This is a genomic window from Hyunsoonleella aquatilis (genome assembly GCF_014270105.1).
Lineage (GTDB): Bacteria > Bacteroidota > Bacteroidia > Flavobacteriales > Flavobacteriaceae > Jejuia > Jejuia aquatilis.
This window is the reverse complement of sequence record NZ_JACNMF010000003.1, coordinates 1-115,343: the sequence shown is the minus strand read 5'-3', so window position 1 is coordinate 115,343 and position 115,343 is coordinate 1. Positions and strand designations below refer to the sequence as shown.

At 38.7% G+C, this 115,343-nt stretch carries 100 protein-coding genes (1 of these 100 running past the window's edge); 67 read left to right on the top strand and 33 right to left on the bottom strand.

Features of this window, described 5'->3' with window-relative positions:
- Nucleotides 1-575, bottom strand: the start of a protein-coding gene (locus H7U19_RS09430) for a response regulator (protein ID WP_186561736.1). Its footprint begins 856 nt before the window's first position; 575 of the gene's 1,431 nt are visible here — the first part of the coding sequence; it begins with the start codon at nt 573-575; its stop codon lies off the left edge, out of view.
- A gap of 111 nt (nt 576-686) precedes the next feature.
- Between H7U19_RS09430 and H7U19_RS09425 the strand changes: the two genes are divergently transcribed.
- From H7U19_RS09425 to H7U19_RS09410, 4 genes are all read left to right on the top strand, one after another.
- The gene (locus H7U19_RS09425; protein ID WP_186561734.1) at nt 687-1,727 is read left to right on the top strand and encodes a GMP reductase; all 1,041 of its coding nucleotides are present in this window, start codon (nt 687-689) and stop codon (nt 1,725-1,727) included.
- 201 nt (nt 1,728-1,928) lie between these two features.
- Complete coding sequence (locus H7U19_RS09420) at nt 1,929-5,258, top strand: transglutaminase family protein (RefSeq protein WP_186561732.1); 3,330 nt, start codon at nt 1,929-1,931, stop codon at nt 5,256-5,258.
- Nucleotides 5,259-5,260: 2 nt separating this feature from the next.
- Nucleotides 5,261-7,819: a circularly permuted type 2 ATP-grasp protein gene (locus H7U19_RS09415; protein WP_186561730.1), complete on the top strand. Its 2,559-nt coding sequence runs from the start codon at nt 5,261-5,263 to the stop codon at nt 7,817-7,819.
- Entirely contained in the window at nt 7,820-8,710 is an 891-nt protein-coding gene (locus H7U19_RS09410) for a transglutaminase family protein (protein WP_186561728.1), read from the top strand.
- A 17-nt stretch (nt 8,711-8,727) separates the two neighbouring features.
- On the opposite strand, the gene H7U19_RS09405 is transcribed toward H7U19_RS09410, so the two are convergent.
- The 5 genes from H7U19_RS09405 to H7U19_RS09385 all read right to left on the bottom strand — a co-directional run bounded on the left by H7U19_RS09405 (nt 8,728) and on the right by H7U19_RS09385 (nt 17,472).
- A complete protein-coding gene (locus H7U19_RS09405; protein ID WP_186561726.1) occupies nt 8,728-9,846 on the bottom strand; it encodes an ATP-binding cassette domain-containing protein in 1,119 nt (372 codons plus the stop codon).
- Between the two features lie 135 nt (nt 9,847-9,981).
- Nucleotides 9,982-10,842, bottom strand: coding sequence for an N-acetylglucosamine kinase (locus tag H7U19_RS09400; RefSeq protein WP_186561724.1), 861 nt, complete (start codon nt 10,840-10,842; stop codon nt 9,982-9,984).
- A gap of 89 nt (nt 10,843-10,931) precedes the next feature.
- Nucleotides 10,932-11,933 (bottom strand): type I glyceraldehyde-3-phosphate dehydrogenase, encoded by a 1,002-nt coding sequence (gene gap / locus H7U19_RS09395; RefSeq protein WP_186561722.1) that lies wholly within the window; start codon nt 11,931-11,933, stop codon nt 10,932-10,934.
- A gap of 22 nt (nt 11,934-11,955) precedes the next feature.
- A complete protein-coding gene (gene pfkA, locus H7U19_RS09390; protein ID WP_186561720.1) occupies nt 11,956-12,942 on the bottom strand; it encodes a 6-phosphofructokinase in 987 nt (328 codons plus the stop codon).
- A gap of 141 nt (nt 12,943-13,083) precedes the next feature.
- The gene (locus H7U19_RS09385; RefSeq protein WP_343069090.1) at nt 13,084-17,472 is read right to left on the bottom strand and encodes a translocation/assembly module TamB domain-containing protein; all 4,389 of its coding nucleotides are present in this window, start codon (nt 17,470-17,472) and stop codon (nt 13,084-13,086) included.
- A gap of 211 nt (nt 17,473-17,683) precedes the next feature.
- On the opposite strand from H7U19_RS09385, the gene tsaD reads away from it, so the two are divergent.
- From tsaD to H7U19_RS09350, 7 genes are all read left to right on the top strand, one after another.
- The gene (gene tsaD, locus H7U19_RS09380; protein ID WP_186561716.1) at nt 17,684-18,706 is read left to right on the top strand and encodes a tRNA (adenosine(37)-N6)-threonylcarbamoyltransferase complex transferase subunit TsaD; all 1,023 of its coding nucleotides are present in this window, start codon (nt 17,684-17,686) and stop codon (nt 18,704-18,706) included.
- 686 nt (nt 18,707-19,392) lie between these two features.
- Nucleotides 19,393-20,031, top strand: coding sequence for a peptidylprolyl isomerase (locus tag H7U19_RS09375; RefSeq protein WP_186561714.1), 639 nt, complete (start codon nt 19,393-19,395; stop codon nt 20,029-20,031).
- Complete coding sequence (locus H7U19_RS09370; protein WP_186561712.1) at nt 20,031-20,750, top strand: 16S rRNA (uracil(1498)-N(3))-methyltransferase; 720 nt, start codon at nt 20,031-20,033, stop codon at nt 20,748-20,750. The genes H7U19_RS09375 and H7U19_RS09370 overlap by 1 nt, the downstream gene beginning before the upstream one ends.
- A 3-nt stretch (nt 20,751-20,753) precedes the next feature.
- Nucleotides 20,754-21,395, top strand: coding sequence for a DUF4159 domain-containing protein (locus tag H7U19_RS09365; protein WP_186561710.1), 642 nt, complete (start codon nt 20,754-20,756; stop codon nt 21,393-21,395).
- 307 nt (nt 21,396-21,702) lie between these two features.
- Nucleotides 21,703-22,203: a TrmH family RNA methyltransferase gene (locus H7U19_RS09360; protein WP_186561708.1), complete on the top strand. Its 501-nt coding sequence runs from the start codon at nt 21,703-21,705 to the stop codon at nt 22,201-22,203.
- 115 nt (nt 22,204-22,318) lie between these two features.
- Nucleotides 22,319-23,407, top strand: a complete 1,089-nt coding sequence (locus H7U19_RS09355; RefSeq protein ID WP_186561706.1) for an AI-2E family transporter — start codon at nt 22,319-22,321, stop codon at nt 23,405-23,407.
- A 7-nt stretch (nt 23,408-23,414) separates the two neighbouring features.
- The gene (locus H7U19_RS09350; RefSeq protein WP_186561704.1) at nt 23,415-24,599 is read left to right on the top strand and encodes a THUMP-like domain-containing protein; all 1,185 of its coding nucleotides are present in this window, start codon (nt 23,415-23,417) and stop codon (nt 24,597-24,599) included.
- Between the two features lie 166 nt (nt 24,600-24,765).
- Here the strand turns inward: H7U19_RS09350 and H7U19_RS09345 are convergent, their stop codons facing one another.
- A complete protein-coding gene (locus tag H7U19_RS09345; RefSeq protein WP_186561702.1) occupies nt 24,766-25,260 on the bottom strand; it encodes a CAP domain-containing protein in 495 nt (164 codons plus the stop codon).
- Between the two features lie 167 nt (nt 25,261-25,427).
- Nucleotides 25,428-26,075: a pyridoxamine 5'-phosphate oxidase gene (gene pdxH / locus H7U19_RS09340; protein ID WP_186561700.1), complete on the bottom strand. Its 648-nt coding sequence runs from the start codon at nt 26,073-26,075 to the stop codon at nt 25,428-25,430.
- 108 nt (nt 26,076-26,183) lie between these two features.
- Between pdxH and H7U19_RS09335 the strand changes: the two genes are divergently transcribed.
- Complete coding sequence (locus H7U19_RS09335; RefSeq protein WP_186561698.1) at nt 26,184-26,597, top strand: hypothetical protein; 414 nt, start codon at nt 26,184-26,186, stop codon at nt 26,595-26,597.
- Here H7U19_RS09335 and H7U19_RS09330 read toward each other — a convergent pair.
- The 4 genes from H7U19_RS09330 to pyrR all read right to left on the bottom strand — a co-directional run bounded on the left by H7U19_RS09330 (nt 26,590) and on the right by pyrR (nt 29,465).
- A complete protein-coding gene (locus H7U19_RS09330; RefSeq protein ID WP_186561696.1) occupies nt 26,590-27,498 on the bottom strand; it encodes a ribonuclease Z in 909 nt (302 codons plus the stop codon). The genes H7U19_RS09335 and H7U19_RS09330 overlap by 8 nt on opposite strands.
- A gap of 90 nt (nt 27,499-27,588) precedes the next feature.
- Complete coding sequence (locus H7U19_RS09325) at nt 27,589-27,921, bottom strand: ribonuclease Z (protein ID WP_186561694.1); 333 nt, start codon at nt 27,919-27,921, stop codon at nt 27,589-27,591.
- Between the two features lie 3 nt (nt 27,922-27,924).
- Nucleotides 27,925-28,854, bottom strand: coding sequence for an aspartate carbamoyltransferase catalytic subunit (locus H7U19_RS09320; protein WP_186561692.1), 930 nt, complete (start codon nt 28,852-28,854; stop codon nt 27,925-27,927).
- 71 nt (nt 28,855-28,925) lie between these two features.
- A complete protein-coding gene (gene pyrR, locus H7U19_RS09315; RefSeq protein WP_186561690.1) occupies nt 28,926-29,465 on the bottom strand; it encodes a bifunctional pyr operon transcriptional regulator/uracil phosphoribosyltransferase PyrR in 540 nt (179 codons plus the stop codon).
- 137 nt (nt 29,466-29,602) lie between these two features.
- Here pyrR and H7U19_RS09310 point away from each other — a divergent pair, with 137 nt between their 5' ends.
- Complete coding sequence (locus H7U19_RS09310) at nt 29,603-30,157, top strand: NUDIX hydrolase (protein WP_186561688.1); 555 nt, start codon at nt 29,603-29,605, stop codon at nt 30,155-30,157.
- 26 nt (nt 30,158-30,183) lie between these two features.
- Here H7U19_RS09310 and H7U19_RS09305 read toward each other — a convergent pair whose 3' ends face one another.
- Both H7U19_RS09305 and H7U19_RS09300 read right to left on the bottom strand, forming a co-directional pair.
- Entirely contained in the window at nt 30,184-31,311 is a 1,128-nt protein-coding gene (locus tag H7U19_RS09305) for a D-2-hydroxyacid dehydrogenase (RefSeq protein ID WP_186561686.1), read from the bottom strand.
- A gap of 170 nt (nt 31,312-31,481) precedes the next feature.
- A complete protein-coding gene (locus H7U19_RS09300; protein ID WP_186561684.1) occupies nt 31,482-32,048 on the bottom strand; it encodes a YceI family protein in 567 nt (188 codons plus the stop codon).
- 381 nt (nt 32,049-32,429) lie between these two features.
- On the opposite strand from H7U19_RS09300, the gene H7U19_RS09295 reads away from it, so the two are divergent.
- Genes H7U19_RS09295 through H7U19_RS09285 form a run of 3 tightly spaced genes read left to right on the top strand, consistent with a single transcriptional unit; the run spans nt 32,430 to nt 35,915 of the window.
- Nucleotides 32,430-32,915, top strand: a complete 486-nt coding sequence (locus H7U19_RS09295; RefSeq protein WP_186561682.1) for an acyl-CoA carboxylase biotin carboxyl carrier protein subunit — start codon at nt 32,430-32,432, stop codon at nt 32,913-32,915.
- A gap of 3 nt (nt 32,916-32,918) precedes the next feature.
- A complete protein-coding gene (gene accC / locus H7U19_RS09290; protein ID WP_186561680.1) occupies nt 32,919-34,361 on the top strand; it encodes an acetyl-CoA carboxylase biotin carboxylase subunit in 1,443 nt (480 codons plus the stop codon).
- A gap of 3 nt (nt 34,362-34,364) precedes the next feature.
- Nucleotides 34,365-35,915 carry an acyl-CoA carboxylase subunit beta gene (locus H7U19_RS09285; protein ID WP_186561678.1) on the top strand — a complete coding sequence of 517 codons (1,551 nt, stop codon included), beginning with the start codon at nt 34,365-34,367 and terminating at the stop codon, nt 35,913-35,915.
- Nucleotides 35,916-36,242: 327 nt separating this feature from the next.
- Here the strand turns inward: H7U19_RS09285 and H7U19_RS09280 are convergent, their stop codons facing one another.
- The gene (locus tag H7U19_RS09280; RefSeq protein WP_186561676.1) at nt 36,243-37,850 is read right to left on the bottom strand and encodes a helix-turn-helix transcriptional regulator; all 1,608 of its coding nucleotides are present in this window, start codon (nt 37,848-37,850) and stop codon (nt 36,243-36,245) included.
- A 425-nt stretch (nt 37,851-38,275) separates the two neighbouring features.
- Between H7U19_RS09280 and H7U19_RS09275 the strand changes: the two genes are divergently transcribed.
- Nucleotides 38,276-38,890: a fumarylacetoacetate hydrolase family protein gene (locus H7U19_RS09275; protein ID WP_186561674.1), complete on the top strand. Its 615-nt coding sequence runs from the start codon at nt 38,276-38,278 to the stop codon at nt 38,888-38,890.
- 4 nt (nt 38,891-38,894) lie between these two features.
- Here H7U19_RS09275 and acs read toward each other — a convergent pair whose 3' ends face one another.
- From acs to H7U19_RS09255, 4 genes are all read right to left on the bottom strand, one after another.
- Complete coding sequence (acs, locus tag H7U19_RS09270) at nt 38,895-40,802, bottom strand: acetate--CoA ligase (protein WP_186561672.1); 1,908 nt, start codon at nt 40,800-40,802, stop codon at nt 38,895-38,897.
- Nucleotides 40,803-40,993: 191 nt separating this feature from the next.
- Nucleotides 40,994-42,745, bottom strand: a complete 1,752-nt coding sequence (locus H7U19_RS09265; RefSeq protein ID WP_186562597.1) for a VC_2705 family sodium/solute symporter — start codon at nt 42,743-42,745, stop codon at nt 40,994-40,996.
- Between the two features lie 19 nt (nt 42,746-42,764).
- The gene (locus tag H7U19_RS09260; protein WP_186561670.1) at nt 42,765-43,022 is read right to left on the bottom strand and encodes a DUF4212 domain-containing protein; all 258 of its coding nucleotides are present in this window, start codon (nt 43,020-43,022) and stop codon (nt 42,765-42,767) included.
- A 2-nt stretch (nt 43,023-43,024) separates the two neighbouring features.
- Nucleotides 43,025-44,395 (bottom strand): alanine/glycine:cation symporter family protein, encoded by a 1,371-nt coding sequence (locus tag H7U19_RS09255; RefSeq protein WP_425489556.1) that lies wholly within the window; start codon nt 44,393-44,395, stop codon nt 43,025-43,027.
- 89 nt (nt 44,396-44,484) lie between these two features.
- Here H7U19_RS09255 and H7U19_RS09250 point away from each other — a divergent pair, with 89 nt between their 5' ends.
- The 3 genes from H7U19_RS09250 to H7U19_RS09240 are packed head-to-tail and all read left to right on the top strand — an operon-like array spanning nt 44,485 to nt 46,489.
- On the top strand, nt 44,485-45,573 hold the full coding sequence (locus H7U19_RS09250; RefSeq protein WP_186561668.1) for a heparan-alpha-glucosaminide N-acetyltransferase domain-containing protein: 1,089 nt from the start codon (nt 44,485-44,487) through the stop codon (nt 45,571-45,573).
- Nucleotides 45,574-45,577: 4 nt separating this feature from the next.
- Complete coding sequence (locus H7U19_RS09245; RefSeq protein WP_186561666.1) at nt 45,578-45,949, top strand: TfoX/Sxy family protein; 372 nt, start codon at nt 45,578-45,580, stop codon at nt 45,947-45,949.
- Nucleotides 45,950-45,979: 30 nt separating this feature from the next.
- Nucleotides 45,980-46,489, top strand: a complete 510-nt coding sequence (locus tag H7U19_RS09240; RefSeq protein ID WP_186561664.1) for an IS1096 element passenger TnpR family protein — start codon at nt 45,980-45,982, stop codon at nt 46,487-46,489.
- A 6-nt stretch (nt 46,490-46,495) separates the two neighbouring features.
- Here the strand turns inward: H7U19_RS09240 and H7U19_RS09235 are convergent, their stop codons facing one another.
- A complete protein-coding gene (locus tag H7U19_RS09235) occupies nt 46,496-47,560 on the bottom strand; it encodes a hypothetical protein (protein ID WP_186561662.1) in 1,065 nt (354 codons plus the stop codon).
- 112 nt (nt 47,561-47,672) lie between these two features.
- Between H7U19_RS09235 and H7U19_RS09230 the strand changes: the two genes are divergently transcribed.
- From H7U19_RS09230 to uvrB, 6 genes are all read left to right on the top strand, one after another.
- Nucleotides 47,673-48,569 (top strand): ABC transporter ATP-binding protein, encoded by an 897-nt coding sequence (locus tag H7U19_RS09230; protein WP_186561660.1) that lies wholly within the window; start codon nt 47,673-47,675, stop codon nt 48,567-48,569.
- Nucleotides 48,570-48,579: 10 nt separating this feature from the next.
- Nucleotides 48,580-49,404, top strand: a complete 825-nt coding sequence (locus H7U19_RS09225; RefSeq protein ID WP_186561658.1) for an ABC transporter permease — start codon at nt 48,580-48,582, stop codon at nt 49,402-49,404.
- 27 nt (nt 49,405-49,431) lie between these two features.
- Complete coding sequence (locus tag H7U19_RS09220) at nt 49,432-52,206, top strand: T9SS type B sorting domain-containing protein (RefSeq protein WP_186561657.1); 2,775 nt, start codon at nt 49,432-49,434, stop codon at nt 52,204-52,206.
- 130 nt (nt 52,207-52,336) lie between these two features.
- Nucleotides 52,337-57,220, top strand: coding sequence for a T9SS type B sorting domain-containing protein (locus H7U19_RS09215; protein ID WP_246454752.1), 4,884 nt, complete (start codon nt 52,337-52,339; stop codon nt 57,218-57,220).
- A gap of 205 nt (nt 57,221-57,425) precedes the next feature.
- Nucleotides 57,426-63,125: a T9SS type B sorting domain-containing protein gene (locus tag H7U19_RS09210; RefSeq protein ID WP_186561655.1), complete on the top strand. Its 5,700-nt coding sequence runs from the start codon at nt 57,426-57,428 to the stop codon at nt 63,123-63,125.
- 81 nt (nt 63,126-63,206) lie between these two features.
- Nucleotides 63,207-65,210 (top strand): excinuclease ABC subunit UvrB, encoded by a 2,004-nt coding sequence (uvrB, locus tag H7U19_RS09205; RefSeq protein WP_222597411.1) that lies wholly within the window; start codon nt 63,207-63,209, stop codon nt 65,208-65,210.
- A 61-nt stretch (nt 65,211-65,271) separates the two neighbouring features.
- On the opposite strand, the gene H7U19_RS09200 is transcribed toward uvrB, so the two are convergent.
- Entirely contained in the window at nt 65,272-65,685 is a 414-nt protein-coding gene (locus H7U19_RS09200; RefSeq protein ID WP_186561653.1) for a TerB family tellurite resistance protein, read from the bottom strand.
- A 372-nt stretch (nt 65,686-66,057) separates the two neighbouring features.
- Here H7U19_RS09200 and H7U19_RS09195 point away from each other — a divergent pair, with 372 nt between their 5' ends.
- Entirely contained in the window at nt 66,058-66,312 is a 255-nt protein-coding gene (locus tag H7U19_RS09195; RefSeq protein WP_186561651.1) for a DUF1456 family protein, read from the top strand.
- A gap of 34 nt (nt 66,313-66,346) precedes the next feature.
- Here the strand turns inward: H7U19_RS09195 and sucC are convergent, their stop codons facing one another.
- Entirely contained in the window at nt 66,347-67,537 is a 1,191-nt protein-coding gene (sucC, locus tag H7U19_RS09190) for an ADP-forming succinate--CoA ligase subunit beta (RefSeq protein ID WP_186561649.1), read from the bottom strand.
- 209 nt (nt 67,538-67,746) lie between these two features.
- Between sucC and lysA the strand changes: the two genes are divergently transcribed.
- Complete coding sequence (gene lysA / locus H7U19_RS09185) at nt 67,747-68,982, top strand: diaminopimelate decarboxylase (RefSeq protein ID WP_186561647.1); 1,236 nt, start codon at nt 67,747-67,749, stop codon at nt 68,980-68,982.
- Nucleotides 68,983-69,042: 60 nt separating this feature from the next.
- Here lysA and H7U19_RS09180 read toward each other — a convergent pair whose 3' ends face one another.
- Nucleotides 69,043-70,059, bottom strand: a complete 1,017-nt coding sequence (locus tag H7U19_RS09180; protein WP_186561645.1) for a T9SS type A sorting domain-containing protein — start codon at nt 70,057-70,059, stop codon at nt 69,043-69,045.
- A gap of 159 nt (nt 70,060-70,218) precedes the next feature.
- Between H7U19_RS09180 and H7U19_RS09175 the strand changes: the two genes are divergently transcribed.
- The 3 genes from H7U19_RS09175 to H7U19_RS09165 all read left to right on the top strand — a co-directional run bounded on the left by H7U19_RS09175 (nt 70,219) and on the right by H7U19_RS09165 (nt 73,540).
- Nucleotides 70,219-71,640, top strand: coding sequence for an amidohydrolase family protein (locus tag H7U19_RS09175; protein WP_186561643.1), 1,422 nt, complete (start codon nt 70,219-70,221; stop codon nt 71,638-71,640).
- A 196-nt stretch (nt 71,641-71,836) separates the two neighbouring features.
- Nucleotides 71,837-72,562 carry a hypothetical protein gene (locus H7U19_RS09170; protein ID WP_186561641.1) on the top strand — a complete coding sequence of 242 codons (726 nt, stop codon included), beginning with the start codon at nt 71,837-71,839 and terminating at the stop codon, nt 72,560-72,562.
- Nucleotides 72,563-72,658: 96 nt separating this feature from the next.
- The gene (locus H7U19_RS09165; protein ID WP_186561639.1) at nt 72,659-73,540 is read left to right on the top strand and encodes an ester cyclase; all 882 of its coding nucleotides are present in this window, start codon (nt 72,659-72,661) and stop codon (nt 73,538-73,540) included.
- A gap of 21 nt (nt 73,541-73,561) precedes the next feature.
- Here the strand turns inward: H7U19_RS09165 and H7U19_RS09160 are convergent, their stop codons facing one another.
- From H7U19_RS09160 to glyA, 3 genes are all read right to left on the bottom strand, one after another.
- The gene (locus tag H7U19_RS09160; RefSeq protein WP_186561637.1) at nt 73,562-74,119 is read right to left on the bottom strand and encodes a hypothetical protein; all 558 of its coding nucleotides are present in this window, start codon (nt 74,117-74,119) and stop codon (nt 73,562-73,564) included.
- Nucleotides 74,120-74,123: 4 nt separating this feature from the next.
- Nucleotides 74,124-74,447: a hypothetical protein gene (locus H7U19_RS09155; protein ID WP_186561635.1), complete on the bottom strand. Its 324-nt coding sequence runs from the start codon at nt 74,445-74,447 to the stop codon at nt 74,124-74,126.
- A gap of 278 nt (nt 74,448-74,725) precedes the next feature.
- Nucleotides 74,726-76,000: a serine hydroxymethyltransferase gene (gene glyA, locus H7U19_RS09150; protein ID WP_186561633.1), complete on the bottom strand. Its 1,275-nt coding sequence runs from the start codon at nt 75,998-76,000 to the stop codon at nt 74,726-74,728.
- A gap of 192 nt (nt 76,001-76,192) precedes the next feature.
- Between glyA and fahA the strand changes: the two genes are divergently transcribed.
- The 3 genes from fahA (at nt 76,193) to H7U19_RS09135 (ending at nt 79,351) form a co-directional block, all read left to right on the top strand.
- Nucleotides 76,193-77,479 carry a fumarylacetoacetase gene (fahA, locus tag H7U19_RS09145; protein WP_186561632.1) on the top strand — a complete coding sequence of 429 codons (1,287 nt, stop codon included), beginning with the start codon at nt 76,193-76,195 and terminating at the stop codon, nt 77,477-77,479.
- A gap of 263 nt (nt 77,480-77,742) precedes the next feature.
- A complete protein-coding gene (locus H7U19_RS09140; RefSeq protein WP_186561630.1) occupies nt 77,743-78,009 on the top strand; it encodes a hypothetical protein in 267 nt (88 codons plus the stop codon).
- A 154-nt stretch (nt 78,010-78,163) separates the two neighbouring features.
- Nucleotides 78,164-79,351 (top strand): hypothetical protein, encoded by a 1,188-nt coding sequence (locus H7U19_RS09135; protein WP_186561628.1) that lies wholly within the window; start codon nt 78,164-78,166, stop codon nt 79,349-79,351.
- A 186-nt stretch (nt 79,352-79,537) separates the two neighbouring features.
- Here H7U19_RS09135 and H7U19_RS09130 read toward each other — a convergent pair whose 3' ends face one another.
- The 3 genes from H7U19_RS09130 to H7U19_RS16885 form a co-directional block, all read right to left on the bottom strand.
- The gene (locus H7U19_RS09130; protein ID WP_186561626.1) at nt 79,538-80,773 is read right to left on the bottom strand and encodes a tRNA modification GTPase; all 1,236 of its coding nucleotides are present in this window, start codon (nt 80,771-80,773) and stop codon (nt 79,538-79,540) included.
- Between the two features lie 332 nt (nt 80,774-81,105).
- The gene (locus tag H7U19_RS16890) at nt 81,106-81,498 is read right to left on the bottom strand and encodes an RluA family pseudouridine synthase (protein WP_343069089.1); all 393 of its coding nucleotides are present in this window, start codon (nt 81,496-81,498) and stop codon (nt 81,106-81,108) included.
- 12 nt (nt 81,499-81,510) lie between these two features.
- A complete protein-coding gene (locus H7U19_RS16885) occupies nt 81,511-81,954 on the bottom strand; it encodes an RluA family pseudouridine synthase (protein ID WP_246454749.1) in 444 nt (147 codons plus the stop codon).
- A gap of 244 nt (nt 81,955-82,198) precedes the next feature.
- Here H7U19_RS16885 and H7U19_RS09120 point away from each other — a divergent pair, with 244 nt between their 5' ends.
- From H7U19_RS09120 to H7U19_RS09105, 4 genes are all read left to right on the top strand, one after another.
- Nucleotides 82,199-82,681, top strand: coding sequence for a hypothetical protein (locus H7U19_RS09120; RefSeq protein ID WP_186561624.1), 483 nt, complete (start codon nt 82,199-82,201; stop codon nt 82,679-82,681).
- Nucleotides 82,682-82,877: 196 nt separating this feature from the next.
- The gene (locus tag H7U19_RS09115) at nt 82,878-85,403 is read left to right on the top strand and encodes a PIG-L family deacetylase (RefSeq protein WP_186561622.1); all 2,526 of its coding nucleotides are present in this window, start codon (nt 82,878-82,880) and stop codon (nt 85,401-85,403) included.
- A gap of 113 nt (nt 85,404-85,516) precedes the next feature.
- Nucleotides 85,517-87,295, top strand: coding sequence for a sodium:solute symporter family protein (locus H7U19_RS09110; protein ID WP_246454747.1), 1,779 nt, complete (start codon nt 85,517-85,519; stop codon nt 87,293-87,295).
- 7 nt (nt 87,296-87,302) lie between these two features.
- On the top strand, nt 87,303-88,283 hold the full coding sequence (locus H7U19_RS09105; protein WP_186561620.1) for a Gfo/Idh/MocA family protein: 981 nt from the start codon (nt 87,303-87,305) through the stop codon (nt 88,281-88,283).
- 83 nt (nt 88,284-88,366) lie between these two features.
- Here H7U19_RS09105 and H7U19_RS09100 read toward each other — a convergent pair whose 3' ends face one another.
- The 3 genes from H7U19_RS09100 to H7U19_RS09090 all read right to left on the bottom strand — a co-directional run bounded on the left by H7U19_RS09100 (nt 88,367) and on the right by H7U19_RS09090 (nt 92,231).
- Nucleotides 88,367-88,909 (bottom strand): hypothetical protein, encoded by a 543-nt coding sequence (locus H7U19_RS09100; RefSeq protein ID WP_186561619.1) that lies wholly within the window; start codon nt 88,907-88,909, stop codon nt 88,367-88,369.
- 328 nt (nt 88,910-89,237) lie between these two features.
- On the bottom strand, nt 89,238-91,175 hold the full coding sequence (locus tag H7U19_RS09095) for a helix-turn-helix domain-containing protein (protein WP_186561617.1): 1,938 nt from the start codon (nt 91,173-91,175) through the stop codon (nt 89,238-89,240).
- Between the two features lie 207 nt (nt 91,176-91,382).
- Entirely contained in the window at nt 91,383-92,231 is an 849-nt protein-coding gene (locus H7U19_RS09090) for a DUF2911 domain-containing protein (RefSeq protein ID WP_186561615.1), read from the bottom strand.
- Nucleotides 92,232-92,544: 313 nt separating this feature from the next.
- Between H7U19_RS09090 and H7U19_RS09085 the strand changes: the two genes are divergently transcribed.
- The 20 genes from H7U19_RS09085 (at nt 92,545) to H7U19_RS08990 (ending at nt 107,711) form a co-directional block, all read left to right on the top strand.
- A complete protein-coding gene (locus tag H7U19_RS09085; RefSeq protein WP_246454745.1) occupies nt 92,545-93,204 on the top strand; it encodes an MIP/aquaporin family protein in 660 nt (219 codons plus the stop codon).
- A gap of 98 nt (nt 93,205-93,302) precedes the next feature.
- Nucleotides 93,303-93,959, top strand: a complete 657-nt coding sequence (locus H7U19_RS09080) for a TetR family transcriptional regulator C-terminal domain-containing protein (RefSeq protein WP_186561613.1) — start codon at nt 93,303-93,305, stop codon at nt 93,957-93,959.
- A 6-nt stretch (nt 93,960-93,965) separates the two neighbouring features.
- Nucleotides 93,966-95,276 (top strand): ABC1 kinase family protein, encoded by a 1,311-nt coding sequence (locus H7U19_RS09075; protein ID WP_186561611.1) that lies wholly within the window; start codon nt 93,966-93,968, stop codon nt 95,274-95,276.
- Between the two features lie 11 nt (nt 95,277-95,287).
- Nucleotides 95,288-95,920 (top strand): flavin reductase, encoded by a 633-nt coding sequence (locus tag H7U19_RS09070; protein ID WP_186561609.1) that lies wholly within the window; start codon nt 95,288-95,290, stop codon nt 95,918-95,920.
- Nucleotides 95,917-97,386: an SDR family oxidoreductase gene (locus H7U19_RS09065; RefSeq protein WP_186561607.1), complete on the top strand. Its 1,470-nt coding sequence runs from the start codon at nt 95,917-95,919 to the stop codon at nt 97,384-97,386. The genes H7U19_RS09070 and H7U19_RS09065 overlap by 4 nt, the downstream gene beginning before the upstream one ends.
- The gene (locus tag H7U19_RS09060) at nt 97,337-97,483 is read left to right on the top strand and encodes a DUF2256 domain-containing protein (protein ID WP_186561605.1); all 147 of its coding nucleotides are present in this window, start codon (nt 97,337-97,339) and stop codon (nt 97,481-97,483) included. The genes H7U19_RS09065 and H7U19_RS09060 overlap by 50 nt, the downstream gene beginning before the upstream one ends.
- Complete coding sequence (locus H7U19_RS09055; RefSeq protein WP_186561603.1) at nt 97,453-98,763, top strand: DASH family cryptochrome; 1,311 nt, start codon at nt 97,453-97,455, stop codon at nt 98,761-98,763. The genes H7U19_RS09060 and H7U19_RS09055 overlap by 31 nt, the downstream gene beginning before the upstream one ends.
- The gene (locus H7U19_RS09050; protein ID WP_186561601.1) at nt 98,764-100,296 is read left to right on the top strand and encodes a cryptochrome/photolyase family protein; all 1,533 of its coding nucleotides are present in this window, start codon (nt 98,764-98,766) and stop codon (nt 100,294-100,296) included.
- On the top strand, nt 100,286-101,758 hold the full coding sequence (locus H7U19_RS09045; protein WP_186561599.1) for a cryptochrome/deoxyribodipyrimidine photo-lyase family protein: 1,473 nt from the start codon (nt 100,286-100,288) through the stop codon (nt 101,756-101,758). The genes H7U19_RS09050 and H7U19_RS09045 overlap by 11 nt, the downstream gene beginning before the upstream one ends.
- Before the next feature lie 130 nt (nt 101,759-101,888).
- On the top strand, nt 101,889-102,317 hold the full coding sequence (locus H7U19_RS09040) for a hypothetical protein (RefSeq protein ID WP_186561597.1): 429 nt from the start codon (nt 101,889-101,891) through the stop codon (nt 102,315-102,317).
- Nucleotides 102,314-102,586, top strand: a complete 273-nt coding sequence (locus H7U19_RS09035; RefSeq protein WP_186561595.1) for a TIGR03643 family protein — start codon at nt 102,314-102,316, stop codon at nt 102,584-102,586. Before H7U19_RS09040 ends, H7U19_RS09035 begins: the two co-directional genes overlap by 4 nt.
- A gap of 41 nt (nt 102,587-102,627) precedes the next feature.
- Entirely contained in the window at nt 102,628-103,323 is a 696-nt protein-coding gene (folE, locus tag H7U19_RS09030; RefSeq protein ID WP_186561593.1) for a GTP cyclohydrolase I FolE, read from the top strand.
- A 10-nt stretch (nt 103,324-103,333) separates the two neighbouring features.
- Nucleotides 103,334-103,558 (top strand): hypothetical protein, encoded by a 225-nt coding sequence (locus H7U19_RS09025; protein ID WP_186562587.1) that lies wholly within the window; start codon nt 103,334-103,336, stop codon nt 103,556-103,558.
- A gap of 145 nt (nt 103,559-103,703) precedes the next feature.
- Nucleotides 103,704-103,919 (top strand): hypothetical protein, encoded by a 216-nt coding sequence (locus tag H7U19_RS09020; protein ID WP_186561591.1) that lies wholly within the window; start codon nt 103,704-103,706, stop codon nt 103,917-103,919.
- 22 nt (nt 103,920-103,941) lie between these two features.
- The gene (locus tag H7U19_RS09015; RefSeq protein WP_186561589.1) at nt 103,942-104,625 is read left to right on the top strand and encodes an SDR family NAD(P)-dependent oxidoreductase; all 684 of its coding nucleotides are present in this window, start codon (nt 103,942-103,944) and stop codon (nt 104,623-104,625) included.
- Nucleotides 104,626-104,628: 3 nt separating this feature from the next.
- Entirely contained in the window at nt 104,629-105,165 is a 537-nt protein-coding gene (locus H7U19_RS09010) for a glutathione peroxidase (RefSeq protein WP_186561587.1), read from the top strand.
- A gap of 6 nt (nt 105,166-105,171) precedes the next feature.
- Nucleotides 105,172-105,348 (top strand): Lacal_2735 family protein, encoded by a 177-nt coding sequence (locus H7U19_RS09005; protein ID WP_186561585.1) that lies wholly within the window; start codon nt 105,172-105,174, stop codon nt 105,346-105,348.
- The gene (locus tag H7U19_RS09000; protein WP_186561583.1) at nt 105,335-105,796 is read left to right on the top strand and encodes a TspO/MBR family protein; all 462 of its coding nucleotides are present in this window, start codon (nt 105,335-105,337) and stop codon (nt 105,794-105,796) included. Before H7U19_RS09005 ends, H7U19_RS09000 begins: the two co-directional genes overlap by 14 nt.
- A 3-nt stretch (nt 105,797-105,799) precedes the next feature.
- A complete protein-coding gene (locus H7U19_RS08995; RefSeq protein ID WP_186561581.1) occupies nt 105,800-106,261 on the top strand; it encodes an SRPBCC family protein in 462 nt (153 codons plus the stop codon).
- Nucleotides 106,262-106,406: 145 nt separating this feature from the next.
- On the top strand, nt 106,407-107,711 hold the full coding sequence (locus H7U19_RS08990; RefSeq protein WP_186561579.1) for a cryptochrome/photolyase family protein: 1,305 nt from the start codon (nt 106,407-106,409) through the stop codon (nt 107,709-107,711).
- A 204-nt stretch (nt 107,712-107,915) separates the two neighbouring features.
- On the opposite strand, the gene H7U19_RS08985 is transcribed toward H7U19_RS08990, so the two are convergent.
- The gene (locus H7U19_RS08985) at nt 107,916-108,983 is read right to left on the bottom strand and encodes a tyrosine-type recombinase/integrase (RefSeq protein ID WP_186561577.1); all 1,068 of its coding nucleotides are present in this window, start codon (nt 108,981-108,983) and stop codon (nt 107,916-107,918) included.
- A 176-nt stretch (nt 108,984-109,159) separates the two neighbouring features.
- On the opposite strand from H7U19_RS08985, the gene H7U19_RS08980 reads away from it, so the two are divergent.
- The 9 genes from H7U19_RS08980 (at nt 109,160) to H7U19_RS08940 (ending at nt 115,207) form a co-directional block, all read left to right on the top strand.
- Complete coding sequence (locus H7U19_RS08980) at nt 109,160-109,450, top strand: barstar family protein (protein WP_186561575.1); 291 nt, start codon at nt 109,160-109,162, stop codon at nt 109,448-109,450.
- A 3-nt stretch (nt 109,451-109,453) separates the two neighbouring features.
- On the top strand, nt 109,454-109,789 hold the full coding sequence (locus tag H7U19_RS08975) for a hypothetical protein (RefSeq protein ID WP_186561573.1): 336 nt from the start codon (nt 109,454-109,456) through the stop codon (nt 109,787-109,789).
- Between the two features lie 159 nt (nt 109,790-109,948).
- The gene (locus tag H7U19_RS08970) at nt 109,949-110,671 is read left to right on the top strand and encodes a hypothetical protein (RefSeq protein ID WP_186561571.1); all 723 of its coding nucleotides are present in this window, start codon (nt 109,949-109,951) and stop codon (nt 110,669-110,671) included.
- Between the two features lie 130 nt (nt 110,672-110,801).
- Nucleotides 110,802-111,650: a hypothetical protein gene (locus H7U19_RS16800; RefSeq protein ID WP_222597410.1), complete on the top strand. Its 849-nt coding sequence runs from the start codon at nt 110,802-110,804 to the stop codon at nt 111,648-111,650.
- A gap of 155 nt (nt 111,651-111,805) precedes the next feature.
- The gene (locus tag H7U19_RS08960; RefSeq protein ID WP_186561569.1) at nt 111,806-112,243 is read left to right on the top strand and encodes a hypothetical protein; all 438 of its coding nucleotides are present in this window, start codon (nt 111,806-111,808) and stop codon (nt 112,241-112,243) included.
- 150 nt (nt 112,244-112,393) lie between these two features.
- On the top strand, nt 112,394-112,921 hold the full coding sequence (locus tag H7U19_RS08955) for a hypothetical protein (RefSeq protein ID WP_186561567.1): 528 nt from the start codon (nt 112,394-112,396) through the stop codon (nt 112,919-112,921).
- A gap of 160 nt (nt 112,922-113,081) precedes the next feature.
- Nucleotides 113,082-113,720, top strand: coding sequence for an elongation factor Tu (locus H7U19_RS08950; protein ID WP_186561565.1), 639 nt, complete (start codon nt 113,082-113,084; stop codon nt 113,718-113,720).
- Between the two features lie 165 nt (nt 113,721-113,885).
- Complete coding sequence (locus tag H7U19_RS08945) at nt 113,886-114,506, top strand: TrmH family RNA methyltransferase (RefSeq protein WP_186561563.1); 621 nt, start codon at nt 113,886-113,888, stop codon at nt 114,504-114,506.
- A 149-nt stretch (nt 114,507-114,655) separates the two neighbouring features.
- Complete coding sequence (locus H7U19_RS08940) at nt 114,656-115,207, top strand: hypothetical protein (protein ID WP_186561561.1); 552 nt, start codon at nt 114,656-114,658, stop codon at nt 115,205-115,207.
- The last annotated feature ends 136 nt before the right edge of the window (nt 115,208-115,343 follow it).

Sequence of the window (115,343 nt, the reverse complement as noted above, 5' to 3'; positions counted from 1 at the left end):
CCTTTTTCCCATGCTTGGTATTCAAATATTTTTAACAATTTCGACAAATCAGACTCTATGTCGATCGTTGCTTGCTCCAATTCCAAATGGCCTTCAATGCCCTTGGAGTTATTCAATATCATATTAATAAGTTGCAACAAATGCTCTGAGGAGTATTCAGCAATTTCAACCTGCGCCCTCTGGTCTAAGTCCAAATCTGTATTTTTCAACATTCTTATCATCCCTAAAATAGTACTCAAGGGAATTCGAATTTCATGGCTCATATTTGCCAAGTAAATAGACTTATGCTCCGAAGTCTCCAAAGCTTTTTGGAGTTCTAATTCCAGTTCGTTTATCCTGTTATTAAGGTAGGATTCCACAACATCGCCTTCTATCTGGGAACGCAGATTATACAACAGTACCAAGACTGTAAAAACCAATAAAACAAAAAGTAGCAGAGAGAATGTAACTAGGTAGTAATCATCGCTGATCAATTTAGTACCCACAAAAAATAACACCCCTAGAAGGACAATTCCTAAAGCAGAAGCAATAGCAAGGACTTTAAACTCTTTTTTTGTCTTTGGGGGAAATGTCATTCTACAAGAAATAATTCGATAAAGATACGAAAGAATAATTATTAATATCTTGTAAACATAGTTACATAACCAAATTTATAATACATTTGAGATAGCCTAAAATACAAGGAAATGCGCATAGAATATGATATAAAATTAGGGTTTAAGGATGTGATGATTCGTCCGAAACGTTCCACTTTGAAAAGTAGAAAACGAGTAAGTTTGGTGAGGGAATTTAAATTTTTACACAGCTCGATACAATGGTCGGGTATTCCTATTATAGCGGCAAATATGGATACGGTCGGCACTTTTGAAATGGCGAAATCCCTTTCGGAAGATCAACTTATTACGGCTGTCCACAAACACTATAGTGTTAATGAATGGAATGCTTTTTTGAAGGATGCTCCAAAAGGCATAGAAAATTATATCGCTGTTAGTTCCGGGATAAGTGTAGAAGATGCTGATAAGCTTCATGAAATTTTTCAGGCGCACCCTAACCTAAAGTTTATCTGTATTGATGTGGCCAATGGCTATTCGGAGTATTTTGTAGAATTCGTAAAAGAAACAAGACGAAAATATCCCGAAAAAGTGATTATTGCCGGCAATGTAGTTACTGGCGAAATGGTGGAGGAACTGTTGCTTTCCGGCGCGGATATTGTAAAAGTGGGCATTGGCCCAGGCTCTGTTTGCACCACAAGGGTGAAAACCGGTGTCGGCTACCCCCAACTTTCGGCAATAATTGAATGTGCAGATGCGGCTCATGGCTTAGGTGGTCAAATAATAAGTGATGGAGGTTGTTCGTCTCCAGGGGATATTGCCAAGGCCTTTGGTGCCGGCGCAGACTTTGTGATGCTCGGCGGCATGCTGGCAGGCCATGATGAAAGCGGAGGTGAAACTTTTGAAAGGGACGGGATGCCCTATAAAAAATTCTATGGTATGAGTTCGTCTACGGCAATGGACAAACACTCAGGAGGTGTAGCAGATTATCGCGCCAGTGAGGGCAAAACTGTTGAGGTACCCTATCGTGGAAAAGTGGATGAGACTGTAAAAGACATTTTAGGGGGATTACGCAGTACCTGTACTTATGTTGGGGCTGCACGGTTGAAGGAACTGACAAAGCGCACCACGTTTATAAGGGTAAATGAACAGGAAAATAGGGTTTATAACTCATAAATGCGCAGATTCAACAAATTTTGCTTCCAGGAGATTGTAAAGTTTTTAAATATTAAATCTTTGATTTTTTAAAAAATCAAAATTCGTTAGGCATTCTTTTTAATCTCGCAATTCATCCTATTGCAGAGGATTATATTAGCATTTAATCATTTATTATTAGTATTTTTTCATGGATATTCGTGATCTGAAAACCACCAAACTATGGCACTGAAAATTGTAATTTCACATAAAACTTTGTACAAATATGATAGATTAGTTTCTTTATCACCTCATATTTTCAGATTAAGGCCGGCGCCGCATAGCCGCACACCAATCGAAGCGTATTCCATAAATATCAAGCCCGAAAAACATTTTTTCAATTGGCAACAGGACCCTTTTGGAAATTATTTGGCTCGGTTGACCTTTCCAGAAAAAACCAAAGAGCTTTCTATTGATGTCGAAATTATAGCAGATTTAAAAACCATTAATCCGTTTGATTTCTTTGTTGAAAAATATGCCGAAGACTATCCTTTTGAATATACCGAAACCACAAAAAAAGAATTATTGCCCTATTTAGAAATTACCGATAACGGGCCGTTGCTCAATAATTTTCTCAAAACCGTTGACCTTACACCGAGAAAGACCATTTTCTTTTTAATCGACATAAACAGAAAGATATATGAGTATTTGAATTACAGCATCAGACTCGACCCAGGTGTGCAACCTTGTGATGAAACTCTTCAAAAGAAAGTGGGTTCGTGCAGGGATTATGCTTGGTTATTTGTTCAGGTGATGCGCCATTTGGGCTTTGGTGCAAGATTTGTTTCGGGCTATTTGGTACAATTAAAATCTGATGAAAAATCACTAGATGGCCCATCAGGACCTGAGGAGGATTTTACAGATTTACATGCTTGGACTGAGGTTTACGTTCCCGGTGCGGGGTGGATCGGTTTTGATGCTACGTCTGGGTTACTTGCAGGTGAAGGCCATATACCTCTTGCATGTACGCCCTCTTTTGAAAGTGCGGCTCCAGTATCCGGTATGACTGATATTTGCGAAACGGAATTCTTCTTCGAAAACTCCGTTAAGCGTATATTTGAGTCGCCTCGCGTGACCAAACCTTATACAGAAGACCAATGGAATGCGATTTACAATTTAGGGTTCAAAGTGGATGAAGTTCTGGAAAAGGAAGACGTCAGGCTCACCATGGGTGGCGAACCCACCTTTGTGTCCATCGATGATATGGAATCCCCTGAATGGAATACCACTGCTGATGGTGAACACAAACGCGAATTGGCCAAAAACCTTTCAGGAAAACTTTATGATGAATTCGGAAAGGGAGGCGTATTACACCAAGCGCAGGGGAAATGGTATCCCGGCGAACCCCTACCCCGTTGGTCCATTGATATCTGTTGGCGTAAGGACGGCAAGCCAATTTGGAACAACAAAAACCTGTTATCTCTTTTCTCTGAACACAAAAAATTACCCAAGGGGTCGGATAGAAAATTCATAAAAACACTGACCAAATACTTGGGCGTATCAGATAAGTATGTAAAGCCCACCTATGAAGATAGCTTCTATTTTCTGTGGCAGGAAGGCCAAATGCCCGTGGACATCGACCCCACGAAAGAAGATGGTAATCTTTTGGTCAAAGAAAAACTTCAGAGCATTTTAAAAGATGGCACGACTAAGCCTATTGGCTACGTTATTCCATTGAATAATTCAGAAGGTATTTGGTATAGCTGTGATTGGAAATTCAGAAGAAAGCATGTGTTTTTAGTGCCCGGCAACTCTCCTGTGGGCCTAAGGCTACCTTTAAATTCTCTAATTCAAAAACCAAAGCAAAAGGAGTTCCCTGATTTTGAACCTGACCAATTTTACAGACAGGACGAACTTCCTGAATTTACAGAAGCTGTCGAAAAGCGGTTTCAAAAATTTATAAAGGAAAAGCCTGCGAAAAGCAAGTCTGAATTCTTTATTAGAACAGCACTTTGTGTTGAAGTCCGCGACGACACATTACATATTTTCCTTCCGCCATTGGACGCCATCGAATATTATTTGGACCTCGTTGCCTCCATTGAAGCCACTTCAATAGAATTAAATATTCCAGTGGTTTTTGAAGGTTATGATGCGCCTTTTGACAATCGTGTGCAATCCTTAAAAATCACACCCGATCCAGGGGTAATAGAGGTAAACGTGCAACCTTCTAAAAGCTGGAATGAATTAACAAATAATACCCTCAAGCTTTACAAACACGCCAAATTATCCCGGCTTGGAACCGAAAAATTTATGGTGGACGGAAAACATACAGGTACCGGTGGTGGTAACCACGTAACCCTTGGTGGTATTACCCCAGCCGATAGCCCTCTATTGCGTAAGCCCAGTTTGTTGAGAAGTTTGTTGACCTTTTGGCAGCATCATCCGGGGTTGTCCTATTTATTTTCTGGTGCGTTTATCGGCCCCACAAGTCAGGCACCCCGTATCGATGAGGCCCGAATAGAAAATTTATATGAATTGGAAATAGCCTTCAGCAAAATACCAAAGAACGGAGAAGTTCCGTTTTGGCTCACCGATAGATTGTTTAGGCACTTATTGACCGATTTGACCGGCAACACGCATCGTGCGGAATTCTGTATTGATAAACTATATTCCCCCGATTCCTCTTCTGGACGACTGGGGATTTTGGAGCTTCGCGCATTTGACATGCCCCCGCATGCCCAAATGAGCTTGATGCAAAACCTTTTAGTCCGTACTTTGGTTGCCTGGTTCTGGAAAACCCCCTACGAACACGATTTGGTGCGTTGGGGTTCTGAGTTGCACGATAAATTCCTGATCGAACATTTTGTAAGAGATGATATTAACGATGTGGTAAAACAAATCAACAAGGCAGGGTTTGCGTTCAAAGAGGATTGGTTCAACCCGTTTTTTGAGTTTAGATTCCCGTTATACGGGATGGTAAATATTGGCGGGATGGAATTGGAACTGCGGGCGGCGATAGAACCATGGAATGTCTTAGGTGAAGAAATGAGTGACAGTGGCACTGCGCGGTACGTAGATTCTTCATTAGAACGCGTGCAAATAAAGGTTTTCAATTTTATCAATGAAAGATATGTTGTAACTTGTAATGGTGTAAAGGTTCCCTTAAGGTCAACCGGAGTTAAAGGTGAATATGTGGCTGGAGTTAGGTATAAGGCATGGAATCCTTATTCCGCTATGCATCCTACAATTGGAGTTCATGCGCCTTTGGTGTTTGATGTAGTAGACACATGGAATAAAAGGTCTATAGGTGGTTTCACTTATTTTGTTTCCCATCCAGGAGGGCGTTCTTACGAGTCATTCCCAGTGAATAGCCTGGAAGCCGAATCTAGAAGAATCAACCGGTTTTGGAGTTTTAATCACACGCAAGGCGATATTGTCCAAGAGAATGGAGATACTATCAACAAAAAAGAATATCAAACTATTAAAAAACAAATCAATCCTAAAAAATTCAAGTATAAGGAACTTCCAATTAGTGAGGAATTTCCTGTAACACTTGATTTAAGAAAAGCATAAGTATGCCCCTAGGCTCCAACATATTGTTCCAAAATTACTTTTCGGGCTTCAGAAATTATGATGAGGTGCTGAAATCGGACATGTCTATTAACCCCAATTGGGCGAAATTGCTCAATAACCTTACTCAAATTGGTTCCGACAATTTGCTGGCAAAACAAAATGAAGTCAACTGGTTGTTGGAGGAAAACGGGGTGACTTACAATGTATACAACGACCCCAAGGGAATGCATAGAGCTTGGCAGTTAAATATCGTGCCGTTTTTAATTCATGAAAGCGAATGGTTACATATTGAAAAGGGCATCAAACAAAGGGCGGAACTATTCAATCTTATCTTAAAAGATATTTATGGTAAACGTGAATTAATCAGTAATGGCATCATTCCCCAAGAAGTGGTTTATGCCCATAGAGGGTTTTTAAGGCAATGCGACCAGATAAACTACCCAACAGAGAAACAACTGCTTATCCACTCAGCCGATATGGCGCGCGGGCCTGATGGCCGCATGTGGGTAGTTAATGACCGTGCCCAGGCACCATCCGGCATGGGTTATGCTTTAGAAAACCGCTATTCATTAAGCAGGGTATTTCCAAGTGTTTTTGAAAATATAAATGTAAAGCAGCCCACCCAATTCTTTTATGAGTTCAATCAAATGCTCATAGATGCAGCTCCTCAAAACAAATCGAATCCTAGTATTGTGATTTTGACTCCAGGACCGCTTAATGAAACCTATTTTGACCATGCCTACATGGCTTCTTTTCTTGGATATCCTTTAGTGACCGGAAACGACTTGGTAGTTAGAAATGGTAAACTTTGGATGAAGACCCTAAAGGAACTGAAACAAGTAGATGTTGTTCTGAAACGTGTGGATGATGCCTTTATGGACCCTTTAGAACTACGTGAAGATTCGTATTTGGGCGTTGCGGGATTGCTGGACGTTATCCGTGAGCAAAGGGTAGCCATAGTCAACCCCATTGGTGCCGGGGTTCTAGAAAATTCGGGACTAATTCCATTTTTAAATGGTATTTGCAAGTACTTCTTAAACGAAGACCTGATACTGCCACAGATAGCCTCGTGGTGGTGCGGACAGGAGGCAGAACGGCATTATGTGCTTAATAACCTCCGTGAATTTGTTGTAAAACGAATCGATAGATCAAACCGGGAGCATATTTTTTTCTGCGAGTTTTTACTGGAAAAGGCTTTGGAAGAACTGAAACAAGAAATTCTTTTACGTCCTTATAAATTTGTGGCCCAGGAAAAAATATCATTCTCTACGGCACCAGATTTTTCCAACGGTGCCCTGGAGCCAAGAAAAGTTATGTGCCGAACATTTGCAATTGCCAAAAATAATGGTTTTAGCGTAATGCCGGGAGGTTTGGTGCGCGTGGCTGCCGAGCGTGAAAATCTTTTTGTTTCTAACCAGCGCGGTGGGGTAAGTAAAGATTTTTGGATTGTTTCGGACCATTTCCAGAATGGTATCAAGAATTTTTCATGGGACAATAGTTGCAAAATCTCAATTGCCGATATAAACCATCTTCCGAGCAACACCGCGGAAAGCTTGTTTTGGTCAGGCCGCTATTTGGGCCGTGCGCTAACGACCGCCCGATACTTGAGAATGGTACTTAACTCTATGAACCTAGGGCAATACAGCAATCAGAATTCCACTTCTGAAATATTAGTTCACCTCTACAAATCTATTACCAACATCACTTCTACTTTTCCAGGTTTTGTTGGAGAAGGCTCCGAAAACAACCTTACCGATCCGCTTAGAGAAATACACTCCTTGATGTTGGACGAGGAAAGACTCGGCAGTTTTGCACAAACCATGGCAAGTTTTAACAATTCTTACTATTCCCTACGCAGCCTTTGGTCTAAAGATATGTGGCGCGTATTTGATAGCATTAAAAAACTATGGAACACTTTTAAAAAAGAAAAAAACTATTCCATCCCACAATTGAGCAAGCTTCTGGACCGCATTATAACAAGGCTCATTGCTTTTATGGGTCTTATAGAGGAAAGTATCCTACCAAGCCAAGGCTTATTGTTGTATTTCATCGGGTTGCAATCGGAGCAGGCCATGATGAATATTGCCAAATTTAGGTCACTCCTGATTTTTGATTATAGTGAATCCGTGCAGTATGAAATATTAGAATCCTTTTTGGAAAGCCACGAAAGCCTTAATATTTATAGGTACAGTTATCGCTCATACCTCAACATGGAAAATGTAGTCCGCCTGATTTTATTGGATAGGGAGTATTCAAAATCGCTATCCTTCCAAATCCAACGCATCAAAAAGGATATTGGCAAATTACCGCATACAGAGCATAACGAACATTACACCAAATGTGCAAAACACATGGAAAAAGCCAGCGAAATTGTCAAAACCATTTCCGTAAGCAAATTGTTGGAAATTAACGAAACCAGTGGTATTAGGCAAAACCTAGATGATATACTGGCTGAATTGAGCAGTTTATTGCACAACACGTCTATTGCCATTTCCAATGCCTATTTTGACCACTCTTATCCACAGAGCCAATTGGTGAACCAAAATTTCCCATTGCCATAAATGATTTATAAAGTTTCACATACGACAAGTTATGAATATGAAAATGGTGTGACGTTTTGCCATAACTTGGCAACCTTAAAACCTAAAACTATTTTGGGGCAGACCTTATTGGAATACCATCTAGAGATTAGCCCCAAACCAATGGAACTTTCAGAGAAATTAGATTTCTTCGGAAATACGATAACCCGTTTTTCCATTCAAGAACACCATACCCAACTTAAAGTAACTGCAATAAGTAAAATAGACAAAGATTCCAATTTGGCGCCACATATTTCAGATGATTCCAAAGCCCAAAGCATTACTTTAAAAGATGCGCTTTCAACATTAAAAAGTACAACACCGGAAATTTTGGATGTAAAGCAATTTGTATTGGAATCTATTTTGATTGCCAATATTTCACCAGACATTAAGGCCTATGCAGAAGAGTCCTTTCATCCGGATCGGCCTGTTTTTGAAGCATCTTTGGAGCTAATGCAGCGCATTTACAACGACTTTGAATTCAACCCTGAAGTTACCAATGTTGCAACTCCTATTCAAGAAGTAATCGAAAATAAAAAAGGCGTTTGCCAGGATTTTGCTCAAATTGCTATTGCTTGTGCCCGTTCCGTTGGTCTTCCTGCACGTTACGTGAGCGGTTATATTGAAACTATTCCTCCTCCCGGGAAAGAAAAACTGATTGGTGCGGATGCCTCCCATGCCTGGTTTTCCGTTTACATACCTAATTTTGGATGGGTAGATTTTGACCCAACCAACAATCAAATCCCAAAAAACCAACATATTATTGTCGCTCACGGACGGGATTACTATGATGTACCTCCGCTTAAAGGCGTCATTTACAGCTCGGGAAAAAACAAACTAAAAGTGGCTGTAGATATTAGGTCTGTCAGCTAAATGTTCTCATTTGATATTTACTGCTTAGATATCTTTCCAATCGAACCTGTTGCTGAAGGTATCAACTCATAAATAAAACTCGGTCGGATATGTGCTTCCTTTCTGTGCGATACATAAATGATAGCTGTATGGCTTTCTGAGGCAATTTTATTGACCAGTTCAGCAAATAATTGGGCATCGTTGTCGTCCAATCCGTTTGTAGGTTCATCTAAAATGAGCAATGGCGGGTGCTTTACCATGGCCCTGGCGATAAGCACCAATCGTTTATGCCCATTGGATAAGGACTGGAAACTCTTATCTTTTATATGCACCATATTTAAAAGTTCCAGCCATTCATGGGCAATATTGATTTGCCTTTCCGATGGGACCTTATAAAGTCCAATAGAATCCAAAAAACCAGAAATAATCATCTTTTCAATAGAATCCCTTCGTTTAAACCCTCTCAGCATTTCTGAGGAAAAAAAACCAATGTTCTTTTTGATATCCCAAACGGTTTCCCCACTGCCTTTTTTCATCCCAAACAGGATCATATCCTGAAGAAAACCCTTTGGATTATCCCCTGAAATCAATGTTAGAATCGTACTTTTACCAGAGCCATTGGGTCCGATCAATTGCCAAAACTCACCGGGTTTCACTTCCCAATTTATGTCCTTAACGATTGGCCGCCCCCCATAATTTACACAAACTTTGTTCAATTTAATCAAGGGATTTGGAACCCTACTTTCTAAAACATACGGACGTGGCAATGCCTTTACAAAATAGGTTTTTGCATTTTGACTAGAAGCCTTTTGGTTATTTAAGGGTTGTACCTCTTCATTTTCAACCAAATATACCTTATCGATAAAAGCCAAAATATCCCTTCTTCTTGTAGCAATTTGAATGATTCGGACGGATTGACTTAATTGCTCTAAAGCTAATTTAATTCGCGTTTGGGCCTCAATATCCAAACAGTCAAAGACATTGTCCAGTAAAACGTAATCCGCTGTTTTTTGTGTCAAAATGTGATTGAGCAGGGCTCTTTTACGCTCACCTTCCGAGGAGTTTTTTAGGCTATTCTTAGTTTTTGTCCGGATATCAAAACGCCCGTGCCGCAATTCTTCTTCGATAAATTTTTCAACCGCAATATCAGAAAACAATTCGCCATTTAAACCTTGAAATTCTCCGAAAATTTCGCCGGACAGAATACGTTTAAAGAGTTGAACCTTATTGGTAGCATTGGATATGTATAATGCGATATGTCTGGCTGAAGCGCTAATAAAGCATCGGTTTAATTACAAATCCTTGGTATGAAATTCGACTAAACGGTCAATTGGCCGGCGTACAATGTTTCCAACTTTAAAGCCCATTTCTTCGGCTACTTCTTTTATTTCATTTTGGGAAAAGAAAGCTATGGAACCCGCAAAATGTACAGGTACATTTTTTAACTCTTCTTCATATTGGAAAATCATATTCTTTGCAAATAGGCGTATGCCATCTTTGATTAGATTTACCGTATACTCCGAATCTTTTTGCAAAAACATAAATTCGGCAAAATTAGCCAGATAGGCATTGGGATTGGGCTGTTTGTAAATATTGTATTTGACGAAATCGGCTTCTAAGTTGTATTTGCTTCCAAAGGCCACCTTAACATTTTCGGGCATGTGGTTGAAATAATAGTCCCTTATCAATTGTTTGCCATAATAATTTCCTGAGGCATCGTCCATCATAATATATCCCAATGATTTCACCCTTTGGTGCAACTTGGAGCCGTCATAATAGCTACAATTGGAACCCGTGCCAAGAATACAAACCACGGCTGCTTCGGTTTCATCGTTTATAGTCCCGTAAACCGCAGCCAAAGTATCTTCTTCAACTTTGATTTTTGCATTGGTAAAAACTTCGGACAGGGCATCTAACACAATTTCTTTACCCCGTTCTGTACCACAACCGGCACCATAAAAGAAGACATGCGTAACGATATCCTTGTTTGTCTTAAGTTCCGGGCTCTTTTTTATAATCTTTTTCAGTTTTTCTTCCGAAAGAATCTCAGGATTTAAGCCCTTGGTACGTATTTTTTCCAGTAATTTATTTCCGTTGTTATCTATGGCAATCCAATCGGACTTAGTAGACCCACTATCAACAATTAAAACCATATCTAGTTAGTTTTGGTATAAAAAAACTCCACAAAGTACTGTGCTAAACACACAATATCCAGTGGAGTTTAAATTAGATTAATTTATTTTTAAACAGTTGCTATATATTGCGCGAGGTCAACCAATTTAGTTGAATAACCAAATTCGTTATCGTACCAAGATACTAATTTAAAGAAATTATCATTTAAGGCAATACTAGCATCGGCATCAAATACACTGGTCATAGATTCAGACACAAAATCTTGAGATACTACCTTTTCTTCAGTATATCCTAAAACACCCTTTAACGGGCCGTCAGCCGCTGCTTTCAAAGTTGCTTTTACTTCCTCCCATGATGCTGATTTTTCAGTTCTTACGGTTAAATCCACTACAGACACATCTGGAGTTGGTACTCTAAATGCCATACCTGTCAATTTTCCGTTCAATTCTGGAATAACCTTACCTACTGCTTTTGCCGCTCCAGTTGAAGATGGGATGATATTAGCCAATGCGCTTCTACCTCCTCTCCAGTCTTTCTTAGATGGTCCATCTACAGTCATTTGAGTAGCCGTAGTAGCATGAACAGTAGTCATTAAACCTTCAACAATTCCAAAGTTATCATTGATAACCTTAGCCAAAGGCGCTAAACAGTTTGTTGTACAAGATGCATTTGAAACGATAGTATCAGCTGCAGTAATCTTATCGTTGTTTACTCCCATTACAAACATAGGCGCATCTTTTGAAGGTGCAGAAATCGCCACCTTTTTAGCTCCGGCAGTAATGTGCTTTTGAGCCAATTCCAGAGTAGTAAAAATACCTGTACAGTCCAAAACTACCTCCGCACCAACGGCATCCCATTTTAAATCCTCTGGGTTGCGCTCTGCGGTAATTCTGATTTCATTGCCGTTTACTACTAAGTTTCCATTATTGATATCCACAGTACCGTTAAATCTACCGTGCACAGAATCATATTTCAGTAAATAAGCCAAGTGGTCTACATCCAACAAATCGTTGATACCCACTACTTCTATATCAGGTCTTGAGGCTGCCACTCTGAAGGCAATTCTACCTATACGACCAAATCCGTTAATTCCAATTTTCAATTTTGACATAATTTTATTAAATTAATTAGTGTTACGTGCTCATAATGTCAGAGACACGAAGTAATTCCATATTTATTTTTGATTTTCCTTTTATTGCCTTATCCAATGGGGTTAATTCCATTTTATTGCTCAACAGCCCCACCATGTAATTGGTCTTTCCTTCCAGTAATGACTCCACAGCTTTTACCCCCATTCTACTGGCTAGTACCCTATCGAAGCAGGAAGGCGCTCCACCTCTTTGCATGTGTCCTAATACAGAGACCCTTACGTCATAGCCTTTCATGTTTTCATCAACGTACTCTTTCAGCTCAAAAATATTCTTTCCAATTTTATCACCTTCCGCAACTACAACGATACTTGAGGATTTTCCGGACTTTCTACTTTTGTTTAATGACTCAACTAGTCTGTCTAATCCCAAATCCTCTTCTGGTATCAGTATTTCTTCGGCACCACCGGCAATACCAGTATTCAGCGCTATATGACCAACATCGCGGCCCATTACCTCTATAAAAAACAGTCTATTATGCGAACTTGCCGTATCACGAATCTTATCTATTGCCTCCATCACCGTATTCTGAGCAGTATCAAAGCCTAATGTATGCGAAGTTCCAAATATATCATTATCAATGGTACCCGGAATACCCATTACTGGAAAGTTAAATTCCCTGTTGAAAATCATCGCTCCAGTAAAGGTTCCATCACCTCCAATAGCAACCAAACCTCCTACTCCAGCTTTTACCAGGGCGTCGTATGCTTTTTGCCTTCCTTCCTTGGTTCGGAAGTCTTTTGAACGGGCAGATTTTAAAATCGTTCCTCCTTTATTGATGATACCCCGAACACTTCTGGCTCCCAAAGGTTCAAAATCGCCTTCCATAAGGCCTTCGTAACCTCTGTAAATTCCAACACATTCTATATCATGGTAAGCACACGTTCTAACAACTGAACGGATAGCGGCATTCATACCCGGAGAATCCCCTCCTGAGGTAAATACGCCAATCTTATTAATCTTTGTAGACATGGACATTTAATTAGCAGGTAAAATTACTAAACAAAATCAATAATTCACAGCTTTTGAAGTTATATTAACTTGAATGTAAAAACTAAAACGTTTGAGTTAATAAATAATTAGATTTAGGCAGATTAAAGGCCGAAAAATCGACTATTTCGCAGCGTCCTTGGGCTGCCTTATGGAAATAAAATCAGGTAAACTCTGATTATCTTCTTTTGGCTCTGGTTGCTCCAAAACCTCCGCCTCTTTGCCTTTTTTGAATAAAGCCCTGAGCAACTCCTTAAAGGTATCAAAATCGACATTATAAGAAATACCTCCGCCTTGGGTGTAGCCAATGGCCTCGCCAAAATTTCGTATACTGTTTTCGCGATTGAATACGTTGGCCGTTAAAGTTCCATCATCATTCAAAAGAAAGTTAATTTCCAGATCTCCTGCAATAACGGTTTGGGTTTCCCCAGCCCCACCAACTGGCACACCTACTTTACCATTGAAAAGAATCCGGTCGCTTAATTGCGTTTGAAAGGTGAGCCCCACCCTATCATCAGTTTGATAGTCCGGCCTGTTCTGTCCAGCTTCATAATAGGGGTTGATGTTGAATTTACCATCCTCGCTTGAAAATATGCCACTTACGATGCCATTCAAACGTTCGGCAATCGTACCAGAAAAATTCAAATCGTTCAAGCCCCTGGAAAAAGAGCCTGTAGACACCAAATACAATGCTTGATTTTGTCGGTCGTCCGTAGATTCCAAACGGTAATTCAACTCTGATTTAATGGTAGAATTTACATTGGGGAACTCAAATTCGAAAATTGGGTCGGGGCGTTCCAAATCCCCAGTAAGCGTAATATTGAGTTCTACTGGAATACTTCTGTTTATTGGCGTATCCAATAATGGTGAAGGGTTTGCTTCAGTTTTATACGTGGCCAGAATGTTTATTTGCGCTTTTAATGGATCCCCTTCCCATGCGATAGTTCCACCTGGTTGTACAATAAATCGTTTTTGGAACAGCCCTCCATAGGCAAAATCATAAACCCCTTCAAACACAGAGAAATCCCCCCACATATCAAACTTGCCATTCGTATTGATTTCAACCAAGAGGCCACCAACTCCACGTCCTCTTAACGCATGCCCCGTTTCCTTGTTAATGATTATTTCCAATTCAGCATCTTGGGTGACGTCCAAATCAAAATCCAATTCCAAACCTTTTATTTCGTCAAATACATAAGCTTCACCCTTTTCCCTGGCCCGCTTTTCTTCGGGTGTAATAAAATGGATAAATGAGTTATCCCCAAAAGATTCGGTATCAGACAGCGGGATTTTAAACACAGTACCGGGTTTGGTTTCCCCAATAACACTAATCACTAATTGTTCCGTCGGACCATAAATTTTTGCCGAGCCTCCTACGAACCCAGTCCCGTAGTAAAGGGCATCCTCCGTTTCCTCGGTATCCAGTACTAGTAAGCGAGAGGTGTTAACGTCTAGATCCAAGCTCCAGTTTGAAAGATTGACATGGCTCAACTTTCCATTCAACCTTCCTTTCGAATTAAATTTTGTATCCGTTAGTAATATGTTATTGAATATAAAACTTTGTTCCTCCAGCCTCACAAGGGCCTTATCGTTAAAATCATAGTCCACATTCAAATATGGGATTGTGAATCCCGAATTGTTCATGACCAATTGCCCATTTATATCTGGGCGCCTTAAATCGCCAACAATATTGGCTTTCCCAGAGGCTTCACCCCGAATGTTGGACAACACATCAACCAGTAAAGGGTTCAGTGGCACTAAGTTAAACTTGTTAAATCCTAAATCCACATCAATACTCGCCCTTTTTCCACTAACATTGATATCTCCTTGGGCGTAAAAGGATTTCTTCACGTCATCCTTTATACTGACATCCACTTTATAATTGGTTAAATCCGAGTTGCCCGTGATTTCTGCATCAAAATCACCTAAAAGGAAATCGTTTACCCTAAGATCATTGACTACAACCGTTGAATTGGGCAAATAGCTTCCGTTTTTCTGTAAAATATCCAGCTTCCCGTTTACCTTACCGGCCAGTTTCAAACTATCAATATCGGGTGTAATTTTGGACAATTTTACATTTTTAAAATCCAGCTTCAAATCCTTTTCGGTGGAATCCCTTAAAAAGCCGGAAAGCCTCACCTCTTCTTTGCCGTGATTAATTTTGAATCTATCAATCTCAATGGAACTCAAATCTTTACTGAATGTAACCTTGTTGAACCTATCCTCATCGCCATTAACGTACCATTTGTAATTCTTAATGGTAACATCCGACGTTTTAAAACCGACTACCGACTTGTTGTCTTCGTTAATCGTATGGTAAAAACTTAGGTTGAATTTATCATTGTTGCGCCGCCCTCCGGTAAACTCCGAACGCATAAACAAGGTATCATTTACGGTAACATTAATCAAATTGAAATCCGCCGCGTTGTAATATTTTGTGTTGATACTATCCACCTCTACATAGGTATTGAAAACGGGGTTGCTGTTATCCACCTGAAGCTCAATATCCTTTACAAAGTTGTCCAATAGCTTAATTTGGGGTGATTTAAATGTTACCCTAAATTTCTTGGCATCGCTTTCCAATCTACCTCTTATAAAGGTGTTCTTTCCAAGTTCAATATCAGGATAAAACACCTCAATAATTTTATTATATATTTTGAAGTTAAAATTCACCCTTTGATTTTCGGCAACAACATGTGGCTTATAATTGGTGTAAATGTTTCCCACAGAGTTTTCGAGTAGTTTCACCATATCCCTAATGATGAACTCACCTTCAAGGCTACCCTCGATAATATCTGGCGAATCAATATCTATAACCCGGGTATCCCCATCGAAACGCGAGGCAATCTTAAATGAGGTGAAATTATACGTGTCATTTTCGTTTCGATAGGAGGTATTCCTAAAGGTAATTTTCCCAAAGGCATCATCGAGACTACTACTGTTCATATTCATGTTTACAACACTCCTGAAAATGGAAATACTGTCCTTTTTTACAAAATTAAGTGCATTAAGATTGGCATACCCCACGTTGGCCTCAAAATCATATTTGTTTACGGTTTCCGAAAAATCAACCAAACCGTTGAAGTTGAGTTTTAAATTTTTGTCATTAACTAATAGAATCCCGTCAAAAATCTTATTACTAACCTTACCTGAAACCTTGGACTGTTTGTAATTGTAATCATTATAAACCAAGTCAAATATATCACCCTTTACCTGAGTATCAACCGTTTCAGCCACAAAACCTATCCCATCAACATTAATATTTGCGGACACCGTTCCAACTTTTGGGTCTTCAATAAATGTTCCCAAATCAAATTCGTCAAAAACTAAATTCCCCTTGTATTTGGCATTGTCGATATCATCTATTTTTTGAATGCTCAAATCAGAATTCACTAAACCCAAATCAGTATCAATAACAACATCGGCATCAACGTTAGTTGCCGTAACCCGGGAGTTACCTTTAATCTCAAACTTTCCCAACCTATCAAAAGAGGAAGGGATCGCTTCACCTAGTACATTAGGCAAAAGCGAGGTTAAATCTCGATAAGTAGAAGTTAAATTTCGAAATCGGCCATCCATGGAAAAATCGTTGGATGCCTTGCTAAAGAGGTTTTTAAAATCCAAATCACCATACACTTTGGTTAGTGCGCTGGTATTCAACTCTAAATTGGTAGCTTTTAAATTGTTCAACGTTCCAGAAACATCCACATTGAATTTGGCGTACTGGCCCTTTCCAAATTCGTTATAAAAAGCATTGAGCTCGTCCAACAAAACATTGCTTTCCGTAAATGTAGCATCCACCAACACCTTGTCAACAAAAAACTGCAAATCTTCCCTTTTGTAAGAGAATTTTAACTGGCCTTTTAAGATTGAATTGACCGTCTTTACTTCAAGGTCGTCAAAGGTCATTCCAGTACGGGTGTACCTAAAGTTGGTCATCAGGTTTTTCACCTCAACACCTCGGGCATCCATAAAAGATAGTGTATTGATTCTGGCACCGACATCGCTCCCGGAAATTAAAAAGTTGGTGGCATTAATATTTAAATCATTGAATTCGAGGACTCTTGTCGTTTCCTTATTTTCATCAGAAAGTTTAAAAACGCTGTTGTAAATAGACACATCGCTAGAACTCAGCAAAAAACTCCCGTCCCCCTTTGTCGGGTTGTCACCTTCCAATTTTTCAACAAACACGTCAAGATTTGTATCCTCGAAGTCTTTGTAGGTTTTGATGTGGAACACCAAATCCATAATATCGATATCGCCAAACACCAATCGGCCCTTGTATAAATTACCAAAACTTAGGATAGAGGTATTGAGTTCGCCAATACTAATTAGGGTATCCTTTTTAAAATCTTCAATGTAAATCCCTTTGAGTTCAACGTCCCCATTAAATTGAAGCCCAATACGTTCAACATTGATATTGGTCTTATATTCTTCATTTAACCAATTGGTGGTCTTTTCTCCTAGTGAAGTTTGAACGGCTGGGATACTCAAAACGAGTACCAAAATCACAAACAGCAATACGATTATTGCCAGAATTTTTGATAGTATTTTAAGTACCCTCTTGATAGTATTTGGTTTTAAAAAGCAATTTTTGCAAAGCGAAACAGGTGCATTCGTTTGACACTAAAAATGAGTAGTTTTGCATTTGCACAACCAAGGCTCTCCCGCCTTTTTTGGTTATGCCCTCAAAATTAACAATTATTGTGCCTAATATTGACTAATGGCTGAACAAAATATTTTTATCCTCGGAATAGAGTCCTCCTGTGACGACACCTCTGCCAGTGTAATAAATAACGGCAGGGTTTTGAGCAATGTTGTGGCTAGCCAAAAAATACACGAAGAATACGGTGGTGTTGTACCCGAATTAGCCTCAAGGGCGCACCAGCAAAATATAGTACCTGTGGTACACCAGGCCATCAAAAAAGCAGGGATTAAAAAAGAGCGGCTTAATGCTGTTGCTTTTACCAGAGGTCCTGGGTTGATGGGCAGTTTGCTGGTGGGTACCTCCTTTGCAAAATCTTTGGCTTATGGATTGAATATTCCTTTGATTGATGTGAATCATATGCAGGCCCATATTTTGGCACATTTTATTGAAGAAGATGGCTTTGAAAAACCACCATTTCCATTTTTAGCAATGACCATTTCTGGAGGACATACACAAATTGTGCGCGTGGACGATTATTTTGAAATGACCGTTATTGGCGAAACCATTGATGATGCCGTTGGCGAGGCTTTTGATAAAAGCGGTAAAATTTTGGGATTGGGCTATCCCGCTGGCCCTGAAATTGATAAACGTTCCAAACTGGGCAACCCCAATGCATTTCCATTTCCCAAACCGAAAGTGGGTGAGCTTAATTTTAGCTTTTCCGGTCTGAAAACGGCCATTTTGTATTTTATTCGAAAAGAAGAAAAAGCTAATCCCAATTTTGTTACTGAAAATCTGAATGATATTTGTGCTTCCATTCAATACACAATTATTAGAATTTTAATGGACAAGTTGAAAAAAGCAAGCAAATCGACTGGCATCAAACACATCGCTATTGGTGGTGGGGTTTCCGCAAATTCGGGCATTCGGAAAGCATTAAAAGATGGCGAACAAAAATTTGGCTGGACCACTTATATCCCCAAGTTTGAGTACACTACGGACAATGCAGGGATGATTGCTATTGTGGGGTATCTAAAGTATTTAGAAAGGGACTTTGCAGAGCAGGATGTGATGGCTTCGGCTAGATTGAAAATATAAAAAATGGAGCATAGAAATATTGTATTAAATTTTTGAAGCCACATTCTATGGGTTCTGTTTCACCTTTTTTATATGCTATTTTCTTTCAAAAATTAAAACTGAAGAAATCCGTGGTTTTTCTGAAACATTTTTGAATTATTCAATTAAGATTATTCGAATTATTGGAATAATTTATCTTATTTATAGCACAATAAATCTCTTAGAATATTCGAGGACTGAAGAGTATCTATACTACATAGAAAGGGGAATTGGCCCTTACGATTATTTATATTCCTTGATATTGCGTAGACCACTAATTTTCTCTGCATTGACACAATTATTTTGGTTAAAGCGATTTCAGAATTTGTCTTTTAAAAGTTTTGCTTTAGCCTTCATTATCTTTTTCATCCTTCTTTTTTCTGGCCCAAACATTGAAAGGTACATCATCGTAATTACTTCTATTCACCGTGATTATTTACCAAGCAATTGGACTTTATTTGAATATAAGTATCAAACTCCACTTTTACTTATTGCTCTGGCTATTGAAAGAATTCTGATGTATATTTTTTTGGTTTCAATATATTGGTTAGTTGATATCAAACTTATCAAAAGAAAGTTTTAAACAATCCATTCTTAAAAACTTATTACCGTAGGAAATTTATCGTTTTGATTAAAAATTAAATTTGAAAAACTTAATCAAATACATCATGAAACAACACCTACTTTTTCTTGCAATTATCTTAACTCCATTCCTATCAAAAAGCCAAACCAACACGGAAGAAGCGCTTTTGTCCGTTGAAACCCAGGAACAGGCCAAGGACTTTGTTGAAAACAAATATGCTTTTGAAAGCAAAATTTTCACCTTCAATGAAGAAAAGCACAAAACGCAATTGGCCAAGGCCCTATTTAAACTTCAAAAAAGTCAGGTAAAATCCGTAGAAACCGAACGCGAAAAAACACTCTATAAAATCCTTGAAAAAACAAGCAAAACCTATTACCGAGTGGCCTATATTGTTTTGGACGGCTCAACATATTCTTATCAGAGCATACAAAACTTAAGGGAAAAATTGATTGAAAAACATAAAAATGGCACACCTTTCAGCGTATTGGCTCATCAATATTCCATGGACGACAATGCCAAAAAAGGTGGAGATACCGGATGGTTCACTATTGGTGATTTATCGGCCAGTTTTGAAGAAGCGATAATTACTGAATCTCGCGGTTTGGAAGACATTTACACCATAGACTTAGCGCCTGAACAACTCTATTATTTGGTATTACAAACCCATGAGTCTAAAGACATTTCAGAAATCAAAGTTTTAAAAATTGTTGAACCCATTGAATAATGCAACTGTTCTATAATCCAGAACTTACGGAACTTACCAACACTTTTTCTTTTTCAAAAGAAGAAAGCAGACATTTAGTGAAAGTACTTCGCAAATCTGTTGGTGATACCGTTAAAATTACTAATGGAAATGGTTGGCTGTTTACTGCATCCATCACGTTGGGAAACCACAATTCATGCAAGGCCGAAATTATTTCAAAGGAAATGCAACCCAAGCGCAACTATAATTTGCATCTTGCCGTGGCACCCACTAAAATGAACGATCGCTATGAATGGTTTTTGGAAAAGGCTACCGAAATCGGCATCGACGCCATCACCCCAATTATTTGCGACCGCAGTGAACGCAAAGTCGTCAAACCCGATCGTTTTGAACGGATTTTGCATTCGGCCATGAAGCAATCCTTAAATTGTTATTTGCCGAAATTAAATCCTGCAATGAGTTTCATCAAGTTTTTTGAACAAGATTTTCAGGGACAATTGTTTATTGCGCATTGCGAGGAAACCGATAAAAAATCCCTTAAAGAAGAATTAAAACCAGAAACGGACGTTACGATTTTAATTGGTCCCGAGGGGGATTTCGGTACGAAAGAAATTGATTTAGCCATTTCGAATCGTTTTATTCCCGTAACTTTGGGCGAAACCAGACTGCGTACCGAAACGGCTGGCATTGTGGCCTGCCATTCGGTAGCTTTTGTAAACGAAACCCACAATGAGAAATAAAACATGAAGTACCTTTTTTCTCTTATCTCTTGCCTCCTATTTCTTGTTTCCTTTTCTCAAGAAATCGCCGTCTTAAAATACAAAGGCGGGGGCGACTGGTACGGCAACCCCACTGCCCTACCCAATTTGATAACCTTTTGTAACGAAAATATTAAAACCAAAATAACCGAACAGCCCCAAACCGTTGATACAGATAGTCCAGATATTTTTCAGTTTCCGCTAGTACATATGACGGGACATGGCAATGTATTTTTCAGCGATGAAGATGTCGAAAACCTTAGAAATTATCTATTTTCGGGAGGATTCTTGCACATTGACGACAACTACGGTATGGAACCCTTTCTAAAAAAGGAATTGAAAAAAGTGTTTCCGAATAAAGAATTAACTGAAATTCACAAAACTCATCCTATTTTTAATATTGCATATAAGTTCCCAAATGGGTTACCAAAAATTCACGAGCATGATGGGAAACGCCCTCTAGCTTTAGGTATTTTCCATGAAGACAGATTGATTTTGTTATTCACTTTTGAAAGCGATTTAGGTGACGGATGGGAAGACCCCGAGGTACACAACGACCCTGAGGATGTCCGTGAAAAAGCGTTGAAAATGGGTGCTAATATTGTGAAATATGCCTTTGAGAACTAATTCTTTCTTTTCGCAAAGGCACTATGACGCAAAGTGTAAAGGAGAAAACTAACTGCTACTAACATTCTAATTTTATTTTGAAAGAGAGTTTAATTTTGATTGTTGAATTATTCTTCGAAATAGATTCCGATAAAGATAGTACTCCAAAACAGTTATTAATAGTTTTCATAAAGGTAATCGCGTTTATTCTGATCCTTTTACTTGTATTATATGTTCTTTTAGAAAACAAGGAAGATGAAGTAATAACAATTTCAAATATATTGTAAGATTCGAATTCGTAAATCATAAATTTAAAATCATTAATCGCTTGCAACTCACCCATTACACCTCCAAATTCGAAAGACAAAAATTCCCAGTCACTTTGGTTTCCGATAATGTGACCAATGCCACAAACATCGGTAGTCTATTTAGAATTTCGGATGCATTTGGGGTTGAAAAACTTGTACTCTGTGGTGAAAATATTCCGGTAGGCCGTAAAATGACAAAAACTTCAAGAGCGACAGAAAAAGTCGTTGATTATGAAATAAACCCCTCAACTATTGAAGTTGCCAAAAAGCTTAAAAAAGAAGGTTATCAAATCATTGCGCTGGAGATCACAACCAACAGCAAACCCATCCATGAATTTTCATTTTCAAAAGAAAAACCAATAGCTTTGATTGTTGGCGATGAAAACTTTGGGGTTTCTGAGGACGTTTTAAAGCTTTCGGACTACATAATTCACATTGAAATGTACGGGCAAAATAGTAGCATGAATGTGGTCCAGGCCACAAATATTGCACTCTACGAAATCACCAAACAGCTTCGATAATATCATGTCGAAATGAGGTACGATTGATACATCTCAGTATTTAACCAAAAACTCAATAATCTGATTTCTCATTCTCATTCGAAATGACTAGTTTTACTCTATAAAGAACAATCAATTGAATTCCAAAAGCATCACCAATGGTATTTTACGAGCCGTCGCTATTATCTGTGGCATTGCGCTGTTGCTTTATTTCCTTTACGAAATCCGTTCAGTGATTGGCTACGTGGCCATCGCGGCCGTTATTTCACTAATCGGAAGACCAATTGTTTTGTTTTTGGAACGAAAACTAAAGTTCAAAAACACCATTGCTGTTGTCGTCACAATGACACTTCTATTGGGTATTTTTATTGGATTGGTAAGCTTGTTTGTCCCATTAATCGTAAAACAGGGGCAAAATCTATCGTTGCTCAACATTGAGGAACTGCAAGGAAATATTGAAAATCTTTACGCCGAAATAGTAAGCTATTTTGATTTGCACCAAATCGATGTAGAGCAATCTTTAAAGGATTCTAATTTGTTATCTAAAATTGATTTTGCGTTGATTCCAAATTTTCTGAATTCAGTTATCAGCGGACTTGGCAGTTTTAGTATAGGGTTGTTTTCAGTAATTTTTATTTCTTTTTTCTTTTTGAAAGACACCCGTTTGTTTGAAAGCAGTCTGCTAACACTGGTCCCTGATGACAAGGAATCTCGTTGGAAGGCTTCGTCCACAAAGATTAAAGATTTGTTGTCTCGCTATTTCGTTGGATTGATTTTTCAAATTCTTATCCTTTTCATTATTTATATGATTGGGTTGTTGATTATTGGTGTGGAAAATGCTGTAGTTATCGCCTTCTTGTGCGCACTTTTAAATTTGATACCCTATGTTGGGCCATTAATTGGAGCTGTGTTGATGATAACATTGACAATGACGAGCAATTTAGGAGAAAGTTTTAGCGATGTTATTTTGCCCAAAACATTTTGGGTATTGCTGGTTTTTGTTATTGGTCAATTGGTGGATAACTTCGGAAGTCAGCCTATCATTTTTTCTAAAAGCGTGAAGTCTCACCCCTTGGAAATCTTTTTGGTAATATTAATTACAGGTATTTTATTCGGTGTTATCGGATTAATAATTGCCGTACCGGCTTATACTGCCATTAAAGTGATTCTTAAAGCTTTTTTATCAGAAAACAAGATTGTGAAAAAGCTTACCAAAGACTTATAGCTTTCATTTGAATAATCATATTTTAAATACTGAAATACAGGATTTTATAAATTCAAATATTTATTCGGATATTAACACTATTCTTCTTAAAGGCACTGATTTTGAAAATATCTCAACTTCTGAAATTGTTGAACAAATTGAGGCCAAAAAACGGTGCCACAAGAAGCTCCCCACATGGTTTGAAACTGATAATATTTACTACCCCAATAAGCTAAACATTGAGCAAACATCGTCTGAAATCACCGCGAAATACAAATCAGAATTAATCCGTGGGAATTCGATAATTGACATCACGGGAGGTTTTGGAGTGGACTGTTTTTATTTTTCAAAACGGTTTAAAAACGTTTCGCATTGCGAAATAAACAATGGACTATCTTCAATTGTAAAGTACAATTTTGAACAACTTAATATTAAAAATGCCAAGACCATAATTGGCGATGGTTTATCAATTTTAAAAGTTAAAAATCAAAAATTTGATTGGGTATATATTGACCCTTCCCGACGGCACGACACAAAAGGAAAAGTGTTTTTTTTAAAGGATTGCCTACCCAATGTTCCGGTAAATCTTGATTTTCTATTTGAACATTCAGAAAACATTTTAATTAAAACATCGCCCTTGCTCGATATTTCTGTTGGCATCAAAGAGCTGAAATACGTAAAAACAGTCCATGTTGTTGCCATAAATAATGACGTAAAGGAACTACTTTGGATATTGGAAAAAGGCTTTAATGGCGCAATTTCCATTGAAACGGTTAACATCAAAAACAGCACAACAAAGCATTTCAGTTTTAGGCCCAATGATGAAAAAGGGACGACGGCACACTACAGCAAACCGCTTTCTTACTTATACGAACCCAATGCGGCCATTTTAAAATCTGGAGGGTTTAACCAAATTGCAATTCAAAATAATGTGTTCAAATTACACCCCAATTCGCATTTGTACACAAATGGTACTCACATCGATTTCCCGGGCAGGGTTTTTAAAATAGAAAAGGTTGTAGCTTACAACAAAAAACATATAGGGAAGCTAGCCATAAGCAAGGCAAATGTCTCCACACGCAACTTCCCCGAAAGCGTTAAACAGCTTCGGAAAAAATTCAATATTCGGGAGGGTGGTGATATTTATATGTTCTTCACAACGGATATCAACAACTCAAAAATCGTTTTGATTACCTCAAAAAGTGAATATTGAAAATCTGTAGTACAATCAAAAACCCTCCTGTTTCCAGGAGGGTTTTATACCTAAAGCTAAATTCAATAACAATCAAGTTATCGATATAACCGCATTAATTCGCAAAATTTTAAATTAAGTATTCAAATTTTAATTTATAGCTATTAATCGGCAAATTAATTACAGGTTATTTCTTAATAAAAATGTTGGTGTAGTACCACCTACCATCAACATCCTTTTCGGCAGAAATTCCAAAATTGGTATAATCGCCTTCAATATTTTTTTTATGACTTTCACTGTTGATCCAAGCCTTTACTACAGATTCTGCTTTGGTAAAACCGTAGGCCACATTTTCAGAAACATTTTTGGCGCCAGCCTTTGACTTCAAATATTTACTTCTTTCGAAGAAATTAGCATGGGAAACCGTCTGGGTGTCCGCCATATAATCGGTATGGCTAAAGGCAGCAGTTTTGATAATGGACATACTTTCTAAGGGAGACAACCCTTCAGATAATCTAAAATCGTTTATTAAATCAAGTATTTCCAATTCTATGCTCTTGTCTTCAGGAACAACAAGACTTTCTATGGCCGAATCGGCCTTATCGTCAATACTATCAGTAGAGCAGGAAAAGGAAAGTAGGGTTAAACATGCCACGAATGACAACTTGGTTAGTAACTTCATGGTTAAGTAAATTTAGATTTGGGACTATAAATCTACTTTCTAAACCACGGCTTAAGCGTTAATGAAATGTTAAAATCGACGAAAAACATGTATTTCGTCGAACTAATATGTTTTTTATCGATGAAATACATTTGAAAGACAAGAAAAAGTGTATTTCATCGTTGTTTTTATGGAGATAATCGATGAATGAGCCAATTGTAATCTGATTGCAATTGATACCTGATACGATCGTGCAATCTATTTGGGCGTCCTTGCCAAAACTCAATTTCCACAGGCTTTACCATATAACCTCCCCAATGCTCAGGTCTTTCTACTGCTTTGCGCTCATATTCAATTTCCAAGGCTTTTAGCTTGTTTTCTAAAAACGTCCTATTCGGAATTATTTCACTTTGATTTGAAGCCAAAGCACCAAGCTGGCTCCCCTTAGGGCGAGACTCGAAATAGCCGTCGCTCATATTGGGCGCAATCTTCTCGGCTTCTCCCTTTATAATAATTTGACGTTCAGCACCATGCCAAAAAAAAGAAAGACATACGTTTGGATTTTCAGTAATTGCCCGACCTTTTTCGCTGTTATAATTCGTGTAAAAGATAAAACCTTCAAAGGTGAACTTTTTAAGCAGTACTACCCTGTTTTTTGGATAGCCGTCCATACCAATTGTTGCAATGGTCATCGCGTTATTTTCATCCTCTGGAAAATATTTATCTACTTCGTAAAACCATTTTTGGAACAACTCCATTGGATTTTCTGGCGCATCTTTAAGAAGCAGTTCTCCCTTATCGTAAGACTTTCGATAATTGCTCAAATCATTTTCCATAGGACGAAATTAATGAAAAATTAACGGCAAATAGGCTATTATCTCATAGAAACTTCTTAACTTCGACTGTCTCTCAAAAATTTTGATTCAAAACATATACGAGCATCAATGACATTTGAAAAGTCTCCTTTTTTTGAGAAACTAAAGCCTTATAAACTATCACTTTCTTTCGGCAATTATTATTTATGTGAACATTTTGTAGTTGCCGAACCTCATGAAGGCGTACATTTTGATTGGTCAAAAGCGCAAGTTTTAATTAAAGAGTTAAACAAGTTTTATGGCGAAAATGCACAAGTGGCGTACGTTGCCAACAGGATTAACTCTTATTCCATCGACCCTCAAAATTGGTTGCGCATTGAAAAGCATTATAATATTTTGGTGGCCAGTGCTATTGTGGCTTATAACAACGCCTCTTATATCAATGCCTCATTGGAAAAGCACTTTTCCAACAAAAGTATAAAACGTTGCTTGTCGCTGAGCGAGGCTATTCGCTGGGTAGAAAATCTGAAGGAGTTTAATTGAAGCTGAAGGTTTTACCATCTTCCGCGAGCTCAACTTTATCAAAAACCGTTAAAGCTTCACTTCTAAAATCCTCCAAATTAGGATAGCGAGAAGAATAATGTCCCAGAACTAAAGTGCCTGCATTAGCTAGTTTTGCAATAGTCGCCGCTTCCTTGGCTGTGGAGTGCTTGGTTTTTGGTGCCAAATGGGCGTGCTGATCTAAAAAAGTAGACTCATGGTAAAGCACATCCACATCCTTTATAATGGGCAAAATATCCTCTTTGTAAACCGTGTCACTACAAAACGCATAACTTTTAGGTTTCTCGGCAGGCTTGGTTACCGTTTCGTTTTTTATCAAAACGCCATCCTCGTTCATAACATCAAAGCCCTGTTTTAGTTTACGGAAATAGGCCACATCAATATTAGCCCGCTCTACCGCAACGATATCCAACTTGCGGTCTCTTTCTTTTTCCTTAAACAGATAACCATTGGTATACACGCGGTGTTCCAATGGAATGGTGTACACCTCTACCGCATCATCTTCAAATATCAATTGGGATGTATTGGATTCCAACTCGTGAAAAATCAATTTGTAGTTGGTCCATGAATCGGCCAGTTTCATTTGAAGAGTAATCACTTCCTTTATGCCTTTTGGACCATATATGTGCAAATCGGCCTCTCTGGTCAACAATCGAAATGTGGAAATCAGCCCCACCAAACCAAAAAAATGATCACCGTGCAAATGGGAAATAAACACATGCTTGATCCGGTTGAATTTTATTCTATGGCGTCGCAATTCCACTTGAGTGCCCTCCCCACAGTCTATCAAAAACATGTGATTATTGATTTCAAGCACTTGAGACGTGGTGTTGGATAATGTACGAGGGGTTGCGCTGTAGCAACCTAAAATGGTTAATTTCATGTATAATCTATGTCGGTTGGCTGCTAAGTCATTGCGTTGTTGAGTTGCGTGAATCGACTTTACGACAAACGACTAAACATCTAACTTCATTTAAAACCCTAAATCGCGCTCCATTTCTTCCATTTCGATGATATCGAGTGCCTCCTGTTGTGTTGGCACCACCACTAGCTCATCAGGAATTTCATCCAAATCAACCTTATCGGAAACGACAACGAACGAATGGTTTTTGCCTCTGTGGATGTTCGAAATGTTCAAAAATTCAACCACATCCTCCAGCGCAATTTTGTCCAACGCCGTTAAAGCGACAATAATATTGTCATTTTTAAACTTGGGATAAAGTGCTTCCATCTTTTTAACAAGTTCTACTATCGTAAACTTTTCCTGGGTGATAACCGTTGTATTTCCGGTTTTATCGATAATCATATCCTACTGTTTTATCTTGGAAGCTAATAAATAAATCACTGCCATCCTAATAGCTACACCATTTTGTACCTGGTCCAAAATGATGGCCTGCATAGAATCGGCCACATCACTGGTAATTTCCACACCTCTATTGATCGGTCCTGGGTGCATAATGGTGATTTCCTTATCTAAACTATCCAACAAAGCTTTGTTTACTCCAAACTGTTGAGTATACTCTCGGGTTGATGGAAAATAACTGATATCCATCCGCTCATTTTGAACGCGAAGCATATTGGCAACGTCACACCAATTTAAGGCTTTCCGTAAATCAGTCTCTACTTTTACGCCCAGTTTATCGATATATTTAGGAATCAATGTTTTTGGCCCGCAAACCATCACTTCAGCACCTTGCAACTGCAAAGCGAAGATATTGGAAAGCGCAACCCTACTGTGCAAAATATCCCCAACAATAACTACTTTTTTACCTTTGACTTCGCCCAAGCGCTCTCGAATGGAATAGGTGTCCAATAAGGCCTGGGTGGGATGCTCGTGGGCGCCATCGCCTGCATTAATGATGCTCGCATCCACATGCTTTGACAGGAAAACACCTGCTCCGGGATTGGGGTGCCGCATCACTACCATATCCACCTTCATGGATAGAATATTGTTGACTGTATCGATTAGGGTTTCCCCTTTTTTTACCGAGGACTGCCCTGATGAAAAATTAATGACATCGGCAGACAATCTTTTTTCGGCCAGTTCAAAAGAGAGTTTGGTTCGTGTGGAATTCTCAAAAAACAAATTGGCGATGGTGATATCCCTTAACGACGGCACCTTTTTAATTGGACGATTGATGACCTCCTTAAAATGGTCGGCGGTTTCAAAAATTAGTTGAATGTCCTGCTCGTTCAGGTACTTTATCCCCAATAAGTGATTCACACTTAATTCGCTCATTCTTTTTCAGTATTCAGTCGCAGTCTCAGTCTGCGGTTACACTCCCTCGTTAATTTTAGAATCCTTTCCCTCTATTTTTCAATCAAATACACCGAATCCTCTTTATCATGCTCTTTCCAGTTCACCACCACTTTTTCACTATTGATAACGTCCACTTGTCTCCCCCGGTAATCGGGTTGGATGGGCAGATGCCTGCTAAATCGTCTATCTATCAGTGTTAACAATTCTATTTCGTTGGGCCGTCCAAAGGATTGAATAGCGGTCAGTGCCGCTCTAATACTTCTTCCCGTATACAAAACATCATCAATAAAAATGATGTTTTTGTCCTCCACCAAAAAATCTATTTTGGTGGTATTGGCTTCCAATGGCTTTTCACTTCGCCTGAAATCATCGCGGTAAAACGTAATGTCCAAATAGCCAAGTTTTACATTATTTACTCTGTAATCGTCCTTCAAAATAGATGCAATCCTATTAGCTAAAAACACCCCTCTGGGTTGCAGTCCAATCAATACGGTATTCGAGAAATCAGTGTGTTTTTCAATAAGTTGACAAGCCAATCGATGAAGAATGATGTTTACCTCTTTTGCGTTAAGTAAAACTTTCTGACTCATATCTGCCCAAACGTGTTTGGAAGGCAAAGGTAATGCAAAAATTAATATGATTTATTTTAAATAATCATTTCTAAAAGTCTTTGTTTTTTGAAATTTGAACTAGTTTTGAGGAAAATACACAACTGCAATTCAACATCATGGATGAATATATTGACGTGGCCACAGAAGAAGGCTTGCTAACGGGAAAAAGTGAATTAAAATCCGTCATTCACAAAAAAGGACTTTACCATCACACCTCCCACGTTTGGTTTTACACTAGTAAAAAAGAAATCCTTCTGGCACAACGTTCGGCACAAAAGGTAATTTGTCCATTGCTTTGGGATGTTTCAGTAGCCGGCCACATCGATGCTGGCGAAACCCCAAAAGAAGGGGCCGTTCGCGAGGTGAAAGAAGAAATTGGAGTTGCGGTTTCAAAAAAAGACTTAATTTCTATTGGTATATTCGAATGCTTTCAAAGCTACGACAACGGTATAACCGACAACGAATTCCATAATACCTTTATCACCGAACTAAAAGTCCCAGTTTCAGAACTTGTTCCTCAAGAAGGCGAAGTTGAAGCTTTTAAATTGGTGTCTTTTGATGGGTTTCAACATTTAATTGATACCATAGGCGATAATAGCAATCATTTTGTAGCTTCCAACAAGAGTTACTATGAATTCGTACTTCAAAAAATAGTTGAAACTGTCAATTGAAAGTGCACCTCAAAGACAAAAACAAGCTAATAGCCCCGAGCTAAATCCACCATGTTTAATAGCTTTTCGCCCCTAATATAGCGTCTTAAGTTCTCCCTGGTAATCATCAATGCATTTCGCCTGCTCAAATCCGATCTTCCCGCGGTATGTTGCGTAATTATCACATTTGGCATTCCCCACAGCTCATGGCCTTCCGGTAATGGTTCCGGATCCGTAACATCCAGCCCTGCCCCACTCAACTTTCCGCTTTTAAGTGCATCTATCAAGGCATTGGTATCGGTAGTTTTTCCACGGCCAACAGAAAGATAGTAACTTCCTTCTTTCAAATTATTAAAAAACTCGGTACTAACAATCCCTGTTGTTTTATCTGTAAGAGGTAAAGCATTTATAACAATATCTGCCTGTTTCGCTAATTCCTGAGTTTCATCACTTAAACCCACATAATCCACATAATCCGGCCCCGTCCTACTCGAATTCCGAGTCCCAATTACCCTCATTCCAAGACTGTTCGCTCTTTTGGCGATCTGGGACCCTATTCCCCCAAGCCCAAGAACCAGAAGAGTTTTGCCCTTTAACGAGATTGCTTTTGGTGCATCCGGCGCGTTTCCACGATTCCAATCAGAATTTGTTTTTAAGCCGTCAAACATAGGTAATCGTCGTGCTAAGGCCATCATCATCGCAATGCTATGCTCTGCAATGGTTTCACTACTTACCTTGGCATTATTGGTAGCGATCCAATGGGAGGTTTTTATCCCGGGGATGGAGGCGCATCTATCAATTCCTGCAGATGTAATGTGTATATAATCCAGATTTTTACCTTTCGATATGACATCTGAACACCTCCCAATATAAACATCGCTATCCGCAATACTTTTTTCTACGTCATCCGTGTCGCTTACAAAATCAATTGGGACCCCATCAGCAACCTCAAGAATCCAAGCTTTTGACCCGATACCTGTTGCGGACTGAGGGACATAGCCAAAAGTCACTTTTTTAGGTCGAGACCACCCTTCCATGTCTTTGCTAGCCACTTTCGATTCACGAATCCCCAACTCACTGATTAGGGTGTCAATATGAATCTCGGCCACCTGACCAAAACTTAAAGCAGGCAATAAAATGCCAAATGCCATAATTGTGATAATAAACTTTTTCATATCCAAGGAAAAATTATGACACTGAAATTACTCTTTTTTGGCCAATTCACAAATATGACTTTAAAGGCAGAACTATCGCCTGTCTAAAATGGAACCAATAAAAAAACCTCCAAGAACGGGATATCATTAAAAATCCAATTCCTAGAGGCTCTCGATTATTCAACTATAAATTATAAAACTGCAGATTCTGTAAACCTAGTTTTAAACCTTAACATTATATTATCCTCAGCTTTAATGGTTCCCATCAAAGCTTCCGGTGGCGTTAAATCAAAATCTGTCATTTTCAATATGGCCTTGCCCTCAAGTGTTACGTTATTGTTATCGATAGTAACGTAAAAACGTATTGGAACTGATTTCTTCGTCCCGGCAATTGTTAAATCTCCCTGTGCCAGCACTTCAAAAACGCCGTTATCTTTCATTGTACTGTGCTCCACTTTCGTAAGTGTAAACAAAATGTACTTATACCTGTCAGATTTTAAGGTTTTTGATATGGTTTCTACCATTCCAGGTTTTGCTCCTTTTAAACCCTCGGTAAGTACCGTAAGTGATAAATGATTAATATCACAAGCCTGTAGATTGTCAAAGTTTATGGCTCCTTGCTGTGTTTGGGCATCTACTTTCCAACCATGCAAATTAGAAGTCCCAAAAACCGTCAAAGAAGACGCACTATTTTCAAGCCCCAATATTTGGCCTTGCGAATAGTTAACCGAAAAGCCTATTGCTATTACACAAATCATTAGCTTTCTAAAAAATTTACTATTAGTATCCATGAGATTAAAATTAAATGATTAAAAATATGCAGCAAATGTAAATTCATGTCAATTGAAATAAAATGATTATTATCATGTATTTAATAAAAATATGATAATTCAACACTTATTTTAGTATTTAAAATTATCATATTCTCAAAATTTCAACAAATATAGGCTTCGGTTAGAAGTGATCAAGTTTAGGACAATCCTATAAAAATCTACCAACGCAAATTCATAATAACATGATATAATTCGCTCCTTGACTCCAATGGTTTAAATAAATTCGATCAATTATCCACAATCGAAATTATTGTTAAAAGTTCTGAATCAGAATAACTATATTTACCTAAATCAATTTTTAAATGTATGGGCAAAGTTTTCAAAACTAAGGTTAACGACGCTTTTGATTTTGAAATTAATACCGATGATATATCCCAATTTGATGTGCTATCGGCTTCAGAATCAGAGTTCCACATTCTTCATAATAATACATCCTATAAAGCTTCTATTGTTGGCGCCAACTTCAACGACAAAACCTATGAGGTAAGAGTGAATAATAACAATTACAAAGTCGACATATTCAATGATTTAGACTTGCTTATAAAAGAAATGGGCTTCAATATAGGCTCCTCAAAACACATTGACTCCATAAAAGCTCCTATGCCGGGTCTGATTTTGGAAATCAGTGTCAATGTAGGCCAGGAAGTCAAGGAAGATGATGCTTTGCTTATACTTGAAGCTATGAAAATGGAAAATGTTATCACCTCGCCTAGAGATGGGGTGATAAAATCCATTTCAGCTCAAAAAGGAGATGCTGTTGAAAAGAACCATTTGTTAATCGAATTTGAATAAGCCATGAAAAAAATACTGGTTGCCAATCGTGGCGAAATAGCGATACGCGTAATGAAAACCGCAAAAAAAATGGGTATCAAAACCGTGGCGGTATTTTCAACAATTGACAGAAATTCACCCCACGTAAAATTTGCGGATGAAGCCGTTTGCATTGGCGAAGCCCCCTCAAATCAATCCTATTTGAAAGGTGAAAAGATTATTGAAGTTGCTAAAAGTTTAAATGTTGATGGCATTCATCCAGGATATGGTTTTTTAAGTGAAAATGCCGATTTTGCTGAATTATGCGAAAAAAATGATGTCGTTTTCATTGGACCACGTTCCAAAGCCATTAAAATTATGGGAAGTAAATTGGCCGCCAAAGAAGCCGTAAAAGAATATGATATCCCCATGGTTCCTGGCATTGATGAGGCTATCACAGATGTAGCCAAAGCGAAACAAATTGCGAACGACATAGGTTTTCCTATTTTGATAAAAGCCTCGGCAGGGGGCGGTGGCAAAGGGATGCGTATTGTTGAGAAAGAAAGGGACCTGGAATCCCAAATGAATCGTGCCATTAGTGAAGCCACTTCGGCTTTTGGGGACGGCTCAGTATTTATTGAAAAATATGTGGGTTCGCCTCGTCACATCGAAATTCAAGTGATGGCGGATAGCCATGGCAATATTCTTCACTTTTTTGAACGCGAATGCAGTATTCAGCGGCGGCATCAAAAGGTGGTGGAGGAAGCACCCTCCTCAGTTTTATCACCAGAATTAAGGGAAAAAATGGGCCAAGCCGCCATAAAAGTGGCAAAATCCTGCGATTATTTAGGTGCAGGAACGGTTGAGTTTTTGTTGGACGCCGACCACAATTTTTACTTTTTAGAAATGAACACCCGATTGCAAGTTGAGCATCCCGTAACCGAAATCATTGCAGGCGTTGATTTGGTAGAACTTCAAATTCGAGTGGCCCGAGGCGAAAAACTAAATATCAAACAAGAAGATTTGAAAATCCAGGGACACGCCTTAGAACTAAGGGTTTATGCTGAAGACCCATTAAACGATTTTCTTCCAAGTGTTGGGCATTTGGATGTTTATCAAATTCCCGTTGGCGAAGGTATTAGGGTGGACAATGGCTATGAAGAAGGTATGGATATCCCTATTTATTATGACCCGATGCTCTCCAAACTTATCACATTTGGAAAATCTCGCGAGGAAGCCATCATGTTGATGAAAAAGGCTATCACTGATTATAAAGTGGAAGGTGTAGAAACCACGCTGCCGTTTGGAAAATTCGTTTGCGAGCATGAAGCATTTACATCAGGCAACTTTGACACCCACTTCGTAAAACAATATTATTCGCCCGAATCTTTAAGGGAAGATACTGAAAAAGAAGCAAAAATTGCTGCGCTAATTGCCTTAAAACAATATATGGTGGACCAAAAAATGTTGCGCTTACCCAATCATTAAACTATGGAATCAAAACAAGATAAAATCAATACGTTAAACGAACGCATGGCTCTTGCAAAATTAGGTGGAGGCCAAAAACGAATCGACAAACAGCATGCTAATAAAAAACTAACGGCAAGGGAGCGTATCGAGTACTTAATGGACGAGGGGTCCTTTGAAGAAATTGGTGCTCTGGTCACCCATCGCACCACAGATTTTGGCATGGAAGACCAGATAATATATGGTGATGGTGTGGTAACAGGTTACGGTACAATTGACGGCCGATTAGTGTATGTGTACGCACAAGATTTTACGGTTTTTGGGGGCTCTTTGTCTGAAACCCATGCCGAGAAAATCTGTAAAATCATGGATATAGCGGTAAAAGTCGGTGCACCAATTATTGGCCTCAACGATTCCGGTGGCGCCAGAATACAAGAGGGTGTCCGTTCTTTGGGAGGCTATGCCGATATTTTTTATCGCAACGTGCAGGCTTCCGGAGTGATTCCACAAATTTCTGCGGTAATGGGGCCTTGTGCCGGTGGTGCGGTATATTCACCGGCAATGACTGATTTCACCATCATGGTAGAGCATACAAGCTACATGTTCGTTACAGGACCCAATGTGGTAAAAACCGTGACCAATGAAGAAGTTACTAGCGAAGAATTAGGAGGTGCTTTTACACATGCCTCTAAATCAGGTGTATCACACCGAACTTCATCCAATGACATCGAATGTTTAGAAGACGTAAAAAAGCTACTTAGTTATTTGCCACAAAACAATACGGAAAATCCTAAACATTTTGAATTTAATTTAAAGGATGAAATTCGAGATGAATTATCGAATATTGTGCCAGACAACCCAAACAAGCCTTACGATATGCATGAGGTGATTTCAGGTATTATTGATGAAGATTCGTTTTACGAAATTCATAAAGATTATGCTGAAAGCATCATTGTCGGCTTTGCTAGATTGGGAGGCAGAAGTATAGGTATTGTTGCGAATCAGCCTATGGCTTTTGCTGGTGTATTAGGAGTTAATAGCTCCAGAAAAGGGGCACGCTTTACGCGGTTTTGTGATTGCTTCAATATCCCGCTTTTGGTTTTGGTTGATGTTCCGGGGTTTTTGCCAGGCACAGACCAGGAATGGAACGGTATCATTGTGCACGGCGCAAAATTACTGTATGCATTTAGCGAAGCCACAGTGCCTCGAATTACGGTGATTACCAGAAAAGCCTATGGTGGGGCCTATGACGTAATGAACTCAAAGCACATCGGGGCAGATTTTAACTATGCATGGCCAGGTGCCGAAATTGCAGTTATGGGAGCCAAAGGTGCTAGTGAAATCATTTTTAGAAAGGAAATCGCCTCTTCCAAAAATCCAGAGGAAAAACTTGCCGAAAAAGAGGCTGAATATGCCCAAAAATTTGCAAATCCCTACCGTGCGGCCAAACGCGGGTTTATTGACGAAGTCATTCTACCAAAAAATACACGAAGAAAATTGATAAAGGCTTTTGCCTCTCTAAAAAACAAGGAGGTCAATAGACCAAAACGAAAACACGGGAATATTCCCCTTTAATCGATTCTTAACAACATAAAAAAGGAGCCCTAAAAGGACTCCTTTACTAAACTTCAACTTAGCAACAAATTTTGCTGCCTAGCAATTAAATTAATCCCTAAAAAAATCTTGTTTCTTAATTAAAACAAATTAACATCCAACCAACCTTAGATATATTTACGAAGTGTTTTAATCAACCCTATAAAACAAGATTTTTAAATTACCTAGAAATTATTCAATCGATAATAACAATGCAACAAATATCTAAAAATAGGTGAGTTTTTCGATATAAATTACTACGCACTTATTACTCAACTTTGAAATAATTCCCATCTTTTACATCTAATTTCAATTTACTTCCACTTTTTCAAGTATGGTATCCTTGAAGGTAAGTTGCAGATGTTTTAAAAGCGTAGTACTCTCTCGGTCAAAATAAATTTTCTTTGAAATTCTATAACGCCTACTTTCAACCGCCCTAATGGTCGTATTAAGAAACATTGCTATCTCCTTATTTGAGAAGCCCATTGTTATGTAGTAGCAGATAATAACTTCAGACTTATTTAAATCTGGGTAAATTTTATCAATTTTTCTAAAAAAGCCTATATTCAAGTCATTAATCAGTTCAAGATGCTGGTCACTTTTATCCAACACAATGGCAGAATTAATATGCAGATTCTTATACAACTCTTTTATTTTTGTTTTTTGCTTATCAATACACTCAATAACCGAAATTGTCTTAACCTCTTTTTTAAGGTTATTGATATACTCTTCCAGCCCCTGAACCTTAACAGCAAGTTGTTCACTATTAGATTTCATGTAAGACAAAGTATCAACCTCACTAGAAACTTTAAGTAATTTTTTCTTTTGGTTTCGATATACAACAAAACACAGTAAACTTAAGAGTATCACAATTACTAGCAATATCAGAACTATAATCACATTGTGTCTTCTTTTATTTCGCTCCAAGTTCAATTTTTCTTCTGAAACTCTAATAGACTGGCTAATATCAGTTGTAGCAACCAAGTGTTTATTTAACATCTTATCTTCATATCCTATGATTGAATCCAAATAAACATCAGCTATCTTAAAATTTCCCATACTTTTATTTAAATTGGCGCATAAATTATAATATTTGATCACATAAGTTTTGTCCAGATAAGCTAATTGACGCCTTGTTTTGGATAAATAATGCTTACATGAATCTATTTGCTTTTTTTCTAAAAAATGGCTTGCGAATTTCATGTTTACGCAAGCATTAAAGCTATTATAATTAAATGTCGGAGCACTGGGGCTCTTAACCGTAGTTTTAAATTCGCTAAAATAATTTCGAGCTTTAGCAATGCTGTCAACATCTAAATAGCATATTGCTAATTGCGATGTGGCATCCATATATATATAAGCATCCTCATGCAAGACTTTTTTATAATCATCCAAATTTGGCACTATCATATTTATGGATTCTACCAATTTACCCTCTAAATATGTCATATAGGCTTCTATAAGTTCTATTTCATATAGCCAAATAGTATTATTGCAAGCCTTGAAACATTTTTTAGCCTTATCCAAATAACGTAAAGCTAGAGCATTGTCTACTGTTGGATCATATAAAACTCTATAAAGCTGTATATAGGCATAACCGGCGTTGAAATGATCATTCTCTTTTTCAGCATAGCTCAATGCTTTACTAAAGCTTTGAACAGCTTTAATGTCATTATTGTTTGCGCAATGTATTAGCCCTTGAATTATGTGATATTCATCAATCTGTCCTTTAATATGATCTTCTAAAGGGCGAGGTATAGAATCTAGAAACTCTTGAGATTTTTTTGTTGCAATGTCTATGTCATTCATTGCATTTTCAAGATACTCTAAATAGCGCTCTGTCTCTTGCGCTACAATTAATTGAGTTGCAACATAGAATAACAAAGTAGTTGCTATTTTGCCATATATTTTAAACATTGAAATATATCCTTAAAAACGAATTCGCTTACTATTTTACCTCAAATCATTCAAACACTAATCGTATTTGCCAAAAATATACTCAAAATTATTTACCTGTTAAGATCCCAAAATCATCCACGGATAATATTATTTCCCAGGTTAATGTGAACAACTTTATTTGACAAATAGCAACTTCGCATTACAAATATAGTCTTTGATTTTTCTTTCAAATTCTATACGAACTCGCCTAATATCTGAAACTTATAATTAACGATCATCCTTTACTGTCTGCCTTCAATAAAATTTATGGTTGTGAGTTTTGTTTCTCCTGTTATTAAGGGTGCAAAGCAAACATTTCGAAATACATAGTTTTTACTAAATCATCATTAAAATCAAAGCATATTTGGTAAATTTATACCTTCTTAACAAAACATTTCATTTTTATGAAAATAATAGGCATAGGCAAAAACTACGTGAATGATCCTTCCGAGATCCCTGGGCTAAAAACAGGGTCACAACTCATATTCCTCAAGGCCGACAGCACTTTGGTTACTGGGAACAAAAATGTGGTTTACCCCACGATTACCAAGGAAATAGTTTATGAAGTTGAATTGGCGGCCAAAATCGGAAAAACGTGCAAAGACGTTTCGGTAGCTGATGCACCGAATTTCATTAGCGAGATTGCAGTCGGTATTGACTATACGGCAACGGATATTTTAAAGGCCTACAGAGAACAAAAATGGCCATGGGCACTAGCAAAAGGTTTTGATGGCGCCTCCCCTATTTCGGGCTTTAAACCGATTTCGGATTTTCCAAACCTAAATGATATCAATTTTGATTTAAAAATAAATGGTGAAGTCAAGCAAACAGGAAACACTTCTTTAATGATCTATAATTTTGCCGAAATTATCTCTCATGTTTCCAGCTTCATGACCCTTAATGAGGGCGACTTGATCTTTACGGGTACACCCGCGTCGGGTACTGGTTTAATTTATAAAGGCGACCATTTACAAGCATCCATTGAAGGTGAACTTTTACTGGATTTTAAGATGATATAGCAAGCTACAAGGCATTGTCCATAATATCCTGGACCACTTCAGGATTCAGCAAAGTACTTGTATCACCTAGGTTACTGGTTTCGTCACATGCTATTTTTCGCAAAATACGTCGCATGATTTTCCCCGAACGTGTTTTTGGCAATCCTTTGGTAAATTGGATCTTGTCCAGTTTTGCGATAGGGCCAACATGCTCCGTAATAATTTGATTGATTTCCTTTCGCAAATTATTTTGGTCTCGGGTTTCGCCAACATCTTTTAAAATTACATAGCCATAAAGGGCGTTCCCTTTAATATCGTGCGGAAAGCCAACAATGGCACTTTCGGCCACCGCAGGATGTTCGTTCACTGCATCTTCAATAGGTGCGGTTCCCAAATTATGTCCTGAGACTATAATAACATCATCCACACGACCAGTAATGCGATAATAGCCTACCTCATCACGTAAGGCACCATCACCTGTAAAATACTTGTTTTCAAATGCGGAAAAATAGGTGTCTTTATAGCGCTGATGATTACCCCAAATCGTTCTCGCCATAGACGGCCATGGGAATTTTATACACAAACGCCCTGATACTTGATTTTCTTTAAGCTCCTTTCCCTCCTCATCCATTAAGGCGGGCTGAATCCCAGGAAAAGGTAATGTAGCATAGGTAGGTTTCGTCGGCGTTGCAAACGGTATTGGCGTAATCATTATACCACCAGTTTCGGTTTGCCACCAAGTGTCCACAATTGGGCTTTGTTTTTTGCCAATGTTGTCATTGTACCAGTGCCAAGCTTCTTCATTAATAGGTTCCCCAACCGACCCTAAAACTTTCAAAGAAGACAAATCGTATTTCTCCACTAGCTCCAGACCTTCCTTTGCCAACGCCCTAATTGCCGTAGGTGCGGTATAAAACTGATTGATTTTGTGCTTTTCAACAATCTCCCAAAAACGACCAAAATCAGGATAGCTTGGCACACCCTCAAACATTACGGTGGTAGCTCCATTGGCCAATGGGCCATACACAATATAGCTATGGCCTGTAATCCAACCAATATCGGCGGTACACCAGTAAATATCATTTTCTTTATACTGAAACACATTCTTAAAAGTATAGGCCGTATAGACCATATAGCCCGCCGTGGAATGCACCATTCCTTTTGGCATACCCGTAGAACCTGAAGTGTATAAAATGAATAAAGGATCTTCGGCATCCATTAATTCTGGATCGCAGTTATAATCAGCATTATCCAAAAGAGGTTGTAACCATTCATCCCGTCCCTCTTTCATTCCAATATCGGAGTTTATCCTTTTGGCAACCAAAACAGTTTCGACACATGGGCAATCCTCCAGCGCATCATCCACGATACCTTTTAAGTCGATCGTCTTTGCACCTCGATAAGAGCCGTCGCTGGTAATCACCATTTTACAATCGCTATCATTTATTCGAGTCGCCAAAGCAGTAGAAGAAAACCCAGCGAAAACCACTGAATGTATCGCACCAATTCTGGCGCAAGCCAAAGTCGCAATCGCCAGTTCCGGAATCATCGGCAAATAAATACAAACCCTATCCCCTTTTGAGATGCCTTTGGACTTTAAAACATTGGCAAACTGGCATACGCGCTGGTGCAACTGCCTGTAAGTAATATGTTCAGCTTTAGCTTTTGGGTCGTTCGGCTCAAACAAAATCGCTGTTTTATCGCCATTCGCAATCAAATGCCTGTCGATACAATTCACCGTAATATTCAATTTTGCCCCTTCAAACCATTTTACTTCGGGTTTTGTAAAATCCCAACTTAAAACGTTATCCCACTTTCTATACCAAACAAAATGCTCTTCGGCTATTTCCTGCCAAAAGTTTTCCGGCTCGCGCACCGATTTTCTATACACTTGATAATATTCCTCTAAATGTTTTATATGGTAATTACTCATGCAGTCTGATGATTTATTTTTTGGATGTCTAAAATACTAAATTCAAGTAATTTTGAGGTGAGATTTTATTCAATATTTGGGCGTTACCCCGAGTACTCGGGGTCGGGCTTTCGGCAGTCGCTCTCTCCGAGGAGCTCCAACAATTGCCTCAATCCCTAACGCGGGCCTGCCCCAAAGTCCGTTCTTAAAAGCTAATGCGTGGCCTCTCCCGCACCACTCGGAATTCTAATATTCTCAACTATTTCCTGAACATCTTTTGGAGGCGCAGGCGTAAATTTCATAATTACGATCGATACCATAAAATTTAAGAACATGGCTATTGTACCGAATCCTTCGGGCGAAATGCCAAACCACCATTCGCTCTTATCGGGAAGGGTGTCATCAAACCAGCCCAACTTGTATTTTATCATATAAAGCATCATGGCAGTAATACCAACCACCATACCCGCAATAGCCCCCTCTTTGTTCATCCGTTTGTAAAAAATCCCTAAAATGATGGCCGGAAAAAATGAGGCTGCCGCCAATCCAAAGGCCAAGGCCACAACCGCTGCCACAAACCCCGGGGGATGTATGCCAAAATAGCCCGCCACACAAACCGCCCCAATAGCAGAAATACGGGCGGCTACCAATTCGCCTTGCTCCGAAATGGAAGGCTTGATCATTTTCTTTATCAAATCGTGGGACACCGATGATGAAATTACCAGTAGCAAGCCGGCTGCAGTCGATAGAGCCGCTGCCAAACCACCAGCAGCCACAAGGGCAATCACCCAATTGGGCAACTTTGCGATTTCTGGGTTGGCCAACACCATAATATCCCTATCCACATAAAGTTCATTTTTTGTTCGGGAATCTGGTTTTGTGAAATCTACTTTTCCGTCCTCGTTCTTCAAATAAGCATTACCCTTTACATATTGAATTTTGCCATCAGTATTCTTATCCGTAAAACTGATGAGCTTGGTTTCCTCCCATTTTTTAAACCATTCCGGTACAGTCACATAAGGCTGATCGGAAACCGTTTCAATTAAATTTGTCCTTGCAAAAGCAGCCACTGCAGGAGCTGTGGTGTATAAAATCACGATAAGCAACAATGCTATGCCCGCTGACTTCCGGGCATCTTTTACCCGCTTCACGGTAAAGAATCGAACGATAACGTGTGGCAAACCCGCCGTCCCGATCATTAATGCCAAGGTTATGGCGAATACATCAATCATGGATTTTGAACCTTCGGTGTATTCATCAAAACCCAACTCTGTACTCAAACCATCTAATTTGTCCAAAAGATAGGCACCCGATCCATCCGTCAGGGTATCACCAAAACCCAACTGCGGTATGGGGTTTCCCGTCATTTGTATCGAAATAAAAATCGCTGGCACCATAAAGGCGAAAATCAACACACAATACTGCGCTACTTGCGTATAGGTGATACCTTTCATGCCACCCAAAACAGCGTAAAACAGCACGATCAGCATCCCGATAATCACCCCTGTATCAATATCAACTTCCAAAAACCTTGAAAACACAATACCCACACCGCGCATCTGCCCAGCCACGTAGGTAAACGACACCAACAAGGCGCATAACACCGCAACAAAGCGTGCCACCTTGGAATAATACCTGTCACCAATAAAATCAGGTACGGTAAACTTTCCGAATTTTCGTAGATAAGGTGCTAAAAGCAATGCCAGAAGTACATAACCCCCTGTCCAACCCATTAGATACACTGCCCCATCATAGCCTGCAAAGGAAATGATTCCTGCCATAGAAATAAACGATGCAGCACTCATCCAATCCGCAGCCGTGGCCATGCCATTTGCCAAAGGGGATACGCCCCCACCGGCTACGTAAAACTCTTTAGTGGACGCCGCCCTAGACCAAATAGCGATTCCGATATATATGGCAAAAGTCAAACCCACCAAGATATAAGTCCAATTTTGGACACTTATGTTCTCTGCTAATAACAAACTATGCATCATATCCATATTTTTTATCGAGCTTGTTCATAATTCGAACGTATATAAAAATTAGAATAACGAAAACGTACATAGACCCTTGCTGGGCAAACCAAAACCCTAATTTAAAACCGCCTATTTTAATGGTGTTCAATGCGTCCTTAAAAAGAATTCCAGCTCCAAAAGAAACCAAAAACCAAATTAATAGCAGAAGAAGCACATACTTAATATTTTCTTTCCAATAGGCCTTCGCCCTTTGTTTTGTTTGCATATTTATTGCATTTGTTTGATGTAACGTTTAATTTCTTTGGTCACTTTGGGTGCCAAAATTAGAGTGGCCAACATGGTTGGGAAGGCCATCAGGGCAAAAAAACCATCGATGAGATTAATCATCATACTCAATGTAGTGGTGGCTCCCAAAATGATACTCACAATGTAAATATAATTGTAATACGGTTTTTTATCAGCTCCAAAGAGGAAGCCCATGCATTTTGATCCATAATAAGCATAGGAAAACAAGGAGGAAATACTAAATACTGCAATACACAATAGCAAAATATACTGCCCAAAACCTGGAATAGCATTGGCAAATGCCGATGCGGTCAAACTGACGCCATTGGCATCCGTGGATTGCCAAACTCCTGTTACCAAAATAGCCAAGGCCGTAAGGGTACAGACGACCAATGTGTCTATGGCCGGCCCCATCATAGCCACTAAGCCTTCCCGGACGGGCTCGTTGGTTTTGGCTGCGCCGTGTGCCATTGGTGCCGTACCTATTCCCGCTTCATTGGAAAATGCCCCTCTGCGTATGCCCAATAGAATCAATCCGCCCAATGTACCTCCTAAAAAGGAATCGCCTAGAAAGTTATCGGCATTAAAGGCATCGGTAACAATTAAAACCAAATATTTTGGTACACTCTCAATGTTTGTCATTAAAATAATTAGTACCGCCAAAAAATACAAAACGACCATTGCCGGCACCAATTTGGAAGCAGTTTTGCTTATGCGTTTTAATCCTCCTAGGGTAACTATTCCCGTGATGAACACTAAAAACAATCCTATATATAAATTTGAAAAAAGCGTCACCTTCACTCCGTTTGGTTCCAGTAGAATATCATTTATTGCCTGCGTTAATTGATTGACATTGAATACTGGCAGGGCCCCCACCAAGCCACTTACGCTAAACCATATTGCCAGAGGTTTCCATGCTTTTCCCAATCCTTCAACAATGAAATACATTGGGCCTCCCTGAAGCTCCCCTGCACTATCCTTACCGCGAAACATAATGGACAATGCCGACGTATAAAATTTAGTGGACATCCCGATAACCGCACTCACCCACAACCAAAACACCGCTCCCGGTCCACCAATGGAAATAGCCACTGCCACACCGGCAATATTCCCCATCCCTACCGTGGCGGATAAAGCAGTAGTCAGAGCCTGAAAATGGGAAATCTGGCCAGGGTCATCGGGGTTGTCGTATTTACCACGCAAAACAGCAATCGCATGCCCCAGATATCGAAAAGGCAAAAACCTTGAAAGCACCAACAGGTATAAACCGCCCCCGGTTAAGAGTATCAGCAAAGGCAATCCCCACACAAAGGATGAAAAATCACTGAGGAATTGCTCTAAAAACTGCAACATAAACGGATATTATTTTATAAATATATCATTTTACTTCATTTTGGATTCCGATATTTAGAAGTATCTTTAGCTAGACTAAACCATTTTCTTTGCACACTAACCGCTTGTATTTTATTGATGCCGTTCGAGCTTTTGCCATATTGATGATGCTCCAAGGGCATTTTATAGATACCTTGATCGACCCCATTTTTAGGGATCCTGAGAACACGGCATATGCCATTTGGTCTTATTTTCGTGGGATTACCGCGCCAACCTTTTTTACCATTTCTGGGTTGGTTTTTATGTATTTGTTGTTGCGGGCTTACACCAAAGGCGACGACAAACCTCGGATTAAAAAAGGACTGTATCGGGGTTTGCTGCTTATTGCGATTGGCTACAGTTTGCGCATCAATATACTTAATTGGCTCAATGGCGATTTTAACTTAAGGTTTCTTGCCGTAGATGTGTTGCAATGTATCGGGCTGTCCCTTATCATTTTGGTGTTTTTGCATATGCTGTTGAAAAAACATTCGTATGTACTGTCAATTGTGTTGGCCATTATCGGAATCGCTTGTTTTTTAACCGAGCCACTTTACAGGGAGCTATCACTTTCAGGCGCGCCCAAACTTCTTGCCAACTATATTACCAAAGAAAATGGTTCAATCTTTACCATTCTACCTTGGTTTGGCTATACCGCATTTGGCGCTTGGTTGGCCACGGTATTTTTTAGGCACGTGCACAGGCCACGATTTAAATTACTGACGATTGCCTCATTTTTTATTATTGGACTCTTATTGATAAATTATTCTTCATTGGTTTTAGTGAAATTGTATCGCTTAACGGATTTTGAATTGTTATATGCCTCGGCAAACTACAATTATCTGTTTACAAGATTTGGAAATGTTTTGGTGATTTTCGCCCTATTTTATACTCTTGAACGTTTTATGAAACAATCCATCATCACAAGTATCGGCCAAAAAACGCTGTCCATTTATGTCATTCATTTTATTATCATTTACGGCAGCTATACGGGCTATGGGCTGAGCCGGTATTTGCGAAAATCCCTCAACCCAACGGAGGCCATTATAGGCGCAATTTGTTTTATACTTGTTGTTTGTTTTATTTCGTTTTATTATGCAAAAACGAATGCATTTTTGTATAATACCTTTAGAAAATTAGTGGATAAATTTAAAAGCTAAAATCATGGCCTACGACGAATTTCTGGCAGACCGCATTAGACGGCAATTGAAAGAAAAGCATACTGGGTTTTCCGAGTTTAAAATGATGGGAGGCCTTTGTTTTAAAGTAGACAACAAAATGTTATGCGGGATTCATATTGATAAAAAATATGGCGATAGCCTATTAATGGCACGCATTGGATTGGACGCCTACGAAAAAGAACTTGAAAAACCCGAATGCCTCCCAATGGATTTTACAGGCCGACCCATGAAAGGTTATATTTTTGTTGCGCCCGAGGGTTTCGACTCCGAAGAAACGCTCACTTATTGGCTAGATTTATGCTTAAAATTTAACCCCTTGGCAAAGGCCAGCAAATCCAGAAAACCAAAAAAATAAAGTTATCTTTGTACCCAATATTTAACTGAAATGATTTACAGATTTCGAGTGATTTTGGACAACGATACCGAAGAAGATGTGTTTCGGGATTTAGAAATTCGGGAGACCGATACCTTGGAGGATTTGCATAACATCATAACACAATCTTTTGGTTTTGACGGCAGTGAAATGGCTTCGTTTTATGTTAGTAACGACCAATGGGACCAAGGTGAGGAAATTTCGCTTTTCGATTTGAGTGAAGATGGTTCAGCACGGTTGATGAACGAAACTGCAATTAATGATGTGGTGCACGAAGCCCAGACCAAGCTAATCTATATTTACGACTTTTTAAGTATGTGGACGTTTTATGTTGAATTGGCTGAAATTGTAGATGAGGCAGAAGGATTCGATTATCCAAATTTAATGTTCGTGCAAGGGCAAGTTCCAGATAGTGCACCGGAGCGGATTTTTGAAGCCGAAGATAACGATTTTGATGAATTCGATGATGGTCTGGATGTTGAAGACTACAACAATCTTGACTTCGATGAAAACTGGAATTAAACTTATTTAACGCCTTAAATTTAAAGGGTTTACATTTTCATAATTATGTACTAGATACGCCAAAGCCTCTTCGAGGATTTCTCCCATATTTTTACACTTCTTAAACTTGCTGTCGTAAGTATACTCAAATATTTTTTCCTTTAGCAAGTCCACATTTTCATCCGTGGAAATCACATCTTTCATCATGCATTTTAGGAGTTCATTAATTCTATCATTAAAACTTTTTAAACGCTTAACCAATATGGAGCGCTCCTCAATTTTATATTGGTCAATGGATAGTTTTTGAATACTTTCAGACACCATTTCAACCATTTTAGTATTTTCCTTAAAAAATTGTGGGCGGTAAATATTAAACTTCCCTTCGTACGACTGTTGGTCAAAATCAATAGCTCGAATCCTGTACACCACATTGTCAAAATCATGCGTGGGCACAATCACATAATTGTAAGATCGCATATCTCCAAGTAATCGAATCATGCATCGCTCATTAAATTTTACAAACTCCTTTGCTATTTGAGACTTTTCCCTTTTTGTGCAATTGGGCAACATATCTTTTATAAACACATCTCCCGGAATACCCACAATATGCTCTTCAATCAAGGTGGTATTGTTCACCAAAAAATTCAAATTATAGGGGGAAAGCATATGCTCTAGCTCCAATCCATAAATACGAGAAGCATCTGCCGTTTTCACATAGAAATAGGTATAGTTATCGTTCATAATATTCCTAATCTTTATTCGAAAAGGCTTAGAATTCCCAAAAGTGCAGTAGTCAATGGCATCCACACTTAAAAACGGGAAAATGCTCTCGTTGCCATCAGAATGCAGATAAGCATACACTTTTTTCAAGGCCAAATCGATTTCCTCCCGATCAAACTCACTGTAGTACACGCGAATCCAAAGGGTATCGTTATCATCCTTATCATACACCTCAATGGCCCCTTGAAACCGCAACAAATCATCATAAAAAATTGGGGTTTTTGTAATCCTGTTGTATTCCGACAGGTATTTATTTAGCTTAGCAGAAATTGGATACGATGGTTTTCGCTTTGATATTTTTAAGTCTTCCATAATAGTTTGATTGCTCAAATTTAAGGGATTTTATGTAACAAAATATGCAACATCTCGTCATAAGTATAAACTAATCAATAGCCGGACACTTTTCGGTAAAAAACTTTTTCGCTTGGAACCTATTTTAACAATCAACAACCTGACAAAAAAATTTGGATATTTAACTGCAGTACAAGATTTATCCTTTACCATCAACAAAGGCAATGTTTATGGGATTTTAGGGCCTAACGGAAGCGGTAAATCCACTACCCTGGGCGTAGTACTAAATGTAGTGAATAAAACCTCGGGAGATTTTAAGTGGTTTGATGGCAATACCACAACGCATGATGCCCTTAAAAAAGTAGGCGCTATTATCGAGCGCCCCAACTTCTACCCATACATGACAGCATTTGAAAACCTGAAATTGGTTTGCAGAATAAAGGAAGTTGATTATTCTAAAATTGAGGAAAAGCTTGAGGTCGTTGGTCTTTTGGGCAGAAAGGACAGTAAATTCAAAACCTTTTCATTGGGAATGAAACAGCGATTGGCCATTGCCTCCGCCCTTTTAAACGACCCTGAAATTTTGATTTTGGATGAGCCTACAAATGGTTTAGACCCTCAGGGCATCCATCAAATCCGACAAATCATAAAGGATATTGCCAATCAAGGCACTACCATATTATTGGCTTCACACCTTTTAGACGAAGTTGAAAAAGTATGCACTCATGTTGTCGTACTGCGAAAAGGTGAAAAGTTGTATTCAGGCCGTGTAGACGAAATGATTTCAAGTCACGGTTTCTTTGAATTGAAATGCAAAAATAGCCAAGAACTTCTTGATTTTTTAAATAACAATACATCCTTTGGAAAGATAAAGGTAGAAGGCGAATTGATTACCGCTTTTTTAAATGAACCGCTACCTTCGGACGAATTCAACAAATTGCTTTTCGAAAAAGGCATAATTCTGACACATTTAGTGCAGCGCAAAGAAAGCCTTGAGGAGCAATTTTTACAACTAACCGACAACCAATAACCCCATAGAAATGTTACGACTGCTGAAGCTAGAATTGCAAAAACTAATGCTCAATAAAACGAGTAAAGTACTTATTTTCATCTCGTTTATCTTACCGCTTTTTATAATCTTTTTATCCTCTTTAAAAATACCTTTTTTCGGCTATTTTACCATAGAACTTGGGGAATGGGGCGTTTTCAATTTTCCATTGATTTGGCATTTAGTAACCTATTTTGCGGCACACTTCAAGCTATTTTTCGCTATTGTAGTGGTTAGTATGATTGGCAATGAATACAGCAACAAAACCATCAAACAAAATTTAATTGACGGCTTGAGCAAAAAAGAATTTATTCTTTCCAAGTTTTACACTATCATATTCTTCTCCTTGGTCTCAACTGCCATAATTTTTATATTGACTATGGCCATAGGCCTTTATTATTCTAGTTACAACGAGTTTAACATCATATTTGCTGACACTGAGTTTCTTTTGGCTTACTTTGTCAAACTGATTGGATTTTTCAGCTTGTGCTTATTGCTTGGAATGTTAGTAAAACGGTCAGCTTTTGCGTTGGCCTTTTTATTCATCCTTTTCATATTGGAGTGGATTATATATGCCATAATTTACAAATTTACCAATGACGATATAGCCACGGGCATACACAACCTTTTCCCTTTAAAGTCCATGTACAAGTTGATTGACTGGCCCGCATTGCGCATAGCCTCAATGAAGGCTCCAAACAACCAAGAGTTTATTCACGATTACGGAGTGCACTTCCATGAAATCTTAATCGTTTTAGCTTGGACAGGACTATTCATCTTTTTATCGTATAGATTATTAAAAAAGCGCGATTTATAATATCTTTGATGGCATTGCTATGAAAAGATGAAAAAAATTGCCCTTTTAGTGATTCTATTTGTCGTAAACGCTAGTGTTTATGCACAAGGTGAAGCCTCCAATTGGTATTTTGGATACGGCGGGGGCGTAAGTTTTGATCCTTTTACTGGAGTGGCCACTTCATTGAACGACGGAAACCTTTTTACAAATGAAGGCTGTGCCTCAATTTCTGATAATTTTGGCAATTTGCTTTTTTACACCGACGGCTCTACCATTTGGAATAAGGAACACGATGTCATGATGGGAGGCACAGACCTGTTTGGGGACGCCTCCAGTACCCAATCGGCAATAATAGTTCCGAAACCAAGCCATCCAGATTCGTATTACGTATTTACTGTGGACAATGAACTTGACGGGTTTAATTATGGCCTAAATTACTCTGAAGTTGACATGAGAAGAGACGAAGGCCGTGGAGAAGTTACTACGAAAAACATCAACCTTTTAGGTACTTGTTCAGAAAAATTGACTGCCGTTTTAAAAGATTGTGAGACCGAATCCCTTTGGGTAATTGCTTTTTCCTCAGAGAATGGAATAGAGGCAGGTTTTAATACGTACCACGCTTTTGAGGTAAGCAACGTTGGCGTTAGTGCAACCCCGGTTAAATCGACATTTAGTAGTCTAAGTGTATTTGATGCCAGAGGCAATTTAAAGCTCTCGCCGGATGGAACAAAAATGGCAGTAGCCAATGTGACCAATAATACCATTGATCCACCGGGCAACAACAGACTATTACTCTATGATTTTGACGCCACCACGGGAATTGTAAGTAATCAGCTGCAACTAAATATTTCTGGCTTGAACAGTTTTCCATATGGAGTGGAATTTTCGCCAAACAACCAATTCCTTTATGTCCATTCCTCCAACAACTACAACAATCTGAACATCCCATTGGCAAATAACGACCCGACCAACCACAGGTCCACTTTAACTCAATTTGATGTTACGGAAGCTGATATCCAAGCATCAGAATTTGCCATAGATGAGCGTCAGCTTTATAGAGGCTCACTTCAGTTAGGACCAAACGGAAAAATTTATCGTGCTTTAGCCGCTACCTATAATTTTGGGATTCCATATTTGGCAGTCATACATAATCCCAACCAGAGAGGACAGGCTTGCAATTACGACCATAATGGGATTGAGTTGTCCCCAAATCGCTCCACTCAAGGCCTTCCCCCTTTTCTTACTTCATTTTTCAATGAAAAAATTGATATTATCCAAAATGGATCTTCCTCAAATTCACTTAGTTTATGTGAAGGCGACTCATATACATTGCGGGCTCCGGACATAGATGGAGCCGTTTACTTTTGGAGCAAGGACAATTTAGATCTTCCCAATGATACAACCACCTTATCCGTCAACGAATCGGGGATATATGAAGTAATCATTGAAATTGATGGAGAAAAGTGTAACGGACTTGAAGGGCAAGCTTTAATGCAGTTTAAACCAAAACCTGTTACCACAGACTACACATTACTCCAATGTGACGAGGACGCACAGCCAAACGACGGAATAACTCGTTTTAATCTTAATAAAGCTATTGAAATTTTTACGGCAAGTGAGCCAAACCTGTCTGTCAATTTTTACAGGGATGCCTCAAAAACAAATAGGATTTCAATCCCCAACGATTTTCAAAATGCTACCAATCCACAAATAATTTATGTTGAAGTCATAAATACAGATACCACCTGCAGCAACACTTCAGAATTAACCCTAGCTGTGAGCCTAACAAGTGTTTTAAACGAAGAACTGACAACTTGCGATGATGATGGCGTGGAAGACGGCTTTCGCGAATTTACTCTGTCCAATGCAAATACCACTATTTTGGGTGGGGCGCCAGCCAGTGCAAGTATTGCTTTTTATGTAAGCTATAATGATGCATTACTTGAACGAAATAAGTTGCCAGAACAATATACCAATACAACTGCCTATAGCCAAACTGTTTATGCAAGGGTTGAAAACGAGAATAACTGTTACGGCATTGGCGAAATCAAATTAACGGTTTACCCTCTTCCGGAGATCGATAGTGCAAGTACCACGGCCTACTACTGCACTAATTTTTTCCCAGAACCAATCACTTTGGAAGCCGGAGTATTCACATCGGATATTTCTAATTTCAGATATGAATGGACAGATAATACAGGAACGCTTATCTCACAAAGCCCAACAATTATAGTGAACCAAACAGGAACCTACCAAGCAAATGTAATAGATAAAATCACCGGATGTTCCAAAGTAAAAACTATTGAAGTTGAACCATCAAATATCGCCAAAATTGAAGGCTTTGATTTTAACGATAACAATACTTACAACAATATTCCTGTCGCAGTTATCGTTTCGGGAGATGGCACCTATCAATTTCAGCTGGAAGATAGCGACGGCAACATGGTGGCACCATACCAAAACAGCGATACATTCGTTAATATAAAACCCGGTATTTATACGGTTTATGTGAGAGATGTGAAAAACAATTGCGGTACAGTATCGGACGATGTCTCCATAATAGGTTTTCCAAAGTATTTCACACCAAATAACGACGGATCTAGCGATACTTGGAATGTTTTAGGTGTTTCTGAAATGTTCCAGCCTAATACCAAGGTTAAAATTTATAATAGGTACGGTAAATTGGTAAAACAACTAGATCCACTTGGCACCGGTTGGGACGGTACACTGAATGGTTTGAGATTGCCAACCGACGACTATTGGTTCTTTGTAACCCTCCAGGATGGCAGGGTGTTTAAGAACCATTTTACACTAAAATATTAAGGCATTATGAGAATAAAACCAATTTAATTGCATTTCATCGGATTTTTTTTGCATTTCGTCTAAAATATAGTTACTTTCGATGCCTAAATAAGCCCTCAAAAAAGATATTGTTTCACCCAAATGTTACAAATTGAAAAAGAGCCTACATGTTTGTCTATTGCTAATTGCATTAGTCTTTGCAATTAACTCAGCGGTTTCCCAGCAAATTACTGTAAATGGAAACGTAACCGTTCAGCAGCTTATAGAAGATAATTTAGTAGACGGTTGTGTTGAAGTATCCAACATCACCTCTACAGTTAATGGTAATAGCACTGGCTTTAGGAGCTATGCGGAATTTAGCAGGGGAAGCTCCAATTTTCCTTTTGAGAACGGTATCATGTTATCCACAGGGGCAGCCGAATCTGCTGGAAATGCGGTTACCACAACCACCTTAAGCGAAGGCTCAGATGTTTGGGGCACCGACCCTGATTTAGAAGCCGCACTTGGTATTACCAATACCCTTAATGCAACCTCCATAGAATTCGACTTTGTTTCCATTTCTAATAGAGTACAGTTCAATTATTTACTGGCCTCGGAAGAGTATTCAGGTATCAACCCCTGTAACGTATCTGATGGATTTGCATTCCTGATACGAGAAGCTGGTAGCGGGTTGCCCTATCAAAATATTGCCTTGGTTCCTGGCACGACAACTCCGGTAAATACAAATACCGTGCATGACGAAATTGTAGGTGTGTGTGCCGCCCAAAACGAGCAATATTTTGATGGCTACAATATTGGCGACACCAACTATAATGGAAGAACCGAAGTATTCACTGCATCGACTACAATTACCCCATTCGTAACATACCATATCAAATTGGTAATTGCGGATGGGTTTGATAATGAATTTGATTCTGCAGTATTTATCGAAGGAGATAGTTTCAAAATTCTGGATTTAGGAGACGATATTGATACTTGCGCCCAATCCATTACACTGGATGGAGATATTCAGAGTCCCAGTGCCACTTACGCCTGGTTTCTTGATAATGTCCTAATTTCCGGAGAAACAAACCCAACATTAGATGTTACCCAAAGTGGCACCTATCGCGTTGAAATTACCAATACTCTTAATAGCACAGCCTGTGTGGAAGAGGACGAAATTGTGGTTAACATTCAAACCGAAATCACCCTTTCTCCAATTTCGGACTATATGCTCTGTGACGACCTTAGTGGCGATGAAGTTGAAACGTTTGATCTCTCTATAAAGAACACAGAGGTTATGGGCATCTTTCCGTCCACATTTACAAATACCACTTTTTCATACCATTTGTCAGATGCTGACGCTAGAAATAGTGCAAATCCTATCACCACGCCAATTCAAAACACATCGTTAACGCAACCTATTTTTATCCGAATAGACGATATGGACACAGGGTGTATTGCCTATTCCACATTCAATTTAGTAGTAAACCCCATTCCGGATATTATGGACCCCACAATTCTGGAAATATGCGATACCGACAATGATCCAAGTGATGGTTTTACAGCCATAGATTTAACAGTAAAGGATGACGAAATTACCATGGGAGACACATCACTTACGGTAAGTTATCATTACAATGCACTTGATGCGGACAATGGCGACAATCCCATTCCTACTCCCTATGTTAACAATAATACACCAAACGAAACGGTTTATGTCAGGGTGGTCAATTCTGTATCAGGATGTTATAATACTTCGGCCCCGTTGACAATTGATATAACCAGGGGGCCAGTTATCAATAGGGAGCCCACACCATTAGATGGTTGCGATACAGATCATGACGGTTTTGATACATTTGATTTAACTCAAGCCATATCTGATGTTTTAGACGGCCTGCCCCTTTCAGATGTTACAGTTTCGTTCCATGAAAGTAACGATGACGCCGTAAATAACACTGATGCCATTGCTAATGAAACCAACTATCAAAATATAGCACCTGAGGTACAAGTAGTTTATGTTCGTGTAGAGGATAACGCTACGGGCTGTGCCTCTATCGCACCATTGGAAATACACACCAACCTGTTGCTTACTGGTACTGATACTGGGGATTTCGCGCTTTGTGACGACCCGTCTAACGATGGCATAATTGATTTTAATCTGTTTATTGTCGAAACATTTATTGCGGACGACATTGACAACGTTACAGTCACATTTTACGAATCGGAAGCAGAATACAATGCCAATAATCCTATAGACAAAAATAATCTTTATCCAGCTTCCAACCCTACCACTTTATTCATTGAAATCGAAAATGGTTCGTGTACCGAAGTTTCTGAAATCAATCTAATTGTAAACCCAGTATTGATTTTCGATCCTTTTGACCCAGTACCCTACTGCGACGACGATGATGATGGTATTGTAAGCATAGATTTATCTTCCTTTGACGAATTAATCCTTAATGGTAATACGGACTTTATAGTATCTTATTTTGCCTCTCAGGCGGATGCGGATACCAACTTTAATCCGTTACCACCGTTTTACACCAATTCACAACCACAGGAGACTATTTATGCAAGAATTGAAAGCGATGGCACTGGCTGTTACACCGTTAACGAATTTGAAATTGAAGTGGTTGCTGCACCTGGTGTTACAACGCCAACGCCTTTTACCATTTGTGACGACGACCAAGATGGCTTGACCATTTTAAATCTGGAGGATAAAATTCCCGAAATTGTTCCTGATACCACAGGGCTTGATATTTCGTTTTTTACTGATGAAAACGATGCCATTAATGATAGCAACCCTATAGCTACCCCAACCAATTACGAAACCGGTACGCAAACCATATATGTCCGAGTCACCAGCAACACCACAGTTTCCAGATGTTACGATATTGCCGAGCTTGAAGTTTATGTGAATACAATTCCCGTGTTTTCTTCAATAACTAACTTTCAAATTTGCGAGGACGATGGCGACAATCAAGCTGAGTTTTTATTTTCAGATTGGGATGCCGAAATCCTGAACGGCCAAACGGGTAAGGAGGTGCTTTATTTTGAAGATGCAGGATACACAAACCCAATTGACAAAAACACTCTGTATACAAATACCTCGAGCCCACAAACCATTTATGTAAGGGTAGAAAATATTACAGATACCTCATGTATGGCAGAAACATCCTTTTTTATTGAAGTTGGCGCCAATCCCGTTTATAACGTTCCTGGCTCCTTTTTGGTATGTGATGACGCTTCTAACGATGGGGTTGAAACATTCGATCTTCAACGAAAAATTGATGAAATCTCACAGGGTTCACCGAGCGACTTAATCATTAGCTTTTTTAATGACGAGCAAAATGCCCTTGACAATGTTAACCCAATTGACCTACAGTACACTAACACCCAAAATCCGGAACAGCTTTATGCACGAATAGAAAATAACGGTTCCGACTGTACTGTAATAGAGGAGTTCGGTATCAATGTGGTGGCCTCCCCCGACCTATCGCAAGCCGAAGTGTTCTCGCAATGCGACGACGATTACGATGGTCTGGTACCCTTCAATCTTGATGATGCTGAATACGAAAACTTCGACAGGTTTCAAACGGATATTTCTGTACATTACTTTGAAAATATGGCGGACGTTGAGGATGATAATCTGGCCATTCCAAATCCGAACAGCTATATGTCGGGTTCCGGAACTGTTTATATCAAAGTTACCAATAACCAAACAACTTGTTTCACTGTAATACCGTTAACATTGGAAGTTATAGCTTTGCCCAATATCAATTTTAACGGTGTTATTCCAATATGCGAGAATAATACGAATACTTTTGACTTGTCCACGGTAGATGACATGTTGGTAGATGATGTCAATGCCGTGATCATCAACTATTTTAATAACCCGACGGACGCCCAAAACAATATGGGGGCCTTAAGCGATACTTATTCATATTCAGCAAGCAGCCATACCATTTATACACGTATCGAAAGTTTATCAACACAGTGCATCACCTACGGCAATTTTACGCTTCAAATTAACCCTAACCCCATTGCCAATGCACCTCAGAATTTGATAAAATGTGATGATGACGATGATGGTTTACTGGTTTTCAATCTTACTGAAGCGAATGCCGATATATTGGGGACGCAACCCGCAAGCGACCATAATATCACGTTCTACAATACATTTGACGATGCCGAAATGGATACCAACAGGATTTCCTCATCCTACCAAGCTACCGATGGCGAAATCATATATGCTAGGTTGGAAAACGGGAATACGGGCTGTTATGATGCCACGCAATTTGCAACAATGATCAACCCGCTACCTATCATACCCATTGAGGATGTTCCTCTGTGCATAGACGACTTGCCTCTTATTATTGATGCCTACACAGGAAACCCAAATGATACTTATCTTTGGTCGACAAACGTAAATCCTGCTGTAAACGGCTTTACGGGTTCCCAAATCACATTGACCAATATTTCCCAAGTTGGCGATTATACTGTGGAAGTAACAAGGCCGCATGCCAATGCCGAAAGTTGCGTGGATTCAGAAACTATCACTGTCATCGATTCGCAACAAGCTATTTTTGCCGAACCTGAAATCGTCAATTTTTCCGACCCAAATTCAGTTGTTGTAAATGTAAATGGTATCGGTAATTATGTTTACCGATTGAATGAGGGGGAGCCGCAAACTTCCAACGTATTTTTAAATGTACCACTTGGCGAGAACACAATTTATGTTGATGACCTAAATGGTTGTGCCACGGCAGAAACGGAAGTTTTCATAATTGATATTCCAAAATTTGTAACTCCAAATGGTGATGGCGATTTTGACACTTGGCATATTGTTGGTGCAAATATGCTCCCCGGTTCGTTGGTTTACATTTATAACCGCCATGGTAAACTTTTGAAAATGTTAGCCCACAACTCCCCAGGTTGGGATGGCACTTTTAATGGGTCTAACATGCCTGCGGATGATTATTGGTTCTCGGCGGACATTGTCCAAAACGGGGAATCCTTTAATATTCGAGGACATTTTGCCCTGAAACGCTAAGTTAATGATCTATTCGATTTCAGAATATCAATAGAATTTAAGGATACCAAACGCATTTTACCCCAAATTTTAAACCTTCAAAGTTTTTATAAGTCAAATACAATTAAAAGTGATATTTTAGGCCTTGGCTTCATTTGTACTTTAACTTGTGCTTATAATTATATAGATGTGTTTTAGCAATCGGACAACGAATTTAGCAGTATTATTGCTACTACTACTTAGTTTTAAAGGGTTTTCTCAATTAAGCAAAACCCACCATATTCCGCCTTTGACTTATGCGGCAAATGGCAATGCCAATCCTGAAGATCAGTACATTTATATATCAACACCTAGTAATGCCAATGTTCCATATACCATTGTCCCAGTTGGGCAACCTGCCACTAACTACATAAACGGAACGGTATCCAACGCCAACCCAGACCAGATTTCCATAGGAAGTGGCAACACTCAACTCTTTATTCCGTCCATCCAAACGAGTGCAGTAGTCGACAATAAAGGCTATATCATTGAGGCTGCAGCGCCAATTTATGTTTCCGTTAGGATGAACGCCGGTAACAATGCCCAAGCAGGAGCTTTGGTTAGTAAAGGGGCTTCAGCATTGGATACTCAGTTTAGGGTGGGCACTTATACAAATGCCAATCCGCAGGACAACTATTTGAATTTTGTTTCAGTAATGGCCACGGAGGATAACACCCAAGTTAACTTTAGTAATCTACCAGCCGGATTAATTATTAGAAACTATGCTGGAGCCACCCCAATAAATACCACTCTGGATGAAGGGGAAAGTTATACAATTGCCCTAAATAGCTTTGATACACTGGTTAACAGGACAGGATTGATAGGGTGTTTAATCCAATCTGATAAGCCAATTGTGGTAAACTGTGGCTCAGCCAATGGTAGCTTCGGCGCTGGTAACGGACGAGATTATGGAATAGACCAAATTGTTGGTGCGAGCAAAGTAGGTACCGAATATGTTTTTGTGAGAGGTGATGGCTCAAATGAATGGGAAAATGTTCTTATTGTAGCCCATTCTGACAATACCTCTGTTAGCGTTAACGGAAATGCGCCAATAGCCACTCTAAATGCAGGCGAACATGTTGTGATTGAGGGTAACCAATTTAGCACCAGTGGAAATATGTATGTGGAAACCTCTCAACCTGCCTTTGCATATCAAGGTGTAGGTGGCTTGGGAAACGGCGGTACTCCGAGCGAGGCTAATCAAGGTATGTTTTTCGTACCCCCCTTAAGTTGTGAAACAAGAGGAAACCTCAATAATATTGCTAATATCAACAATATTGGCACTAGAAATTTTGATGGTGGTATTACGGTGGTCACTAAGGCAGGTGCGACTGTAACCCTTAATGGCACCCCAATTGCAAGCTTCAACCCGTTGGGACCTAGTCCTGTAACCGGGAAAACCGATTATGTTACCTATAAAGTGAAGGGACTAAATGGTAATATTGCCGTTACCAGTACAGATGAATTGTATTGTGCCTACTTCAACTATAACGGTGCCGCTACCTCTGGAAGCTTTTACTCTGGATTCCCATCGCCACCAGAAATCATTTTTGACGCTCAGTTTGTAACATTGGGCAACTGTATACCGAACATCACCCTTGAGGCGGCAAACACTCAAAACTTCGATAGTTATGAGTGGCTTTTTGATGACGGCAATGGGACTTTTAATGTTGTGGCATCAAATGTACCTTCCTTTACCCCTACCGTTCCTGGAAAATACAAACTTATCGGAATTATTACCTGCACCTTGGAAACACTAGAATCTGCAGAAGTGCCTATAAGTATCTGCCCGGACGACAGGGACAACGATGGTATTATTGATAATATTGACATCGACAACGATAACGATGGTGTTCTAAACTGCGTAGAATCGCGTGGCGATGTTGTTATAAATCTTTCCAATAGCGTTTCTCCTGAGTTAGTATTTCAAGACGGCACCACAAATAGCGCAATTGTATCTGCCAGTTTTTCTGAAACCAACAGTTCTGGCACAAATACCCTAATAGGGAATGCTATAGGCAGTTTTACAAGCAATATCCCTGCAACAACACTGGGCGAGAGCGCCTATACACTGAATTTTACTGAGCCTGTAAATATAAAAGTTGAAGAAGATCCTTCTGTAGGAACAACTCGTATAGCGGATGAATATTTTGTAGTGCGCATTCTTCCCGTGAACAAAAACATAACACTAGTAGACCCAGATGACCGTCTGTTGATCGACTCTAATTTTGATGGGCTTTTTGAAAGTGGCATTACCCAGATGTCGGGTTCGGAAATTCATTTTCAATTTAACGACACGCCCAATGGCAGCACGCCATACCAGTTTTTTGCAAACCAAGTGGACGGCTTTGTTTTTGAGCACCACTCCGAGAATACAACTACGGATTCCGATATTACAGCCATTCTATCATTAACTTGTTTCAAAAAAGATAATGATTCCGATGGTGTGAAGGACGAATTCGATTTGGATAGTGATAATGATGGACTTCCAGATTTTGTTGAAAACCAAGGCACATTAACACCGCTGTCAGGAATCGATGCGGACTTAAACGGATTAGACGATATATACGATATCAATGTAACTCCAATCGATACAGATTCCGACGGGATTTGGGGTATGTACGATTTGGATAGCGACAACGACGGGATTACGGATTTACTTGAAACAGGTCAGTTGGGCACATTATCTGACACAGATTTGGATGGCATTGAAGACGGCCCGACTTACGGAGCAAATGGCTGGACAGACGCTGCAGAAACCACACCTGACAGTAATGAAATAGGCTATAACCCCAATGATGCTGACAACGACACTATCTTTAGTTATATCGATGCTGATAGCGATGGGGACAGTTGTAGCGATGTTACCGAAGCCGGTTTTTCGGATGCCAACGTCGACGATTATTTGGGCGATGATATCCCTGTGGTTGATACACTCGGGAAGGTAATCAATGCCGCTGACGGCTATACCCTTCCGGATGCAGATTATTTGGACGGTGCTCCAATTAATATTACCACACAGCCTATCGATACCATCGTTTGCGAAAATTCGAATGCTGTGCTATCTGTTGTTTCGCCTGAAGCAGAAACTTACCAATGGGAGATCAGTACCGATGGCATTAATTGGAATCCTATAGTAAATGACGTCACATATTCCGGGGCGTTATCAGCAGATTTATTGATTTCCTCTACTCCTTTAGTTTTCAACGGGTATCAATACAGGGTAAAACTTGACAGAAATGGCAATACTTGTGGCTTATATTCAGATGAAATAGACTTAGAGGTCGATTTACAGCCTGTGGCGAATACTGCACCCACCATGAGGTTGTGTGATGACGACAACAATGGCACCATGCCTTTTGATTTCACCTTGCAAAATAATAATATCACCTCACAACCTGATATGAGCATCAGCTACCATGCTTCCCAGGCTGATGCTGACTCAAATACGAATCCGATAACCAGCCCATTTGAAAGCAGTAATACTACAATTTATGCGAGGGTCGAAAATACCAACAACACCTCATGTTTTGACACGTCCAATTTTGAATTAGAAGTGTACGAATCTGCCTTTCCTGCTGATGCTTCAGCTATTGCCCCAATACAGGAATGCGATAATACAACAGTGGGAACAGATATAGATGGGCGTATCACATTTGATCTTACCCAAAGGGAAACAGAAATCTTTAATGGGCAATCTTCTTCAGATTTTTCAGTAACCTATTTTGAAGATACCACTTACATTTCACAGATTGGAGCGCCAACGTCCTTTGACAACACTATTTCTGGAGGACAGACCATCTATGTGAGGGTAACGAACAATTTATTTTCGGACTGTTATACCGATACGTCCTTCCAGATCGAAGTTTTTGAATTGCCAGTTGTCAATACACCAAATACCTACGCGCAGTGTGATGACGACAGTAATGACGGCCAGGCACTCTTCAATCTTACCTTGGATGATATAAAAGAAGAAATAAATACCGACCACCTTACAGAGGGGCTTGTATTCACTTATTACGAAACACAACTGGAAGCTGAAAATGCAAAAAACCCAATTCCGAATCCAGATGCCTATCAGGATGCGACAGGCTTTACACCCGAGACCATTTGGATTCGTGTGGAAAACCCAAATGCTTGCTTTAGAGTTGTACCAATAAACTTAGAAGTAAACCCCAGCAGTGCGGCTTTGGCGTCATATAACCCCTCGCCAAAATACGAGTGTGATGACGGCACTGACGTTAGGGACGGCGTGGCAACTTTTGATTTAACCGATATAAGGGATGAAATTTCAAATATTATATTCCCCACCATTAACGTAACGGTTCATTTTTATGAGAGTCAAATAGATGCTGAATTGGAAAACAATGAAATTCCAGATATTTCGGCACATGAAAACACCAATAGCCCAAATGTTCAAGCTATTTGGGTACGCGTTAAAAGTGATTTGGGCAATGATTGTCTTGGTTTGGAAGAATTTCCAAATCTACTGAATGTTGAGGCGCTTCCGGAGGCCTTTCAAGTTTCAATTGGCGCAGAATGTGATTTTGACACCACTGATGCCATACTCTCATTCCCTTTTGATACTAGCCAAATTGAAAGTGACGTTCTTAACGGGCAATCACTTGCAAATGTTACGGTTAGCTACACATATTTAGATCAGACAGGGACGCAAGTCACAACAACTAATTTGCCCGACCCTTTTCTTACGGAAAACCAAACCATCACCGTGAGATTAACAAACAATAACACTTCGGACCCAGACGGCCCATGTTTTGACGAAACCACTATTGATTTTGTGATTTACGAACAGCCGATTGCCAATACTGTCTCTCCACAAATTGTATGCGATGGCGATGCCGGGGATATTGATGACGACGGTAATTTTGAATTTGATACCTCAACCTTTGCTAGCACAATTTTGGGCACGCAAACTAATATGGATATTTTCTTTGACTATATTGATGAAAACGGAGTAACTATTACAGACGCTCCAGCATTGCCCAATCCATTATTTTCCGTAAGCCAAACTATTACGGCAGAAGTGGTAAATCCACTAGATGCGAGTTGTTCAGCTAACACAACTATCGAACTCACTGTAAATCCTTTACCTGATTTTGATATTAATACGAACGAACGGATTTGCTCTTCTGATCCCACTTTTAGCATAGACCTGACACCCAATGAAGCCGATCCTACTGAAATATTCACCTATGAATGGCGTTGGACAAACTCCAACGGCACGGTCGTTGATCAACTAATAACTAATGATAGGGTCTTGACTGTTTCTACTCCAGGTACTTATAAAATCACCCTAACAAAAACTGACGGTACGGGGTGTTCAAGATCTAGGGAAGTATTAGTGGAAGGCTCGCAATCTCCTGTGCTGGAAGATACAAATGTACGTGTATCCAATCCATCATATTCACATACCGTCGAGATTATTGATCTTTCGCTTTTGGGTTTGGACGACTATGAATTCGCATTGCAAAAAGAAGGAGACAATACTTCGCTTTCATTTCAGAGCTCGCCTGTGTTTAGAAATATCCCTCCGGGATTTTATACTTTATATGCCATTGACAGTGGTCAAATATGCCAGCCTACTACCTTAGATTTGGCCATTATCGGCTATCCTCAGTTTTTCACTCCAAATGGTGATGCTTATAACCCCTATTGGCAAATAAAAGGCATAAGTGCCACCAATCAACCCAACAGTATCATTCAGATATTTGATCGTTATGGTAAGCTTATCAAGCAACTGAGTCCTTCAGAGAGGGGGTGGGACGGCACATTCAATGGGCAATTGATGCCTACGGATGATTATTGGTTTAAGGTCTATCTGCAGGATGGGCGTACTTTTATGGGGCATTTTGCACTAAAAAGATAAGTTAATTTTTCATTACTTCAATTCCGAATTACAAGGACTTTCAGTAATTTAGGCATTCCTAATTTTTAGGCTTCAATTACTATGAAATTCACAATTGAATCTGAATTCAGTCCAACCGGTGATCAACCCGAAGCTATCGGACAATTGGCTGATGGTATTTCTTCAGGTGAAAAGTACCAAACCCTTTTAGGGGTGACGGGCTCGGGAAAAACCTTTACTGTTGCCAATGTAATTGAGGAAGTGCAACGCCCTACCTTGGTTTTGGCTCACAATAAAACACTGGCCGCGCAACTGTATTCGGAATTCAAGCAGTTTTTCCCGAACAATGCAGTAGAGTATTTCGTATCCTATTACGATTATTACCAGCCCGAGGCCTATATTCCGGTTTCGGGGGTATATATTGAAAAGGATTTATCTATCAACGAAGAAATAGAAAAAATGCGATTGAGCACTACCTCTTCCCTGCTTTCGGGGCGACGGGATGTATTGGTTGTGGCTTCCGTGTCCTGTCTTTACGGTATTGGCAATCCTATTGAATTTCAAAAAAATGTGATAACAGTAAAACGGGATCAAGTCATTTCGCGCACTGCGTTGTTGCATCAATTGGTGCAAAGTCTATACTCAAGAACAGAAGCGGATTTCCGACATGGTAATTTTAGAATTAAAGGAGACACCGTAGATATTTTTCCAAGTTATGCGGATGATGCCTATCGCATCCATTTCTTTGGAGATGAAATAGAAGATATTGAGTCGTTCAACATTCAAACAAATCAGGTCATTGAAAAATACGACAGGCTTAATATTTATCCAGCAAATATGTTTGTAACCTCGCCTGAAATCCTTCAAAATGCCATAAAGGATATTCAGGACGATCTAGTAAAACAACATGACTATTTTAAGGAAATTGGTAAACATTTAGAAGCGAAACGATTAAAAGAACGTACCGAGTTTGACCTAGAAATGATTCGGGAATTAGGGTACTGCTCCGGTATTGAGAATTACTCACGTTATTTGGATGGAAGATTGCCGGGCTCTCGCCCTTTCTGTCTTTTGGATTATTTTCCAGAGGATTATTTAATGGTGGTGGACGAAAGCCATGTGACCATTTCTCAGGTACACGCCATGTACGGGGGGGATAGAAGCCGAAAGGAAAATTTGGTGGAATACGGTTTTAGACTACCAGCGGCAATGGATAATCGGCCTTTAAAATTTGAAGAATTTGAATCCTTGCAAAATCAGGTAATTTATGTGAGTGCCACCCCAGCAGATTATGAACTTCAAAAAACAGGAGGTATTTATGTAGAGCAGGTCATTCGGCCAACTGGACTCTTAGATCCTGTGATTGAGGTGCGTCCTAGTTTAAACCAAATAGATGATTTAATTGAGGAAATTCAGCTTCGTGTGGAAAAGGACGAACGTACCTTAGTAACTACCCTTACCAAAAGAATGGCAGAGGAGTTGACGAAATATTTGGAGCGCATTCAAATCCGATGTCGTTATATCCATAGTGATGTGGATACTTTGGAGCGCGTCGAAATTATGCAAGATTTGAGAAAAGGGCTTTTTGATGTGCTGGTTGGGGTGAATTTATTGCGGGAAGGCCTAGATTTACCCGAAGTGTCCCTAGTTGCTATTTTGGACGCTGACAAGGAAGGGTTTCTGCGTTCCAACCGATCGTTGACCCAAACCGTTGGGCGCGCTGCAAGAAACCTAAACGGAAAAGCCATTATGTACGCTGACAAGATTACCAACAGTATGCAAAAAACCATTGATGAAACCAATTATCGTCGCGAAAAGCAGATAGCCTACAATACTAAGCACAATATTACGCCGAAGGCATTGAACAAAAGTTTAGACAACGCTCTCGCCAAAAATTCTGTTAGTACTTATAAATATGAATTGGAAGCGGCAAGAGCAGCCGAGCCTGAAAGTGAATATTTAAGCAAGCCTGAACTGGAAAAGAAAATTCGCGAAAAACGAAAATTAATGGAAGAAGCCGCAAAAGCTTTGGACTTTATCGTTGCCGCCCAATTGAGGGACGACATTAAATCTTACCAGGAAAAATTAGAAAAGCTAAAAGTGTAACACTTTTAGCTTTTCTGAAAAATATAGCCGAATAGCAACTTACTAGTTGTCAACACTAATGCTAATTGTACTGAGTTTTAAAAATATCTATTAAAACATCCGGTGGTACAATTTTGTTAGGGAAACTCTCCATAAGGTAAAGTACCTTGGAAATGGACTCATGGCTCAAGCCCATTCTTAATCCAAAATTATATAATTTTATAACCCCAGCAGAGCTGTTCCCGTTACCATGCTCCTGTTCAATATTCATTAAGAGCACAAGTCTGTGGAACTGCACGATACGCTCACTGTGGGACTTTAAATGGGTATAATGCACAGGATGTTTGATAAGATAATCGAAATCCTCTCGCGAAATATCCAATTGTTTCGCTACACCCAGCAAAAAATTATATTCTATATCCTGTATATCCTTATCATATTTTGCAAAAGCAATCATTTCAGATAAAAGACTTAATTTTTCTACTCTATTTATCATTCTTGAGGGTTTAATTTAACTTCAATATAAAGGTAAGTAGAAAGGGCAGGTTGTTATCGTGTATATAATGTCTCTTATCGAAAAAGCAGGTGCCTTTTATCGTCGATTTTATTGACTTTATCAATCAAGGGTATTTTTAATCCAAAAATAAGTGCAGTTTATCAATGGGAATATTTAAATTGTTTTTTACCAAAAAACTTAATAACAATATCATTATCAATGTTTTAACACATAAAATTCAATTTAATATTTAGCAATTCTTTTACCATATTTTGAGGTATCTTTACAAATGTTATTAAAACGTCAAAATCGGAGGTGCTAAAATGCAAAATCGATGAAATGCATGCGTAAATAGGAAATTTTAGTATTACTATGACAAACAATGATATTTTAAAGAAATTAAGGGTGGCCCTAAAATTGAGAGATGATGAAATTGTTGAAATTTTAAAATTGGTTGATTTTAGAATCTCCAAAAGTGAATTGGGCGCTTTCTTTAGAAAGGAAGACCACCCAAAGTATAAAGAATGTGGGGATCAAATACTCCGGAACTTCTTAAATGGTTTGGTAATACACCTTAGGGGACCAATGCCTCAGAAACAAAAATCCACAAAAAAAGGGCAACATTAAAAATGATGCCCTTTCAAATATTATTCGATAAATACTAGCCCAAAACCTCTTGTACTTTATCGGCCGCTTCCTGAAATTCAGTAGCACTAAGTACATCCAACCCTGAATTGTCAATCAATTCTTTAGCAATATCTGCATTAGTACCTTGTAATCTTACTATAATTGGCACATTGATATTACCCATGTTTTTATAAGCGTCAATAACACCTTGGGCTACGCGATCGCAACGTACAATACCACCAAAAATATTAATAAGGATAGCCTTCACCGCAGGGTCTTTCAATATAATTTTGAATGCTGCTTCTACCCGAGCAGCGTCTGCAGTACCCCCAACGTCCAAGAAGTTGGCTGGCTCCCCTCCTGCCTGCTTAATCAAATCCATTGTAGCCATGGCCAAACCTGCACCGTTTACCATACAACCTACATTTCCGTCAAGGTCCACATAGTTTAAGCCTACTTCCTTGGCCTCAACTTCAATAGGGTTCTCTTCACGCAAATCGCGTAAATTCACATAATCTTTATGTCTATAAAGAGCGTTATCGTCAATGGTTACTTTCGCATCCACTGCCATAATTTTATTATCACTAGTTTTTAATACCGGATTGATTTCGAATAATGATGCATCGGATTTCACGTAAGCTGTATACAGTGCTGAAACAAACTTGGTCATTTCCTTAAATGCCAATCCAGATAAACCTAAATTGAAAGCTACCCTTCTAGCCTGGAAAGGCATCAAACCAATGGCTGGGTCTATTTCTTCAGTAAATATGAGATGTGGTGTTTCCTCAGCAACGGTTTCAATATCCATACCGCCTTCAGTAGAATACATAATCATGTTTCTTCCGTTACCACGATTTAACAAAACAGACATGTAAAATTCATCCGTTTCAGTTTCCCCTGGATAATACACATCTTCCGCAACCAACACTTGGTGTACCTTCTTTCCTTCCGCTGAGGTTTGAGGTGTTATCAAGTTCATCCCGATAATTTGTCCTGCAATTTCCTCAACTTCCTGTAAATTTTTGGCCAATTTTACACCGCCTCCTTTACCACGCCCACCAGCATGTACTTGCGCTTTGATTACATACCAACTTGTGCCCGTTTCAGAGGTTAATTGTTTTGCCGCTGCTACAGCTTCGTTAGCGTTTTGTGCCACAATGCCACGTTGAATGCGTACTCCAAAAGTGCTTAAAATTTCCTTGCCTTGATATTCGTGTAAATTCATAGTTTGCTCAATCGTTTTTAAGAAGAACAAATGTAAATAATCACAACTAATAAATCTAATATTTAAATAGGGTTTCTTTGGAATTCCAAAAAACCTAATTATCATTTTGTTAAATAATTAACATAATGTTTAATTTGTATAATTTTTGAGTATTTGTTTTTTTTTCGGCCTAAAAAAATATCTTTGTCGCCAAATTAAAAAATTCCATAATGGAAAATACCCAATTAGTTCAGATTGCAAAGGAATTCGGGAGTCCCGTTTATGTTTATGATGCCCACAAAATTGAATCGCAATATAAGCGATTGACAGGTGCTTTTAAATCGGTAAAGCAACTAAAAATAAACTATGCTGTAAAGGCTTTATCCAACATATCCATTCTTAAGCTGTTCAAATCCCTTGGGGCTGGAATTGATACAGTTTCCATTCAGGAAGTACAGCTGGGATTGGCCGCAGGATTTTCTGCAGAGCAAATTATTTTCACCCCAAACGGTGTGTCATTAGATGAAATTGAAAAAGCTGCCAAATTGGGGGTTCAAATTAATATTGACAATCTTTCCATTTTGGAACAGTTTGGAACAAAGCATCCTACTACGCCAGTTTGTATCCGTATCAATCCCCATGTGATGGCCGGTGGCAACAGCAATATTTCTGTGGGGCATATTGATTCAAAATTTGGTATTTCCATTCATCAAATTCCGCATTTATTGCGTATTGTAGAAAACACCAAAATGCGTATTAATGGGATCCATATGCACACGGGTAGCGATATTTTGGATATTGATGTATTTTTATATGCCAGTGAAATACTGTTTGAAACTGCTAAACAGTTTAAGGATTTAGAATTTATCGATTTCGGTTCAGGTTTTAAAGTACCTTATAAAGTAGGTGATATAGAAACCAATATAGAGGAGCTTGGAAAAAAACTATCTGCAAAGTTTAATAGCTTTTGCAAATCCTACGGCAAAGATTTAACCTTAGCCTTTGAGCCGGGTAAATTTTTGGTGAGCGAGGCCGGACATTTTTTGACCAAGGTAAACGCTGTAAAACAAACTACTTCCACGGTTTTTGCGCAAGTGGATTCAGGTTTTAATCATTTGGTGCGCCCAATGTTTTATGGGTCGCATCACGATATTGACAATATTTCAAACCCTAAAGGGCGTGAACGTTTTTATTCTGTTGTAGGCTACATTTGCGAAACGGACACTTTTGGCAATAACCGACGTATCAATGAAATTAATGAAGGTGATATTTTGCGATTTAAAAATGCAGGAGCCTATTGCTTCTCCATGGCCAGCAACTATAATTCAAGATACAGACCGGCGGAAGTGTTGTGGTACAACAACAAAGCGCATCTGGTTAGAAAACGTGAAACGTTTGATGACATTATCAAAAATCAAATTGAAGTTGATTTTTCGGTAAAAAAAGAAAAAGCAAGTTCAATATAAACCGAAAAAGCGTTTCGATATCGAAACGCTTTTTTTGGTTCTTGCAATTACAAAATATGTTTATTCTTTTACAAACTTCCTTGAAACTGCTCCTTTTGAAGTTTCTAAAGTGGCTATGTAAATTCCAGCCGTAAGTCCGTTTACGTTCAAAGTACTGCTGGTGGTGCTTATACTCAAAACTTTTCTACCAGTAACATCAGAAACGGTTATGGCTTTTATCGCTACGTCTGAAGACAAGTCAAAATTTAATGTTTCTTTAACTGGATTAGGAAAAATCCGCATGGTATTTAAGTCTCTTTCAGAACTTTTAGCACTAAGTGTACTAGACAACAAACTCTCCATTACCGTTTCGTCAACACTTAATAATGGCACCTCAATTCTGGCAGTCCTAAACACCAAATCGGCGTTACTGGCATCATAGTAAAAATAAGACGTTTGCGTTGCTGCTGCTGTTATAGGTAATGGGGTAACAGCCATTAAGGATAGGCTTTGCACTATTTTCAATCGAGTTACTTGCCCGTTATAAGCGCCGGCACCAACATCATTAAGGTTCAATGTTCCATACGCATCTACCTCAACTGTAATCGTACCAGTAAACGTACCCGAAGCCGGTGTAGAGCCGCTTAGGTTAAAACTACCTGCAACAGCATCTGTTCCATTAGTATCCGTATAACTCAGTGGGAAAGTCCCTATCAATCCGTTGTCCGAGTTGTAATTTAGCTCCAATCCTTCCGCCAGCAATCCAGTAAATGATGCCTCACCCGCGCTATCTTTTAAATATATTTTATTCACAGACCCTCCGACAACAGTGGTGGTCGATACCAATGTTGTTCCCGGGAAAGTAGTCATTTCTCCAGCGGTAGGAGTAGCATGGGCATCTGATGAATCCCCTGTTTTATTCAATGTATTAAAGGACCATGTAACGTCCGCGCCTGCCGTACTTTGATCTAAGGCGGGAGTAGATTCCACCACGGCATACATGGAAGCCGTAGCACTTTGAAATTGTTCTATATCAGTTCCTTGAGAAAAACTAAAAAAAGTTCCTAAAAATAATGGCAAGAGTAGATGTGTTTTCATATCAGATAGATTTTGAAACAAAAATATAATTCTAGTTCTCTTTTTGTAACATTTCTATATGAAACGCTAAATAAATGGCTGAAATGAGTTTTTTAATTAAAAAATTTGTTGTTGGCATACAGTTTACCTAATTTATAACATTCTAAAAAAACCACTCCCATGTTAAAAAGACGCATTATTCTATTCCTGAGCTTATTAGCCATCCAACAAATCACAGCTCAGGAATTTACAGACGAAGTAAAAAGATTTATAGCAATAGACACAACTGTGGTTGCCATCAAAAATGTTGGGCTGATCGATGGCAAAGGAACTAGTATTTTGGATGGACAGACCATTGTTTTAAAAAAGGACAAAATTGTTGCCATCGGAAAGGGAAATAACATTGAAATACCCGAAAATGCCTTAATTATTGATGGTACCAACAAAACTGTCATCCCTGGATTGGTGATGCTACATGAGCATTTATTTTACACCAAATTCTTCGAAAATTGGTTCAGTGTGGGCCAAATGACGTTTTCATTTCCACGATTATATTTAGCCGGCGGGGTTACAACAATGCGCACCGCCGGAAGCATCCAACCACAATCAGACCTGAATGTGAAACAATGGATTATCGAAGGCAAAATGACAGGGCCAAAAATGGACGTAACCAGTCCTTTTATTGAACGCGAAGGCCTGCCAATTGCGGAATTGGGATTTATAAAGGATACCAAGGAGGTTTCTGAAATTGTCAACTTTTGGGCAAACCGAGGCGTAACGTCTTTCAAATTGTACAATAATATTACAAAGGAAGACATGAAAGTTTGTATTGAAGAAGCACATAATCGGGGCATGAAAGTTACCGGGCATTTATGTTCAGTCACTTACGAAGAAGCTTCTAATTTGGGCATCGATAACTTGGAGCATGGATTTATGGCGGCTTCCGATTTTATGGACGATAAAGAAGAAAATATTTGCGATCCGTTTTCGGCGAGAAACTCCATTACGGACGAACCCATTGACGGCGAAAAAATCAATCGGCTTATTGATATTTTAATTAAAAATGGAACAACGATTACTACCACTCCCAATGTTTTTGAGCCTTGGACGGATAGGGAGATGATTCCCGGGGGAGGCGAAAAAGCGGTAACTCCAGAGGTTTTAAAGGATGTAAAAGAAATATATGATGGTGCGTCCGGCAAAGATTCCTTATATCTGGTTCGATTTAACAAAAACCTCGCTTGGCTGAAACGGTTTTACGACAAGGGAGGCAAATTGGTGGCGGGAACTGATCCCACAGGGGCTGGAAGAACCGTGGCGGGATACGGCAATAGGCGCACCATTGAAATTTTGTCCGAGGCAGGATTCCCATTAGTAGACGTCATAAAAATATGCACACTTAATGGTGCTACATATTTAGAACAACAAGATGACATCGGCACATTAGAAGTTGGAAAAACAGCCGACCTTGTTTTAATCGATGGAGACTTAAGAACCGACATCAAAAACATCCGTAACATGGAAATCGTTTTTAAGGATGGAATCGGTTTCGACTCCAAAAAGCTATTTGAATCGGTTCATGGCAAAGTTGGTTTGAATTAACCCTTTCCGAAAAAACATTTTACATACTCCTTATATTTCATTCAAAAAAAACTATCTTTAGAAAGTAAATTCTATTGCGATAGTACGTTTTCTCCCCATTCTGTAGTTGATTTAGAATAGCATAGCCCTAGATTAATATTAAAAATTAAGTTGGAATCGATCCAACAGCTCATATATTAATTTAAAACCAACTAAAATGAAAAAACTATTATTTCTTTTTCTATGCTTGCCCCTACTTGCTATTTCGCAGAACGACTCCTTCCTGCTCACCCTCTCTGAGGTTACCGTCAAACCTGGCCACGACGCCCAATTTATAGAGGCCTTAAAATCCTATAAAACATGTTATTTGGAAAACGAAGGCGAGGAAAAATGGAATACATGGAAGCGCCTGCAAGGCGAGGGCAATGTGTACACATTTACTGGCAGAATGTCCAACTGGGCCGAAATGGACGAAGAGGACGACCCAGCTGGAAAAGCCTGTCAAAAGGTAGTCCTTGATGAAATTATGCCCCATGTAAAAAGCTTTCATTTTAATATAGCCCGTTCTATGCCGGACGTGAGCAGAACAGCTCCATTTTCTGCGGATACGGGCTTGGTTTGGGTGTATAATGTAAAAACGAAGAACTATTCCAGCTTTATGGAGTGCGTTAAAGCAATATCCTCGGCCATAAAGAAAGCAGAAGGTGATGGAAGAGGCTATTGGTATTCATTGATGGGAGGTGCCCCTTATGTAGCGGATTATTTTATCAGTATTCCATTCAAGAATTTTGCCGAATTGGATGTAGAACGTGATGGTGTATGGAAAGTTTATGAAAAAGAACATGGCAAGGAAAAGACCGAAGCCTTGAGGGAAAAGTTCAGAAAGGCGGTATCGAAAGACTGGGCTTTCATCTATACGCTTAAAAAAGAACTTTCTAATTAGATTTATAGATTGTATGCATAAAAGTCCGTCAGGTTTGATGGGCTTTTATGTATAACTATTTCTTTTCAAAAAAGTCCAACCACTAACCCATTAATTATGAAAACTTCCTTAAAACTATTGTTTTGCCTATTGCTTTTTTGTGCCATGTCCTGTGAAGACGCACAAGTGAAAAAAAACATCACTATGTACTCCGACGTTTGGGACAAAATTATTAACGACGCCAACATCGATTTAATCAACAACTCCAACTTCGACACAAACATTACCTTGGTTTCCAATCCTGAAAATGTGGTGGGTATTGAGGATTTTAAAGCCTACTATTCAAACTTCACCACAGGATTCTCTGAAATTGAGTTTACCATCGAAAATATTTTTGGCCATGGTGATCAGCTCGTAAAACATTGGCGTTTTAAAGGAAAGCATACGGGGGAGTTTTTCGGCATGCCCGCCTCGGGAAAATCTGTGGATCTAACAGGTGTGACTATTGCAAAAATGAAGGACGGTAAAATTATTCAGGAACAGGATTTTATGGACAATATTGTGTTTATGGGACAATTGGGCATCGATCCTTTTTTAAATCCTAATAATGTCAATACGGTCAGGCAATTGTATAACGATTTTGCCAACGGAAATATTGAAGCAGTTGGTGCCGTGATGGATGAAAACCTAATATGGAACGAAGCCGAAAATTTCCCATTAGCCGATGGCAACCCCTATAAAGGCTTTAAGGCCGTTTTAGATGGTGTATTCTCAAGAATTATGTCAGAATGGGAATACTGGAATCTTACGGATTTGAAGTTTCACGAAATGACCAACAATAAAGTTTTGGTTGAAGGCAGGTATGACGGCAAATACAAAAAGAATGGTGCTAAATTGGATTTGCAAATGGCACATCTCTGGACATTTAAAGATGGTAAAATCATTTCTTTTCAACAATATGCGGACACTAAAGGGATTGCCGATGTGATAGCGAAATAGTTTTGGGAACTTAGGCTTAAATTAATCCCTCAGCTTCCCCCAAAACACACTGGCTTTGGAATTAAAAGGATTTCCGGAGGCCCGGCGCAACATTACTACTTGTCCACAATGCCAAAGTGCATCGGCTATGGGGCCATTGATTATGTTCCAAAATGAATATTTGTCGTTGTCGAATTCGACTAAATTTTCAGAGGCTTTTAGAATATCTGAAGCTGACTCAAAATTGAGCAATGTTTGTTTCCGCATCTGCTCAAAACTCATATTTTCGGTATCAACAGATTTAAAATCTTTCGAAATGGACGACAATATGAAATTAGAAAGACCCAAAATATGGGCAATGGTTTCTGCTGAAGTTCGTCCTGAATCACTGGGTTTATACGACAAATCCTCTGACCGTAAGCCTTCGGTGGCCCAATAGTAACGAAACCCCAAACCATCCACCATTCTTGACGCGACAGTTCCTGCTGTATACCTCTCTGCATGTTTTGGTATTTCGGAATAGGGTAATTTTGTGTTTTCCTGTGCCATAAAATTTGAGGAGATTAAAAGGGAAATTAGTACTAATCTTAGTTTCATCATTTTGTTATTTGGGATCCAAGCTCATGACAAAGTCATAGCTTTCGTTAAATAATTTGGCCATTTTATCCAAATCCTCAAGCATAGCTACAGGTATCAACACATAGCCTTTCATAACTGCTCCATAGGATTTGTAGAGCGAAGAATTAAATTCAGAAATGTATTTTTCTTGCACCTCCTTGGAGAACCGCACTCCTATCTCCCCAGCTTTGTTGAGCAATGTAAACATATGCCCGTTGGCCGAGGTATAAATCATGGATTTTCCTTTGCGCTCAAATCTGGGGCATTTGTCTACAATGGCGTCGTAAATCTTTAGTTTTTCTTCCCACATGTTCTTTGGATTGATTATGACTTTAAATATAAGACTTATCAAACTTGATTGCCTAAAAGAAATCTTAAAAAATGAAACTGGCTTAGCAAGATTTAAAATGTACATGCCTGCTTTGGCGTTAAGGATAGAAGCGGCATCCTTTTTTGCCTTTCCGCAAAAAAGATATAGCGGATAGCCTGACCCCTTGTGGGTAACCTGCCTGCCGGCAGGCAGGCGCCCAAAAAGAAAAAAGCCTGAATATTGAACCCAGGCTTTAAAATATATGCTGTGTATTGACTTTAGGCCACGAACAATGGTTTGTCGGCCATCATGGCATTCACCTTGTTCTTTACACCTTCAATAATTACTTCATCCTCATGGTTGCTCACCACTTCATCAATCAGGTCGGCTATACCGGCCATGGCATCCTCTTTTAGGCCACGTGTTGTAACGGCGGCAACACCCAAGCGTATCCCTGAGGTTACAAATGGTGATTTGTCATCAAATGGCACCATGTTTTTGTTCACTGTGATATCCGCTTTTACCAAGGCTTCTTCCGCTTCTTTTCCCGAAACGCTTTTGTTGCGCAGGTCAATCAACATGCAATGGTTGTCGGTACCTCCGGAGATGATCTTGTAATCTTTGTCCACCAAAGCTTGGGCCAAAGTAGCCGCATTCTTTTTTACCTGTAACTGGTACTGTAAAAACTCATCCGTCAAGGCTTCCCCAAAAGCGATGGCTTTAGCCGCAATGATATGCTCTAAAGGTCCCCCTTGATTTCCTGGGAAAACAGCAGAATCCAATAAAGAAGACATCTTTCTTAATTTTCCACTCTTTAAGGTGATTCCGAATGGGTTTTCAAAATCCTGACCCATCATAATCAATCCTCCTCTTGGTCCTCTTAAAGTCTTATGAGTGGTCGTGGTTACAATATGACAATGCGGTAACGGGTCATTTAAAATGCCCTTGGCTATTAAACCTGCTGGGTGAGATATGTCCGCCAACAAAATGGCACCAACACTATCTGCAATTTCTCTAAAACGCTTGAAATCAATATCACGAGAATATGCAGAGGCACCACAAATGATTAATTTAGGTTGTTCTGCCGTTGCTATCTCCTGTATTTTATCGTAGTTTAAAACCCCGGTCTCTTCCTCAACTCCGTAGAACGCAGGGTTGTACAATTTTCCTGAAAAGTTAACTGGCGACCCGTGGGTCAAATGTCCGCCATGCGACAAATCGAAACCTAAGATTTTATCTCCAGGTTTTAAGCAAGCGGCAAACACTGCGGTATTGGCTTGACTTCCAGAATGTGGTTGAACGTTAACGTAAGCCGCGCCAAACAACGCTTTTGCCCTATCGATGGCGATTTGCTCAATTTCATCAACTACCTCACAGCCTCCATAATAGCGTTTGCCAGGGTAACCCTCGGCATATTTATTGGTTAAAACGGAACCTGCCGCCTCCATCACCTGTTGGCTTACAAAATTCTCCGAAGCGATAAGTTCAATACCATGTAATTGGCGCTCTTTCTCGGCCTGAATCAATTCAAAAATTTGTTCGTCGCGTTGCATAACTTTTACGTGTCGTTTAATAATTCGGCAAAAGTAACAAATAGAATAGTTAAAAACATCAAAAAGGGTAGAATTACTTCCTAAGTTATGCACGATTTATTAACCCTAATCTCAAACTTAGATTTTGTCGTTTTTTTTATCATTTAAATGAAAAAATTATGTAGGTTTGGAATAGACTAAAAACAAAACGCTATGCCTTTGTCAGCCAATAACCCAGATAGAACGTCGTGGTTGCACGTCGATAAAAACTCCGATTTCCCCATACAGAATATCCCTTTTGGTGTGTTTTTAACCCGTGATGACATCATCACCATCGGGACGCGTATTGGGGATACGGCCATCGATTTGGGTGCTCTGCACCAACTGGGCTACTTTGACGGAATAGCATTGACTGATGACATCTTTTTACAAGATTCGTTAAATGATTTTATTGCTGATGGTCGAAAGACCTGGCGCTCAGTGAGAAATCGTATTGCTGAAATATTTGATGCTGAAAACCCCATTTTAAAAGGGAATAAAAAACATAAGGAAATTGTATTGTTTCGATTGGATGAAATTGAAATGAAGTTACCCGTGGATGTTGGCGACTACACCGATTTTTATTCCAGTATTGAACATGCCACCAATGTTGGAAGTATGTTCCGCGACCCAGAAAATGCATTATTGCCCAACTGGTTGCATATACCAGTAGGGTATCATGGCAGGAGCTCGTCCATTATTCCGTCGGGAATACCGGTGCATCGCCCGCAGGGACAAACACTTCCCGGAGATGCAAAAGAGCCCGTTTTCGGGCCTAGTAAATTAGTTGATTTTGAATTGGAAATGGCCTTTATCACAACCGATGCCAACGACTTAGGCGAACCCATTCCCATTGAAGAGGCCGAGGAATACATCTTTGGTTTGGTGTTGCTTAACGATTGGAGCGCTCGCGATATTCAGAAATGGGAGTATGTGCCTTTAGGACCATTCTTGGCTAAAAATTTTGCTTCGTCCATTTCACCTTGGATTATCACTTTGGATGCATTGGAGCCTTATCGTGTTGATGGGCCAAAACCAAAGAAAAAACAACTACCCTATTTACAGTCCAAAGGCCCAAAAAGTTTTGATATCAACTTAGAAGTAGCTATTCAACCCCAAGGCTCAAAGGAAACTACAGTAAGCAAGTCCAATTTCAAATATATGTACTGGAATATGGCGCAACAATTGGCACACCATACCGTAAACGGTTGCCCTGTAAACTCTGGTGATATGATGGGTAGCGGTACAATTTCGGGGCCGACGGAGGACAGTTACGGCTCCATGCTGGAACTCACCTGGAAAGGGGAAAAACCACTAAAAATGGCCGATGGTTCCGAACGCAAATTTATCAACGACAATGATACCGTAATTATGCGGGGCTACTGCGAAAAGGATGGCACCCGTATTGGTTTTGGTGAGGTTTCCACCAAATTATTGCCGGTTTTTAAGAAGAAGAAATAAGCCCCTCCTTCCCGATAACTATCGGGACTCCCCATGGGGGAGGGAACCCAACTCCAGCCTGAAAATATATCGGAGTTTTTAGGTCATTGAAATTTTCAATATTCTGAGGTGTTAATAACTTTCAGAATATTCTCAAATCTGGCTTTGAGAATTAAAGTTTTTAGCCGTAATTTTAATACTTCAACTTGAGTAAGTATAGAGACACCCCAAGTCCACTTCCATAAATTTTGACAACATTGTTGTTTCACTCTCAAAAAAATTGAATGGAAGGAATTACTGCTATCATTATCAATCTTTTACCAGCCTTTTTTACATTTCTTGTAGCTATAGAAAAAGTGGTGCACTATTACACCAATCCATGGGCCAACGAAAATCCACCGATATTGAACATTATACTAATAGCTCTTTGTTTGGCCTGTATTATAATTGGGGCTTTAATCAGTAGTTTCATTGTGATTTCAATAAACGTCTTAGGGATTCTGGTAAATGCCTATTTTCTTTATACCCATTTCAGCTTGAAATCTGATTAAGTTTTAGATTACAGCTTGCTATATTTAGTAGTTATAAACTTACGTATTTAGATGTACACCTGCATTTCATCTGATTTATTAGCATTTCGTAGGTTTTATTATTATTTTGGCACCACATTTGGAAAGGTAACCCCAAACCTATAAACCTTAACCCATGAAAAGAATTTTACTTACCTCATTACTATTGGCCTTTATTTTGTCGTGCAGTACTAGACGACAAATGGAAAAAACCATAAGCTACGGCAACTACGACCGAGCCATAAACGATGCCATTGGCAAACTAAGCATTAATAAAGATCGACGTGGAAAAGCAGATATTATTATGCTATTGGAAGAGGCCTACAATAAAGCCGTAGATAGAGATTTGAATGACATAAACCTTTTAAAAAAGGACAACAATCCGGAAAACTACCTAAGAATTTTTAATGGCTACGTTAGCCTGGACAATCGTCAGGAAAAGCTAAAACCATTGTTACCGTTGCAGGTGCAAGGCAGGCCAGTAAATTTCCAGCTTCAAGATTATTCTGATGAACTAATATTTTATAAAAATGGAGCGTCGCAACGCCTGTATAATAATGCCCAAGCACTTCTGAATTCAAATAATAAATTGGATATCAGGGCGGCATATGATCAATTAAGTAAAATTGAAAGCATCAACCCAAATTTCAAGGATACGAGAACCCTTATGCAGGTAGCTCACCAAAGGGGAACGGATTTTGTTTTGGTGGATATGGTTAACGATTCTGGGAAAATCATTCCAGTACGTTTGGAAAACGACCTATTGAATTTTAGCAGTTACGGCCTCAATAACTTTTGGATGCAATATCACGGTACGCCGGAGGAGAATGTGAACTACGATTTTAATTTAAGAGTGAACCTAAGAGGCATCAATATTTCGCCCGAGCAAATCAAGGAACGCCAGATTATCAAGGAAAAGCAAATTGCCGATGGAAAAGAGGAACTGATAGAAGACGGGAAAGTGGTAAAGGACAGTTTGGGCAATGCCATAAAAGTGGACCGTATGAAAACCGTACGTTGCGAATACTACGAGTTTACCCAATTTAAGGCCTCACAAATAACGGGAAATGTGGAATACGTTGATTTGCGCAACAACCAATTGATCGATTCGTTCCCCATCAGCAGTGAATTTAGGTTTGAACACATTTATGCCACCTCGCGAGGCGATAGACGTGCCTTGGAAACCAGTTTAATTCCATTTTTGGAACGCCGTGCCGTCCCCTTCCCTACAGAAGAACAAATGATTTATGATACTAGCGAAGATTTAAAACTGCAGTTGAAACAGATTATTAATTCCACGGCCGTTGCGGTGGCTGGGATTTAGGATGAATTAAAAAACTCCCACAGTATGGGAGTTTTTTTAGTGGTGCGCTTATCGGTCTCGTATAACCGCCTGTTACGGGTTAATATGCGTTAATTTTCGGTTTGGCACAGACGTTAGCAATTCCGGGTGGATTCGGACGTAGACGAATCCGCCGTAATTGCGGATACTTTGTTATGTGTTGTTTTTTTAGAATATTGAATATCCAAGTATTATTGATAATGTTTTATAGTCTGAGCTCCAAGCTCCAATATTTCTCAAAATTTCTCTATTCGTTAAATATCTAATCTCTAAACTATATCTATCATTTTGTTTATAGCCAACTCCAATACCTAACGAACTTTCAGATTTAATTTCTAATGAACTTATATTTCCTGCACTACCAGTATCTCCAGTAAAATCTATTGATGAATCTGAACTTGAATCAAAAATAATGGAGGCATTCACAAATATTTTTGAGGCATTATTAAGAAAGAAATAATGTCTTAAACCTAACGCTACTTCAATAGAACTGTAATCAACTTCAGCTATTAATGTGCCTTCAGAAACATTATTTATTATAGATTTTTTTATAGATTTATAATTTGTTCTGTAAGTTGGCTCAATTACAATTGACCATTTATTCTTATTAAAAGGCAATATAACTTCAGCTTCTAATCCGATTCCAAACCCTATTTTATTTTCAAATTCAATGTCTCTTATATATGAAAGAGAACTTTGCGTGCTTAATGAAGAACTATTTAAGCGAGGTCTTATGGTTAAATTGAATAAATCTCTTTCTTGTTTTTCTTCAAAATGGATATATTCCTGATTATTACAGTTGTTATATTCTACAAAAAAATCAACCAAATCATTTTTTTTATAATTTAGACTTTCAACTTTACTTATTTTAAAGCTTGGACATTTTAAATTACTCCAGAGTTGTTGTCTAAATCTATTATTTTTACCAACTTTATTTACTGAGGTTTTATAGAATTTAAAGATTAATTGTTCAATATTAGATTTACTGCTATTATCATAAAAGTATCGTATTAAGTTGCCGTCGACGTATTGATATAAAGATGCCTTACCTTCAACTAATACTTTTAAAAAAAGCTCTTCTTCTTTAAATATTGGTGTTTTGTGATTACTTAGATTACTGAGGTTTTTACTAGACCTATCAATATTTACATTATTTCTTACATATTTTGAGATATTGTTAATACCAAATTCTTTAACCGAATTTATATTTGCCAATTGTAGTCTGCCATTTTCGGATAGTTTATATTCAAATTCGGTTGGATTACTTTTCCAGTCAATATTTTTGATTAAACAATTAATTTTTTGATTTGAATTATTAATGTAATATCCTTTTTCAAAAGTGATTTGTGAATAGCAATTAAGACTTAAAATTGTTATTAAAAAGAATAAAAATTGTTTTTTCATTATTGTTTTGGTTTGTTACTATTTGTATTGTTGAGTATAAATAACACATAACGCTTAGATATGATTGCGTTTTAATGAACTATGTCGTTCGACATGCGAAGTTCAAATTTTACTATCAAAAAATCAATACAAACTTATCAGTATTTATAAACAAAACCGTCATTACGAGGAAGGTACGACCGAAGTAATCTTGTCAATGTAAAAACGAAAGATTATAGATTACTTCACACAACATCTAGTGCTATATTGACAAAATTAGATCCTGAATCAAGTTCAGAATGACAGATTGGGTTAAAAAGACACCCCACAAACCACCTCCAAAACCTCCTGAGTCACAGGATGCGTGAATTCAGTTCGCTCCGCATGCAAACACAATCGCCCCCTCTTTTGCCATACAAGTCATCCCCAACAATTGGTGTGTTTAGCCCATCAACATGTGCCGCATGCACCCGTAATTGGTGGGTACGCCCTGTAATAGGGTAAAAATGAATCCGTGTTTTGCCGTGTTTCACTTCAACCACTTCAAATTTAGTTTTAGCAGGTTTACCGTGTTCATAGCACACCAACTGTCGCGGACGGTTATCCAAATCCACGCGGAGAGGTAAATCGATGACGCCTTCTTTTTGAGTGATTTCTCCATCCAACAAAGCGACATATCTCTTTTTTACGGTGCGGTCAATAAACTGTTTTTGCAGGTTTTTATGCGTTTTTTCGTTTTTGGCCACCAATAATAATCCCTAAGTGGACATATCCAAACGGTGCATCAACAAAGGCCCTTTGGCTTTTGGTAAATAGCGACGCATTCGGGTCAATACCGATTCTTGAATGTGCTTTCCTGTCACGGACAAAAACTCATGAGGTTTATTGACCAAAAGCAAATAGTCATCCTCATAAACGATTTCCAAAGGTGCGTCATGTTCGGCAACGCTTTCAATCGGATTGTCTTCAACAACCAGGCCCCGCATCATATGGCCCAAAATAGGTTCGCATTTACTGTGGCACGAGGGATAAAACTGTTTATGTTTTCGAACTTCAGATTTTGGCGAGGCTCCCCACCAAAACTCTGCCATCGCAATGGGCTTTAAATTGTTTTCATAAGCATATTGAAACAACTTCGGTGCCGCACATTCCCCCGAACCCGCGGGAGGTGGCACTTGGGCATCGTCAAAAATATCGATCAAATCTTTGGTTTACCCATTGGCACTGAGAAATCGGTACTGTTTGTGCAAACGCTTTTGCAGAGAAGCCGATAAAGCCGAACGCTACCGCTCGTTTGTAACAAGTGGTGGCCAAAAACATATTCCAAAACAAACCTCATTCTGTCAATCTGACACTTAAAAACCCACCAACACAACCACAACTCCAATTGGCACATTTTTTGAAAATCTTTATGTGTTTTAAAGTATAATTCAAAAATAAACCACGATGAAAACAGTGCAACTCATGGCCTTGTTTTGTCTGTTATTTTTTAATTGTTCAGGACAAGACAAAACACAAAAGGCCGAAGACAACGCCATCAAACCTGATGAAAACATTAGCGTAAACAAGGAGTACGACGAGTTTGGCAACCTAAAACGTTACGATTCCATTTATTCCTACAGCTATTCTTCCAATGGCAAATTAAGCGATAGCCTAAAACTCCAATTCGAAAAGCATTTTAACAATCACTCCTTTTTCGGGGATTCCTTTTTTGATGATTTTTTCGGAAAGGACTCTACCTTGGGCGGTGGGTTCTACCCTGATAATTTCTTCCAACGTGGGTTTATGAACCACAACAAACAAATCGAGCAGATGATGAAGCGCATGGATTCCATCCAGCAACTCTTTTTTGATGACCGCCAGCACATGATTATCCCACCGGAGCCTGAGGACAAGAAAGGTAAATTGAAAAATATGAGGCAGATTTAAATGCCTTCAGTCATGTCGACGATAGGAGACATCACATAAGTTGTTGTGACACCATATAAATAATGAGATTTCTCTCTACGTTCGAAATGACACGAATATACAATAAGGTGATATTTTGATACCGTTAAATAAAATTTAAAACCAGCACACCCGCTGGTTTCTTTGGTTATATTTGGCGCATCACTAACCGCGAGTTATGCAAAAACAACTACTTTACCTATGGATGGCTTTCTTCTGGCTGTCCTTTGTTCAAGCGCAAAAACCCACAACACCTTCATCGGCAGAAATCTATGAATCCATTCAAAAGTTAAACTTTTTGGGTTCGGTATTGTATATAGCCGCCCACCCAGATGACGAAAACACGCGATTGATTTCATACATGAGCAATCACGTTAAAGCGCGGACGGCTTATTTATCCCTAACCCGAGGCGATGGTGGACAAAACCTTATCGGCCCAGAACTTCGTGAACTCTTAGGGGTCATCCGTACCCAGGAATTATTGGCGGCACGCAGAGTGGACGGTGGTGAGCAACTGTTTACCCGTGCCAACGATTTCGGCTATTCCAAACACCCCAATGAAACTCTGGAAATTTGGGACAAAGACCAAGTGTTGAGCGATGTGGTGTTAGCCATCCGACAATTTAAACCGGACATTATCATCAATAGATTTGACCATCGCCGCGCAGGCCGTACGCACGGTCATCACACCGCTTCCGCAATGTTGAGCATGGAAGCCTTTGATTTGGCAAATGACAAAAATAGCTTTCCCGAACAGTTGCAACAAACCAGTACTTGGCTACCTTCACGTTTGTTTTACAACACGAGCTGGTGGCGCTACGGCAGTAAAGAAGCTTTTGACAAAATCGATAAAAGCAATATGATTTCCGTAGATATCGGCACCTATTATCCCTTAAAAGGGATGTCCAACAACGAAATTGCCTCATTGGCCAGCAGTCAACATTTATGCCAAGGGTTTGGTCGTCTGCTCTCTCACGGGTCTCAAGACGAGTTTATTGAGTTTTTAAAAGGTGACCCGCTAAATGGCGAGACCAATGTCTTTGCTGGCATAGATACCTCCTGGAACCGTATTGAAGGAGGCAACCCCATTGGTAATATTCTCAATGGGATTGAGGAAAATTTCAACTTTAAAAATCCGTCAGTACATATTCCGGACTTGATAAAAGCCTATAAATTGCTTCAAAATGTTGAAAACCAGCATTGGAAAACTCAAAAAACAAAGGAGCTCAAAGCGATTATAGAAATGTGCGCGGGCCTTTATATGGTGGCCTCCGCAGAGACCAATTGGGCAACACCCGGAGAGTCTATAAACTTGAATATTGAGGTATTGAATCGGAGTGATGCGCCTATCACTTTGGTGAGTTATGAGAACGCTAGTGGTTTGCATATTTCAAAGCAAATCGAATTAAAAAACAATATTAGATTCACCTTTAAAGAGGCGCTTAAAGTAAAGGCCGATACACAGCCCACCACCCCATATTGGTTGGACAAAAAAGGTACATTGGGTATGTATCAAGTAGATGACAAAATGCTTATCGGCAAGCCGGAAACCCCACGCACTTATACCATAGATTTTAATTTGTTAATTGACAACACCCCCATAAAAATTACAAAACCTGTTATCCAGCGGTATTCCAAACCTGATAAAGGCGAACTCTATCGTCCGTTTGAAATCATTCCAGAAGCTTCTGCTAAAATTAAGGAAAAAGTCATCATATTTAACGATTCGAAACAGCAGGATATCACTGTGGTTGTAAAAGCTGGGCGCGACAATTTGGAAGGCAACGTAGAGGTATGTCACCCTAACGATTGGCAAATTTATCCGAAAAAGCAAAAGGTAGAAATTGGCCATAAAGGCGAAACACAAACTTTGGTATTTACCGTCATCCCACCTAACAATCAAAGTGAAGGCTTAATTGGCCCTATTGTGCATATTGGAGACCAAGACTATACCAAAGAATTGATAGAAATCAACTATGAACATATTCCGTTTCAAACCGTATTGTTGCCAAGTGAAAGCAAAGTGGTACGTTTAGATATTCAAAAACGAGGCGAAAATATCGCTTATATTCAAGGTGCTGGTGATGCAGTTCCTGAAAGTTTAGAGCAAATAGGTTATAATGTTCGCGTTTTGACCTTGGACGACATCAACCCTGAGACTTTGAGCAATTTTGATGCGGTTGTGGTGGGCATTAGAGCTTACAATACCTTGGACAATATAGAATTTAAACAACAGCAACTGTTCGATTTTGTGGCCAACGGCGGTAATATGATTGTGCAGTACAGCACCTCATACCGCCTAAAAACAGACAAGATTGCACCTTATGATATTACCTTATCCCACGATCGGGTGACTGATGAGAATGCCGAAGTCCGGTTCTTGGCCCCAGAGCATGATGTTTTAAATTTCCCAAATACAATCACCCAAAAAGATTTTGAAGGCTGGACACAGGAACGCGGGTTATATTTTGCCAACAGTTGGGGCAAGGAATTCACTCCTGTACTATCCATGAACGATAAAGGTGAGTCTGCCAAGGAAGGAAGCTTGCTGGTAGCCAAACACGGCAAAGGCTACTACATCTATACCGGGTTAAGCTTTTTTAGGGAATTTCCTGCCGGTGTTTCTGGCGCCTATCGCCTGTTTGCCAATATGCTGTCTTTAGGAAAAGATGACATTCGAGAATCCTTAAAACTTACCGATTAATCATGAAAGAAGAGGCTCCAAAACAGCAATGGAATAAACTGTACACCATCGTTTTGGTGGCAAACATCCTCTATTTTGTCATCTTTTATATCATCACTAAAGCCTTTTAAAACATGCAAATGCTGAATTGGGTAGACTGGTTGGTGCTCGCTATAACGCTTATTGCGATTGTGGCCTATGGCACCTGGCAGACACGAGGAAGTAAAAATGTAAAGGATTATCTCCGCGGAGGCAACACCTCAAAATGGTGGACCATTGGACTGTCAGTAATGGCCACTCAGGCCAGTGCAATTACCTTTTTATCCACTCCCGGGCAGGCATTTAATGACGGTATGGGCTTCGTGCAATTTTACTTTGGGTTGCCCATTGCTATGATTGTGATTTGTATGGTGTTTATTCCACTGTACCATCGCCTAAAGGTTTATACGGCTTATGAGTTTTTAGAAAATAGATTCGATTTAAAAACGAGAACCCTGGCCGCCATTTTGTTTTTAATTCAACGTGGTTTGGCCGCAGGAATTACCATTTTCGCACCTGCCATTATTTTGTCTGTGGTGTTGGGTTGGGATTTGTTGACCCTAAATATTGCTATTGGGTTTTTGGTTATTATTTATACGGTTTCGGGAGGCACCAGAGCTGTGAACGTCACCCAGAAACATCAAATGATCGTCATCTTTATCGGAATGTTGGTCGCGTTCTTTTTGATAGTGGACAAATTACCTCAGGACATCACCTTCACAAAAGCATTAGAAATTGCAGGGGCAAGCGGCAAAATGGAAGTTTTGGATTTCTCTTTCAATTTGAATAATCGCTACACTTTTTGGAGCGGGATTATCGGTGGTACGTTTTTGATGTTATCCTATTTTGGCACGGACCAAAGTCAGGTTCAGCGTTACCTATCGGGTAAATCAGTAAAGGAAATGCAATTGGGATTAATTTTCAATGGCCTTTTAAAAATCCCCATGCAGTTTTTCATTTTGTTAGTAGGTGTGATGGTATTTGTGTTCTATCAATTCAATGAAGCCCCCATTAACTTTAATCCAACGGCAACGGAGGTGGTTTTAAACTCTGAATACGCGGATGACTTTAAAGCTTTACAGGAAGAACAACATCAAATATTTAGGGACAAGCAGATTATAATTGATGCCTACGTGAATGGTACGCACCGAGATGCTGGGCAATACATTGCTGCCGCGAATGCTTCAAACGAAGATGTCCGCCAAGAAGCTCGGGATTTGATTGATAAGGCCGGAGAAGTGCTGGATATAAAAGTAGAAAGCAACGATAAAGATTATGTGTTTATTCATTTTATTTTGAATAATCTACCTCGTGGACTGATTGGGCTGTTGTTGGCTGTAATTTTGAGCGCGGCCATGTCCAGTACGGCGAGTGAGTTGAATGCCCTGGGCTCCACCACCGCAATGGATTTATACAAAAGAAATACCAGCCCAAAAACAGAATCGGAAATGGTTAATGCCTCCAGATGGTTTACCTTTTTATGGGGCATTATTGCTATTGCTGTGGCCTGTGTGGCCAATCTGGCTGAGAATTTAATTCAACTGGTTAACATCATTGGCTCCATTTTTTATGGAAACGTACTGGGCATATTTCTATTGGCCTTCTTTTTCAAGTTCGTAAAAGGAAATGCTGTATTTATTGCAGCTTTAATTACGCAGGCTGTTGTTATTGGGCTTTATTTTCTCGATGAATACGAATATATCAACCTTCCATTTTTATGGCTAAATTTTGTTGGTTGTATTTTTGTTCTTATAATGTCTTTAAGCATAGATTTCAAAAGAATTTCAAAAATTGATAAAAGTATTCTGGGTTTATTAATTCTAATTCTACTTTACTTCAGTTATTTGATTTTACGAAATTCAAACCTGATTTAATTCAATAATGACAAAGAAAACCATCAACTGGGGCATCATCGGGCTAGGCAATATTGCCCACAAATTCGCGACCGACCTTTTAACGGTTAAGAGCGTAAATCTATATGCCGTGGCTTCAAGAAACCAGCAAAAGGCGGACAAATTTGCTTCAAAATTTAATGCTCAAAAAGCTTACGATAGTTATGAAGCTTTAGCCAAGGATAAAAACATTGATGCCGTTTATATCGCGACACCACATGCGCTGCACAAAGAAAACACCTTACTATGTCTGGATCAGGGTATTGCCGTGTTATGCGAAAAGCCATTCGCCATGAACTCGGAAGAAGTGGCCGAAATGGTTGCAAAAGCAAAAGAGGAAAATGTATTGTTAATGGAAGCTTTATGGACCTATTTTTTGCCACATTATCAATACGTCCTAAAAGCATTGCAAGATAAAATCTATGGACAGGTTTTAAAACTGGAAGCCGATTTCGGCTTTTACAGAGCATTTGATAATTCCAAAAGATTGTTCAACAAATCCTTAGGCGGAGGCAGCCTATTGGATATTGGCATCTATCCTATTTTTTCGGGGTTATCCACTTTGGGAACACCTACATCCATTGAAGCTAGTGCTACTTTTTTTGAAAACGGAGCGGATTCCACCTGCACCATGGAATTTGAATATGAAAACGGCGTAAAAGCACATTTAAAAAGCACCCTTTTAGAGGACACACCAACCGAGGCTATCTTTTACTGCGAAAAAGGTAGTATCAAAATAAATGGTGGTTGGTTTTCTCCTTCGACTGTAACCTTAATTCCTAATGAGGGAACTGAGGAAACTATAGATTTCGGATACAAAACTATCGGATATAGTTTCGAAATCGAACACTTCAATAATTTATTACGCGAAGGCAAAACCGAAAGTGATGTGATGACTTTTGCGTTTAGCGAGGAATTGATTGCCACTTTGGATGCCGTCCGAAAGATTATTAATCTTGATTATTCATAAAACGAAAAGACCTCACAGGTTTTCACTTCGACTGCGCTCGGCACGAGAAAAACCTGTGAGGTCTAGCATAATTGATGTTAAATTTAATTGATGAAATTCCCATCGGCATCGATCTTGATTTTCTTTTTGGTTTTGCCACTTCTAATTTTTACATGATAGATTTTCTGAGCGCGATCAGCGTTATAATCCACATCATAATCTACCTTCAGCAACGCCCAATCGTTGTGCTTTGAGAAGATTTTTTCTCGAAGAGCTTCGGGCAGTTTTACGTCCTCGTAGCGTTCTTTGGTGCTGATAATTTTCCCCTGCTTGTCATAGGACACCTCCACATAGGCCTTATCGGTTTTAAAAGCAGTTTTAAATGGCTTTGCTTTCCCGGTATAGCCCTTAGCTTTGGATACATTATACTTGGAAATATTCTTTACTATGGAGCGAACATGGATGGCCATTTTGGAATCATAAACCTCATCCAGGTACTTTTGATTTAATACTTTAGGAATTGGTTTTACAGTTTCAACGTCAGAAATTTTTTCTGAATTATAGGCCATTAATTGTGCGTTATTGTCTTGAGAAGAAACAGAAAAGGTCAAAAGGGACACGGCTAGAATTAATGTTAATGTTTTCATGATTTTGTGAGTTTAAGTGAATGAAAAATGATTTACACAAAGATGAAACATTAGCAATAGCAAGGGATAACAGCTATGTATCAAAAAATTCAAAGTTTTAATTAAAGGCTGATGCACATAATTTAAAGTGTTTAAATTATGTTGCAAACGGGAAATTTTTGTGTCATTTATACCTTTTTTGCTTTAAGATTACTTGGGTAAGAACCAGGTATTTTTATTTAGACGAAAAAGAAAATACAAGCATAGCGCAAACTACGGTTACATTTTATGTTGAAGTATAAACGAAAAAGAACAATTTTTAGCAGGTAATTTTAAGGTAAAAATGGTATTAGTCTTTAAACGGACGTTCGTGACCGTAGTCGCCCAAATTCATTCTGTTCAGGATGCTTAGAAATTTAGGATGTTCCTGCATTCCTTTAAAAAAGTGATCGTACTTTATCCTGTACAGTTCGGCATTCCTTCTTTCAAAGGCGATTTCCAACCATTCCAACGCTTTGTCGTGCTCACCAAGAAAAGCGAATTTTTGGGCAATCCAATAAGCACTGTGGTACACATGGTCTTCACCTTCATGGTTGATATCCAAGTCGTTCAACCATCTAAAAATACCTTGGATACCGTCCTTTTTATAAACCTTTAGCATAGGCTCTACATTTACTTGGCCGGCTGGGTCCAAGCGCCAGCCTCTTTCCAATTCCTGTACCGCCAAATCGTTTTTGCCTTGTTCTACATTGGCTAAAAAAATAATCCAAGATGCCCATAAATCGCGTTCATTAATTTCAATAGCTTTATTGGCCTCCTGTAAAGCTAGGTCATATTCTTTTAAATATAAATAGCACTCTGCTTTTAGGATATGTGAGTACAGAAAAACAGGATTTAGCTGAATAGCCTTATCAGCATAGTCCAAACCTTTATCGAAATCTCCATTGACGAACATAAAATTACGGGCATAGAGCCAATAAATTACGGCATTATCCGGCTCTTTCTCAAGGGCTATTTGGAACTCTTTATTGGATTCCTCCCAATTCCATTCATACTCCAAACTAATATTGGCCAAAACCCTATGCGGATAAGATAGCTCATCATCAAGCTCTATAGCCCTTAAGGCATACTTCTTGGCTTTTAAATAATCATCTTTAGGCACCCTTGGCCAGTTTCTAAACATAATTACCTCCGCAAGCCCCGAATATGGTAAGGCAAAAAGAGGATCGAGTGCAATACTCTGGTTAAAATATCTTTCTGCACGCTTGAAATCTTCCTGGTCAAATTGATACAAAAAATGCCTGCCCTTAAGATAAAGATTATATGCCTCAAGATTTTGGGTGGGTATTCTGCCAATGCGATCCAGCTCAGACGGCGATAAAACAATATCCAATTCCTTGGCAATATCGGTTGAAATCTCTTTTTCCAAATTGAAAATATCCTCAAATTCACGATCGAAATCCTTGGACCACAGATGGGTATCGTCCTTGGCATTCACCAAATGCACAATAATACGAATGCGGTCTTGATGCTTTTGAACACTGCCATTAATTAGGTAGTCAACATTTAGCGCCTCCCCCATCTCCTCTCCAGAAAGATTGTCACCATAAAACCTATCGGAAGACTGTTTGGATTTTACCGAAACACTTCCAATTTTTGACAACTGATTGATAATATCCTCGCGCACACCATCGGCAAAATACTGGTTGTCCTTATCATCGCTTAGGTTTTTAAATGGCAGTACCGCGATGGACTTATCCATTTTTTCGGCAATTCCCAAAGTGTCATTACCGTTTTCTTTTGGCCAGTTAAATACGAAATAGGCCAAAGCTATCATGAGAATCAAGCTTAAAAGAGCGATAACAATATTTTTTTGACGTGAAGATTTGGGCGTACGCCCCTTTTGGTACTTTGAGCCTTTTAAATCAGCCTGTCTTGATGACGACGAACTGCGATATTTCACCTCCCCCGGCGGATAACCAAAATATTCGCTAAATCGGGTGTTGAAATACGTGGGGCTACTAAAACCCACACGATAAGCTATTTCAGATGCCGTAGCCTCATTGTCCTGCAACATAACCATAGCCTTTTCCAAACGATATTCCCTGATGAACTGGCTGGTAGATTTTCCAGTAAGAGCGTTCAATTTTCTATGTAGTTTCGAACGGCTCATGCCAAGCGTGTCAGACAGTTCATTGACGCCAAACTGCTCATTCTCCAAGTTGGCTTCGATGACATCTTCTACCTTTTTTAAAAATGATTCGTCAAGAGAGTTTTGGTCAGACATTTAAGGAATCGATTTTAGATTGGCGTTTTTCTATTGCACTACTAATATACAGAATAAAGAGACAACGTATTTAAATGAATTCAAAAATAAAGGCATTTTAATACTTGATTTGATTTCATAAATAATCCACAAAACGGAATGAAAAAAGCGCAACTGTTAAAGTTGCGCTTTCTAATTTTATAGAAATCTAAATATCTAATAAGTCGTTTATAACGCCCCCCACTCTTTTAGGGAATCGGTATTCATTTTAACATAGCCTTTAGCTCCTTTTTTTTCAGCAAGTTCCAAAGATGATTTTGCCGCCGCAATAGCACCTTTTTTATCGCCCGCCTTCGCATGAATTAAAGATTGCTGTCTCAAAATCCAAAATTGTGGGTCTTCTTTCGTCATTTCAACGGCTTTATCAATCCACTCCATTGCCGTGGTCATATCCTTATTTTCCTGTAAATAGTATACCGCCGCAGAATAATAATCGTTTACGCTTGGGCCACTCATTACGTTGTTGATACTCTTCAAGACGACATTATCCGTGGGTACGGTAAAAGGAACACCAACATAGGTCTTGTCCCAAATCAATTCCAACTGCCCACCGTTATTTGAAATCTGACCAATATCCATAGCAAAGGTTTCTACACTAAAAGGAATTGGATAGGCTTTTACGGTAGTTTTCGCCGCTACTTTACTCTCGTCCCACTTTTGTGGCACGCCCCAGTTATTGGTGTCTGAGTAAAAATACACGTCCCAAGATTCCTCACCAGGCTTGGTAAAAATGGCATAAGACCCTGCTTTTAAGGTCTGCCCATCAACAGTTGCATCCGTGCTAAAAGTAACCATGGTATTTTTATTGGCTCCCGTTCTCCACATCTCACCGTAAGGCACCAATCCACCAAAAATCTTTCGTCCCTTAACACCCGGTCTGGAATATTCAATAGTAACATCCGTCAGGCCCACCTTCTGCACCAACTTCCCTAATGGACTTGGCTGAGGAGTTTGCAATTGCGCTTGCACCGCAAACGTTGTGGCGCACGCCATAAACAGCAATAGTAATTTTTTCATAGTTGTAAGCTTTAATAATTAGGTTTTTAAACCCTAAAATTAACCAATCTAAAACCGCTTATTGTTAACAAAAGCTTAAAATAGGACGTTGTATATTTGCCTCATATTAATTTGGGCGTTCCCCTCCCGATAGCTATCGGGAGGGTCGGGCTTTCACTACTCAATCCCTCCTGCGTCGGGGATTTCAAACAGGCCGTTCAATCCCTAACGCGGGGATGTCCTGCCAACCAGTTGCAAAAGAGGAAGTCTATGCTTCCCTACAGTAGTTGAGCCCGAAACTTGGAATTTTGAATTTGAAATTTGGAACTTAAACATGATGAAACAATACATATCAGAAAGCATCGGAACCTTCGCCATGATATTTTGTGGTTGCGGCGCCATGACCATCAACGAAATTATAGGAGGTAGCATTTCCCATGTCGGTGTGGCCGGAACATGGGGGCTCATCGTTATGGCTATGATCTATGCCTTTGGAGAAACTTCCGGGGCGCATTTTAATCCGGCGGTAACCATTGGGTTTGCCTTCGCAAAAAAATTCCCGTGGCCAAAAGTGCCCAAATATATTTTGGCCCAAGCCATTGGAGGTATTCTGGCCATTTTTCTTCTCTGGTTTTTGTTTCCTGAAAGCCAGACCTTGGGCGAAACCGTTCCTGCCGAGGGCTTTCCAGCTTATAAAGCCGCTATTTTAGAATTTCTACTCACTTTCTTTTTGATGGTAGTCATTATAAATGTGTCCACGGGAAGCAAAGAAATAGGCACAATGGCCGCCATTGCTGTTGGCGGTGTAATTTTGTTGGAAGCTATGTTTGCAGGTCCCATGACCAAAGCTTCTATGAACCCTGTACGTTCTATCGCCCCTGCCCTATTTACGGGAAATTTTCAAGACTTATGGCTATATATTTTAGCTCCCATTCTCGGAGCAATTGTGGCCGTTTCCAGCTGTAAACTGGTTAAGGATGAGCAGTGTTGTTAGGTCTCTATAGGAAAATCTGATACTCCCATAATTCTTTTTGTTTAACTTTTTTTAATATTTGTTAAACATTTTGTACCTTTACCGTAATTAACAGAATTATGGCTAAGAAAAAATCAATTTCAAAAACAGATATTATCGGCTGGTACATGGATTATGTGCTGGAGCACGATGAAAATCCAAAAACCGTATTTGCTTTTGCTAAACTTCACAATTTTGAAGAAGGTTTATTCTATCAACATTTTGCATCCTTTGAGGCCGTTGAAAAAGGAATTTTTGAGGCCTTCTTTACCAATTCAATCAATGCATTGAATAAAAATGATGATTACAAAATTTTTGATGCAAGGAATAAATTATTGAGCTTTTACTACACATTCTTTGAAAATATCACAGCAAACAGAAGCTACGTAAAGCATGTTTTGGATAAGTACAAAAATGACCTTAAGGGTCTAAAAGTTCTAACCGGTTTAAAAACCCATTTTACCAAATATGTTAGTGAATTGGGCATTCAAATGCTGGATATCAAACAAGCGCAGATTGAGAAATTTCAGGACAATGCTCTTAAAGAATCAGCCTGGTTACAATTATTAATGACCATGAAATTTTGGTTGGATGACACCTCAGCCTCCTTTGAAAAGACAGATATTTTCATCGAAAAATCGGTCAATACCACTTTCGATGTGCTGGACATCGCTCCAATAAAAAGCGTCTTAGACTTGGGCAAATTTCTGTTCAAAGAAAAATTTCAAATGAATTAGAATTGAATGAAAACTATCGATACCATACCAACTTCAAAAATTCAAAGGGCCACCAAACTGGTTTCCACTGGGGCTAAAGTTGGTGTAAATTATTTGAAATACTACGGGGATAAACTCGTCAATTCAGACGAGGAAGCCAAGGAGCGATTGAATAAAAACAACGCTTCTGACATTTATGATGGCTTAAAGCAACTAAAGGGAAGTGCTTTAAAAGTGGCTCAAATGCTGAGTATGGAAAAGAGTATTCTACCACAGGCCTATGTGGAACAATTTTCATTGGCCCAGTTCTCAGTACCGCCATTGTCCCCTCCGTTGGTCATCAAGACCTTTAAAAAATACTTTGGGAAAAACCCTAACGAACTGTTTGATACTTTTAACGCAACTTCTGTAAACGCCGCCAGCATCGGTCAGGTGCATTTGGCAACTAAGAATGGGAAAAAACTTGCTGTGAAAATCCAATATCCGGGAGTTGCGGAGAGTATTGCTTCAGATTTAGCCATGGTAAAACCTGTGGCCATGAGCATGTTCAATATCAAAGGAAAAGATTCAGATAAATATTTTAAAGAAGTTGAACAGAAGCTTATTGAGGAAACTAATTATATTTTGGAAGTGGAGCAAAGCCAAGAAATTGCAAAGGCTTGCGGGCACATTTCTAATTTGAGATTTCCAAAATATTATAAAGCTCTTTCTTCCGAACGCATCATCACGATGGACTACATGGATGGTGAACATCTTTCGGAATTCGCATCGCACAATACAGATCAGGTAAAGGCAAATAGATTAGGACAGGCCCTTTGGGATTTCTACATGTACCAAATTCACCAGTTGAAAAAGGTACACGCAGACCCCCACCCTGGGAATTTCCTAATTTCTGAAAAAGGAGAATTAGTAGCACTTGATTTTGGGTGTATGAAATCCATCCCTCAGGAATTTTATGCACCCTATTTCGAGCTCGCAAAAAAAGAAAACATTATGAATCTGGAGTTTTTTACAAAACGACTGTTTGAGCTTGAAATTCTGAAGGAAGAAGATTCAAAAGAGGAACTGGCCTTTTTTACAGAAATGTTTCATGAAATGCTAAGTCTTTTTACACAACCATTTCAAAAGGATACTTTCGACTTTTCAGATGGCATATTTTTTGGCAAAATTGCAGAACTCGGTGAAAAATATTCAAAAAACACGGATTTAAGGAAAATGAATGGCAACCGTGGTTCCAAACATTTTATTTATATCAACCGAACTTTTTTCGGTCTGTATAATTTGATGTTCGATTTAAAGGCGCAAAACATCAAAATCAATAATTATTTAAGACTATAACTATAATCGGCGTGAAATTTTTTAGTGCAACGGACATACAGCAACTCAATCACATTTATAAAATCAATCTGATTAATAGTTGCTCTGGGTACAAATCGGCCAACCTTATTGGTTCAATCTCTAAAAATGGCGCGGAAAATGTAGCGGTATTTAGTTCTGTAACGCACATTGGCTCTAACCCAGCAATGTTAGGATTCTTTCTAAGACCGACAACTGTTTTACGCAATACTTACGAAAACATTAAGGCTACAGGCGTTTACACCATTAACCCTATTTATCAAGATATTATTTCAGACGCGCATCACACTTCAGCTAAATATGATGCTGACATTTCGGAGTTTGAAATGACCAATCTGGAAGCAGAGTATAAATCAGATTTCCCGGCACCTTTTGTAAAAAATGCGCCTATTCAACTGGAGATGGAATATGTGGAGGAATATTTTATTAAAGCAAATCAAACCATTTTGGTCATTGGGAAAATTAACGGCCTTTACCTCAATGATAACCTGATTGAATCGGATGGTTTCATTAACCTTTCGAAAGCTCAGATTGCAACAATAAATGGACTGGACGGCTATGCTGTTCCAAGTAGTAAAACGCGTTTTGGATATCAACGACCTAAACTAACAGCACAGGAATTATGACCATTTTAGTAACAGGAGCCACAGGCTATATTGGCAAACGTCTTGTCCCCTTTTTAGTAAATGAGGGGCACAAGGTAATTTGCGTGGTGCGCGATAGATTGCGTGCAGACAAAAGTTATTTTGAGGACGACAACGTTTACGTTATCGAAGCCGATTTTTTAAATCCGGAAACACTGGACAACATTCCGAAAAAAATTGATGTTGCATATTATTTGATTCATTCCATGTCCAATTCCTCAAAGGATTTTGAAACTCTGGAAGAACGTTGTGCCAGAAATTTTAAGAATTATATTGAAACTACAGAGGCAAAACAAGTCATTTATTTAAGCGGTATCACAAATGAAGATGAACTATCAAAGCATCTTAGTTCAAGAAAAAATGTGGAAACTTGTTTGGCTTCTGACCGATATGCACTAACCGTTTTTAGGGCTGGCATTATTGTTGGTTCGGGGAGTTCTTCGTTTGAAATCATAAGGGATTTAGTAGAAAAACTCCCCATAATGGTTGCGCCAAAATGGTTGCATACCAAAACGCAACCTTTGGCGGTTAGGGATGTATTGGCCTTTTTGTATAAATCCGCAGGAAACGAGAAAGTTTACAACAAAACCTACGATGTTTTTGGCCCAGAGGTCATCACTTACAAAGACATGCTACTGCAGTTTGCAGAAGTACGCCAATTAAAAAGGTACATTCTTACGGTACCCGTAATGACTCCAAAGTTATCTTCCTATTGGCTGTATTTTGTGACTTCAACATCCTATAAATTGGCCACAACTTTGGTGGACAGTATGGGCGTACAAATCATTGGAAAACCAAGCGACATCAATTCCATTTTAGGTGTTAACCCCATTACTTACAAGGAAGCCGTAGCATTAGCTTTTGAAAAAATTGAACAGAATAGTATTGTTTCTAGTTGGAAGGATTCTATGGTGAGTAGTGGCAGATTGGGCAATCGCCTCCATAAATACGTTAACGTTCCAAAATTTGGATGCTTCCGCGACTATAAAGAACGCTGGGTCATTGATGCAGATCAGACCATAGAAAAAATCTGGAGTATCGGCGGCACCAACGGGTGGTACTATGGTACCATTCTTTGGCGTGTGCGAGGATATATCGATAAACTTTTTGGGGGTATCGGTTTAAGACGCGGACGTACAAGCCCCACCGAGTTAGATGCCGGTGACGCATTGGATTTTTGGCGGGTAATTTATGCAGACAAAAACAAGAAAAAATTATTGCTTTATGCCGAAATGCGCTTGCCAGGTGAAGCTTGGTTAGAGTTCAAAATAGAAGATCATAAACTAAAACAGACGGCTACATTTAGGCCAAAAGGACTTTGGGGCAGATTGTATTGGTATGCCGTATTGCCATTCCACGGTTTTATCTTTTCAGGAATGATTAATAAACTAGTTGAAGTTGAGTCACAAAAAGCAGTATTTACCCCAGAAAACGTGTCCAACGTGTAAGCGCCCATTTGCGTGGAGAAAAAAATGGGAAAAGAATTGGGACAGTGTCGTTTATTGCAGTAAAAAATGCAGAAGCAACAAAACAGCATTGGCTTAGTTTGGTTTAGGAATGACCTGAGGGTTCAGGACAATTTCATTTTAAATCAAGCACTTGAATACCATAAAAAAGTTATTGCATTGTACTGTTTTGATCCGCGACATTATGAAACTTCAGTAGTCGGATTCAAAAAAACAGAAAAATTCAGGGCAAAATTTTTAATAGAAAGTATTACTGATTTAAGGAAAAACTTAAAAGCCCTAAATGTCGAACTGTTTGTTTTTCAAAACAAACCTGAAGATGTGATATCGGCACTTGTGAAAACCTACAATATATCCACAATCTTTCTTCAAAAGGAATGGACTAGCGAGGAACAAACCGTGTTCAATAATGTAAAAGCATCCGTCAAACAAGTGGTAAATTATTGCGAATACTACGACCAATTTTTGTATCATCCGGATGATATTCCTTTTGCAAATTCAAGTATTCCATCAATATTTACCAACTTTAGAAAACAGGTTGAAAAACTATCCAAGGTGAAACCATCTTTTGAAAGCGCGTCGGCCTCTACTCATCCAGAAATTAGCAACACCACACATATCCCATCCTTAGAGGATTTGGGTTTTGAGGATTTTGAAACGCACCCAAATTCGGCGTTTCCGTTTAAAGGGGGAGAAACGTCAGCTTTAGAACGGCTGGAAGATTATTTTTTCAAAACTAAAAAACTTGGGGCTTATAAAAATACCCGAAATGGATTGGTAGGTACTGATTTTAGTTCGAAGTTTTCGCCATGGCTTGCCAACGGCAGTATTTCAGCAAGGACTATATATTGGAATGTAAAAGCTTTTGAAAAGGAGCATTTTAAGAACCAATCTACCTATTGGTTGGTTTTTGAATTGATTTGGAGAGATTATTTCAAATATATTTCGCTGAAACATGGCAACACTATTTTTAAAATTTGGGGTATTCTGAATAAAGATTACGAATGGAAATCTGACGCAACCATGGTTCAAAAATGGATAAACGGCAAAACCCATTCGGCATTTGTAAACGCCAATATGATCGAACTCCAAAAGACAGGCTGGATGAGCAACAGGGGGCGGCAGAATGTAGCATCCTTTTTTGCGAAAGACCTGCTTTTGGATTGGAGGATCGGGGCATCTTATTTTGAATCGCTTTTGATTGATTATGACGTACACAGCAATTATGGCAATTGGATGTATGTGGCTGGTATTGGGAACGACCCGCGGAACAGAAAGTTTAATGTAGAAATGCAGGCAGAACGTTACGACCCCAAAGGAACTTTCAGGAATATATGGTTGCAACCGACACTTTTTTAGATGAAAACCCTTCGACTCATATTAGGCGATCAGCTTAACATAAAGCATTCTTGGTTTAAAACTGTAGATGACGAAGTGCAGTACTGCATGTTCGAAATGCGCCAGGAAACGGATTATGTTACCCACCACATTCAAAAAGTAATTGGGTTCTTCGCATCTATGCGACAGTTCGCAGAGGACTTAAAATCGAAAAAACATCAGGTGATTTATTTCAATATAAATGATACTGACAACACTCAAATTCTAGTTGACAACCTTTCAAAACTGATTGAAGCACACAGCATTGAACATTTTGAATATATCTTTTCCGATGAATATCGACTAGATGAACAACTGCGTAAATTTTGCCAAAATTTATCCATTACCTCAAAAGCTGTTTCTGCCGAACACTTTTATACTGAGCGTCATGATTTAAAGCACTTTTTCAAAGGTAAAAAGCAATATCTGATGGAAAATTTCTATCGGGATATGCGGAAAAAGCATGATATTTTGATGGTGGCCGGTCAACCCGAAGGCGGCAAATGGAACTACGACAAAAGCAACCGCAATAAATGGAAAGGCGATGTTGAAATCCCCGCTTATAAATGGTTTAAAAACAATGTAGATGAAGTTGTATCCGATATAGAAAAGGCTGGCATTAAAACAATCGGCAAATTTGAAACCCAAACCTTTCCCTACCCCATTACACGCATACAAGCTTTGGATCAACTAAAATATTTCTGCGAGCATTTGTTGATCCATTTTGGCGATTACCAGGATGCGATGCATACGTATGAAGTTTACTTGTTTCATTCTAGGCTTTCTTTTTCAATGAATTTGAAACTTATTTCACCAAAGGACGTTGTTCAAACCGTGTTGAATTACTATAGAAACCATGGTTCGCACATTCACATTTCCCAGGTGGAAGGGTTTGTTCGTCAAATTATCGGGTGGCGTGAATACATGCGCGGGATGTATTGGGCTTTTATGCCAAAGTATAAAACGCTAAACGAACTTCAAAACCACAATACACTTCCCGACTTTTTTTGGACAGGCAATACTAAAATGAACTGCCTGAAACATGCCATCACCAATTCTTTGGACAACGGGTATGCACATCACATTCAACGTTTGATGATTACGGGAAATTATGCATTGCTAACCCAAACCAACCCGGATGAAGTGGATGCTTGGTATTTGGGTATTTATGTGGATGCCATAGAATGGGTGCAGCTTACCAATACCAGAGGTATGAGCCAATATGCCGATGGCGGAAAAATTGCAACTAAACCCTATGTGTCCTCGGGCTCATACATTCATAAAATGAGTAATTATTGTGACCATTGCCATTACAATAAAAATAAAAAAATCGAAGACGATGCCTGCCCGTTCAACAGCTTATACTGGAATTTTCTGGATCAAAAGCGTGAGCAATTGGGGATTAATTTTAGAATGAAAATGATGTATAGCCTTTTGGATAAAATGAAAACTTCGGATTTGGAACAATTAAAGCAAAAAGCACAACACATTATAGCACACCCAAATGAATACTAAACCCCAAATACATGTGGTTTGGCTAAAGCGCGATTTACGCCTTCACGATAATGAAGCCATTTATAATGCTCTAAAAAGTGGCATGCGTATTCTCCTCCTCTACAGTTTTGAACCCCTACTATTGCAGGACCCGCATTATAGCGAACGCCACTGGAATTTTATTAAGGAATCCATTGCCGATTTAAATATTGAATTGAAGGCGTACAACACTAAGGTGCTGGCCGTGCAATCGGATATCATTCCCTCGTTTAATCAATTGTTGACGCACTTTCAAATTACAAAAGTGTTTTCCCATCAAGAAACTGGGATTTTAGTCACTTATGAACGTGATAAAAATTTTAAACGCTTCTGTAAAAATAATTTCATCACATGGGAAGAAAATATTAATAACGGCGTACAGCGTGGTTTAAAAAACAGGGATGGATGGAACGAAATAGTAGATGCATTTTACGCCAAGGAACCACTGCCCTTTTCACCCAACCCCAATCAGTTTGTTTCGATTGATGACATCGAAACATTGGAAAAAAACTTCAATCTGCCTGATTTGGAAACGCCCAAAACTTCGCCTTTTCAAAAAGGAGGGCGTAGCACTGGGTTACATTACTTAAAATCATTTTTGGAAGAACGCTATCCCAATTATATGCTCCATATTTCAAAACCGGAATTGGCCAGAACGAGCTGTAGCAGGATTTCACCATATCTGGCCTGGGGAAATCTATCAGTTCGGGAAGTATATCATCAAGCGTATCACTTTAAGAAAACTTCCAAACATAAAAAAGCATTAGAAGCTTTTATGTCGCGATTACGCTGGCAAACCCATTTTATCCAAAAGTTTGAAATGGAGCATACTATGGAAGAAGCTAGTGTAAACCGGGGCTTTCATAAACTCAAAAAAAGTGTTTCAAAACAATATCAAATAGCATGGAAAACCGGACAGACAGGATATCCATTGGTAGATGCCTGCATGCGATGCCTTAATGAAACTGGATACCTCAACTTTAGGATGCGCGCCATGCTCGTATCATTCTTCACACACAATCTTTGGCAACCTTGGCAGGAAGCCACAACGCATCTCTCCCAAATGTTTTTGGATTTTGAACCAGGCATTCACTTTCCACAACTACAAATGCAAGCTGGCGAAACGGGAGTCAATATGTTGCGTATTTACAATCCCATTAAAAATAGTTTAGAGCATGACCATGAAGCATCATTCATAAAAAAATGGGTTCCAGAGCTCCGTCATTTAGATACGCCTTTTGCACACCAGCCCTATTTGATGACTGAAATGGAGCAACAATTCTACAATTTCAAACTTGGGAAAGACTACCCAAAACCAATTGTGGATTTAGAGACTTCACGAAAAAAGGCAGGCGATGCCCTTTGGAAATTGCGTAAAGACAAGGCCGTTTTGGCGGAAAGCCAAAGAATTCTGAGAAAGCATACACTTCGTAATCGTTTATAAAATTCTTAATAATCTCATTATCATATATATACCCTTAATAAGTTTTATCAATAGTCCTATGTAATTTTTTGTTTAACTTATTTACTTAAATGTTAAACATTTTGTATCTTTGGTATGTAAGATTTGGAAAATGGTTTTAAACACAACATATTTTAACAAGGATCACAAGCAAATTTTAAGTGATTTGGTGGGTAGTTCGTTTACACTTTTTGAATCCTTAAGATTGAAAGGTATTGGTTCAAAACGCATGATTATTGGCGAAGTAAGTCCTAGTTTACAGCAGTTGATGAATACGGTATCTGATATCAATTATGCAAACATTGAATTACGCAGAAATGGTATCCTTGTTTTCATCAATAAAGGGCTTCAAAACTTTACTTGGGCTATTCCCTATTACCAATTGGTTATATATAAAACCAACGGCGCCAGTATCCATGCACAAGGTAAATTTATACACTTTAAAAACACTAAGACGTTTAGGGAAAACAAGCCTTTCTTTGATAAGATGTTAGATGAGAAAATCAAATACGACCAAAAATATAACTTTCAGAGTGTGTGAAATTAGATTTGGAAGATGTAGATAGAATAGTTGAAATGGCCTGGGAAGATCGCACCACTTTTGAAGCTATTCAGATCCAATTTGGATTGAAAGAACAGGACGTTATAGAATTAATGCGACGAGAAATGAAACCCAGCAGTTTCAAAATGTGGCGAAAACGGGTTCAAGGGCGGTCAACAAAACATGAAAAACTGAGAATTTTTGAAAAAGGACGCTTTAAATGTAGCAGACAGACGCAAATATCAAATAATAAAATTTCAAAACGCTAACGTGCTTTGGCGATTATAGCACAGCACATAAAAAAGAAGACATGCAATTAGAAAAATTAAAATCGAAAACAAACGGACACAAACTAAACGGATTTAGCATTGAGGATATTGGGGACGACCACCTTTATACAGGGTTAGAAACCCCAATGCGAAAAGATGCTTTTAAGCTAAGTGATACGGAAAAGAAAGCCCGAATTGCTATCCTATTCGAAGAGATAATGGACGTGATGGGGCTCGACTTAACGGACGACTCGCTTAAAGGCACCCCGGAGCGTGTGGCCAAAATGTACATCGATGAAATTTTTTCGGGTCTAAATCCCGACAATAAGCCAAAAGTAGCATTGTTCGATAACAAATATCAGTACAATCAGATGTTGGTGGAGAAGAACATTACCTTTTACTCCAACTGCGAGCATCATTTTGTACCCATCATCGGAAAAGCACATGTGGCATACATCTCTTCCGGAAAAGTCATCGGGCTGTCAAAATTGAACCGAATTGTTCAATATTATGCAAAGCGCCCACAGGTTCAAGAACGATTAACAAACCAAATAGCTAACGAATTAAAATCAATTCTGGACACAGAAGATGTTGCCGTCATTATTGACGCAAAACACCTTTGTGTGTCTTCAAGAGGTATAAAAGATGATACCTCATCGACGGTAACCGCGTATTACGGCGGACAATTTAATACTTCAGAGAAAATCACGGAATTACAGAATTATTTAAACAGTTAATACTATGGAATTGGAATTAATAAACAAAGCTTTAGAGTTTGAGCAAAGGAAAATGAGATCGCTGTCTACAAGCGATAGGGTAAAAATTTCAAGAGAGGCAAAAGCCCTAATCTTGGATTTAAACCAAATCTACAAGGTCAAAAAGGATCAAAAAATCATGGATATCATGAAACGTTTAACGGCCATAAAAAGAAAGGTTGAAAAGCGATTAAAAGGTGCACCCCTAACAATATAACTATCAAAAAAGTAGTCAAAACAGCTTGAAATATTAAAGTTTATCTAATATTTTGACTTAAAAATAGGTAATCTTACATAATTTATTATCTTGCGAATCGCCTAAAAACTAGGCACTTCACATTATTAAAAGTTAGGTATAAATTATGGAGATTATTCACAAGGCTTTGGAATTCGAACAGCGTAAACACACGTTCAAAACTACAAGTGAGCGCATCGAGTCTTCAAGGGAAGTAAAAAATTTAATTTTAAGTATAAACGATATCTATAAGAAGGAGAAAGACCCCGAGCTTATGGATTTGATGAAACGTTTGACGGTCATCAAACAAAAAATAGAAAAACGGCTGAAGGGCAGGCCATAAACAAAAAAATGCCCTGAAACCCATGAAAACAATAATAGTAGTTGGTGGAAGTAAGGGCATTGGAAAAGCTTTAGTAACAAAGCTATTAGACTACTGCAAGGTTATTAACCTAAGTAGAAGTGTTCCAGAACTATCGCATGACAATTTAACCCACCACAAATGCGATGTACTTCAAGATGACTTACCGGAATTAGAAACTGCAGACGGGCTGGTGTACTGTCCTGGAAGCATCAACCTTAAACCCATATCTAGGCTGAGCATCGATGATTTTAAAAATGATTTTGAAATCAATGTGCTTGGTGCCGTAAAGGTGATTCAAAAATATCTTCCGATTCTAAAGGATGGACGTTCGCCCTCAATAGTTCTATTTAGCACTGTAGCGGCAAAATTGGGCATGCCCTATCATGCTAGTATTGCCACGGCTAAATCTGGCATTGAAGGTTTGGTAAAATCCTTGGGTGCAGAACTGGCACCAAGCATGCGCATAAATGCCATCGCCCCAACGGTAACGGACACCGACTTGGCTTCAAAGTTGCTACGCAATGATAAAATGATAGAAAATATCACTGAACGCCATCCCCTAAAAAAGTTTCTAACTCCAGAAGAAGTGGCCGACATGGCCGAGTTTTTATTATCGGATAACGCTTCATCTGTCTCGGGCCAAATTTTTGAAATGGATTGCGGCATCGTAAGCTTTAAAATTTAAGGTATGGATTTGATAAAAACATTTGTAGCTACTTTAGGCACAAAAGCCGACACTCAAAAATTGGATGTGACTTCTATTTATGACATTCAGATAAATGCACTAAACGGAACCCCAATTGACCTTTCGGAATTTAAAGGCAAACACCTTCTTTTTGTCAATGTGGCCTCAAAATGTGGTTTTACGCCACAGTACAAAGAATTGCAAAAACTTTACGACACCTATAATGAAAAATTGCAAGTTATCGGCGTACCCTGCAATCAATTTGGAGGGCAGGAACCGGGAAGCCACGAAGACATTGAAATGTTCTGTGAGTTCAATTACGGTGTAAGTTTCCTTATGACTGAAAAAGTGGATGTTAAAGGCAGGCACCAGCACCCGCTTTACACCTGGCTTACCCAAAAAGTAAATAATGGCGTAAAGGATTCATCTGTAAAATGGAATTTTCAAAAATATTTGATTGGACCGGAGGGGGAATTTGTAGATTACTTCCTCTCCACCACCAATCCCCTTAGTTCAAAAATTGTTAAACACCTAAAATAAATCGCTATGTTTAGTTTCTTCAAAAGAAAATCAAAAAAAGAAAGATTAGAAGCCAAGTTTAAAAAACTAATGCAAGAATGGCACGAGTTGTCAAGTATTAATAGGACGGCCAGTGATAATAAGTACGCTGAAGCGCAATTGATTGCAAAACAGTTGAGCGCTTTAAAACATGAAGTTGCTTAAATACATCATATTATTTTTACTGATAAACTTCGGGGCCTTGGCCATTGGTAGCTGGCTAATGGACAATGGCCCTCAAACCGATTGGTACCTCAATTTGAATAAAGCCCCTTGGACACCTCCAGGCTGGGTCTTCGGTGCCGCATGGACTACTATAATGATTTGTTTCTCTATTTATATGGCATACCTGTATAAATTGATCTCGAATGCCTCAATTCTTGTGTTGTTCAGTCTTCAATTTGTACTAAATGTAATTTGGAACTACATATTCTTTAATCAGCATTTTGTTGGTTTGGGATTGACCGTAATCCTTATGTTGACGGCCGTGGTAGGTATTTTTGCTTTTTCATTTATGCATAAAATGAAGTGGAAAACTGCACTTGTCCTCCCCTATTTCATTTGGTTGTGCATAGCAACCTCGCTGAACGGCTATATCTTATTCAACAACTAAACCATGAAAATATACACCCTACATAAAAAACAAAACTTACCCATCTCCGTTGAAGATGCTTGGAATTTTCTGTCCGATCCTAAAAACCTAAAAACCATTACGCCCGATTATATGGGGTTCAATATTTTGTCGGGAGCAGACCGGCCTATGTTTGCCGGACAGATTATTCAGTATATTGTTACCCCAGTTCTGGGTATTAAAACCAAATGGGTTACTGAAATTACCCATGTTATCGACAGGCAATATTTTGTGGACGAACAGCGCTTTGGCCCTTATGCCCTTTGGCACCACAAGCATTTTATCAAGGCTATTGACGGCGGAGTGGAAATGGAGGATATTATCGATTATAAAGTGCCTTTTGGGTGGCTTGGGCAGTTGGTGCACCCTATTTTAGTGAAACCGAAATTGGAAGAAATCTTTAATTACAGAACTAAAAAGTTAGAGGAACTTTTTGGTGAATATTAAAAAATTGTGTCACACTGAGCGCTCCCGATAACTATCGGGACGAAGTGCCTTTTATTATTGATTTTGAAACTTTTCAAAATGGAAGTAAAGCATAAGCTGAGAGACGCTGAAACAAGTTCAGCGTGACAAAAAGGATTTGATATACATGAAACAACCCATAAACATCTTCTGGTTCCGACGCGATTTAAGATTGGACGATAACCAAGGCTTTTTTGAAGCCTTAAAAGGCGATTACCCCGTACTCCCTATTTTTATTTTTGACTCTGAAATTCTAGAGAAACTGCCAGAAGATGATGCGCGTGTCAGCTTTATTTATGGGACGCTTCAAACTATGCGCAACACACTTCAAGAAGATTACAATAGTAGTGTTGCAATATATTATGGCAGGCCGTTAGACATTTATAAAAATTTAGTTGAAGACTATGACATTCATGCCGTTTATACCAACCACGATTACGAGCCTTATGCCAAAACGCGGGATGAGGAAATAAACCAATTTTTAGAAGAACAGCAAGTTGCCTTTCATACGTTTAAAGACCAAGTAATTTTTGAAAAGAACGAGGTAGTCAAAAGTGATGGCACCCCCTATGTAGTGTACACGCCCTATATGAAATCCTGGAAAGCCAAATTCAAGTCGATTGACGTAAAGGCCTACGATACCACTCCGTATTTTAACAACCTGATAAAACATAAAGATTTACCAAATGTGAGTTTGGAAGCCATTGGATTTAAAACCTCTAGTCAAAGGATTGCACCATACACCATTACCCCAACATTGATTCAAAATTACGAAGCTACGAGGAATTTCCCTGCCAAAGATGCCACCTCCCGGCTGGGGCCACATTTACGCTTCGGTACAGTAAGCGTTAGAAAAATGGTGAAAAAAGCTATTGCTGAACAAAACGAAATCTTTTGGCAGGAACTGATTTGGCGTGAATTTTTTATGCAAATCCTCTGGCATTTTCCGCATACGGTAAATGAAAGTTTTAAACCAAAATACGACCGTATCCAATGGCGCAATAACGAAACTGAGTTTAAGGCTTGGTGCGAGGGCAAAACGGGTTACCCCTTGGTAGATGCCGGTATGCGTCAATTGAACGCCACGGGCTTTATGCACAACCGGGTGCGTATGTTGACAGGTAGTTTTTTGTGTAAACACTTGTTGATAGATTGGCGCTGGGGCGAAGCCTATTTTGCCGAAAAACTCCACGACTACGAAATGGCCAGCAACATTGGCAATTGGCAATGGGTAGCAGGATCTGGTGTGGATGCTGCACCCTATTTTAGGATTTTTAATCCCACTACCCAAATACAAAAGTTTGACAAAAATTTGGAGTACATCAACACCTGGGTACCCGATTTTCAGGAGCTGACCTATCCGCAACCTATCGTGGAGCATAAATTTGCCCGGGAGCGATGTTTGGAGGTTTATAAGACAGCTGTTTCGTAATGGAGCCATCCTCAAAAGGTTTTCAATAGCATTTATTTACGGATAGCACCAGACCATAGTGCTATCCTATACTTGGCAGGCACGTGCGTTAGCGATTGTAATGGATAGCTTTTGCCGAGGCGCGCATCGAGGCAAAACTTGCAATGAAAAGCGCGACCCCGACGCTTACGGTCGGGGGAACGCCCAAAATAAACTTTAAACCATCTATAAATTATCCAGGGGGCTTTTGATTTTTGAAATGCTTCTGGGTGTAACTTTTGTGTACACTTGGGTAGTTTTTATAGAATTATGTCCTAAAAGCTCTTGAATAAATCGCATGTCGGCTCCAGATTCCAATAAATGGGTGGCGTAAGAATGTCTTAACCCATGTATGCCTATATCTTTTTTTACCCCTGCCTTTACCATTGCATTTTTAAATACTTGTTGCAAACTTGATTTGGCATACGCGCCGCCATATTGCCCCTCTAAAAGAAATAGTTTTGGCCTGTAAGCCACATAGTATTCCCTTAGATCGGGAAGCACACTTTCAGGTAACGGTACATAGCGGTCTTTTTTACCTTTAGCACCCTTTATATGCACCACCATGCGCTTACTATCAATATCAGTGATTTTTAGGCCTACAACCTCTGATACCCTAAGCCCCATGCCATAAGATAACTTTAACGCAATTTTATGTTTAAGATTTGTAGTAACGTCAAATAATCGTTTCACTTCAGATTTGCTTAACATTTTGGGCAGGGTTAGTGGTTTTTTGGGTCGGGGGATGTCAAAAAACATTTTTGGCCGATGCAGTACCTGCTCGAAGTAAAATTTTATGGCATTAATTTTTCCGTTAAGTTTTCGTTCGCTCATTTTTTCCCCTTTAATACAATAGAGAAAATAATCTTTTAAACGTTTGGGCGATAGGTCTGCAACAGGAAAATCATCAAGTAAATTGAGCAAATGCAAAAATTCTGAAAGATAGACACGTTTGGTATTAGGGCTATACTGTTTAAGTGCAAGCTGTTGGTTTAAGTCTAAATAAGCCTGCCGATTAACAGGGTGGATATTGGCCGCCTTATCTAAAACCGTATTTTGTGCTTTTAAACTTAGCGCCTCCCTTACTGAAGGCAAATCTGGCAGGTACCAGGATTTTTTTGTTGCACTCCACTTTGCAGAAGGAAATCTTTTTAGCAAAGCATGTTTTAAATCATTATGATATGGGAAACCAATTAAAATTACTTTTTTTTGGCGATGTACTGTTGGTGTAAAGGTATAGCGCTTTAAATCCATACGGGTATTTTGTATATCATTTTGGTAAAAATACTAAATTTGATATACAAAATGCATGACTATAGAAAGTAAATTTTCCTAACAAACACGTAGGTTTTTTAACAATTAATGTTATTTTTACGATACGTAAAAATACAGAGATATTTACGTGTTGTGTGTAATTTGAGAAAAACGAAATGACAACATTGAAAATCGATGGTAAAAAACTAACTGATTGGAATTCTTTTCACTCTGAATTTAAATCCGAACTGAATTTTCCAGATTATTACGGAGAAAATATGGATGCTTGGATTGACTGTGTTGATGAATTGACTGAAAAGCCAACATTGTTGCAAATTGAGAATGGTAAGTTTCTAAAAGAAAATAAACGTGAATTATTAAATGCTATTTTAGAGTGTGGAGCTTTTGTCAATTATAGAAAAATAGAGCAAGGAGAAAAACCGAATTTAATAATTGCAGTAGATTAAAAAATGATTGTTCCTGATATAGAAATTGTAACAATATTAGTCATAATATTTTTCGGACTTCCAATAATTTGGAATGCTCGAAAAAACGGACTTTGGAAATCCTTCAACTTTATCGGACTGATAAAAACAATTAATAAAGCCTTAATAATTCAAGGAGTAATCGGACTAATTTTAATACTTCTGACTTGGTTATGGAATTCAGCGGACTTTAAATTTGACAGTTTTGTTGCAGGAACAACTTATACATATTTAATAATCGGAATTTTTATGTATTTACCAGCATTGGGAATTCTGAATTTAATAAAACTCGGAATCAAGAAAAACCTTGAAAAACAATAAGCGGAATAAAAAAACTACACACAACACAGTATATAATTAATGGCTAGTTTTAGCTTACTTACGAAAATCCTAGCGGATTTTCTATTCGGTTTTTATTTGCTAAATTAAATGCTTAAACACGCCACTAATCATATACATAAACGTTAGGCATTATTTGAGATGAACAGTAAATACAAAGAATGGAGAGATGAAATTTTAGGTTTTTTCAAACCGAAAAATAGAACTGATGAATCTGAAAAGATTTATTCACCATCTGGGAATTTTTATCTGATAATCTCATCATACAAAACAGGGGAAAATACTTGGGAATATTCACGAGGAATTATAAAGAATAGTAAAAATGATAAGGTCATTGCAGATGTGAAACGAAACTATTCTCACTTTTGGTATTCTTGGATTCAGCACGCAAACGGAAATGAATACCTTCTGTGCGGAGAAGATTATCAAGGTCAAACAGTTGTAAATCTGACTAAGGGAATAACCCAAAATTATTTTCCTGAGTCAGGATTTGACGGACACGGTTTCTGTTGGGTAAATGCAATGCCCTCAAAAGACAGTCAAGTTTTAGCAGTTGAAGGATGTTATTGGGCTTGCCCATACGATGTAGTTTTTTTTGATTTCAAAAACCCTGATAAACTTCCTTATAAAGAACTCAAAAGAATTCAAGATATTGGAGAAATTAAAGGATGGAACGACAACGATGATTTTATTGCAGATAGAGAAATTGAAATCCGAAAATCTGACAGTAAACCTTATGATGAACTGACTGATGAAGAGCAAGAAATATTAGATAATGATTCCAATCTTATTGACTACAAAAAAGTGATAGTCGAAATTGGAATAGAAAAAATAAAAACAATGCCTAACAATGGCTATAAGTAATTGCTTGTTATCGCCTACTTTGGAAATTCCACAGGAATTTCCAACTTGGTGTGTACTTGTAAAATTAAGTGCTAACCCACGCAACTACTCATAGCCGAGCCCGTTGTAAAACATTTACCGAATCAACAAAATGAAGAAATACAAATTAAACTTTCTGACAATTTTACTTCTGATTCCAATGCTTGCGATTGGACAAATTCCGAAAGGACATTTTTTAGACGCAGACGATTCGACTGAAAAAGGATATAAATTAAAACCTTTCAAACAGAAAAAAGATGGAATTTATCATTATGCAATTCTGACGCAATTGCCATTTGAAAATGATTGTGAAAGCGGAATTTCTGAAAAAGAACAAACTGCTTGTGCAGAAAAAATTCTAAATGGACTAATAAGCGAAAAACTGAATTCTGAAACGGAATTTAAAGGTAATGTTTATGTTTATCTGACTGTAACTGAAAAAGCGGAAATAATTGACATAAAAGTTAAATCATATCCACAATCAAATGAAATTGATAAAATAATAAAGCAAGCAACGGAACAAATAAAAGTCCGACCAGCAAAATATAAAAAGAAGGTTGTTAAATCTCGATTATGGACTAAATTAGAATTTAATAACATTGAAAATGATAAAACAAAATTCATTGGAAGATGGACTGGAGAAGATGAAAAAGAAATTGGTTATCTGAATTTTGATTCTGAAGGTTATGCATACTTCGAAGTTCAGGGACAAATTATGGGCGGAAAAGAATTTGTTCAAAAAGGGAAAAAAGGCAATATGACCTATGAAATAGATAGTAAAACAAATCCTATAAAAGTTGACTTAATAGTGACTATGTTAGAAAGTGGAAAACAAAAAAAATTACTTTGTATTGCTAAATTTATTGATAATGATACAATGGAATTTGCTATAAATTTTGAAGAAAAACGTCCAATTGAATTTGATTCAGAAAACTCGATAATTTTTAAACGAGAAAAATAAAAACGTTTTACAACAATGTGTATAATTCATTGCTAGTTAAAGCCTACTTACGAAAGTCCTCGCGGACTTTCTATTCGTGATTTATTTGTTAACTTTAGTGCTTAAAAACGCAACGAAATCATACACTAGACCGTTGTGCGTCATACCCGAAAACAATGCTGAGAAAAATAATTATCATATTACTTCTGACTTTGTCCTTCAAAGGATTTAGTACTGAATTGGATACTTTGGACTATTGGCACGTTTATAAGAACGATAAAGTAATCGCGAAATTTAATTCTGTTTCTAATGACTTAAATATCAAGATAAACAAATCTGAAATCAAAGAATCTGACACAATTTCAATCCGCTATGGAAAAGATACTCGATGTCCAAATTGCAAATACATTTTGTTCGTTCGTGATGAAAAAAAACGGAAATTAAGAATAACGGAATCTGACGAATATTGGGACAAGTTATCTTTCGGACTTTTGGATTTAATTGAATTTGGACAAAAAAATAAAAGTGAACGATACGATTTTTATTATTGGGAACGAAACAGTGACGGAAAGAATCAACCAATGAAATTAGTATTGAAAATGACATTGGAATGAAAAAGTACGAACACACAACAATGTATAACCGCAATTACGGCGGATTCGACTACGTCCGAATCCACTCGGAATTGCAAGCGTCAGTGCTAAACCGAAAATTAACGCATATAAACCCGTAACTGACGGTTATACGAGACCGTTGTAAGCAATATGAGAAAAACCTTTTCTACAATATTAATTTTAATCGGATTTTTATCCTGTATTGCTCAAAACGGAGTAATTAACGGAAAAATAATTGCGGAAATTCCAGAAGAAGCGGTATTGATTGCTGAAAACACTAAAGTTATCCTTGAGATAAACGGAATTGAAAAAACTACAATTGTTGACAAAAATCTGAATTTTTCATTTCATAATCTTGAGTCTGACTCAATCCGAATTAGGACTGAACCTCACTCATATATGCGACAATTGACCATAATCGGATTTTTGAAGCCTGACGAAACGGTCGAAATAGAAATTCCTTACTCATTGTCTTGTAAATATGACCAATCAAAAGAAAACAAAACTTGCCCAGTTTGTAAAAAAGATGACCAAGTTATTCCAATTTCTTACGGACTTATTGCGGAAATAACAAAAAAAAGAGAAGAGAAAAAAGAAAAAGAATATAAAACTGGTGGATGTGTGACGACAGGTTGTGACCCGAATTGGTATTGCAAAAGAGATGAAATTAACTTCTAAAAAAATACTGCTTACAACAATGGCTATAAGTAATTGCTTGTTCTCGCCTACTTCTGAAAATCCTCGCAGATTTTCAGTTTGGTGTGTACTTGCTAAATTTAATGCTAAACCACGCAACTACTCATAGCCTAGACCGTTACCTGCAAGCTGAAAAAATTACGTGAAACAACTTGACTTCATAGCTGAATTAGAATTTCTGACATCAGAACAAGGTGGCAGAAAAACACCTGCGCATTCGAATTACAGACCGCATATTGAATTCGACAATTATCCTGAATATTTGACTTCTGGAAATCAAACTTATATCGGAAAAGAAATTGTTGAACCTGGAGAAAAGGTAAAGGCTGAAATCGCAATTTTAGGGACTGAATACTTTTCAAAACGACTTTATGAAAATTTGGAATTTAAGTTTTGCGAGGGAAGTCGAATTATAGGTTATGGAAAAATAATTGAAATTATAAATCCTGATTTAAAATTGGAACTGGATTCTGACCGAAAAACACTTAATCTGAATTTATATCCTGCTGACATCATAAAAAAACTTGAATCTAATTACGGAAAGAACTCTGGAGAAGCGAAAAGGAAAATTCAAGAGTTAATTAAATCCAATAAAGAATTTAGAAGTCACAGAATTGTCCGAGCATTAATATTTTCTGGAAACAAAGACATAAATCATCTGGAAAAAATGATTGAACTGACTCGAACTGATTGGAGAGACTTGCTTATGAATGCAGAATACGAATATCCAGAAAAAAGAGTTAGGGATTTTAATAACGAATTTGGAAATGAAAAAATATAAAAGCCAGCAGGTAACAATGTATAACCGCAATTACGGCGGATTCGACTGCGTCCGAATCCACTCGGAATTGCTAATGTCAGTGCTAAACCAAAAATTAACGCATATTAACCCGTAACTGACGGTTATACGAGACCGTTAGGCATAATTAAAACCAACATTCGTCAATTGAATAAACAGAACGAAAATACTAAGTCCAGTTTAAGAAAAAAGGCTGATGAAATCAAGGATTTAAGATGTAAAAATCTTATCGCTGTTCTCGAAGAACCAACTGATATTAAAAATATCGCAACTGTTGTAAGGAATATAAACGCACTCGGAGTTGAAAAACTTTATATCATTGACGGAAAGAAAAGGTTGCCAGAAAGTTGGGAGGAAATGCGTGAGAGAAAATCACTTTTAAAACCATCAGTTTCAGCAATAAAATGGAGTTTTGTGAAAACCTTTTCCAGTACAGAAGAATGTATTGAACATTTAGAAAAAAAGCGTTTTACTTCAATAGCAACTTCACCGCACACAAAAGGAAAAACAAATCTTTATTTACAGAATGGAAATTATACTCAAAAAAGATTAGCAGTTTGGTTTGGAAATGAGGCTCGCGGAATTAGTGAGTTAGCGGTTGAAAATTGTCAAGCCTGTGTCCAAATTCAAATGGCTGGAATTATTGAAAGTATGAATCTAGCAACAAGTACTGGAATTGTACTTTATGAAATAACAAAGCAAAGGAGAGAATATCAAGCCGAAAACAAAAGAGGTCGAAAAATTGACCCTGAAATAATAGCAGAATAGTAACTATGCCTAACAAGGTATAAATTTTATTGCTAGCTAATTGCTTACTTGCGAAAGTTCTAGCGAACTTTCTAATCAGTAATAATTTGCTTACTTTTAGCTTGAAATCACGCAACAAACTTTATACAGAGCCGTTAGGTATAATTGATATGAAACACACATTAATATTTTTTCTTTTAATAACAAGCTTGGGTTGTGCGCAACAAAAAGACACAAGAACTGATAAGGAAATTGCTTTGGAATTATGTGAGGAGTTCTCAAAACAATATTCTAAAAACAATAGTTATCAAAGTAACCGAATGATTTATATAAAAACCGTTCAAATTAAACTCGTGAATTACGATTCTGAAAAAGAAGAAAATATTTCAAGAAAGCTTCACGAACTATGTCCTTCATTCTTGGAATACTCAACTGTTGCGAGTAAACTAAAAGCTGAAAGCAAAGGGCGACCAGATGCTTTTAAATTATGGGATATTTATATAAAGAGTCAGAACGATATTCCTTGGACTGAAAGTGAAAAAAAGCAATTTTTAGACATTTGTAATTATGCTCTATCAAAAAGACCGAATAGTGAAAAATTGTGTGAATGTACCATTGACAAAGTTTCTGAAAGATTAAGTGCTGAATATTTTCTTGGTTTGTCAACGAACGAGCAAGGGTATTTAGGAGGACAAGTAGGATATGTATATTGCTCTGAATAAAACAACTATACCTAACAAAGAACTGAGTTAAAAAACAAGCTTTTTTAAACCAATCTCGAAACAAAGTTTTCATCGTAAGGCCTTCCTGATTTTGCTATGGCAAAGGCCTGTTTCAACAACTTGTTTGCCACTGCTA

What these genes read in the sequence shown, in the direction of transcription:
- H7U19_RS09305 (WP_186561686.1), bottom strand. Translation starts at nt 31,311, where the DNA reads ATGAAAAAGTTTATTATCACAATTATGGCATTTGGCATTTTATTGCCT.
- H7U19_RS09175 (WP_186561643.1), top strand. Translation starts at nt 70,219, where the DNA reads ATGTTAAAAAGACGCATTATTCTATTCCTGAGCTTATTAGCCATCCAA.
- H7U19_RS09015 (WP_186561589.1), top strand. Translation starts at nt 103,942, where the DNA reads ATGAAAACAATAATAGTAGTTGGTGGAAGTAAGGGCATTGGAAAAGCT.
- H7U19_RS09415 (WP_186561730.1), top strand. Translation starts at nt 5,261, where the DNA reads ATGCCCCTAGGCTCCAACATATTGTTCCAAAATTACTTTTCGGGCTTC.
- H7U19_RS09010 (WP_186561587.1), top strand. Translation starts at nt 104,629, where the DNA reads ATGGATTTGATAAAAACATTTGTAGCTACTTTAGGCACAAAAGCCGAC.
- H7U19_RS09220 (WP_186561657.1), top strand. Translation starts at nt 49,432, where the DNA reads ATGAAAAAAATTGCCCTTTTAGTGATTCTATTTGTCGTAAACGCTAGT.
- H7U19_RS09085 (WP_246454745.1), top strand. Translation starts at nt 92,545, where the DNA reads ATGATGAAACAATACATATCAGAAAGCATCGGAACCTTCGCCATGATA.
- H7U19_RS09075 (WP_186561611.1), top strand. Translation starts at nt 93,966, where the DNA reads ATGAAAACTATCGATACCATACCAACTTCAAAAATTCAAAGGGCCACC.
- H7U19_RS09040 (WP_186561597.1), top strand. Translation starts at nt 101,889, where the DNA reads ATGGTTTTAAACACAACATATTTTAACAAGGATCACAAGCAAATTTTA.
- H7U19_RS08995 (WP_186561581.1), top strand. Translation starts at nt 105,800, where the DNA reads ATGAAAATATACACCCTACATAAAAAACAAAACTTACCCATCTCCGTT.
- H7U19_RS09280 (WP_186561676.1), bottom strand. Translation starts at nt 37,850, where the DNA reads ATGTTTAAAATATATGGCAAAATAGCAACTACTTTGTTATTCTATGTT.
- lysA (WP_186561647.1), top strand. Translation starts at nt 67,747, where the DNA reads ATGGAAAATACCCAATTAGTTCAGATTGCAAAGGAATTCGGGAGTCCC.
- H7U19_RS09240 (WP_186561664.1), top strand. Translation starts at nt 45,980, where the DNA reads ATGATTTACAGATTTCGAGTGATTTTGGACAACGATACCGAAGAAGAT.
- H7U19_RS09200 (WP_186561653.1), bottom strand. Translation starts at nt 65,685, where the DNA reads ATGATAAATAGAGTAGAAAAATTAAGTCTTTTATCTGAAATGATTGCT.
- H7U19_RS09115 (WP_186561622.1), top strand. Translation starts at nt 82,878, where the DNA reads ATGCAAAAACAACTACTTTACCTATGGATGGCTTTCTTCTGGCTGTCC.
- H7U19_RS09285 (WP_186561678.1), top strand. Translation starts at nt 34,365, where the DNA reads ATGGAATCAAAACAAGATAAAATCAATACGTTAAACGAACGCATGGCT.
- accC (WP_186561680.1), top strand. Translation starts at nt 32,919, where the DNA reads ATGAAAAAAATACTGGTTGCCAATCGTGGCGAAATAGCGATACGCGTA.
- H7U19_RS09080 (WP_186561613.1), top strand. Translation starts at nt 93,303, where the DNA reads ATGGCTAAGAAAAAATCAATTTCAAAAACAGATATTATCGGCTGGTAC.
- H7U19_RS16800 (WP_222597410.1), top strand. Translation starts at nt 110,802, where the DNA reads ATGAAGAAATACAAATTAAACTTTCTGACAATTTTACTTCTGATTCCA.
- acs (WP_186561672.1), bottom strand. Translation starts at nt 40,802, where the DNA reads ATGAGTAATTACCATATAAAACATTTAGAGGAATATTATCAAGTGTAT.
- H7U19_RS09135 (WP_186561628.1), top strand. Translation starts at nt 78,164, where the DNA reads ATGAAAAGAATTTTACTTACCTCATTACTATTGGCCTTTATTTTGTCG.
- H7U19_RS09055 (WP_186561603.1), top strand. Translation starts at nt 97,453, where the DNA reads ATGCAGAAGCAACAAAACAGCATTGGCTTAGTTTGGTTTAGGAATGAC.
- H7U19_RS09065 (WP_186561607.1), top strand. Translation starts at nt 95,917, where the DNA reads ATGACCATTTTAGTAACAGGAGCCACAGGCTATATTGGCAAACGTCTT.
- H7U19_RS08970 (WP_186561571.1), top strand. Translation starts at nt 109,949, where the DNA reads ATGAACAGTAAATACAAAGAATGGAGAGATGAAATTTTAGGTTTTTTC.
- folE (WP_186561593.1), top strand. Translation starts at nt 102,628, where the DNA reads ATGCAATTAGAAAAATTAAAATCGAAAACAAACGGACACAAACTAAAC.
- H7U19_RS09310 (WP_186561688.1), top strand. Translation starts at nt 29,603, where the DNA reads ATGGATGAATATATTGACGTGGCCACAGAAGAAGGCTTGCTAACGGGA.
- H7U19_RS09335 (WP_186561698.1), top strand. Translation starts at nt 26,184, where the DNA reads ATGACATTTGAAAAGTCTCCTTTTTTTGAGAAACTAAAGCCTTATAAA.
- H7U19_RS09045 (WP_186561599.1), top strand. Translation starts at nt 100,286, where the DNA reads ATGAATACTAAACCCCAAATACATGTGGTTTGGCTAAAGCGCGATTTA.
- H7U19_RS08960 (WP_186561569.1), top strand. Translation starts at nt 111,806, where the DNA reads ATGCTGAGAAAAATAATTATCATATTACTTCTGACTTTGTCCTTCAAA.
- fahA (WP_186561632.1), top strand. Translation starts at nt 76,193, where the DNA reads ATGCCTTTGTCAGCCAATAACCCAGATAGAACGTCGTGGTTGCACGTC.
- H7U19_RS09235 (WP_186561662.1), bottom strand. Translation starts at nt 47,560, where the DNA reads ATGGAAGACTTAAAAATATCAAAGCGAAAACCATCGTATCCAATTTCT.
- H7U19_RS09165 (WP_186561639.1), top strand. Translation starts at nt 72,659, where the DNA reads ATGAAAACTTCCTTAAAACTATTGTTTTGCCTATTGCTTTTTTGTGCC.
- H7U19_RS09365 (WP_186561710.1), top strand. Translation starts at nt 20,754, where the DNA reads ATGAAGTACCTTTTTTCTCTTATCTCTTGCCTCCTATTTCTTGTTTCC.
- H7U19_RS09195 (WP_186561651.1), top strand. Translation starts at nt 66,058, where the DNA reads ATGACAAACAATGATATTTTAAAGAAATTAAGGGTGGCCCTAAAATTG.
- uvrB (WP_222597411.1), top strand. Translation starts at nt 63,207, where the DNA reads ATGAAATTCACAATTGAATCTGAATTCAGTCCAACCGGTGATCAACCC.
- tsaD (WP_186561716.1), top strand. Translation starts at nt 17,684, where the DNA reads ATGGCTGAACAAAATATTTTTATCCTCGGAATAGAGTCCTCCTGTGAC.
- H7U19_RS08975 (WP_186561573.1), top strand. Translation starts at nt 109,454, where the DNA reads ATGATTGTTCCTGATATAGAAATTGTAACAATATTAGTCATAATATTT.
- gap (WP_186561722.1), bottom strand. Translation starts at nt 11,933, where the DNA reads ATGTCAAAATTGAAAATTGGAATTAACGGATTTGGTCGTATAGGTAGA.
- H7U19_RS09180 (WP_186561645.1), bottom strand. Translation starts at nt 70,059, where the DNA reads ATGAAAACACATCTACTCTTGCCATTATTTTTAGGAACTTTTTTTAGT.
- pdxH (WP_186561700.1), bottom strand. Translation starts at nt 26,075, where the DNA reads ATGGAAAATGATTTGAGCAATTATCGAAAGTCTTACGATAAGGGAGAA.
- H7U19_RS09420 (WP_186561732.1), top strand. Translation starts at nt 1,929, where the DNA reads ATGGCACTGAAAATTGTAATTTCACATAAAACTTTGTACAAATATGAT.
- H7U19_RS08985 (WP_186561577.1), bottom strand. Translation starts at nt 108,983, where the DNA reads ATGGATTTAAAGCGCTATACCTTTACACCAACAGTACATCGCCAAAAA.
- H7U19_RS09400 (WP_186561724.1), bottom strand. Translation starts at nt 10,842, where the DNA reads ATGGTTTTAATTGTTGATAGTGGGTCTACTAAGTCCGATTGGATTGCC.
- pfkA (WP_186561720.1), bottom strand. Translation starts at nt 12,942, where the DNA reads ATGTCTACAAAGATTAATAAGATTGGCGTATTTACCTCAGGAGGGGAT.
- H7U19_RS09140 (WP_186561630.1), top strand. Translation starts at nt 77,743, where the DNA reads ATGGAAGGAATTACTGCTATCATTATCAATCTTTTACCAGCCTTTTTT.
- H7U19_RS09020 (WP_186561591.1), top strand. Translation starts at nt 103,704, where the DNA reads ATGGAGATTATTCACAAGGCTTTGGAATTCGAACAGCGTAAACACACG.
- H7U19_RS08940 (WP_186561561.1), top strand. Translation starts at nt 114,656, where the DNA reads ATGAAACACACATTAATATTTTTTCTTTTAATAACAAGCTTGGGTTGT.
- H7U19_RS09120 (WP_186561624.1), top strand. Translation starts at nt 82,199, where the DNA reads ATGAAAACAGTGCAACTCATGGCCTTGTTTTGTCTGTTATTTTTTAAT.
- H7U19_RS09245 (WP_186561666.1), top strand. Translation starts at nt 45,578, where the DNA reads ATGGCCTACGACGAATTTCTGGCAGACCGCATTAGACGGCAATTGAAA.
- H7U19_RS08990 (WP_186561579.1), top strand. Translation starts at nt 106,407, where the DNA reads ATGAAACAACCCATAAACATCTTCTGGTTCCGACGCGATTTAAGATTG.
- sucC (WP_186561649.1), bottom strand. Translation starts at nt 67,537, where the DNA reads ATGAATTTACACGAATATCAAGGCAAGGAAATTTTAAGCACTTTTGGA.
- glyA (WP_186561633.1), bottom strand. Translation starts at nt 76,000, where the DNA reads ATGCAACGCGACGAACAAATTTTTGAATTGATTCAGGCCGAGAAAGAG.
- H7U19_RS08955 (WP_186561567.1), top strand. Translation starts at nt 112,394, where the DNA reads ATGAGAAAAACCTTTTCTACAATATTAATTTTAATCGGATTTTTATCC.
- H7U19_RS09410 (WP_186561728.1), top strand. Translation starts at nt 7,820, where the DNA reads ATGATTTATAAAGTTTCACATACGACAAGTTATGAATATGAAAATGGT.
- H7U19_RS09095 (WP_186561617.1), bottom strand. Translation starts at nt 91,175, where the DNA reads ATGTCTGACCAAAACTCTCTTGACGAATCATTTTTAAAAAAGGTAGAA.
- H7U19_RS09090 (WP_186561615.1), bottom strand. Translation starts at nt 92,231, where the DNA reads ATGAAAAAATTACTATTGCTGTTTATGGCGTGCGCCACAACGTTTGCG.
- H7U19_RS09105 (WP_186561620.1), top strand. Translation starts at nt 87,303, where the DNA reads ATGACAAAGAAAACCATCAACTGGGGCATCATCGGGCTAGGCAATATT.
- H7U19_RS09320 (WP_186561692.1), bottom strand. Translation starts at nt 28,854, where the DNA reads ATGAGCGAATTAAGTGTGAATCACTTATTGGGGATAAAGTACCTGAAC.
- H7U19_RS09260 (WP_186561670.1), bottom strand. Translation starts at nt 43,022, where the DNA reads ATGCAAACAAAACAAAGGGCGAAGGCCTATTGGAAAGAAAATATTAAG.
- H7U19_RS09160 (WP_186561637.1), bottom strand. Translation starts at nt 74,119, where the DNA reads ATGATGAAACTAAGATTAGTACTAATTTCCCTTTTAATCTCCTCAAAT.
- H7U19_RS09295 (WP_186561682.1), top strand. Translation starts at nt 32,430, where the DNA reads ATGGGCAAAGTTTTCAAAACTAAGGTTAACGACGCTTTTGATTTTGAA.
- H7U19_RS09275 (WP_186561674.1), top strand. Translation starts at nt 38,276, where the DNA reads ATGAAAATAATAGGCATAGGCAAAAACTACGTGAATGATCCTTCCGAG.
- H7U19_RS09170 (WP_186561641.1), top strand. Translation starts at nt 71,837, where the DNA reads ATGAAAAAACTATTATTTCTTTTTCTATGCTTGCCCCTACTTGCTATT.
- H7U19_RS09300 (WP_186561684.1), bottom strand. Translation starts at nt 32,048, where the DNA reads ATGATTTGTGTAATAGCAATAGGCTTTTCGGTTAACTATTCGCAAGGC.
- H7U19_RS09155 (WP_186561635.1), bottom strand. Translation starts at nt 74,447, where the DNA reads ATGTGGGAAGAAAAACTAAAGATTTACGACGCCATTGTAGACAAATGC.
- H7U19_RS09000 (WP_186561583.1), top strand. Translation starts at nt 105,335, where the DNA reads ATGAAGTTGCTTAAATACATCATATTATTTTTACTGATAAACTTCGGG.
- H7U19_RS09050 (WP_186561601.1), top strand. Translation starts at nt 98,764, where the DNA reads ATGAAAACCCTTCGACTCATATTAGGCGATCAGCTTAACATAAAGCAT.
- H7U19_RS08980 (WP_186561575.1), top strand. Translation starts at nt 109,160, where the DNA reads ATGACAACATTGAAAATCGATGGTAAAAAACTAACTGATTGGAATTCT.
- H7U19_RS09255 (WP_425489556.1), bottom strand. Translation starts at nt 44,395, where the DNA reads ATGTTGCAGTTTTTAGAGCAATTCCTCAGTGATTTTTCATCCTTTGTG.
- H7U19_RS09225 (WP_186561658.1), top strand. Translation starts at nt 48,580, where the DNA reads ATGTTACGACTGCTGAAGCTAGAATTGCAAAAACTAATGCTCAATAAA.
- H7U19_RS09100 (WP_186561619.1), bottom strand. Translation starts at nt 88,909, where the DNA reads ATGAAAACATTAACATTAATTCTAGCCGTGTCCCTTTTGACCTTTTCT.
- pyrR (WP_186561690.1), bottom strand. Translation starts at nt 29,465, where the DNA reads ATGAGTCAGAAAGTTTTACTTAACGCAAAAGAGGTAAACATCATTCTT.
- H7U19_RS09005 (WP_186561585.1), top strand. Translation starts at nt 105,172, where the DNA reads ATGTTTAGTTTCTTCAAAAGAAAATCAAAAAAAGAAAGATTAGAAGCC.
- H7U19_RS09130 (WP_186561626.1), bottom strand. Translation starts at nt 80,773, where the DNA reads ATGAAAAAACAATTTTTATTCTTTTTAATAACAATTTTAAGTCTTAAT.
- H7U19_RS09345 (WP_186561702.1), bottom strand. Translation starts at nt 25,260, where the DNA reads ATGAAGTTACTAACCAAGTTGTCATTCGTGGCATGTTTAACCCTACTT.
- H7U19_RS09330 (WP_186561696.1), bottom strand. Translation starts at nt 27,498, where the DNA reads ATGAAATTAACCATTTTAGGTTGCTACAGCGCAACCCCTCGTACATTA.
- H7U19_RS09325 (WP_186561694.1), bottom strand. Translation starts at nt 27,921, where the DNA reads ATGATTATCGATAAAACCGGAAATACAACGGTTATCACCCAGGAAAAG.
- H7U19_RS09425 (WP_186561734.1), top strand. Translation starts at nt 687, where the DNA reads ATGCGCATAGAATATGATATAAAATTAGGGTTTAAGGATGTGATGATT.
- H7U19_RS09110 (WP_246454747.1), top strand. Translation starts at nt 85,517, where the DNA reads ATGCAAATGCTGAATTGGGTAGACTGGTTGGTGCTCGCTATAACGCTT.
- H7U19_RS09375 (WP_186561714.1), top strand. Translation starts at nt 19,393, where the DNA reads ATGAAACAACACCTACTTTTTCTTGCAATTATCTTAACTCCATTCCTA.
- H7U19_RS09370 (WP_186561712.1), top strand. Translation starts at nt 20,031, where the DNA reads ATGCAACTGTTCTATAATCCAGAACTTACGGAACTTACCAACACTTTT.